General features: G+C 65.4%; 108 protein-coding genes, 1 tRNA gene and 1 other RNA gene (1 of these 110 only partly in view). 76 read left to right on the top strand and 34 right to left on the bottom strand.

Annotated elements, in window-relative coordinates; all coding sequences use genetic code 11:
- A protein-coding gene (locus tag RPC_RS16435; RefSeq protein ID WP_011471442.1) for an IS110 family transposase crosses the window boundary here: on the bottom strand, positions 1 to 524 show its 5' portion. It extends 517 nt beyond the left edge of the window; only the first 524 of its 1,041 coding nucleotides appear in the window; it begins with the start codon at positions 522 to 524; the stop codon falls past the left edge of the window.
- Positions 525 to 860: 336 nt separating this feature from the next.
- On the opposite strand from RPC_RS16435, the gene RPC_RS16430 reads away from it, so the two are divergent.
- Positions 861 to 4,580 carry an AsmA family protein gene (locus RPC_RS16430; RefSeq protein WP_011473705.1) on the top strand — a complete coding sequence of 1,240 codons (3,720 nt, stop codon included), beginning with the start codon at positions 861 to 863 and terminating at the stop codon, positions 4,578 to 4,580.
- Positions 4,581 to 4,625: 45 nt separating this feature from the next.
- Here RPC_RS16430 and RPC_RS16425 read toward each other — a convergent pair whose 3' ends face one another.
- The 5 genes from RPC_RS16425 to ssrA all read right to left on the bottom strand — a co-directional run bounded on the left by RPC_RS16425 (position 4,626) and on the right by ssrA (position 7,846).
- Positions 4,626 to 4,889 (bottom strand): ribbon-helix-helix domain-containing protein, encoded by a 264-nt coding sequence (locus RPC_RS16425; RefSeq protein WP_011473704.1) that lies wholly within the window; start codon positions 4,887 to 4,889, stop codon positions 4,626 to 4,628.
- On the bottom strand, positions 4,886 to 5,071 hold the full coding sequence (locus tag RPC_RS25565; RefSeq protein ID WP_011473703.1) for a DUF4169 family protein: 186 nt from the start codon (positions 5,069 to 5,071) through the stop codon (positions 4,886 to 4,888). The genes RPC_RS16425 and RPC_RS25565 overlap by 4 nt, the downstream gene beginning before the upstream one ends.
- A gap of 271 nt (positions 5,072 to 5,342) precedes the next feature.
- On the bottom strand, positions 5,343 to 6,761 hold the full coding sequence (fumC, locus tag RPC_RS16420) for a class II fumarate hydratase (protein ID WP_011473702.1): 1,419 nt from the start codon (positions 6,759 to 6,761) through the stop codon (positions 5,343 to 5,345).
- 68 nt (positions 6,762 to 6,829) lie between these two features.
- Complete coding sequence (locus tag RPC_RS16415) at positions 6,830 to 7,348, bottom strand: SspB family protein (protein WP_011473701.1); 519 nt, start codon at positions 7,346 to 7,348, stop codon at positions 6,830 to 6,832.
- A 144-nt stretch (positions 7,349 to 7,492) separates the two neighbouring features.
- Positions 7,493 to 7,846, bottom strand: a transfer-messenger RNA (tmRNA) gene (gene ssrA, locus RPC_RS25560).
- A gap of 133 nt (positions 7,847 to 7,979) precedes the next feature.
- Here ssrA and RPC_RS16410 point away from each other — a divergent pair.
- The 12 genes from RPC_RS16410 to RPC_RS16355 all read left to right on the top strand — a co-directional run bounded on the left by RPC_RS16410 (position 7,980) and on the right by RPC_RS16355 (position 18,677).
- Positions 7,980 to 8,759 carry a tripartite tricarboxylate transporter TctB family protein gene (locus tag RPC_RS16410; RefSeq protein WP_011473700.1) on the top strand — a complete coding sequence of 260 codons (780 nt, stop codon included), beginning with the start codon at positions 7,980 to 7,982 and terminating at the stop codon, positions 8,757 to 8,759.
- Between the two features lie 6 nt (positions 8,760 to 8,765).
- Positions 8,766 to 10,283, top strand: a complete 1,518-nt coding sequence (locus RPC_RS16405; RefSeq protein ID WP_011473699.1) for a tripartite tricarboxylate transporter permease — start codon at positions 8,766 to 8,768, stop codon at positions 10,281 to 10,283.
- Between the two features lie 101 nt (positions 10,284 to 10,384).
- On the top strand, positions 10,385 to 11,371 hold the full coding sequence (locus RPC_RS16400) for a tripartite tricarboxylate transporter substrate-binding protein (protein ID WP_011473698.1): 987 nt from the start codon (positions 10,385 to 10,387) through the stop codon (positions 11,369 to 11,371).
- 160 nt (positions 11,372 to 11,531) lie between these two features.
- Entirely contained in the window at positions 11,532 to 12,326 is a 795-nt protein-coding gene (locus RPC_RS16395) for a thymidylate synthase (RefSeq protein ID WP_011473697.1), read from the top strand.
- Positions 12,327 to 12,743: a HEPN domain-containing protein gene (locus RPC_RS16390; protein ID WP_011473696.1), complete on the top strand. Its 417-nt coding sequence runs from the start codon at positions 12,327 to 12,329 to the stop codon at positions 12,741 to 12,743.
- Complete coding sequence (locus RPC_RS16385) at positions 12,722 to 13,093, top strand: hypothetical protein (protein WP_011473695.1); 372 nt, start codon at positions 12,722 to 12,724, stop codon at positions 13,091 to 13,093. The genes RPC_RS16390 and RPC_RS16385 overlap by 22 nt, the downstream gene beginning before the upstream one ends.
- Complete coding sequence (locus RPC_RS16380; RefSeq protein ID WP_011473694.1) at positions 13,090 to 13,605, top strand: dihydrofolate reductase; 516 nt, start codon at positions 13,090 to 13,092, stop codon at positions 13,603 to 13,605. Before RPC_RS16385 ends, RPC_RS16380 begins: the two co-directional genes overlap by 4 nt.
- A gap of 158 nt (positions 13,606 to 13,763) precedes the next feature.
- Positions 13,764 to 14,915 carry an FtsH protease activity modulator HflK gene (hflK, locus tag RPC_RS16375; RefSeq protein ID WP_011473693.1) on the top strand — a complete coding sequence of 384 codons (1,152 nt, stop codon included), beginning with the start codon at positions 13,764 to 13,766 and terminating at the stop codon, positions 14,913 to 14,915.
- Complete coding sequence (hflC, locus tag RPC_RS16370; protein WP_011473692.1) at positions 14,912 to 15,814, top strand: protease modulator HflC; 903 nt, start codon at positions 14,912 to 14,914, stop codon at positions 15,812 to 15,814. The genes hflK and hflC overlap by 4 nt, the downstream gene beginning before the upstream one ends.
- Before the next feature lie 156 nt (positions 15,815 to 15,970).
- Positions 15,971 to 16,171, top strand: a complete 201-nt coding sequence (locus RPC_RS16365) for a DUF2065 domain-containing protein (RefSeq protein ID WP_011473691.1) — start codon at positions 15,971 to 15,973, stop codon at positions 16,169 to 16,171.
- 187 nt (positions 16,172 to 16,358) lie between these two features.
- Positions 16,359 to 17,852 carry a Do family serine endopeptidase gene (locus RPC_RS16360; RefSeq protein ID WP_011473690.1) on the top strand — a complete coding sequence of 498 codons (1,494 nt, stop codon included), beginning with the start codon at positions 16,359 to 16,361 and terminating at the stop codon, positions 17,850 to 17,852.
- 288 nt (positions 17,853 to 18,140) lie between these two features.
- Complete coding sequence (locus RPC_RS16355) at positions 18,141 to 18,677, top strand: hypothetical protein (RefSeq protein ID WP_415914726.1); 537 nt, start codon at positions 18,141 to 18,143, stop codon at positions 18,675 to 18,677.
- 59 nt (positions 18,678 to 18,736) lie between these two features.
- On the opposite strand, the gene RPC_RS16350 is transcribed toward RPC_RS16355, so the two are convergent.
- Both RPC_RS16350 and serB read right to left on the bottom strand, forming a co-directional pair.
- Positions 18,737 to 18,940, bottom strand: coding sequence for a hypothetical protein (locus RPC_RS16350; protein WP_041801950.1), 204 nt, complete (start codon positions 18,938 to 18,940; stop codon positions 18,737 to 18,739).
- Positions 18,941 to 19,135: 195 nt separating this feature from the next.
- A complete protein-coding gene (serB, locus tag RPC_RS16345; protein ID WP_011473688.1) occupies positions 19,136 to 20,029 on the bottom strand; it encodes a phosphoserine phosphatase SerB in 894 nt (297 codons plus the stop codon).
- On the opposite strand from serB, the gene miaA reads away from it, so the two are divergent.
- The 4 genes from miaA to ilvN all read left to right on the top strand — a co-directional run bounded on the left by miaA (position 20,007) and on the right by ilvN (position 25,035).
- Positions 20,007 to 20,957 carry a tRNA (adenosine(37)-N6)-dimethylallyltransferase MiaA gene (miaA, locus tag RPC_RS16340; protein WP_049766211.1) on the top strand — a complete coding sequence of 317 codons (951 nt, stop codon included), beginning with the start codon at positions 20,007 to 20,009 and terminating at the stop codon, positions 20,955 to 20,957. The two genes, serB and miaA, sit on opposite strands and share 23 nt — an antisense overlap.
- 630 nt (positions 20,958 to 21,587) lie before the next feature.
- Positions 21,588 to 23,369, top strand: coding sequence for an acetolactate synthase 3 large subunit (locus RPC_RS16335; RefSeq protein ID WP_011473686.1), 1,782 nt, complete (start codon positions 21,588 to 21,590; stop codon positions 23,367 to 23,369).
- A gap of 39 nt (positions 23,370 to 23,408) precedes the next feature.
- A complete protein-coding gene (locus RPC_RS16330) occupies positions 23,409 to 24,401 on the top strand; it encodes a threonine dehydratase (protein WP_011473685.1) in 993 nt (330 codons plus the stop codon).
- A gap of 91 nt (positions 24,402 to 24,492) precedes the next feature.
- The gene (gene ilvN / locus RPC_RS16325) at positions 24,493 to 25,035 is read left to right on the top strand and encodes an acetolactate synthase small subunit (protein ID WP_011473684.1); all 543 of its coding nucleotides are present in this window, start codon (positions 24,493 to 24,495) and stop codon (positions 25,033 to 25,035) included.
- Between the two features lie 65 nt (positions 25,036 to 25,100).
- On the opposite strand, the gene RPC_RS16320 is transcribed toward ilvN, so the two are convergent.
- Positions 25,101 to 25,499, bottom strand: a complete 399-nt coding sequence (locus RPC_RS16320) for a host attachment family protein (RefSeq protein ID WP_011473683.1) — start codon at positions 25,497 to 25,499, stop codon at positions 25,101 to 25,103.
- A gap of 188 nt (positions 25,500 to 25,687) precedes the next feature.
- On the opposite strand from RPC_RS16320, the gene RPC_RS16315 reads away from it, so the two are divergent.
- From RPC_RS16315 to RPC_RS16285, 7 genes are all read left to right on the top strand, one after another.
- Positions 25,688 to 26,047 carry an AbrB/MazE/SpoVT family DNA-binding domain-containing protein gene (locus tag RPC_RS16315; RefSeq protein WP_011473682.1) on the top strand — a complete coding sequence of 120 codons (360 nt, stop codon included), beginning with the start codon at positions 25,688 to 25,690 and terminating at the stop codon, positions 26,045 to 26,047.
- Complete coding sequence (locus RPC_RS16310) at positions 26,034 to 26,405, top strand: type II toxin-antitoxin system PemK/MazF family toxin (protein WP_011473681.1); 372 nt, start codon at positions 26,034 to 26,036, stop codon at positions 26,403 to 26,405. The genes RPC_RS16315 and RPC_RS16310 overlap by 14 nt, the downstream gene beginning before the upstream one ends.
- Positions 26,406 to 26,423: 18 nt before the next feature.
- Positions 26,424 to 27,296 carry an EamA family transporter gene (locus RPC_RS16305; RefSeq protein WP_011473680.1) on the top strand — a complete coding sequence of 291 codons (873 nt, stop codon included), beginning with the start codon at positions 26,424 to 26,426 and terminating at the stop codon, positions 27,294 to 27,296.
- Positions 27,297 to 27,463: 167 nt separating this feature from the next.
- Complete coding sequence (ilvC, locus tag RPC_RS16300) at positions 27,464 to 28,483, top strand: ketol-acid reductoisomerase (RefSeq protein ID WP_011473679.1); 1,020 nt, start codon at positions 27,464 to 27,466, stop codon at positions 28,481 to 28,483.
- Positions 28,484 to 29,014: 531 nt separating this feature from the next.
- Entirely contained in the window at positions 29,015 to 29,866 is an 852-nt protein-coding gene (locus RPC_RS16295; RefSeq protein WP_011473678.1) for an SDR family oxidoreductase, read from the top strand.
- 195 nt (positions 29,867 to 30,061) lie between these two features.
- Positions 30,062 to 31,768 carry a sulfatase-like hydrolase/transferase gene (locus RPC_RS16290; RefSeq protein WP_011473677.1) on the top strand — a complete coding sequence of 569 codons (1,707 nt, stop codon included), beginning with the start codon at positions 30,062 to 30,064 and terminating at the stop codon, positions 31,766 to 31,768.
- Between the two features lie 176 nt (positions 31,769 to 31,944).
- Positions 31,945 to 32,748, top strand: coding sequence for a hypothetical protein (locus RPC_RS16285; RefSeq protein WP_011473676.1), 804 nt, complete (start codon positions 31,945 to 31,947; stop codon positions 32,746 to 32,748).
- 212 nt (positions 32,749 to 32,960) lie between these two features.
- Here RPC_RS16285 and RPC_RS16280 read toward each other — a convergent pair whose 3' ends face one another.
- Positions 32,961 to 34,517 carry an ABC transporter permease/substrate-binding protein gene (locus RPC_RS16280; protein WP_011473675.1) on the bottom strand — a complete coding sequence of 519 codons (1,557 nt, stop codon included), beginning with the start codon at positions 34,515 to 34,517 and terminating at the stop codon, positions 32,961 to 32,963.
- The gene (locus RPC_RS16275; protein ID WP_011473674.1) at positions 34,514 to 35,317 is read right to left on the bottom strand and encodes an ATP-binding cassette domain-containing protein; all 804 of its coding nucleotides are present in this window, start codon (positions 35,315 to 35,317) and stop codon (positions 34,514 to 34,516) included. Before RPC_RS16275 ends, RPC_RS16280 begins: the two co-directional genes overlap by 4 nt.
- A gap of 396 nt (positions 35,318 to 35,713) precedes the next feature.
- Here RPC_RS16275 and RPC_RS26275 point away from each other — a divergent pair, with 396 nt between their 5' ends.
- From RPC_RS26275 to RPC_RS16250, 6 genes are all read left to right on the top strand, one after another.
- Positions 35,714 to 35,959, top strand: a complete 246-nt coding sequence (locus RPC_RS26275) for a hypothetical protein (RefSeq protein ID WP_157043230.1) — start codon at positions 35,714 to 35,716, stop codon at positions 35,957 to 35,959.
- Positions 35,960 to 35,999: 40 nt separating this feature from the next.
- Positions 36,000 to 36,989: a radical SAM protein gene (locus RPC_RS16270; RefSeq protein ID WP_011473672.1), complete on the top strand. Its 990-nt coding sequence runs from the start codon at positions 36,000 to 36,002 to the stop codon at positions 36,987 to 36,989.
- Positions 36,990 to 37,000: 11 nt separating this feature from the next.
- A complete protein-coding gene (locus RPC_RS16265) occupies positions 37,001 to 38,002 on the top strand; it encodes a hypothetical protein (RefSeq protein WP_011473671.1) in 1,002 nt (333 codons plus the stop codon).
- A gap of 62 nt (positions 38,003 to 38,064) precedes the next feature.
- Positions 38,065 to 38,769 (top strand): hypothetical protein, encoded by a 705-nt coding sequence (locus tag RPC_RS16260; RefSeq protein ID WP_011473670.1) that lies wholly within the window; start codon positions 38,065 to 38,067, stop codon positions 38,767 to 38,769.
- Between the two features lie 73 nt (positions 38,770 to 38,842).
- Positions 38,843 to 39,829, top strand: coding sequence for a polyphosphate kinase 2 family protein (locus RPC_RS16255; protein ID WP_011473669.1), 987 nt, complete (start codon positions 38,843 to 38,845; stop codon positions 39,827 to 39,829).
- Positions 39,830 to 40,021: 192 nt separating this feature from the next.
- The gene (locus RPC_RS16250) at positions 40,022 to 42,058 is read left to right on the top strand and encodes a hypothetical protein (protein ID WP_041801944.1); all 2,037 of its coding nucleotides are present in this window, start codon (positions 40,022 to 40,024) and stop codon (positions 42,056 to 42,058) included.
- Positions 42,059 to 42,078: 20 nt separating this feature from the next.
- Here the strand turns inward: RPC_RS16250 and bioB are convergent, their stop codons facing one another.
- Positions 42,079 to 43,149, bottom strand: coding sequence for a biotin synthase BioB (gene bioB / locus RPC_RS16245; RefSeq protein ID WP_011473667.1), 1,071 nt, complete (start codon positions 43,147 to 43,149; stop codon positions 42,079 to 42,081).
- A 264-nt stretch (positions 43,150 to 43,413) separates the two neighbouring features.
- On the opposite strand from bioB, the gene RPC_RS26860 reads away from it, so the two are divergent.
- The 7 genes from RPC_RS26860 to RPC_RS16215 all read left to right on the top strand — a co-directional run bounded on the left by RPC_RS26860 (position 43,414) and on the right by RPC_RS16215 (position 49,365).
- Positions 43,414 to 43,536, top strand: a complete 123-nt coding sequence (locus RPC_RS26860; RefSeq protein WP_415914725.1) for a hypothetical protein — start codon at positions 43,414 to 43,416, stop codon at positions 43,534 to 43,536.
- A 104-nt stretch (positions 43,537 to 43,640) separates the two neighbouring features.
- Complete coding sequence (locus RPC_RS16240; RefSeq protein ID WP_011473666.1) at positions 43,641 to 45,206, top strand: 2-isopropylmalate synthase; 1,566 nt, start codon at positions 43,641 to 43,643, stop codon at positions 45,204 to 45,206.
- Positions 45,207 to 45,406: 200 nt separating this feature from the next.
- On the top strand, positions 45,407 to 46,405 hold the full coding sequence (locus RPC_RS16235; RefSeq protein ID WP_011473665.1) for a TRAP transporter substrate-binding protein: 999 nt from the start codon (positions 45,407 to 45,409) through the stop codon (positions 46,403 to 46,405).
- Between the two features lie 123 nt (positions 46,406 to 46,528).
- A complete protein-coding gene (locus RPC_RS16230; protein WP_011473664.1) occupies positions 46,529 to 47,104 on the top strand; it encodes a TRAP transporter small permease in 576 nt (191 codons plus the stop codon).
- The gene (locus tag RPC_RS16225; protein WP_011473663.1) at positions 47,101 to 48,426 is read left to right on the top strand and encodes a TRAP transporter large permease; all 1,326 of its coding nucleotides are present in this window, start codon (positions 47,101 to 47,103) and stop codon (positions 48,424 to 48,426) included. The genes RPC_RS16230 and RPC_RS16225 overlap by 4 nt, the downstream gene beginning before the upstream one ends.
- Positions 48,427 to 48,550: 124 nt before the next feature.
- Positions 48,551 to 49,108: a Spy/CpxP family protein refolding chaperone gene (locus tag RPC_RS16220; protein WP_011473662.1), complete on the top strand. Its 558-nt coding sequence runs from the start codon at positions 48,551 to 48,553 to the stop codon at positions 49,106 to 49,108.
- Positions 49,109 to 49,289: 181 nt separating this feature from the next.
- Positions 49,290 to 49,365: transfer RNA gene (locus RPC_RS16215), tRNA-Lys, on the top strand.
- Positions 49,366 to 49,558: 193 nt separating this feature from the next.
- Here the strand turns inward: RPC_RS16215 and RPC_RS16210 are convergent.
- Positions 49,559 to 50,083, bottom strand: a complete 525-nt coding sequence (locus RPC_RS16210; protein WP_167532080.1) for a DUF4410 domain-containing protein — start codon at positions 50,081 to 50,083, stop codon at positions 49,559 to 49,561.
- Between the two features lie 316 nt (positions 50,084 to 50,399).
- On the opposite strand from RPC_RS16210, the gene RPC_RS16205 reads away from it, so the two are divergent.
- Positions 50,400 to 51,119, top strand: a complete 720-nt coding sequence (locus RPC_RS16205; protein WP_041802945.1) for a helix-turn-helix domain-containing protein — start codon at positions 50,400 to 50,402, stop codon at positions 51,117 to 51,119.
- Between the two features lie 76 nt (positions 51,120 to 51,195).
- Here RPC_RS16205 and RPC_RS16200 read toward each other — a convergent pair whose 3' ends face one another.
- Positions 51,196 to 51,396 carry a hypothetical protein gene (locus RPC_RS16200; protein ID WP_011473659.1) on the bottom strand — a complete coding sequence of 67 codons (201 nt, stop codon included), beginning with the start codon at positions 51,394 to 51,396 and terminating at the stop codon, positions 51,196 to 51,198.
- 330 nt (positions 51,397 to 51,726) lie between these two features.
- On the opposite strand from RPC_RS16200, the gene RPC_RS16195 reads away from it, so the two are divergent.
- The 3 genes from RPC_RS16195 (at position 51,727) to RPC_RS16185 (ending at position 53,427) form a co-directional block, all read left to right on the top strand.
- Positions 51,727 to 52,314, top strand: a complete 588-nt coding sequence (locus RPC_RS16195) for a PadR family transcriptional regulator (protein WP_011473658.1) — start codon at positions 51,727 to 51,729, stop codon at positions 52,312 to 52,314.
- An 84-nt stretch (positions 52,315 to 52,398) separates the two neighbouring features.
- Positions 52,399 to 52,941: a ubiquinol-cytochrome c reductase iron-sulfur subunit gene (gene petA / locus RPC_RS16190; RefSeq protein ID WP_011473657.1), complete on the top strand. Its 543-nt coding sequence runs from the start codon at positions 52,399 to 52,401 to the stop codon at positions 52,939 to 52,941.
- A 105-nt stretch (positions 52,942 to 53,046) separates the two neighbouring features.
- A complete protein-coding gene (locus RPC_RS16185; protein ID WP_041801940.1) occupies positions 53,047 to 53,427 on the top strand; it encodes a NifB/NifX family molybdenum-iron cluster-binding protein in 381 nt (126 codons plus the stop codon).
- A 21-nt stretch (positions 53,428 to 53,448) separates the two neighbouring features.
- Here the strand turns inward: RPC_RS16185 and RPC_RS16180 are convergent, their stop codons facing one another.
- On the bottom strand, positions 53,449 to 53,652 hold the full coding sequence (locus RPC_RS16180) for a YgaP family membrane protein (protein WP_011473655.1): 204 nt from the start codon (positions 53,650 to 53,652) through the stop codon (positions 53,449 to 53,451).
- A gap of 89 nt (positions 53,653 to 53,741) precedes the next feature.
- Here RPC_RS16180 and RPC_RS16175 point away from each other — a divergent pair, with 89 nt between their 5' ends.
- The 3 genes from RPC_RS16175 to RPC_RS16165 are packed head-to-tail and all read left to right on the top strand — an operon-like array spanning position 53,742 to position 58,286.
- Entirely contained in the window at positions 53,742 to 54,095 is a 354-nt protein-coding gene (locus RPC_RS16175) for an ArsR/SmtB family transcription factor (protein WP_041801938.1), read from the top strand.
- A gap of 1 nt (position 54,096) precedes the next feature.
- The gene (locus RPC_RS16170; RefSeq protein WP_011473653.1) at positions 54,097 to 55,083 is read left to right on the top strand and encodes an efflux RND transporter periplasmic adaptor subunit; all 987 of its coding nucleotides are present in this window, start codon (positions 54,097 to 54,099) and stop codon (positions 55,081 to 55,083) included.
- Complete coding sequence (locus RPC_RS16165; RefSeq protein WP_011473652.1) at positions 55,080 to 58,286, top strand: efflux RND transporter permease subunit; 3,207 nt, start codon at positions 55,080 to 55,082, stop codon at positions 58,284 to 58,286. Before RPC_RS16170 ends, RPC_RS16165 begins: the two co-directional genes overlap by 4 nt.
- 10 nt (positions 58,287 to 58,296) lie before the next feature.
- On the opposite strand, the gene RPC_RS16160 is transcribed toward RPC_RS16165, so the two are convergent.
- The gene (locus RPC_RS16160; protein WP_011473651.1) at positions 58,297 to 58,686 is read right to left on the bottom strand and encodes a metalloregulator ArsR/SmtB family transcription factor; all 390 of its coding nucleotides are present in this window, start codon (positions 58,684 to 58,686) and stop codon (positions 58,297 to 58,299) included.
- A gap of 318 nt (positions 58,687 to 59,004) precedes the next feature.
- On the opposite strand from RPC_RS16160, the gene RPC_RS16155 reads away from it, so the two are divergent.
- The 6 genes from RPC_RS16155 (at position 59,005) to RPC_RS16130 (ending at position 62,969) form a co-directional block, all read left to right on the top strand.
- Positions 59,005 to 59,211, top strand: a complete 207-nt coding sequence (locus tag RPC_RS16155) for a hypothetical protein (protein ID WP_041802943.1) — start codon at positions 59,005 to 59,007, stop codon at positions 59,209 to 59,211.
- A gap of 144 nt (positions 59,212 to 59,355) precedes the next feature.
- Entirely contained in the window at positions 59,356 to 59,565 is a 210-nt protein-coding gene (locus tag RPC_RS16150) for a hypothetical protein (protein WP_041801936.1), read from the top strand.
- 82 nt (positions 59,566 to 59,647) lie between these two features.
- Positions 59,648 to 60,292, top strand: coding sequence for an SOUL family heme-binding protein (locus tag RPC_RS16145; protein ID WP_011473650.1), 645 nt, complete (start codon positions 59,648 to 59,650; stop codon positions 60,290 to 60,292).
- A 57-nt stretch (positions 60,293 to 60,349) separates the two neighbouring features.
- The gene (locus tag RPC_RS16140; protein WP_011473649.1) at positions 60,350 to 60,565 is read left to right on the top strand and encodes a hypothetical protein; all 216 of its coding nucleotides are present in this window, start codon (positions 60,350 to 60,352) and stop codon (positions 60,563 to 60,565) included.
- 169 nt (positions 60,566 to 60,734) lie between these two features.
- Complete coding sequence (locus RPC_RS16135; protein WP_011473648.1) at positions 60,735 to 62,078, top strand: hypothetical protein; 1,344 nt, start codon at positions 60,735 to 60,737, stop codon at positions 62,076 to 62,078.
- Positions 62,079 to 62,096: 18 nt separating this feature from the next.
- Complete coding sequence (locus RPC_RS16130) at positions 62,097 to 62,969, top strand: hypothetical protein (RefSeq protein WP_011473647.1); 873 nt, start codon at positions 62,097 to 62,099, stop codon at positions 62,967 to 62,969.
- A 231-nt stretch (positions 62,970 to 63,200) separates the two neighbouring features.
- Here RPC_RS16130 and RPC_RS16125 read toward each other — a convergent pair whose 3' ends face one another.
- Entirely contained in the window at positions 63,201 to 64,067 is an 867-nt protein-coding gene (locus RPC_RS16125) for a DUF3750 domain-containing protein (RefSeq protein WP_011473646.1), read from the bottom strand.
- A 112-nt stretch (positions 64,068 to 64,179) separates the two neighbouring features.
- Here RPC_RS16125 and RPC_RS16120 point away from each other — a divergent pair, with 112 nt between their 5' ends.
- A complete protein-coding gene (locus RPC_RS16120) occupies positions 64,180 to 64,638 on the top strand; it encodes a hypothetical protein (RefSeq protein WP_011473645.1) in 459 nt (152 codons plus the stop codon).
- A gap of 37 nt (positions 64,639 to 64,675) precedes the next feature.
- Here RPC_RS16120 and RPC_RS16115 read toward each other — a convergent pair whose 3' ends face one another.
- The 4 genes from RPC_RS16115 to RPC_RS16100 form a co-directional block, all read right to left on the bottom strand.
- Positions 64,676 to 65,956: an MFS transporter gene (locus RPC_RS16115; RefSeq protein WP_011473644.1), complete on the bottom strand. Its 1,281-nt coding sequence runs from the start codon at positions 65,954 to 65,956 to the stop codon at positions 64,676 to 64,678.
- A gap of 28 nt (positions 65,957 to 65,984) precedes the next feature.
- Positions 65,985 to 66,566: a PRC-barrel domain-containing protein gene (locus RPC_RS16110; RefSeq protein WP_011473643.1), complete on the bottom strand. Its 582-nt coding sequence runs from the start codon at positions 66,564 to 66,566 to the stop codon at positions 65,985 to 65,987.
- Between the two features lie 42 nt (positions 66,567 to 66,608).
- Positions 66,609 to 68,807: an amylo-alpha-1,6-glucosidase gene (locus RPC_RS16105; RefSeq protein WP_011473642.1), complete on the bottom strand. Its 2,199-nt coding sequence runs from the start codon at positions 68,805 to 68,807 to the stop codon at positions 66,609 to 66,611.
- A gap of 81 nt (positions 68,808 to 68,888) precedes the next feature.
- Complete coding sequence (locus RPC_RS16100) at positions 68,889 to 70,652, bottom strand: ABC transporter ATP-binding protein (RefSeq protein WP_011473641.1); 1,764 nt, start codon at positions 70,650 to 70,652, stop codon at positions 68,889 to 68,891.
- A gap of 340 nt (positions 70,653 to 70,992) precedes the next feature.
- On the opposite strand from RPC_RS16100, the gene RPC_RS16095 reads away from it, so the two are divergent.
- Positions 70,993 to 72,060: a glycosyltransferase family 4 protein gene (locus RPC_RS16095; RefSeq protein WP_011473640.1), complete on the top strand. Its 1,068-nt coding sequence runs from the start codon at positions 70,993 to 70,995 to the stop codon at positions 72,058 to 72,060.
- 48 nt (positions 72,061 to 72,108) lie between these two features.
- On the opposite strand, the gene RPC_RS16090 is transcribed toward RPC_RS16095, so the two are convergent.
- A complete protein-coding gene (locus RPC_RS16090) occupies positions 72,109 to 74,217 on the bottom strand; it encodes a hybrid sensor histidine kinase/response regulator (protein WP_011473639.1) in 2,109 nt (702 codons plus the stop codon).
- 237 nt (positions 74,218 to 74,454) lie between these two features.
- Between RPC_RS16090 and RPC_RS16085 the strand changes: the two genes are divergently transcribed.
- The 10 genes from RPC_RS16085 to RPC_RS16040 all read left to right on the top strand — a co-directional run bounded on the left by RPC_RS16085 (position 74,455) and on the right by RPC_RS16040 (position 86,863).
- Complete coding sequence (locus tag RPC_RS16085) at positions 74,455 to 74,769, top strand: c-type cytochrome (RefSeq protein WP_011473638.1); 315 nt, start codon at positions 74,455 to 74,457, stop codon at positions 74,767 to 74,769.
- A gap of 247 nt (positions 74,770 to 75,016) precedes the next feature.
- Positions 75,017 to 76,177, top strand: coding sequence for an acyl-CoA dehydrogenase family protein (locus RPC_RS16080; protein ID WP_011473637.1), 1,161 nt, complete (start codon positions 75,017 to 75,019; stop codon positions 76,175 to 76,177).
- Positions 76,178 to 76,409: 232 nt separating this feature from the next.
- The gene (locus RPC_RS16075) at positions 76,410 to 77,069 is read left to right on the top strand and encodes a glutathione S-transferase family protein (RefSeq protein WP_011473636.1); all 660 of its coding nucleotides are present in this window, start codon (positions 76,410 to 76,412) and stop codon (positions 77,067 to 77,069) included.
- Between the two features lie 101 nt (positions 77,070 to 77,170).
- Positions 77,171 to 77,992 (top strand): helix-turn-helix domain-containing protein, encoded by an 822-nt coding sequence (locus tag RPC_RS16070; RefSeq protein ID WP_011473635.1) that lies wholly within the window; start codon positions 77,171 to 77,173, stop codon positions 77,990 to 77,992.
- A 165-nt stretch (positions 77,993 to 78,157) separates the two neighbouring features.
- Positions 78,158 to 79,024, top strand: coding sequence for a 3-keto-5-aminohexanoate cleavage protein (locus RPC_RS16065; protein ID WP_041801933.1), 867 nt, complete (start codon positions 78,158 to 78,160; stop codon positions 79,022 to 79,024).
- 111 nt (positions 79,025 to 79,135) lie between these two features.
- Complete coding sequence (locus tag RPC_RS16060) at positions 79,136 to 80,737, top strand: AMP-binding protein (protein ID WP_011473633.1); 1,602 nt, start codon at positions 79,136 to 79,138, stop codon at positions 80,735 to 80,737.
- A gap of 147 nt (positions 80,738 to 80,884) precedes the next feature.
- Positions 80,885 to 82,501: an acyl-CoA carboxylase subunit beta gene (locus RPC_RS16055; RefSeq protein ID WP_011473632.1), complete on the top strand. Its 1,617-nt coding sequence runs from the start codon at positions 80,885 to 80,887 to the stop codon at positions 82,499 to 82,501.
- Positions 82,498 to 84,492, top strand: coding sequence for an acetyl/propionyl/methylcrotonyl-CoA carboxylase subunit alpha (locus RPC_RS16050; RefSeq protein ID WP_011473631.1), 1,995 nt, complete (start codon positions 82,498 to 82,500; stop codon positions 84,490 to 84,492). The genes RPC_RS16055 and RPC_RS16050 overlap by 4 nt, the downstream gene beginning before the upstream one ends.
- 12 nt (positions 84,493 to 84,504) lie before the next feature.
- Positions 84,505 to 85,284, top strand: a complete 780-nt coding sequence (locus RPC_RS16045; protein WP_011473630.1) for an enoyl-CoA hydratase/isomerase family protein — start codon at positions 84,505 to 84,507, stop codon at positions 85,282 to 85,284.
- 124 nt (positions 85,285 to 85,408) lie between these two features.
- Positions 85,409 to 86,863, top strand: a complete 1,455-nt coding sequence (locus tag RPC_RS16040; protein ID WP_011473629.1) for a hypothetical protein — start codon at positions 85,409 to 85,411, stop codon at positions 86,861 to 86,863.
- Positions 86,864 to 86,868: 5 nt separating this feature from the next.
- Here the strand turns inward: RPC_RS16040 and RPC_RS16035 are convergent, their stop codons facing one another.
- Positions 86,869 to 88,122, bottom strand: coding sequence for a serine hydrolase domain-containing protein (locus RPC_RS16035; protein WP_011473628.1), 1,254 nt, complete (start codon positions 88,120 to 88,122; stop codon positions 86,869 to 86,871).
- 200 nt (positions 88,123 to 88,322) lie between these two features.
- Here RPC_RS16035 and RPC_RS16030 point away from each other — a divergent pair, with 200 nt between their 5' ends.
- The 5 genes from RPC_RS16030 to RPC_RS16010 all read left to right on the top strand — a co-directional run bounded on the left by RPC_RS16030 (position 88,323) and on the right by RPC_RS16010 (position 94,981).
- A complete protein-coding gene (locus RPC_RS16030; RefSeq protein ID WP_011473627.1) occupies positions 88,323 to 89,234 on the top strand; it encodes an intradiol ring-cleavage dioxygenase in 912 nt (303 codons plus the stop codon).
- Positions 89,227 to 90,093, top strand: coding sequence for an aldo/keto reductase (locus RPC_RS16025; protein ID WP_011473626.1), 867 nt, complete (start codon positions 89,227 to 89,229; stop codon positions 90,091 to 90,093). Before RPC_RS16030 ends, RPC_RS16025 begins: the two co-directional genes overlap by 8 nt.
- A 199-nt stretch (positions 90,094 to 90,292) precedes the next feature.
- Positions 90,293 to 91,225 (top strand): DMT family transporter, encoded by a 933-nt coding sequence (locus tag RPC_RS16020; protein WP_011473625.1) that lies wholly within the window; start codon positions 90,293 to 90,295, stop codon positions 91,223 to 91,225.
- A gap of 130 nt (positions 91,226 to 91,355) precedes the next feature.
- Complete coding sequence (locus tag RPC_RS16015; RefSeq protein WP_011473624.1) at positions 91,356 to 92,786, top strand: aldehyde dehydrogenase family protein; 1,431 nt, start codon at positions 91,356 to 91,358, stop codon at positions 92,784 to 92,786.
- Between the two features lie 494 nt (positions 92,787 to 93,280).
- Positions 93,281 to 94,981 carry an IlvD/Edd family dehydratase gene (locus RPC_RS16010; protein ID WP_011473622.1) on the top strand — a complete coding sequence of 567 codons (1,701 nt, stop codon included), beginning with the start codon at positions 93,281 to 93,283 and terminating at the stop codon, positions 94,979 to 94,981.
- Between the two features lie 242 nt (positions 94,982 to 95,223).
- Here RPC_RS16010 and cowN read toward each other — a convergent pair whose 3' ends face one another.
- Both cowN and RPC_RS16000 read right to left on the bottom strand, forming a co-directional pair.
- The gene (gene cowN, locus RPC_RS16005) at positions 95,224 to 95,502 is read right to left on the bottom strand and encodes a N(2)-fixation sustaining protein CowN (protein WP_011473621.1); all 279 of its coding nucleotides are present in this window, start codon (positions 95,500 to 95,502) and stop codon (positions 95,224 to 95,226) included.
- Between the two features lie 62 nt (positions 95,503 to 95,564).
- The gene (locus RPC_RS16000) at positions 95,565 to 96,224 is read right to left on the bottom strand and encodes a Crp/Fnr family transcriptional regulator (RefSeq protein ID WP_011473620.1); all 660 of its coding nucleotides are present in this window, start codon (positions 96,222 to 96,224) and stop codon (positions 95,565 to 95,567) included.
- Between the two features lie 359 nt (positions 96,225 to 96,583).
- On the opposite strand from RPC_RS16000, the gene RPC_RS15995 reads away from it, so the two are divergent.
- Positions 96,584 to 97,624 (top strand): DUF2778 domain-containing protein, encoded by a 1,041-nt coding sequence (locus RPC_RS15995; RefSeq protein WP_415914724.1) that lies wholly within the window; start codon positions 96,584 to 96,586, stop codon positions 97,622 to 97,624.
- A gap of 44 nt (positions 97,625 to 97,668) precedes the next feature.
- Here RPC_RS15995 and RPC_RS15990 read toward each other — a convergent pair whose 3' ends face one another.
- Both RPC_RS15990 and RPC_RS15985 read right to left on the bottom strand, forming a co-directional pair.
- Positions 97,669 to 97,953 (bottom strand): HigA family addiction module antitoxin, encoded by a 285-nt coding sequence (locus RPC_RS15990; protein WP_011473618.1) that lies wholly within the window; start codon positions 97,951 to 97,953, stop codon positions 97,669 to 97,671.
- A 10-nt stretch (positions 97,954 to 97,963) separates the two neighbouring features.
- A complete protein-coding gene (locus tag RPC_RS15985; protein WP_011473617.1) occupies positions 97,964 to 98,245 on the bottom strand; it encodes a type II toxin-antitoxin system RelE/ParE family toxin in 282 nt (93 codons plus the stop codon).
- 177 nt (positions 98,246 to 98,422) lie between these two features.
- Between RPC_RS15985 and RPC_RS15980 the strand changes: the two genes are divergently transcribed.
- The gene (locus tag RPC_RS15980; RefSeq protein WP_011473616.1) at positions 98,423 to 98,728 is read left to right on the top strand and encodes a hypothetical protein; all 306 of its coding nucleotides are present in this window, start codon (positions 98,423 to 98,425) and stop codon (positions 98,726 to 98,728) included.
- 93 nt (positions 98,729 to 98,821) lie between these two features.
- Here the strand turns inward: RPC_RS15980 and RPC_RS15975 are convergent, their stop codons facing one another.
- A complete protein-coding gene (locus RPC_RS15975; protein WP_011473615.1) occupies positions 98,822 to 99,571 on the bottom strand; it encodes an SDR family NAD(P)-dependent oxidoreductase in 750 nt (249 codons plus the stop codon).
- Positions 99,572 to 99,654: 83 nt separating this feature from the next.
- Between RPC_RS15975 and RPC_RS15970 the strand changes: the two genes are divergently transcribed.
- Positions 99,655 to 99,978 (top strand): ArsR/SmtB family transcription factor, encoded by a 324-nt coding sequence (locus tag RPC_RS15970; protein ID WP_041802932.1) that lies wholly within the window; start codon positions 99,655 to 99,657, stop codon positions 99,976 to 99,978.
- A gap of 153 nt (positions 99,979 to 100,131) precedes the next feature.
- On the opposite strand, the gene RPC_RS15965 is transcribed toward RPC_RS15970, so the two are convergent.
- Complete coding sequence (locus RPC_RS15965; protein ID WP_011473613.1) at positions 100,132 to 103,212, bottom strand: caspase family protein; 3,081 nt, start codon at positions 103,210 to 103,212, stop codon at positions 100,132 to 100,134.
- A 203-nt stretch (positions 103,213 to 103,415) separates the two neighbouring features.
- Positions 103,416 to 103,985, bottom strand: coding sequence for a hypothetical protein (locus RPC_RS15960; RefSeq protein WP_011473612.1), 570 nt, complete (start codon positions 103,983 to 103,985; stop codon positions 103,416 to 103,418).
- Between the two features lie 327 nt (positions 103,986 to 104,312).
- Between RPC_RS15960 and RPC_RS15955 the strand changes: the two genes are divergently transcribed.
- Together RPC_RS15955 and RPC_RS15950 are read left to right on the top strand one after the other, a co-directional pair.
- Entirely contained in the window at positions 104,313 to 104,600 is a 288-nt protein-coding gene (locus tag RPC_RS15955) for a GIY-YIG nuclease family protein (protein ID WP_011473611.1), read from the top strand.
- Positions 104,601 to 104,673: 73 nt separating this feature from the next.
- Positions 104,674 to 104,928, top strand: a complete 255-nt coding sequence (locus RPC_RS15950) for a hypothetical protein (protein ID WP_415914723.1) — start codon at positions 104,674 to 104,676, stop codon at positions 104,926 to 104,928.
- A gap of 201 nt (positions 104,929 to 105,129) precedes the next feature.
- Here the strand turns inward: RPC_RS15950 and RPC_RS15945 are convergent, their stop codons facing one another.
- Positions 105,130 to 105,594: a MarR family winged helix-turn-helix transcriptional regulator gene (locus RPC_RS15945; protein WP_011473609.1), complete on the bottom strand. Its 465-nt coding sequence runs from the start codon at positions 105,592 to 105,594 to the stop codon at positions 105,130 to 105,132.
- 125 nt (positions 105,595 to 105,719) lie between these two features.
- Between RPC_RS15945 and RPC_RS15940 the strand changes: the two genes are divergently transcribed.
- From RPC_RS15940 to RPC_RS15925, 4 genes are all read left to right on the top strand, one after another.
- Positions 105,720 to 106,541 carry an alpha/beta fold hydrolase gene (locus RPC_RS15940; RefSeq protein ID WP_011473608.1) on the top strand — a complete coding sequence of 274 codons (822 nt, stop codon included), beginning with the start codon at positions 105,720 to 105,722 and terminating at the stop codon, positions 106,539 to 106,541.
- A gap of 51 nt (positions 106,542 to 106,592) precedes the next feature.
- Complete coding sequence (locus RPC_RS15935; RefSeq protein ID WP_011473607.1) at positions 106,593 to 107,360, top strand: alpha/beta fold hydrolase; 768 nt, start codon at positions 106,593 to 106,595, stop codon at positions 107,358 to 107,360.
- Positions 107,361 to 107,576: 216 nt separating this feature from the next.
- The gene (locus tag RPC_RS15930; protein WP_011473606.1) at positions 107,577 to 107,864 is read left to right on the top strand and encodes a GIY-YIG nuclease family protein; all 288 of its coding nucleotides are present in this window, start codon (positions 107,577 to 107,579) and stop codon (positions 107,862 to 107,864) included.
- 70 nt (positions 107,865 to 107,934) lie between these two features.
- Positions 107,935 to 108,231 (top strand): helix-turn-helix domain-containing protein, encoded by a 297-nt coding sequence (locus tag RPC_RS15925; protein WP_011473605.1) that lies wholly within the window; start codon positions 107,935 to 107,937, stop codon positions 108,229 to 108,231.
- A 207-nt stretch (positions 108,232 to 108,438) separates the two neighbouring features.
- On the opposite strand, the gene RPC_RS25555 is transcribed toward RPC_RS15925, so the two are convergent.
- From RPC_RS25555 to RPC_RS15910, 3 genes are all read right to left on the bottom strand, one after another.
- Positions 108,439 to 109,515: a hypothetical protein gene (locus RPC_RS25555; RefSeq protein ID WP_011473604.1), complete on the bottom strand. Its 1,077-nt coding sequence runs from the start codon at positions 109,513 to 109,515 to the stop codon at positions 108,439 to 108,441.
- 254 nt (positions 109,516 to 109,769) lie between these two features.
- Positions 109,770 to 111,413: a chaperonin GroEL gene (gene groL / locus RPC_RS15915; RefSeq protein WP_011473603.1), complete on the bottom strand. Its 1,644-nt coding sequence runs from the start codon at positions 111,411 to 111,413 to the stop codon at positions 109,770 to 109,772.
- Between the two features lie 88 nt (positions 111,414 to 111,501).
- A complete protein-coding gene (locus RPC_RS15910) occupies positions 111,502 to 111,819 on the bottom strand; it encodes a co-chaperone GroES (protein ID WP_011473602.1) in 318 nt (105 codons plus the stop codon).
- Between the last annotated feature and the right edge of the window lie 280 nt (positions 111,820 to 112,099).

Raw genomic sequence — 112,099 nt, 5'->3', positions numbered from 1 at the left:
GCCAGCGTCGGCACGGTGTCGTCCTGCGCGATCCGCAACAGCAGCGGCTCGATCTTGTCGAGACCTCTCGGCGAGATCAGGCCGAATTCCGCGGCATAACCGCGAATCGCATTGCTCAGCTGGGTACGCCTTGCGATCAGCTGCTGCCGCAGTCCCATCAGCATCAGCGCCGCCTGCTGCTCCGCGGTCTTCACCGGCACGAACTCCATCGTCGGCCGGCTCATCGCCTCGCACAACGCCTCGGCGTCGCGCCCGTCGTTCTTGTTGCGCTTGACGTAAGGCTTGACGTGCTGCGGCGCCAACAGCTTCACCACGTGGCCGAGTTTGCCCAGCTCCCGCGCCAGGTAGTGCGCCGCACCGCAGGCCTCGATCCCGATCGGCGTCGGCGGCAGCTTGGCGAAGAACGCCAGCATCTCCTTGCGCCGCAGCTTCTTGCGCAGCACCGGCTTCTCGGCGGCATCGACCCCGTGCAGCTGGAAAAAATGCTTCGACGTATCCATCCCAATGCGGATAATCTGCTCCATGGACGGCTCCCATGTTTGAGTTTGCGACAACCTCATTCTGGCACAAAGCGATGCCGTAGGGGGCCGTCCACACCATCATAACCCCTGCAGGGATTATGGATTCCGGACTTGCTCGTTCTTCGAACTCGCAATCCGGAATGACGACTGCCTTTGGATCGGATGCTTCAACCACATCTGAAAATGCTCCAGCGCCGATCAAGCAGTTTGCTGATCCATCTCTGGCTAAAGGCTGTGAACTTGCCATAGTCTGCGGCCAAGGTGCTGCACCGGCGTTTTGAGTCCCGCGCGGGCTCCGCTTGCGCAGGCGTCGCCGGTCGACCCACAGAAGGAGACCGCGTGCAGACGACGCTACTCGGCTTGGCAATGGCTCTGATCATTGCGCTGATCGCCGCACTGGTCGGGCCGTTGTTCATCGATTGGAACCAGTTCCGCCCGCGGTTCGAGGCCGAGGCAGCGCGCGTCGTCGGCGCGCCGGTGCGGGTCGCCGGCGCGCTCGACGCGCGGCTGTTGCCGACGCCGACGCTGCGGCTGCGCTCGGTGGTGGTCGGCAAGGCCGGCGCGCTGGGCCAGGAGAAAGGTCTGGTGCGGGCCGACAAGCTCGACGTCGAGTTCAGCCTCGGCGCGCTGATGCGCGGCGAAGTCCGCGCCACCGAACTCACCGTCGGCGGCCTGGCGCTCGATCTCGCCCTCGATCCGCAGGGCCGGCTGGACTGGCCGGCAGCCTCCGCCTTTGCCAGTCTCGGCGCGCTGTCGATCGACCGGCTGAATCTCACCGGCCGGATCGTGCTGCATGATGCCGCGAGCCATCGGACGCTCGAACTGAACGACATCGCCTTCAGCGGCGAGGTCCGCGGCGCCGCCGGATCGCTGCGCGGCGACGGCAATTTCATGCTGGCCGGCGAGCGTATGCCGTTCCGGTTGTCGGCGGGGCGGCCGGTGCAGGGCAGCGGCACGCGGCTGCATCTGACGCTGGAGTCGAGCGCGCGCGCGGCGTCGTTGGATCTCGAGGGTTTGCTCAACGTCGAGGCCCGCGTCCCGCAATTCGACGGCGTGGTGACGCTCGCCTCCGCCGCAGCGATGGCCGCGGCAAATGCCGACGCCGCGGCGCCGATGCCGTGGCGGCTCGCCGCAAAGCTGAAGGCGGATCCCGCCGCCGCGCGGTTCGATCAGCTCGAGGCATCGTATGGTGCCGAGGCTGCGGCGCTGCGGCTGGCCGGATCGGCCGAGCTGCGGCTTGGCGCCTCGCCGCAGCTGCATGTCGCGCTGTCGGCGCGGCAGCTCGATGCCGACCGCCTGCTCGGACAGCCAAGCGACGCCGCGACGCCGGCGCGCTGGCTGCAGGGTTTGCCGGATCGGTTGGCGGCAATGCCCAAGGCGGGGATTGCCACGCGGCTCGAGATCGGCGTCGAGCAGGCCATGTTCGGCGGGCGCGCGGTGCAGAATCTCGCCGCGGATCTGCACAGCGACGCGCAGAACTGGATTGTCGATCGGCTCGGATTCCGCGCGCCGGGCGGGACCCAAACGATGATCAGCAACGGTCTGATCCAGCCGGGCGCGACGGATAGCCTGCGGGCCAGCCTGGCCGTCGACTCCGCCGATCCTGATCTGTTGGCGGCGTGGCTGACCGGCCGCGCCGAGATCGGCGGCCGCGCGCAGAAGCCGTTCCGACTCAATGGCGAGGTCAGCGCCGGCGCTGGCGGCTTTGCGATCGAGGCCGTCAAGGCCGAGCTCGACGGCGGCCGCGTCGCCGGGCGGTTGGCGCTGTCGCGACAGGCCGGCGGATCACGTCTTGACGCGGCGCTGAAGGCTGAGCGGCTCGATCTCGACGCTGCCGGCGCGTTGCTGCGGGCGCTCGCCGGGCCGCAGGCCGCATGGCCCGACGCTGCCAAGCTGCAGCTGGAGGTCGCCGAGGCGACATGGGCGGGACAAGCGTTGAAGCCGTTGCTGGCGCAGCTCGGTTATGGTCCGGACGGCGTGACGCTCGATCGGCTGCGGATCGGCGACGCTAACAGCGTGCTGATCGAGAGCGCCGGCGCGCTCGACCGCCAGGCCGGCACCGGCAAGCTCACGGTCGACGCCACCGCCGCCACGCTCGGCCGGATCGCCGAACTGATCGCGCCGCTGGCGCCGGTCGCAGCCGCACGGCTCGACGCCAGCGGTGTCGAAGCCGGCCCGGCGCATTTGACGTTGGCCGTAGCGCTCGACCCGCGCGGCGCCGCGACCGATCGTGGCGCGGCACGGGCGACGCTCGAACTCGACGCCCCGCAGCTCAAGGGCCGGGCGAGCTTCACCGCGAGCCCGCTGTTGACGGCGATCCGCAGCGGCGATGTCGAGGCGTTGCGGGCCAGCGACGTCAAAATCGAAAGCAACCTATCGTCGGAGCGCGGCGCGCCGCTGTTGGTCGTGCTCGGTCTGGATGGGCTGATCGCCGCGGGTCCCGGCGCGGCGCGGCTTGAGGCCTCGGCAACCGGAAGCTGGCGCGCGCCGCTCAAGGTCAGCGCCAGGCTGCAAGGCGCCGAGCTCGACGCCGAACTGAAAGGCTCCGGCGATCCCTGGGCCGCCGAGCCGAATGCCACCCTGGACTTGGCCATCCGCCGCGCCAATATCGCGCCGCTGCTGGCGCGCAACGGCGCCGATGCCGCCGCTGCATCCGCCAGCCTGACCTCGCGGCTGGTGATCGCGGGCCAGAAACTCGGCTTCGACGACATCGACGGCGCCGTCGCCGGATCGCGGCTGCGCGGCCGCTTGGCGCTGACCATGGGCGATCAGATCGGCGTCGACGGCGCGATCGGGCTGGATTCGCTGGAGCTTGCGCCGGTGCTGAGGCTGGCGCTCGGCGCCGCCGGCAAGGATCAGACCGCACCGCTCGGCCGCGGAGCGCTGCAAGGCTGGCGCGGGCAACTGGCCTTCGAGGCGTTGCGCGGGGTGGTGCCGGGCGGGATCGAACTACGGCCGGTCAGCGGATTGCTTCGCAGCGATGGCGGTTCGCTGATCATCGACAAGCTCACCGGCAAGATCGGCGGCGGCGACGCTGTCGGCGATATCGCGGTGAGGCGGTCGGCGGACGGCGTCGCGCTGGATGCCCGGCTCAAATGGTCCGGCGTCGATGGCGCCGCGCTGCGCTATCGGGCGCTGGCGATGCCGGCCGGCAAGACGTCGCTGCAAATGACGCTATCGAGCCAGGGCCGCAGCGGCTCGGCCCTGGCCTCAGCCTTGACCGGCAGCGGATTGCTGACGATCGATACCGCGCGGATCGCCGGGCTTGATGCCGGCGTGTTCGTACGGGTGATCGCCGCCGGCCAGTCCGGCGCGGCGGTCGACGAGGACAGGCTGCTGCAGATCGTCGATCCATTGCTGGCGCGAGGCACCCTCGCGGTGGCGCGCGCGCAGATTCCTTTCAGCATCGAGGAGGGCCGCTGGCGCGTCAGCCCGACGACGCTGGACGGCGACGGCGTGCGGTTGGTGGTGTCGGGAGGCTATGACGGGATCGCCGATCAGGCTGACCTTCGCGCCAGCCTGACCTCGACGGCGACCTCGGCCGAGCCGCGGCCGCCGGAAATCCTGATCTTTGCCGCCGGTTCGCCCGACGGCCTGACCCGAAGCGTTGACGTTGCCGGGCTGTCGTCGTGGTTGGCGGGACGGCGGATCGATGCCGAAACCCGCCGGCTGCAGGCCATCGAACGCGAAGAGGTGCCGGCGATCGCCACCCCGGCCTCGATTCCGCCGGTTGCGCCGCCGAGCCCCGCAGCGGAGTCGCCTCCGCCCGGAGATTCCCCCTCGGGTGGCCAGGCGACCGACCTTCCGGTTGCCAGCGTGCCGATGCCGGAACGCGACCCCCGCGACGCCGCGCCGAAACCAAAGCTAAATGCTGTGCGCCCGCCGGTTCGGCCGGCAACGCCTTCGGTGATCGCTGGACCTCAAGTCAACAGCGAACGCGCCACGCCGCTGCCGCCGCCGATCAATGTACGGCCAGCACCCGGCGATGGGCGACCAAGGCTGCGCCCGCCTTTGCAACTGACCCCGCCGGCCGCGCTGCCGGCCCGACCGGCGTTCTGACCGACCCAACGCGCGACCCAGCGAAAGCTGATGTTGCTCAGCCGATCAGTGCGCGGCCAAGCTTTCGGTCTTTACTTCCGGCATCGGCTGGACCGCGCGGGTGCGGAAATAATCCAGCACGAATAGGCGGATAGCGGATGACAGGTTGCCTTGTTGACGGTTGCTGTCGATTTCGCCGACCAATTCGGACAGCGTCATGTCGCGCAAACCGGAGATTTCCTTCATGCCGTTCCAGAACGCCTCTTCGAGGCTGACACTGGTTTTGTGGCCCGCGACCACGATCGACCGTTTCACGACCGGCGATTTCATGTCAGGTCCCCGGTGGTTCGATGTTGATCCAATAACTCATCCGCACGGCTGGTGCGACGTTCGTCCAAAGCGCGTTCGGCCTTTGTCCGCCCGAACCGGGCGCGATTGGCATCCGCTTCCGCAGCGGATTGCGCACGCGCCGTGCGCTTCTTGAAACGTTTCAGGTTGATCACATCCGCCAAGATCGCCCCCCATTAGAGTGGCGACGGGCGACGCGTGCGGTCCGGCGTGTAGGACTTAGCGGGGCCTCGGTCGGCTCGATCACCATCACGACAACTTCCTCATCGCTGCTATTGAGCCTGGGAACCACTGTTCCACGCCTACCCGCGGTTGTTTAGTGGTCGCCATGCAGCAACGCTGCAGCATCAGTTGATCGATCCGCGAGGTCCGGGGATATGATTTACATCAATTCTTCGTGGGAGTTTTGTCTCGACGGCCTCTAAGCACCGGTAATCACCCAGGGTGCGTCATTTTGTCAGGTCGTACCAACCGATCGAACTCAGCCGCCGACACCAGACCGAGCCGAATGGCCTCTTCTTTCAGCGTGGTGCCGCGGGCATGCGCCGCCTTCGCAATCTTGGCGGCGTTGTCGTAACCGATGCTCGGCGCCAACGCCGTCACCAGCATCAGCGACTGCTCCATCAGTTCGCGAATGTGCTTTTCATTGGCACGAATGCCTTCGACGCAGTGTTGAGTGAAGGAGCGGGTGACGTCGGCGAGTAGTTCGATCGAGCCGATCATGCAGTGCGCCATCACCGGTTTGTAGACGTTGAGTTCGAAGTGCCCCTGGCTGCCCGCGACGGTGATGGCGGTTTGGTTGCCGAACACCTGGCAGCACACCATGGTCATCGCCTCGCACTGCGTCGGATTGACCTTGCCGGGCATGATCGAGGAGCCGGGTTCGTTTTCCGGAAGGATCAGTTCGCCGAGACCGGAGCGGGGCCCAGAACCGAGCAGCCGGATGTCGTTGGCGATCTTGAACAGCGCGGTGGCGACCGCATTGATGGCGCCGTGCACGAACACATAGGCGTCGTTGCCGGCCAGCGCCTCGAACTTGTTGGGTGCACTGGTGAACGGCAGCTTGGCGATCGCCGCCGCGTGCCGGGCGAAGGCCTTGGCGAATTTCGGATGCGCATTGAGCCCGGTGCCGACCGCGGTGCCGCCCTGCGCCAGAGGATAAAGTTCGCGCGCCGCCGATTTCAGCCGCGCGATGCCGCTCTCCACCTGTGCGGCGTAGCCGGAAAATTCCTGCCCCAGCGTCAGCGGGGTGGCATCCTGGGTATGGGTGCGGCCGATCTTGACGATGCCGGCAAAGGCCTGCTGCTTGGCGCGGAGCGCTTTGTGCAGCGCGTCGAGGGCAGGCAGCAGGTCGGCGGCGATCAGTTGGCTGGCGGCGATGTGCATCGCGGTCGGAAAGCTGTCGTTCGACGACTGGCTCATATTGACGTGGTCGTTGGGATGCACCGGGCTCTTGGCGCCGAGTTGGCCGCCGAGCAGCTCGTTGGCGCGGTTGGCGATCACCTCGTTGAGGTTCATGTTGCTCTGGGTGCCGGAGCCGGTCTGCCAGACCACCAGCGGGAAATGCGCGTCGAGTTGGCCGTCGATCACCTCGCGGGCGGCGCGGACGATGGCCCGGCTGCGCCGTTGATCCAACAGGCCGAGTTCGCGATTGGTTTCCGCGGCGGCGAGCTTGACGATGCCGAGCGCGCGAACGATCGGCAGCGGCATGCGGTCGTGGCCGATGCGGAAATTCTGCCGCGAGCGTTCGGTCTGGGCGCCCCAATAGCGATCGGCCGGAACGTCGATGGCGCCAAAACTGTCGGTTTCGCTGCGCGTCTTGATCGGACGCGGCGGTTTGGCGGCTTTAGCCATGGCCCCTCACTGGAATGCGATGTGATCGATGTCGCCGCGCTCCCTGATCGGCCAGAGGTGGCGCGCGGCTATTTCTTGCGGAAGCGGTCGAGCCGGACCACTTCGGCGCCCTCGCTGGGCTTCGGTTGCTCGGCCGGGGTCTCGGACGCGGCCGGCGCGTCGTCGCGCGGCACCGCCGGGCTGGCCGGAACCGAGGCCGCGGGCTGGTTTGCCGCCGGCACCTCGCCGGGCAAAGACGGCTCGAATTGCAGGCCGAATTCCACCGACGGATCGAAGAAGCTCTTGATCGACGCGAACGGCACCACCAGACGCTCGGGGATGCCGCCGAACGACAGGCCGACTTCGAAGCGATCCTCGGTCACCACCAGGTCCCAGAACTGATGCTGCAGGATGACGGTCATTTCCTGCGGATATTGCACCAACAGCCGCGGCGACAGTTTGACGCCTTCGGCGGTGGACAGGAAGGTGATGAAGAAATGGTGCTCACCCGGCAGGCCATGCTCCGCGGCGTCCGTCAGCACCTGGCGCAACACGCCACGCAGCGCGTCGCGGGCAAGGACATCGTATCGGATAAGGTCGGTCGCCATGGTTCGTCCCGTCGTGCTTCATGCCGCGCCGGTCGGCGCCTAAGCGTCGCCCGAGTCGGGCGTCTGCAATCATCGTACCCCGGCTGTGCCCGCAGGTCAGCAGTGCTCCGCCGAGAAAAGCGAAATACCCCCGGGCCGGGAGGCAGTGGAGGCTTCTGTTGCCAGGCGCCTCCGAACCCCGCCTGGCGGCGCTTAACCCGCCAGGACTTTCATGTGGTCTTTCAAGCAGCGTTACGCTGCCTGAGCAACCGGAGCATAGTTGTCGTTGGCAACTATTGCATGGCCCGATCACGGCGGAACCATTCCGGACAAAAGCTCGCCCTTTACGCCCTCGTCGATCCTGTTTCGCCCCCGCCGAAGCCCGCGGATTTCGCGGACTTTGGTGGAGGCGCCGGGTACTGCCCCCGGGTCCGAATGGTTTATTGCGACGGCGGTTTATTGTCATAGCCAGCGCACTGGCACTGCAAATATAGGGGCGATTTTCGGTAGCGGAAGCCCGTCGGCGGGCCGGTCGGAGCCCCGCCGGCACGGTTTCACTGGCTTCGCAGCTGGAAAATCGCTAGGCAGGTCGCGGGGTGGGACGACTTTCCAACCAAGAGCAATGGGTCGCAAAGGCCGCGGAGAGACAGGCATGGCTGATACGCTCGGTCGCTCGTCCGATCAAACACGTCCGAGGTCGAGCGGCTGGAATGTCTCCGGGGCGCTGGCGGTGCTGCTGCTGGCGCTCGCTCCGCAGATCGTTCATGTGCTGAGGGCGATCGCCGGGCTGATGTTTCGCGCGCCGATCGGCGATCCGGCTCAGATCGCATTCGACCATGGCGCGGCCTTGGTTGCGGCGCTGCCGGCGCTGCTGCTGTCGCAATTTGCAACGTCGGACCATCCGCTGTCGTCCGATGTGGTATTGGCGCTGACCTACTCCTATCCGCTGTTCGCCCTCGCGGTGCTGACATCGTTCGCTCGGCTGCGCGGGCCGCAGGACTATTATGGCGGCATCGTGCTGATTGCGATCGCCGGCTTCGCGCTGTGGGCGTCGAGCGATCTCGCCGGGATGCACGGATTTTCGTTCGGCCCCGGCACCGCGCCGCGGATGTTCGGCGTATTGCTGATGGGCCTGGGGGCGGCGATCGTCGCGGTCGGGCTGTTCACCGAAGGCCCGGCGCTCGCCGCCTATGCCTGGCGCGGCCCGCTGTTTGTATCGCTGGCGATCCTGTGCTTTGCGGTCGCGATCCGGCCGCTCGGCCTGGTGATCTCGGCCTTCGCCAGCTTCATGATCGCAGCGCTCGGCACCGCGGAAATCCGCTGGCGGCAAACCACCCTTGTCGGGCTCTGTCTCACCGCCTGCTGCAGTCTGCTGTTTCCTTACGGCCTCGGTCTGCCGTTGGCGCTGCTCCCACGTTTTCTGACCCCGTGAGGAGCAATGGCGGATCTGTTTTCCAACCTCGCGCTCGGTTTTGGCGTCGCGTTTTCTCCCGTCAATCTGCTGCTGTGTCTGATCGGGGCGCTGGTCGGCACGCTGGTCGGCGTGCTGCCGGGCATCGGCACCGTCGCCACCGTGGCGATGCTGCTGCCGATCACCTTCGGCCTGCCGCCGGTCGGCGCGCTGATCATGCTCGCCGGGATCTATTACGGCGCCCAGTATGGCGGCTCCACCACCTCGATCCTGGTCAACATTCCGGGTGAGGCCGGCTCGGTGGTCACCACGCTGGACGGCTTCCAGATGGCGAAGCAGGGCCGCGCCGGCCCGGCGCTGGCGATCGCGGCGATCGGGTCGTTCTTCGCCGGTTGCGTCGCCACGGTGTTGATCGCGGTGCTCGGCGCGCCGCTCACCAGGTTGGCGCTCGCTTTCGGCCCCGCGGAATATTTTTCGCTGATGGTGCTCGGGCTGATCTTCGCCGTGGTGCTTGCCAAAGGCTCGGTGCTGAAGGCGATCGCGATGATCGTATTCGGCGTGCTGTTGTCGATGGTCGGTTCGGATGTCGAGACCGGCGCCTCGCGGATGGCGTTCAACATTCCCGAACTCGCCGACGGCATCGGATTCGCCACGGTGGCGATGGGCGTGTTCGGCTTCGCCGAGATCATCCGCAATCTCGACGCCGGCGCGGAAATCGATCGCGAATTGGTGCAGCAGAAGATCACCGGATTGATGCCGACCAGGAAAGACCTGGCCGAGTCCGCCCCGGCGATCCTGCGCGGCACGATTCTGGGATCGATCCTCGGCATCCTGCCGGGCGGCGGCGCGGTGATCGCCTCGTTCGCCGCCTACACTTTCGAAAAGAAGATCGCCCGCGATCCGTCGCGGTTCGGCCGCGGCGCGATCGAGGGCGTCGCCGCCCCGGAAAGCGCCAACAACGCCGCGGCACAAACCTCGTTCATTCCGCTGCTGACGCTCGGCATTCCGCCCAATGCGGTGATGGCGTTGATGGTCGGCGCGATGACCATCCACGGCATCGTGCCGGGGCCGCAGGTGATGCAGAAACAGCCGGAATTAGTCTGGGGCATGATCGCCTCGATGTGGATCGGCAATCTGATGCTGCTGGTCATCAACCTGCCGCTGGTCGGCATCTGGGTGCGGCTGTTGCGGGTGCCGTATCGGCTGATGTTTCCGGCGATCGTGATCTTCTGCGCGATCGGGATCTATTCCATCAACAATTCGCCGCTCGACGTCATCCTCGCCGGCGCCTTCGGGCTGCTCGGCTATTGGCTGATCAAGCACGATTTCGAGCCGGCGCCGCTGTTGCTCGGCATGGTGCTGGGGCCGCTGATGGAGGAAAATCTTCGCCGCGCGCTGCTGATTTCGCGTGGCGACGCGACGGTATTCTTCACCCGTCCGTTATCGGCCGCCTTGATGGCGTGCGCCGCGGTGCTGTTGGTGCTGGCGCTGCTGCCATCGCTGCGGCGGAAGCGCGACGAGGTCTTCGTGGAATCCGAAAGTTGATATTTGGATGCGCCGCGACGTCGCGGCGCTTGACGCGACGATATGTTGCTGAACAAGTAGTGGCTTTCCTGAATTGATGCCGGTCTCCCGGGGAGACGCAGATGGATTTATTGAAGCGCTTGCTGGCGGTGACCCGCCTGGCGTTCGCCGGTATTTTAGTAATTGTTACCCAATGCGCTGCCGCCGACGACTATCCGTCGCGGCCGGTTACCGTGATCGTTCCGTTCGCCGCCGGCGGTCCGACCGACGTCCTCGCCCGCATCGTCACGGTGCATATGGCGCGGACGCTCGGTCAAAGCATGGTGATCGAAAACGTCGTCGGCGCCGGCGGCACCACGGCGACGACCCGCGCAGCGCGGGCCCCCAATAACGGCTACACGCTGATCGTCGGCCACATGGGCACGCACGCGGCGGCCGTGCCGCTGTATTCCAAACTGGCCTATGATCCGCAAACCGACTTCGAGCCGGTCGGGCTGCTGGCCGGCACCCCGATCGTGATCCTGGCGCGCAAGGATTTCCCGGCGAATAATCTCCGGGAGTTCGTCGCTTACGTGCAGGCCAATACCGAGAAGCTGAACGCCGCGCATGCCGGCCTCGGCTCGGTTTCCCACGCCTCCGGCGAGTTGCTCAATTCGATCCTGGGAATTCGCCCGACCGGCGTTCCGTACAACGGCACCGGCCCGGCAATGAACGCGCTGGTCGGCGGGCAGGTCGATTACATGTGCGATCAGATCGTCAATGCGGTGCCGCAGGTCAAAAGCGGAACGATCAAGGCCTACGCCGTGGCGACGCAGCAACGCAATCCGTCGCTGCCGGATGTCCCCACCACAGCCGAGGCCGGACTGCCGGAGCTCGAGGTCCAGGCCTGGAACGCCTTCTTTGCCCCGAAGGGAACGCCGCCCGCGGTGATCGCAACGCTCAACGCGGCGGTGTCCAAGGCTTTGGACGACGCGGTGGTTCGCAAGCAATTGCTCGACCTCGGCAGCGTCATCCCGACGCCCGCGGAGCGGACGCCCGAAGCTCTGGCTGCCCTGGTCAGAAGCGAGATCGCGCGGTGGACCCCGCTGCTGACGCAGAATTGGCATTGAAACGACGCGGCCAGTCAGCGGAGCGGGGACGGATCCCGGTTCCATCTTGTCGGTTGTGGTCGCGATAGGCATCTTTGGGCTATGCAGCGGCGAGCGAGTCGCCGCAGCCGCGGTGCAACAGCGCGCCACGGCCCCAAGTCTTCCGGAACACGCCTTCAGCATGAACCAGTATCACGACCTGCTCCAACGGATTCTCGGCGAGGGCGCCGAGAAGCACGACCGCACCGGCACCGGCACGCTGTCGGTGTTCGGGCATCAGATGCGCTTTGCGCTCGACGCCGGCTTTCCGATGCTCACCACCAAGCGGCTGCCGCTCAAGGCCATCGTGCATGAATTGCTCTGGTTCCTGAAGGGCGACACCAACATCAAATATCTCAAGGACCACGGCGTCTCGATCTGGGACGAATGGGCCGACGAGAACGGCGATCTCGGGCCGGTCTACGGCTCGCAATGGCGCTCCTGGCCGGCCGCCGATGGCCGCAGCATCGACCAGATCGCCGACGTGGTCGAGATGATCAAGCGCAACCCGGATTCCCGGCGGCTGATCGTGACGGCGTGGAATCCCGCCGAGATCGACCAGATGGCGCTGCCGCCGTGCCATTGCCTGTTCCAGTTCTACGTCGCGCGCGGCCGGCTGTCGTGCCAGCTCTATCAGCGTTCGGCCGACGTTTTCCTCGGCGTGCCGTTCAACATCGCCTCCTACGCGCTGCTGACCATGATGGTGGCGCAGGTCACCGGGCTCAAGCCCGGCGAGTTCATCCACACGCTCGGCGACGCGCATCTTTATTCCAACCATCTCGAGCAGGCGCGGCTGCAGCTGACGCGGACGCCGCGCGATCTGCCGGTGATGACGATCAATCCCCAGGTGACGGACATCTTCGGCTTCCGCTTCGAGGATTTCACGCTGCACAACTACGACCCGCATCCGCACATCAAGGCCGAGGTGGCGGTGTAGATGATGGCGGAAATCCAAAAAGCTCGGCTGATCGAACTTGCCGATGCCAAGCTGCAGGATGCCAAGCTGTTGCTTGAAGCGGGCAGTGCCGGAAACGCTTATTATCTCGCGGGCTATGCCGTTGAACTGATGCTCAAAGCGATCTTGTCGAGTCAATTTAAGGCCGATACATTGCCCGACAAAGCTCTATTGAAGGACGCTTTCACGCACAATTTCTCCCAGTTGGTGAACCTGTGTCATCTGAAGGATGATCTTCAAGCTCATCAAAACGTCGATGCTGAATTTCGGGGATTGTGGCAAATCGCGTTGAGCTGGACAGAGACCAGTCGGTATGGCGAGTTCAGTGTGAATGAAGCCGCTGATCTCATTGAAGCCATCGAGAAAGGAATTCTGCCGTGGTTGCGCAGCAAGCTGTAGCAGGAGAGTTCGAGACGGCGCGACGGTTGCTCGACCTCCTCGAGCAAGATGGGTTTTTGGTCGAGACCGCGATCTGGGTCCTCGATGACGAGGGGCAGGGCCGTCTTTACATCGTGCCTCGCGAGCGTTCCGAACGCGCGCTCCGGCAGACCATCCGCATTGCACAGACCATCGTCGATCACAGCGATGAACTTCCCGATCGCGACGATTTGCTGTACTCGGTCGTCAAACCGGACAATCCGATAGTTCAAGCGGTAATGTCGGTCTCTGCGCGGAATAATCGTGTCCGCGGCGCCTACAGCAATGGCACCTATGTAGACGAGGCGTACATCCTTCGACCCGCCGCATGATCCAAATCGTGCTCATCGTCGCGGTGGCCGACAACGGCGTGATCGGATCGGCCGGCGCGTTGCCGTGGCGGCTGAAGTCCGACCTGCAGCGGTTCAAGCAATTGACCCTGAACAAGCCGGTCGTGATGGGCCGCAAGACCTTTGCGTCGATCGGCCGGCCGCTGCCGGGCCGCACCAACATCGTCATGACGCGCGACACCGGGCTGACGCTGCCCGGCGCGGTGGTGACAAGCTCGTTTGACACCGCGCAGGCGATCGCCCGCGGCGATGCGCTGCGGCGTTTTGCCACCGAGATCGCGGTGATTGGCGGGGCCGAAGTGTATGCGCAATGGCTGGCGGTCGCCGACCGTATCGAATTGACCGAAGTTCACGCCTCGCCTGCCGGCGATGCCCATTTTGCAGCGCTCGACGCCGCCGCGTGGGAGGAAGCCGGTCGAATCCGCAACGCCGCGGCGGCCGACGACAGCGCGGACTTTTCCTATGTGACGTATCGCCGCCGAACGGTGCGTTAACCCCGCCGAATGACGATTACATTGACAAATGCGGGTTCAAGCTTAGCTCACGACAGCGAGAAGCTGCGTTGTAAGGGCGGTGCCCGTCCCCTATAACGCCGTACAGATGTTGCAAGCCGGGTCTTTGCGAAGCGGGACCTGTGCGGAGGAGACTGTTGATGCCATGGAAGAATCAAGGCGGCGGCCCCTGGGGTTCGGGGCCGAAGGGACCGTGGGGCAGCGGCCCGCAATCGACTGGGCCGCGGCCGCCGGATCTTGAAGATCTGCTGCGGCGTGGTCAGGACCGGCTGCAGCAAATGCTTCCCGGCGGGCATCTCAGCAGCATGGGCATCGCGCTGGTTCTGGTCGCGGCCCTGGCGGTCTGGGGTCTGTCCGGATTCTTCCGCGTGCAGTCCGAAGAACTCGGCGTTGTACTGCGCTTCGGCAAGCACGTGCGCACCGTGCAGCCCGGCCTGAACTATCACCTGCCGTATCCGATCGAGACCGTGCTGCTGCCCAAGGCGCTGCGCGTCTCCACCATCAGTATCGGCATGACCTTGGTCAACGATACGGCACGGCGCGGCACAGCCATGCGCGACGTTCCGGAAGAGAGCCTGATGCTGACCGGCGACGAGAACATCGTCGACGTCGATTTCACCGTGCTGTGGCGGATCAGCCCCGACGGCGTCGGCAACTACCTGTTCAACATCCAGAACCCTGAAGGCACCGTCAAGGCGGTTGCCGAAAGCGCGATGCGCGAAGTGGTCGGCCGCGCCAGCATTCAGCCGATCCTGACCGGCGCACGCACCACCACCGAAGCCAGCGTGCAGGACCTCATGCAGAAGACGCTGGACGGCTACGGCGCCGGCATTCTGGTGCAGCAGGTGCAGATGCAGAAGGTCGATCCGCCGGCGCAGGTGATCGACGCGTTCCGCGACGTGCAGGCGGCCCGCGCCGATCTCGAGCGGTTGCAGAACGAAGCCCAGACCTACGCCAATCGCGTGATCCCGGATGCGCGCGGGCGCGCCTCGCAGATCCTTCAGGTCGCCGAGGGCTACAAGGAGCAGGCGGTTGCCGAGGCCAAGGGCCAGAGCGCGCGCTTTCTCAAAGTCTATGATGAGTACAGGAAGGCTCCCGACGTGACCCGTCAGCGCATCTATCTCGAAACCATGGAACGGATTCTCGGCGGCGCCGACAAGCTGGTCTATGACGGCGGCGGCGCGGGGTCGCAGGGCATCGTGCCGTACTTGCCGCTGAGCGAGTTGTCGTCGCGGCGTCCGCCCGCAGCCACACCGGGCCAGCCGCAACAGCAGAGCGGGAGCATCCGATGAAGACCGGAATTGCAGGAATCGTAGCGCTGGTGGTGCTGCTTGCCGCCATCGTGGTCGGCTACAGTTCGATCTTCACCGTGGCCCAGACCGAGCAGGTGCTGCTGGTTCGGCTGGGTGAGCCGGTTCGCGTTGTCACCGAGCCGGGGCTGAACTTCAAGGCGCCGTTCGTCGACACCGTGATCAGCATCGACAAGCGGATCCTCGATCTGGAAAATCCGTCGCAGGAAGTCATCGCGTCGGATCAGAAGCGGTTGGTGGTCGATGCCTTCGCCCGCTATCGCATCAAGAACGCACTGCGGTTCTACCAGAGCATCGGGTCGGTGCCGGCAGCCAACATCCAGCTGACCACGCTTTTGAACGCGGCGTTGCGCCGGGTGCTGGGCGAGGTCACCTTCATCGAGGTGGTGCGCGACCAGCGCGAAGCCTTGATGACCAAGATCCGCGATCAGCTCGACAGGGAAGCCGGCGGTTACGGCATCTCCGTGGTCGACGTCCGGATCCGGCGCGCCGATCTGCCGGAGCAGAACAGCCAGGCGGTGTACCAGCGGATGCAGACCGAGCGGCAGCGCGAGGCCGCCGAGTTCCGCGCCCAGGGCGGACAGAAGGCGCAGGAGATCCGCTCCAAGGCCGACCGCGAAGCGACCGTGATCATCGCCGAAGCCAACTCCACCGCCGAACAGGTGCGCGGCGAGGGCGACGGCGAGCGCAACCGGCTGTTCGCCGAGGCTTATGGCAAGGACGCCGACTTCTTCGCGTTCTATCGCTCGATGACCGCCTATGAGAACGGCTTGAAGAGCAACGACACCCGGTTCCTGCTGCGGCCGGATTCGGACTTCTTCAAGTTCTTCAGCAATTCCAGCGGCAAGCCGCCGGAAACCAGCGTCGCGGCGAAGCCGTAACGTGCTCCTCGGACGGGACGTGCAGGTCGGCTTTAGCCGGCTTTGCCTTCCCGTCCGCGCTCCTTTACAGAAGGTCGCGACGAGCGCGGCGCGACGCGGCGCTGCTTCGCCGGACGAGGCCCTTGGCATTGCCGAGGGCGTGGAGGAACCTGCCTGATGAGGTCCATTGCGTTCGCCGACTTCCTCATCGGCCTTGGAATTTTGTTCGTTCTCGAGGGCGTGCTGTTCGCAGCGAGCCCGTCCTGGATGCGGCGCGCGATGAAGAGCGCGATGTCGTCGCCCGACCACGTGCTGCGAATCGCCGGGATCGGCTCGGCCATCGCGGGCCTCTTTTTGATTTGGCTGGTGCGGCGCTAGCCCGGCTCATAACATGCCGCGCGGGCAGCTCCATTCCACGGCAACGTGAGCGCGAAACAGCGTTTTTCACCGCCTCGCAAGCGATGGATGGGGTATCCTTCGGCCTCTGCTTGCGCCGGGCCTCGGATCCGGCGCAGTGTCGCGGAAATCATACATTTGCGGTCCCGATTCAGGAGACATCTCGACCATGACCGGTGCGATCTCAGCCCTTAGCCGCCGCCTGCGCCCGATCGTCGTGGCCGTTGGCCTTGCCTCTGCCGCCGCGTTCAGCGCCGCCCCGGCGCAGGCCCGCGGTCCGGACGGCATCGCCGACGTCGCCGAAAAGGTGATCGACGCGGTGGTCAATATCTCGACCACGCAGACCATCGAAGCCAAGGCCGGAGCCGGCGAGGGCAAGGGGGCGGCGCCGCAATTGCCGCCGGGATCGCCGTTCGAGGAGTTCTTCGACGACTTCTTCAAGAACCGCCGCGGCGGCGAGAAGGGCAGCGGGCCGCGCAAGACCAATTCGCTGGGCTCCGGCTTCATCGTCGACACCGCCGGCATCGCCGTGACCAACAATCACGTCATTGCGGACGCCGACGAGATCAACATCATCATGAACGACGGCACCAAGATCAAGGCGGAGCTGGTCGGCGTCGACAAGAAGACCGATCTCGCCGTCTTGAAGTTCAAGCCGCCGGCCAAGCCGCTGGTGGCGGTGAAGTTCGGCGACAGCGACAAGTTGCGGCTTGGCGAATGGGTGATCGCGATCGGCAACCCGTTCTCGCTCGGCGGCACGGTGACCGCGGGCATCGTCTCGGCGCGCAACCGCGACATCAATTCCGGGCCCTATGACAGCTACATCCAGACCGACGCCGCGATTAATCGCGGCAATTCCGGCGGCCCGCTGTTCAACCTCGACGGCGAAGTGATCGGCGTCAACACGCTGATCATCTCGCCGTCCGGCGGCTCGATCGGCATCGGCTTCGCGGTGCCGTCGAAGACCGTGATCGGCGTGGTGGATTCGCTGCGGCAGTTCGGCGAATTGCGCCGCGGCTGGCTCGGCGTGCGGATCCAGCAGGTCACCGACGAGATCGCCGAGAGCCTCAACATCAAGCCCGCGCGGGGAGCATTGATTGCCGGCGTTGAAGACAAGGGACCGGCCAAGCCCGCCGGCATCGAGCCCGGCGACGTCGTCATCAGGTTCGACGGCAAGGACATCAAGGAGCCGAAGGATCTGTCGCGCGTGGTGGCCGACACCGCGGTCGGCAAGGCGGTCGACGTCGTCATTATCCGCAAGGGCAAGGAAGAGACCAAGCAGGTCACGCTCGGCCGGCTCGACGATGGCGAGAAGCCGGTGCAGGCTTCGGTGAAGAGCCAGCCCGAAGCGGAAAAGCCGGTGACCCAGAAGGCGCTCGGCCTCGACCTCGCCTCGCTCAGCAAAGAGCAGCGCGCCAAGTTCAAGATCAAGGACAGCGTCAAGGGCGTGCTGATCACCAGCGTCGACAACGGTTCGGATGCGGCGGAGAAGCGTTTGAGCGCCGGCGACGTCATCGTCGAAGTGGCGCAGGAAACCGTCGGCAACGCCAGCGACGTCAAGAAGCGGATCGAGGCGATCAAGAAGGACGGCAAGAAATCGGTGCTGCTGTTGGTCTCCAACGGCGACGGCGAGTTGCGCTTCGTGGCGCTTGGCGTGCAGTAACAACTGCGAAAGCCCTTGACGCGGCCCCCCACCCCCAACCCCTCCCCGCAAGGGGGAGGGGAGCCGCTGGATCGCGCAACCCCATCCTTGAATCAACGCTCGCGACCCGCATTGAAATTGCGCTTCAAGAGTTGCATTGCGAATGAGCAATGAGGCGCCGATCGTGCTTCTTGACGGCGCCGCGAGTGCTGCCCGCACCCCTCCGCCTTGCGGGGAGGGGAGCGCGGGTGGGGGGACTGACCGCGTCGTGGTGTTGGATTGATGGGTAGCAACATGTCCGCGGCCAGAGTGAGCGCATTTCAACAATTCCTGCAGGACCACGACACCGCAACAGCGGCGCTTGCCGCCTGGTGCCGGCGCAATCATCCGGGCTGCGGCGATGAACTCGCCGCCACCGTGCTGCTCGACCGCGAGGCGGATCCGCAGGAATATGACGGGCCGTTGCAAGTCAGCGCCGACGAGCCGATACGGTGCCGCCGCGTGTTGCTGAAATGGGGCGATCAGGTGGTCTCGGAGGCGGAGAATTGGTATTTTCCGCAGCGGCTTCCGGTCGAGATGCAGACGGCGCTGACCGCTGGCGATCAGCCGTTCGGCGCCGTCGTCGCCGAGCTATTGCCGCGGCGGACCACGATCGCAATTCACACCGGCGACGACGTGCTGCGCGGTGGTGCGGCCGTCGAAGGCTTCATCGCCGAGCTTGAGAAAGCCAAGGTGTTTTCGCCGGTGGGAGACTTCGTGCTTCACGTCACCGCGGTCATGGAGGGGGCCGGCGTGGTGCTGGCCGAACTTCGCGAGCACTATCGCCGCGAATTGCTGGCGTTCTGACGGATCCCGGACGCGGCTCAACTCCCCAAGCCGACGCTGTAGCAAAGGCGCCGGGCGGATTACCCGCCGCGAGCCGTCGCCTCGCCGGACGGGGCGGACAGGCGGTGCTCTGCGGACACCACATGATTGCAGGATAAGCAGCGAAACACCTGCACCGACGGCTGCAGCGAGATGCGAGGCAACCGGCCGATCAACGTCATGGCGGTGCTGCAGAGCTCACAATGCGGCACCAGCGAGCTTTGCTCGCCGTCGATTGAGGTCATCGCTAGCGTCCCTGGTGGGTTTCCGGCCCCGTAGTATAAGTCGCCTAACGAACATATTGCCGGACAGTTCCATCTGGGAGCGCAATTTCGCTCATTTCATGAAATTTGCATGGCTTTTGCAGGACGTTCCGTTGCTGTGGCGGCGCGTCGATAGCCTCATAGCTCCGGCTGCGACCTTGATGCCCGCCCGCCGGGTCAGCCGGTGACGAACTCGCTGCGCTTATAGCCCTGGGCGTAGAGCAGCGCCGAAAGGTCGCCGAAATCGATCCGCGCATGGGCGGACGCCGCGACCGCCGGCTTGGCGTGAAAGGCGACGCCGAGGCCGGCGGCCTGGATCATGCCGAGATCGTTGGCGCCGTCGCCGATCGCCAAGCTGTCGATGTCGTCGAGGTCGAGCTGTTCGCGCAGGTCGAGCAAGGCGGCAAGCTTGGCGGCGCGGCCGAGGATCGGCTCCGCCACGGTGCCGGTCAACACGCCGTCCTTGACCAGCAACTCATTGGCGCGGTTGTCCTGAAAGCCGAGCCGGGCCGCGACCGCGCCGGTGAACTGGGTGAAGCCGCCCGACACCAGGCAGGCATAGGCGCCGTTGGCGCGCATCGTCGCCACCAGTTCGCGCCCGCCGGGCGTCAAGGTGATCCGCTCCCGCAGCACCTGGTCGATCACCTCCAGCGACAAGCCCTTGAGCAGCGCGACGCGCTCGCGCAACGCCGGTTCGAACTCGATCTCGCCATGCATGGCGCGTTCGGTGATCGCCGCGACATGGGCCTTGAGGCCGACGAAATCCGCCAATTCGTCGATGCACTCCTGGCCGATCATGGTGGAATCCATGTCGGCGAGAAAAAGTTTCTTGCGCCTGGTGGCGGCAGGCTGCACCACGACGTCGACCGGGTAGTCGCCGCGCGCTTTGCGCAGCCGCTCGGCGAGCACCGCCGGTGGTTCGTCGGAGGCAAAGGCGATGTCGGCGGCGACGCCCTCGCTGAGCCAGACCGCCGCGTTCGGCGCCGGCAGGACCGCGCGGGCGGCCTCGAGCGCGGTGGCATCAAGCGCAGGATTGCTGGGATTGCAGATGAGCGTGGCGACGAGCGACATGGCCGAGGCTATTCCGGAACGGGGCAGGGCCGTGCTTATCGCAGGGCCGACCGCCAGCGGCAAGTCGGCGTTGGCGCTGGCGCTGGCCGAGGCGTGCGGCGGCGTGATCATCAATACCGATTCGATGCAGGTCTATGGCGACCTGCGGGTGCTGACGGCGCGGCCGACGCCGGCCGACGAGGCAAGGGTGCCGCATCGGCTTTACGGCACGGTGGATGCGGCGGTGAATTTCTCCGCCGGGGCCTGGGTGGAGGCGGCCGCGGCGGCGCTGGCCGACGCGCGGGGGCGCGGGCTACTGCCGATCTTCGTCGGCGGCTCCGGGCTGTATTTCAAGGCGCTGACGCGCGGGCTGTCGGCGGTGCCGGCGATTGCGCCGCAGGTCCGTGAGGACGTCCGGGCGCGGCTGGAGCAGGGCGGCGTCGAAGCCTTGCACGCCGCACTCGCCAGGCGCGATCCGACCAGCGCTGCCAGGCTCAATCCGAACGACCGCAGCCGCGTCGCCCGGGCGTTGGAAGTGGTCGAGGCCACCGGGCGTTCGCTGACCGACTGGCATCGCGACGCGTTGCCGCCGCTGCTGCCGCCGGAGCAAGTGACCGCGCTGTTTCTGGCGCCGCAGCGCGACGAGCTTTACGCGCGGATCGACGCCCGGTTCGAGCTGATGCTGCAGGCTGGTGCGCTGGACGAGGTCGCGGCCTTGGCGGCGCGAAAGCTTGATCCGCTATTGCCGGCGATGAAGGCGCATGGCGTGCCGGCGCTGATCCGGCATCTCAAAGGCGAAATATCGCGCGACGAGGCCGCATCGATCGGCTGCGCCGATACGAGGCATTACGCCAAGCGGCAGTTCACCTGGTTCCGCCACCAATTGCCGGAGTTCGAATGGGTGGCACCGGACCGGGCGGCGGAGCGGCTGGAGCGGCAGACCGGGTAGGGTGGGCAAAGCGACTGCCATCGCTCGAACAGCGACAGCAGTCGCGTGCCCACCGCAACATGCGCGGGTGCTCAAGGGTGGGCACGGCGCGAAGGCGCGCCTTTGCCCACCCTGCAGGCTGGCGCAATCGGTCGCGGCGCCGTCATCCTGAGGCAGCGGGCGCCGCACCACGTCAAGGATGACGCGGGTGTTGAGCGGCGGCGGTGCGATGGGCGCCGCGCATCCTTCGAGGCCGCCGCAGCCCGCTTCGCGGGTCTTCGGCGGCGCCTCAGGATGACTATGTGGCGTGGCGGACCTCGGGATTGCGGCTCCACCGGCCCCGCGCATAGCTGAACGCCGCTTTCCCGCTCGCCGAGGGGCCGAAACACGGCTATAGTTTAACAACGCAACATACGAAGCCGCCTTGACATTGGAGGTTCGCTGGTTATGTTTCGCGCAACCTTCGAGAAGCCGGAGCCACTCGTGCGTAATTTAATTACCCTCTCGCTTATCGTAGTACCTAGGCGCACCGTCTTGGGTGGCTAAGGCCATCCGTGACAGACGGTGTGCGGAAGGGCCTGGTGGGCCCTTTTTTTTATTTTCCGAGCGTCCTAGACCAAGCCAGCGCGAGCCGCGCATTCGGAGCCAGCCATGAGCGATAGCAAGAGCCACGATCCCAACCAGATGACCGGTGCGGCGATGATCGTCCGCGCGATGATCGATCATGGCGTCGAGCACATCTTCGGCTACCCCGGCGGTTCGGTGCTTCCGATCTATGACGAGCTGTTCCAGAATTCGGAGAAGCTGCAGCACATCCTGGTGCGCCACGAGCAGGGCGCCGGCCACGCTGCCGAGGGCTATGCCCGCTCCACCGGCAAGCCCGGCGTGGTGCTGGTGACCTCCGGCCCCGGCGCCACCAACATGGTGACGCCGCTCGCCGATGCCTTGATGGATTCGATCCCGATCGTCTGCATCACCGGCCAGGTGCCGACCCACCTGATCGGCAACGACGCCTTCCAGGAATGCGACACCGTCGGCATCACAAGGCCGTGCACCAAGCACAACTGGCTTGTGCGCGACATCAAGGACCTGGCGCGGGTGCTGCACGAAGCGTTCTACGTCGCCACCTCGGGCCGGCCCGGCCCGGTGGTGGTCGATGTGCCGAAGGACGTGCAGTTCGCCACCGGCACCTATCACCCGCCGCGCAAATCCGACGTTCACGTCTCCTACACGCCGCGGCTGAAGGGCGATCCCGGACAGATCCGCAAGGCGGTGGCGCTGCTGGCTAGCGCCAAGAAGCCGGTGATCTATTCCGGCGGCGGCGTGGTCAATTCCGGCGAGGAGGCCTGGAAGCTGCTGCGCGAATTGGTCGAGGTCACCGATTTTCCGATCACCTCGACGCTGATGGGGCTCGGGGCGTATCCGGCGTCGGGCAAGAACTGGCTCGGCATGCTCGGCATGCACGGCACCTACGAATCCAACATGACGATGCATGATTGCGACGTCATGCTGTGCATCGGCGCGCGGTTCGACGACCGCATCACCGGCCGCACCGACGCGTTCTCGCCGAATTCCAAGAAGATCCACATCGACATCGATCCGTCGTCGATCAACAAGAACATCCGCGTCGACGTGCCGATCATCGGCGACGTCGCCCATGTGCTTGCCGACCTGTTGGCGGCGTTCAAGGCGGAAGCCAAGAAGGCCGACACCAAGGCGTGGTGGCTTCAGATCGCGGCCTGGCGCGGCCGCAATTCGCTGGCCTACAAGAAGAACAACGACGTGATCCTGCCGCAATACGCCATCGAGCGGCTGTACGCCGCGACCCGCGGCCGCGACACCTACATCACCACCGAGGTCGGTCAGCACCAGATGTGGGCCGCGCAGTTCTACGGCTTCGAGCGGCCGCGGCGCTGGATGACCTCGGGCGGGCTCGGCACCATGGGCTACGGCCTGCCGGCGGCGCTCGGCGTGCAGGTCGCGCATCCCGACAGCCTGGTGATCGACATCGCCGGCGACGCCTCGGTGCAGATGACGATGCAGGAGATGGCGACGGCGGTGCAGTACGAACTGCCGATCAAGATCTTCATCCTCAACAATCAGTACATGGGCATGGTGCGGCAGTGGCAGCAGCTGTTGCACGGCAACCGGCTGTCGCATTCCTACACCGAGGCGATGCCAGACTTCGTCAAGCTGGCGGACGCCTATGGCGGCGTCGGCATGCAGGTGTTCAAGCCGTCCGATCTCGACGGCGCGATCCAGGACATGATCAAGGTGAAGAAGCCGGTGCTGTTCGATTGCCGGGTGGCGTCGTTGGAGAACTGCTTCCCGATGATCCCGTCCGGCAAGGCGCACAACGAAATGCTGCTGCCGTCTGAAGCCAACGACGAAACCACCGCGGCCGCGTTCGCCGGCGGCGGCGCGCTGGTGTGAGGGCTGCGCGGCGTTGGTGAGAACGGGTGAGACGAGCCGATGTTCGACCTGCAACAATTGGAGCATGCCCGGAGCGTTGTCGGCGCAGCGATGCCGCCGACCCCGGCGCACCGCTGGCCGTTGCTTTCCGAGCGGCTCGGCGCCGACGTCGTCGTCAAGCACGAGAATCACACCCCGACCGGCGCCTTCAAGGTCCGCGGCGGCCTGGTCTATGTCGACCGCTTAAAGCGCGAACGGCCGCGGACCGCCGGGCTGATCTCGGCGACCCGCGGCAATCACGGCCAGAGCCTGGCGTACGCCGCGACCCGGCACGGGCTGCCGGTGACGATCGTGGTGCCGCGCGGCAATTCGCCGGAAAAGAATCGGGCGATGCGGGCGTTCGGCGCCGAACTGGTCGAGCATGGCGACGACTTCCAGGCGGCCCGCGAGGAGGCCGGCCGCCGCGGCGAGGGCAGTGGCCTGGAAATGGTGCCGGCGTTCCATCGCGATCTGGTGTTGGGTGTGGCGACCTATGCGCTGGAATTGCTGCGGGCGACGCCTGATCTCGAGGTCCTTTATGTGCCGATCGGCCAGGGCTCCGGGATCTGCGGCTGTATTCTGGCTCGCGATCTGCTCGGATTGAGCACCGAGATCGTCGGCGTGCAATCCACGCAAGCGCCGTCCTATGCTTTGTCGTTCGCAGCCGGCACCGTGGTGACCACCGAGAGCAGTGATACCTTGGCCGACGGCCTGGCCACGCGGATTCCCGATCCGGACGCGCTGGCGATCATTCGCAACGGCGCGTCGCGCATCGTCCAGGTCACCGACGCCGCGATCGCCACAGCGATCCGAACCTACTGGACCGACACGCACAATCTGGCCGAGGGGGCCGGCGCGGCGCCGCTCGCCGCCGCCGCGCAAGACAAGGCCAAGATCCGCGGCAAGCGGGTCGGCTTGGTGCTGAGCGGCGGAAATATCGATTTCGACCTGTTCAGCCGTTGGGTCGTTCCACCACCACCGGCGGCCGTCGTCGGCGGCAAGGAGTTGGCGTGAGCTGCCCAGCGCCAGCGCGTCACATTCCGCCGCGGAGATAGGGCGCGTAGCGCCAGTTGAAATGTTTGAACGCTTGAACGTGAGGACCACAATGAACCAGCCCGCATCCGCTTATTTCATGGACGAGCGCAAAGACCCGGTCGAAACCCACACGCTGTCGGTGCTGGTGCAGAACGAGCCCGGCGTGCTGGCGCGCGTCATCGGCCTGTTCTCCGGCCGCGGCTACAATATCGAAAGCCTCACCGTGTCGGAGACCGAGGCGCAGAAGCACGTCTCGCGTATCACCATCGTCACCACCGGCACGCTGGCGGTGATCCAGCAGATCAAGCACCAGCTCGATCGCATGGTGCCGGTGTATCGCGTGGTCGACATGACGTTGTCGGGCCGTTCGATCGAGCGCGAATTGGCGATGGTCAAGCTGCGCGGCGTCGGGGAACATCGCGTCGAGGCGTTGCGGCTCGCCGAAGCGTTCCGCGCCCGCGTGATCGACGCCACCATCGAGAGCTTCGTGTTCGAGATCACCGGCAACTCCGCCAAGATCAACCAGTTCATCGACCTGATGCGGCCGCTCGGGCTGGTCGAAGTATCGCGCACCGGCGTCGCCGCGATCGGCCGCGGCCCGGAAGGGATGTAACGCGGCGCGGCTTTGTTGTCGGGGATCGGCAGAGGGGATCGTCATCGCGCGGAGGATGCGTCCGGCTACGCCGCGATCGCCGCGGCGATATCGTCGAACGAGTGGTTGGTGAGGTCCTTCGCCAGCGAGCGGATCACCGAGGCTTCCACCGTCTTGTGCAGGATCGGTCGCATCTGGCCGAGCGTTTGCGGGTCGGCGATCAGCACCAGCTGATCGAACTCGCCGGCGAGCTTCATCCGGTTCAGCGTATTGCAGAGTTGCTTGGCGAAGGTGGCTTCGTCGGTCTGGCTCTGGGTCTGATCCTCGGGGCGCGATCCCGACGGGCCGTCGTCGTCGAGGTTCTCCGGCGCCAGCCGACGCTCCTCGCGCAGCGTCACCTTGGCGGGCTGGCCGGAATTGCGCAGCAGCATCGCGCCGCCGCCATCGGCCACCACGATCAGCGTATTATGCGGAATGAGGGCCATGATTGCCGTGTCCTTCGATCCGGGGAGGAGCGGCCGTCGCGCGGCCGTCGCCAGATGGCAACAGCGCGCGGCGGGCTTGGTTCCGCCGACCCGGCTCCGCGCGTCGCCGCGATCGCTGCGGCCCGGAAGGGTCGCTGGACTCTCGCTCGCCCGGATATACATTGTGTATCCGTTGAGGGAGCGCCGCGATGAAAGTCAAAGTCGCCAAATGGGGCAACAGCCTCGGCATCCGGCTGCCGAGCGCCGCCGCTGACAGCGTCGGCGCCACCGTCGGGAGCGAGCTCGATCTCACGATCGAGAACGGCGAGCTGCGCCTTCGGTCGATCCGCAAGACGTCGGCGCAACGTCTCGAAGAGATGCTCGACGAGATGGACCGCCTCGGCCCCGAGCAGGAGTCCGAAACCGTCGATTGGGGTCCGGATCGCGGATCCGAGATTATCGACGATGACTACTCGCGCGGGATTTTGGTGGAAGGCCCGGACGGCGTACCGGTTCGCGCCGATTCGCTTCCTGCGAGACACCCGAAGAAGCGCGATGAAACTTCCTGACGTCGGTGACATTGCGTGGGTCGATTTGGACGACACGCGCGGAAGCGAGCAGTCTGGCCGTCGGCCAGCGCTTGTTCTCACGCCGCTGAGCTTTCATCAAAGGTCGCGTCGCGCTGTGATTTGCCCGATCACATCGAAAGTCAGGGATTGGCCGACCAATATTGTTCTGCCGCACGGTCTGCGAACCAAGGGGATGATCATGGTCGATCAGGTGCGGTCGATTGATCGTGAGGAACGCTTGTTTGAGACGATTGAGAAGGTGCCGCCGGCTATTGTCCGGGAGGTGCGCATTAAGCTCGCCGACCTGCTCGGCATTGAGACTGATGGGCCGCCGCCCAGCGGGCTAGATCGTGCTTAGTCGGCGTTATCAGACCTCATGAAGCTCACCGACATCGCCCTGGCGCTCACCATCGCGCTGATCTGGGGGCTGGGATTCGTCTTCACCCGGCTCGGAGTGGCGGAGATGTCGCCGACCGTGCTGACGCTGGTGCGCTTCGCGGTGGCGGCGCTGCCCTGCATCCTGCTGCCGCGGCCGAAGCTGGCCTGGCCGATCTGGATCGGCATCAGCCTGTTGCTGGTCTGGCAATATCTGACCCAGACCTACGGCATGGCGCAGGGCGTCCCGGCCGGGCTCACCGCGGTGATCGTGCAGAGCCAGGCTCTGTTCACCATCGGCTTTGCGGCGCTGCTGCTGCGCGAATTCCCCACCCGCGGCCAGCTCGCCGGCATCGTGGTGGCGAGTTGCGGGCTGTTGCTGATCTGCTTCACCGTCGGTTACGATTTCAGCGTGCTCGCCTTCGCGGTGACGATGACCGCGCCGCTGGCGTTCGCGCTGTCCAACCTGCTGCTGCGGCAGGCCAGGGAGGTGCCGATGCTCGACCTGTTCGCTTGGGTCAGTCTGGCCTCGCTGCCGCCGCTCGGGGCCGCCGCACTGGTCGCCGACGGTCCCGCTGCGATCTGGCAGCAGGTCAGCCATCTGTCGCCGGGCGGAATCGGCTGCGTGCTGGCGCTGTCGCTGGGCTCGACCACGCTCGGCTACTGGATCTGGGGCCGGCTGCTGCACGCCTATACCGCGGCGCAGGTGGTGCCGTTTGCGCTGTTGGTGCCGTTCATCGGCGCCGGCGCCTCGGCGCTGGTGTTCGGTGAGCAGTTCGGCACGCTGCGGCTGGCCGGGATGATCATCGTGGTCGGCGGCATCGCCATCATGCTGTTTGCTGGCCGGTCCAAGGCGTTGCCGGAGGTGGCGTGAAGCGGCCAACCGCAGCGCAGCATGCCAGAAATCGCCGCTGCGGGCTTGTCTCGCGGCACTCGCCGCCCTAAAAACCGGCGGCATTTCAAGAACCGGCGCCGGGAGCGTTGTCAGGTTCGTCAACAGGCCGGTTTGACGCGTTCAGCCGCCGGAATAAAGGAACGACCATGCGTGTATATTACGATCGCGACGCCGATTTGAACCTGATCAAGGGCAAAAAGGTCGTCATCATCGGCTACGGCAGCCAGGGCCACGCGCATGCGCTCAACCTGAAGGATTCCGGCGTCAAGGACGTCGCCATCGCGCTGCGCAAGGGCTCCACCTCGGCGCAGAAGGCCGAGGCCGCCGGCTTCAAGGTGATGGAAGTCGCCGAGGCCGCCAAATGGGCCGACGTGATGATGATGCTGACCCCCGACGAATTGCAGGGCGACATCTATCGCGAGCATCTGCACGACAACATGAAGAACGGCGCGGCGCTGCTGTTCGCCCACGGCCTCAACGTGCATTTCAACCTGATCGAGCCGCGCGCCGATCTCGACGTGGTGATGGTGGCGCCGAAGGGCCCCGGCCACACCGTGCGCTCGGAATATCAGCGCGGTGGCGGCGTGCCCTGCCTGATCGCGGTGCATAAGGATTCTTCCGGCAACGCCCACGACCTCGGCCTCAGCTACGCCTCGGCCATTGGTGGTGGACGCGCGGGCATCATCGAGACCACCTTCCGCGAGGAATGCGAGACCGACCTGTTCGGCGAGCAGGTGGTTTTGTGCGGCGGCCTGGTCGAACTGATCAAGGGCGGCTTCGAGACCCTGGTGGAAGCCGGCTACGCGCCGGAGATGGCCTATTTCGAGTGCCTGCACGAAGTGAAGCTGATCGTCGACCTGATCTATGAAGGCGGCATCGCCAACATGAACTACTCGATCTCCAACACCGCGGAATACGGCGAATACGTCACCGGCCCGCGCATCGTCACCCCGGAGACCAAGAAGGAAATGAAGAAGGTTCTGGAAGATATCCAGAACGGCATCTTCACCCGCAACTGGATGCTGGAAAACAAGGTCAACCAGACCTCGTTCAAGGCCACCCGCGCCAAGTTGGCCGAGCACCAGATCGAGGAAGTCGGCGCCAAACTCCGCGACATGATGCCCTGGATCAAGAAGGGCGCGCTGGTCGACAAGAGCAAGAACTGATCGACGCGCTCAGCGTCTGACGGCGGAACGGGATCGCAGCGATGCGGTCCCGTTCTGTTTGAGCGCCCTCGCAACGCGCTCCGCGTCATCCTGAGGAGCCCGGCGTAGCGCGTAGCGCGAAGCCGGGCGTCTCGAAGGATACGCAGCGGGCGCGGTGCCCGGTCATCCTTCGAGGCTCGCCGCAAGCGCGGCTTCGCGCCTCAGGATGACGGCAAGGTCGGTATTTGGAGCAACGGGATCTGCGATACGGGCCCGTTTCTTTGGAGCGCCCTCGCATCGCGCTCCGCGTCATCCTGAGGAGCCCGGCGTAGCGCGTAGCGCGAAGCCGGGCGTCTCGAAGGATACGCAGCGGGCGCGGTGCCCGGTCATCCTTCGAGGCTCGCCGCAAGCGCGGCTTCGCACCTCAGGATGACGGCGAGGGTGGAGTGGTTCGGCGAAGTCAGCATCAGAATCTGACCAGAACGGGATCGCCTCATCGCGGTCCCGCTTTGTTGTGCTAGCATCGCGGCCGCAACCAAGCGGAGGCCTCCCATGCGATCCATCGTCATTACCGGCGTATCCACCGGCATCGGCCATGCCGCGGCGAAGTTGCTGCTGGAGCGCGGCTTTGCGGTGTTCGGCAGCGTGCGCAAGCAAGAGGATGCCGATCGGCTCAAGGCCGAGTTCGGCGAGCATTTCACGCCGCTGATCTTCGACGTCACCGATGAAGACGCGGTGAAGGCCGCGGCGCGCGAGGTCCGCACCGCGTTGCGCGGCGAGACGCTGGCAGGCCTCGTCAACAACGCCGGGATCGCGGTGGCCGGGCCGGTGCTGGAACTGCCGATCGCGGATTTCCGCCATCAGTTCGAGGTCAATGTGATCGGGCCGATTCTGGCCACCCAGGCCTTCGCCCCGCTGCTCGGCGCCGATCCGCATCTTCAGGGCCCGCGCGGCCGCATCGTGATGATCAGCTCGTTGGCCGGCAAGTTCGGCAATCCGTTGATGTCGGCCTATTCGGCGTCCAAACACGCGCTCGAAGGATTGTCCGACGCGCTGCGCCGCGAATTGATGCTGTTCGGCATCGACGTCATCGTGATTGCGCCCGGCGCGGTGAAGACCCCGATCTGGGCCAAGGCCGACGAGGTGGACATTTCCGGCTTCGAAACCTCGCCGTTCTTTCCGGCGCTGCAGCGGGTGCGCAACTATCTGCCGCAGATGTCCGCCAAGGGGCTGCCGGCGGAGCGGATCGCCGAGGGCATCTTCACCGCCTTGACCGCGGCGCATCCGCGGGTGCGGGTCACGCTGACCCCGGATCCGCTGCGCAACCTGATCACCAACCTGCTGCCGAAGCGCACGGTCGACAAGATCATCGGCAAGAGCCTCGGTCTGCTGCCGGCGAAATAGCGGCCGCTGCGCTGCAGCACGATCACCCCGCGATTTGCCCCCGCAATGCTGCGAGGCCGCGGATTGTTGCAAACTGATTGCACCTAAATGACGGTTCAATTACGGTTTGATGACATGATGCACTAGCCGGCTGCATCGTCCGCCTTCTGGTCACCGCCAGCCAGGCCATGGCCCGCCGCGCGCAGGTGTCCCGCCATGGGGCTGCCGCCCAATCCAGTGCCATCGGTGGGCGCGGCGACCGCAGCCGCGCCGGCCAGCGTCTGGCGGATGCTGGCGGTGGTGCCGCCGCATCTCGCGGCATTGGCGTTGATGCTGCACACCGAAACCGATTTCAACGGCCGGCTCGGCTTCCTGCTGGCCTGGGGGCTGCTGAATTTCGCCTGGATCGCGGCGCTGCGCCGGCCGGCACTGTCCGGCGCGTTGTCGCTGACCATGGTGGTGATGCTGGTGTTGCTGTCGCGGCTGAAGCACGACATCGTGCAGATGACCGCGAACTTCGTCGACCTGATGGTGATCGACCGCGACACCATCGCCTTCCTGTTCACGATCTTTCCCGAGCTGCGCTGGTCGGTGATCGGCACCGCGCTGCTGATCGTTCCCTTGATGTACGCGCTGTGGTGGCTCGACCCGTTCCGGATCCGCCGCCAGCCGGCGCTGGCCGGCACCATGCTGTTTCTGGCCGGTCTGGTCGGCTATGCGACGGCCTGGCCGGACGAGGCCTGGCGCGGCTATTACGACGACGGCTACCTGTCGAAATTCGCCCGCTCCGGGGTTACCGCGGTGTCGGATTTCTTCAACTACGGCTTCATGGAATCCGATGCGGTGGTCGCCGACCAGTTGAAGCTGCCGCTGGAGGAGGCCTGCCATCCGGTCGGGCGGCGGCCGAACATCATCATGATCCACGACGAGTCGTCGTTCGACATTCGCGCCGCCGGGCAGGTGAAGGTGCCGGCGGGTTACGGCGCGCATTTCCAATCGTTCGACGGCAAGGCGCGCAAATTTCTCGCCGAGAGCAATGGCGGGCCGAGCTGGTTCACCGAATACAACGTGCTGGCCGGGCTGTCGTCGCGCTCGTTCGGGCGGTTTTCCTATTTCGTCACCCGGATCGCCTCCGGCCGGGTGGAGCGCGGCCTGCCGCTAGCGCTGCGCCGCTGCGGCTACACCACGACGGCGCTGTATCCCGCCAACGGCGCCTTCATGAGCGCGCGCAATTTCCAGACCACCACCGGCATGGAGCGGTTCTTCGACGCCCGTGATCTCGGCTCCAGCCATGTCGAGCCGGACAGCTTCTTCTACGACAAGGCGCTCGGCTTGATGCCGCAGCACGGCGCGCCAAAGCCGTTCTTCATGTTCGTCTATCTCGCCGCCAATCATTTCCCCTGGCAGACCAAATTCCGCCCCGAGCTGACGCCTTCCTGGCGCGCGCTCGGCAACGCCCCGGTGGTCGAGGAATATCTGCGCCGCCAGGCCTTGAGCGTGACCGACTACGCAGCCTTCCTGGCCGGCTTGAAGAAACACTATCCGGCGCAGCCGTTCCTGATCGTGCGGTTCGGCGATCATCAGCCGGAATTCTCGCCGCAACTGCTCGACCCCGAGCTCGACGAGGCCGGCCTCGGCAAGAAGCTGATGGCCTATGACCCGCGCTACTACGCCACCTACTACGCGATCGACGCGATCAACTTTCAGCCGGTGGAGAGCCCGGCGATCATGGACACGATCGATGCCGCCTATCTGCCGCTGGTGATCCAGGAGGCGGCGGGGCTGCCGCTCGACCCCTCCTTTGCCGAGCAGAAGGCCATCATGCTCCGCTGCAGCGGGCTGTTCTACGGCTGCCGCAACGGCGCCGAGGCGCGGCGCTTCAACCGGCTGCTGATCGACGCCGGCATGATCAAGAATCTGTAACGCGGCTGTCGCACGGCCGCGCCTTGCTGACGCGCGCGGGGCCGGCGCTGCGCGCTGCCCTGGGCTCGCAAATGACCAAAGCGCTGATTCTGCTCGCTGCTTTTTCAGCCAGGCTCTAAGATCGCGGCCGAGGCGACCACGCTGGGCGCCGCGTTGCGTTGGATTAGACCGGGACCATGGACTCTCCGCTGCTCATGCGCCTTGGCGCTGCCGCCTCCGTGTTGGGCCACGCCGCGGTGCTGCTGCTGTTGCTGTTGGCGGGGGTGTATCCATACGAGTCGGTGAGTTCAGATGCGATCAAGGTCGAGCTGGTGCCGGCCGACGAGCTCACCCCGCCCGAGGTGACGCCGCCGCAGCAGTCCTCGCCAGAGCCCTCGGCGCCGGCGCAGCCCGAAGCCGCGGCGCCGCCTGATCCGCCGTCGCCGCAGCCGAAACCCGCGTCGCCGCAGCAGACTGCCGCGTTGGAGAAGCCGGAGCCGCAGCAGCCGACGGAGCAGACCGCGCAAAACTCTCCGCAGCCGGCGCCGCAGCAACAACCGGCGCCGCAGCCGGACTGGCCGGCGCCGATGGCGGCGCCGCAGCCGCCCGATCTCACCGAACGGTTTCATGTCATGCTCGGCCTGCCGGCGGAGGCGCTCGGCAAAGATGTCGGGGGTGAGGCCGCCGACGCCGCCAACATCGCCGCCTCCGACACCGACAAGCTGCGCGCGCATCTGCGCAATTGCGCGGCGCTGCCGGGCGCGGTGGCGCCGACCGACAAGGTGCGGATCGTGATCCGCATCGCGCTGACCCCGGAGGGCCGGCTGGCGTCGCCGCCGGCGTTGATCGAAGCCAGCGCCTCGATGAAAGGACCGCTGTTGATGCAGGCGGCGATCAAGGCGTTGCAGGATTGCCAGCCCTACGCGATGCTGCCGGCGGAGAAGTATCAGGAATGGCGGGTGCTCGACATCGGCTTCACGCCGAAGGACTTCAAGGGGTAGCTGCCCCCCGCGTGAATCAATCTGACGGAGCGTGCCCCGGACGCTGCGCAATGCGCCGCGTCAGCGGCGTGGCGCGCTGCAGAGCCGGGGCCGTTACGGATGCTGCCTTTGGTACGGTCCGGCTCCCGTCGCAGCGCAAGCGCGCTGCTCGCGTCCGGGACACGATGCTTACTTTGCGCAGCGACCACGCGTGGCATGGCTGTCTGCAATAGCTACGGCGCGATCCGCCGCCACAGCCACCGCGCCACCGCGTCGGGCGAGCTGTCGCCGTCGCCGCCCGCAGCGCGCAGATTGGCGGCGCGCATCGCGGCGATGTCGATCTTGCCGATGAGCGGCGCGAGCGCCGCGCGCAACGCGGCATCGTCGGCGCGCCGCGGCGACAACAGCACGATGGCGTCGTAGGGCGGGATCGCGGCCTTTGGGTCATCGAGCACCACGAGATCGTATTTGGCGATCAGCCCGTCCGAGGTGTAGCCGGCGATGACGTCGACTTCACCCGAGGCCACCGCCGCATACATGAAGTCCGGCTGCAGGGTGCGCTGGCTGCGAAACGCCAGGCCATAGGCTTGGCGCAGCCCGGCCCATTCCGGTCGCGAGAAGAATTCGTAATCGCCGGCGATCGACAGCGTCGAAGCCTGCCGCGCGAGATCGGCGATCGAACGAATGCCGAGCGCGTCGGCGCGGGCGCGCGGCATCACCAGCGCATAGGCGTTGGCAAAGCCGAGTTCGCCGAGCAGCGTCACCTTGGACCGGGCGAGTTCGTTCGTCAGCTCGGCGAGCAATTCCGCGCGCGGCTTGATCTCGGGGTGGTGGAACTGATTGGCCCACAGCGTGCCGGAATAATCCACATAGACGTCGATGTCGCTGGTGGCGAGCGCGTCATAGATCACGCTGGAGCCCAGCCCCTCGCGGCTGGTCGCGGCCAACCCGGCTTCGCGCAGCCGCTGCGCGATCAAGGCCGACAGCACATATTGCTCGGTGAAGGTCTTGGCGCCGACGACGTAGCGCGAGGAAGGCTGCGTCAGCGACGGTGCCAGCGCCGCGGTCAGCAGGGCGAGCAGGCCGACCCCGCCCACAGCGACGCGCAGCCGGCTGCGCAGCGTCAGCCCGCGCTCGACCAGTGCCAGCAATTGATCGACCGCGAGCGCCAGCACGGCCGCCGCGGTGCAGCCGAACAGCACCAACACCCAGTTCTGGGTTTGCAATCCGGCGAAGATGTAGTTGCCGAGGCTGGTCTGGCCGATCGGGGTGGAGAGCGTCGCGGTGCCGATCACCCACACCGCGGCGGTGCGGATGCCGGCCATCATCACCGGCAACGCCAGCGGCAGTTCGACCATGACCAGCGATTGCCGCTGCGTCATGCCGACGCCCTGCGCGGCCTCCAGCAGCACCGGATCGATGCCGTCGAGCCCGGTGATGGTGTTGCGCAGCACCGGCAGCATCGAATACAGCGCCAGCGCCAGCACCGCCGGCAGAAATCCGAACGCCGAGAAGCCGACGCCGAACCAGCTGAGCGATAGCGCCGCCAGCGCCAGCAGCAGCGGATAGAACAGCGCCAGCAGCGCCAGCCCGGGCACCGTCTGCACGATGCTGGCGAAGCCGAGCAGGGTGGAGCGCAGCAGCGGCCGCCGCCTCGCCAGGATCGCCAAGGGCAGGCTGACCGCGAGACCCAGCGCAAGCGCGGCCAGGCTGACCCGGACGTGGTTGCCGAGATAGTCCGGCAGATGCGACAGCGCCTCGCTCCAGCGCGGGTCGGCGAACGGCGTCATGCGGCGCCATCCCGCGGCAGCAGCGCCTGCAGCCGCTCGGCCTGGCGCCGCGGCGTCTGCAGCATGTCGTTGACATACGCGTCATCGCTGTGTGCGAGCTGGTTCGGCGTGCCCTGCGCCAGGATGCGGCCGTCGCGCATCACCACGATGCGGTCGGCGAGCAGCAGCGCCTCGGCAATGTCGTGGGTGATCATGATGGTGGTGAGGCCGAGGCGGCTGTGCAGCGCGCGAAACTCCACGCCGAGCGCGGCGCGGGTCAACGGATCGAGCGCGCCGAACGGCTCGTCCATCAGCACGATGGCCGGCTTGGCGGCGAGCGCGCGGGCGACGCCGACGCGTTGGCGCTGACCGCCGGACAGTTCATGCGGAAATCGATGGCGATCCTGCGCGCGGTCGAGCCGCACCAGATCGAGCAATTCGTCGACCCGCGCCGCGATCTCGGGTTTCGACCAGCCCAACAGTTTCGGGGTGATGCCGATATTGCCGGCGACGCTGAGATGCGGAAACAGCGCGCCGCTCTGGAACACGGTGCCGATCCGCCGCCGCAGCGCCACCGGATCGGCCGCGGCAACATCTTGGCCTTCGATCCGGACCACGCCGCGATCGGGCGTGATCAACCGGTTGGCAAGACGTAGCAGAGTGGTCTTGCCGCTTCCGGAGCCGCCGACGATCACCAGCAGCTCGCCGCGGGCGACTTCAAACGACACGCCGCACACCGCCATGACACGCCGACCATCACCGCCGCCGTCGAAACTCTTCTCGACGTTTTCGAACGCGATGAGGGGCGCGGCGCCGGCCATGGCCTGTGGCTAGCACAACCGCGGCAATCGATAAAGCGCGGCCGGGTTGTCGGCGCCCGACGTGGAATGGTAGCGCGGCACTTGGTGCCGTCGGTGTTCGTGGTCCCGGTCCGCTCGCGGTCAGCAGATCGAGCGGCGCCGGCTGGTTCCTCGACCGCAGTCGGGCAACGCAGTGCAGCAGACAGATTAGCGATCAACTCACCGAGCCGTTGTGAACCATCGGTCTTGGCGGATCGACCAACCGATGACGCTGCTCCTCTTTCGGATATCCGAAACGAAGTATGGCATGCTTGCCGACGACATTCGAATCGCCAAGCCAGCTAACTGGTGGCCGGATCATACGAGGACGAGGCGGGGCGTCTTTCAGGAAGGAATTTCACCCCAAGGAGCATTGAAATGGCAGATCAGCAATCACTTTCTTCGGTCTTGAGTGAATTGTCACTCAGCGACCTTCAAGTGGATTCGGATGGCAAGGTCCGGATCGCAAACCCCGACGTCGCAAAGCGTGTGGCCGACCTGGCCGGTGGACCGTCTGGACGCGCATTGTCCGACAGTCTGAACACGGGCACCTGCCACAACACCTACTGCATCGCGCCGGGCCTTGATCAACTCGCAGCACGCGGCAATCCCGCGCTGCGCTGAAGTCCACACTTAAAAATCGGTCGATTCGAAGGAGGCGAGCATGGATGTCGCAGCCGCAGAGACGTCTTTTCGCAGAAATTGTCGCGATGCCTGGGCCGAAGATCACTTCCAACTGATCGTGATGCCCACCGAGAAATGCAATTTCCGCTGCGTCTATTGCTACGAGGATTTTGCCCTTGGACGGATGGAACGATCCGTGGTCGAGGGCATCAAAGCCCTCGTGCGGCGCCGTGCTCCCTCGCTTTCGTCGATCGAAATCAGCTGGTTTGGCGGCGAGCCGACCGTCGCCAGCGACATCGTGCTGGAGGTGATGGCCGATGCACAGGATGCCTGCCGCAGCAACGGCGTCAAGCTGCGCGGCGGCATGACGACCAACGGCTTTCTGCTCAGCGGCGCGCGCTATCTGGAATTCCACCGGCACGGGGTCACCGATTTCCAAATTACGCTGGACGGCCCGCAGGCATACCATGACACGACGCGGCTGCAGGCCAACCGGAAAGGCAGCTTTGCGGACATCTGGAACAACCTGCTCGAGATTCGTGATATCAAGGCGGACGGCGAGATCCTGCTGCGTATCCATCTCACCCGGAAGAACGCCGACGTGATCCCACGCTTCGTCGCGGAGATCGAGCGCACATTCGCTGACGATCCGCGCTTCCGCTTCAGCTTGCAGCCGGTCGAAGCGCTCGGCGGCGACAATGACATTTCCGAACTGATCATTCCGGCCGCGGTGCGCGATTGGGGACATCGGGCCGGCACCGCGCCGGAGCCGAACGGGTCGTCGCTGGAGCGGGCGCATCCGGACGACTACGTCTGTTACGCGGCAAAGGCCAATTCCTACGTCATTCGGTCGGATGGACGGGTCGGCAAATGCACCGTGGCGCTGAAGAGCGACAGCAATTGCATCGGCCGTATCAATCCCGACGGATCGCTGGCGATCGACGCGGCCAAGCTGGGACCGTGGCTGTCGGGCTGGACCACGCAGCATCCGGGCGCCCTGTCGTGCCCGGCCGCAGCCGTATTCGGCTGAGAGGGGCGATGATGTTTGCGCCTCCGGTACGGCGGACGAACTATCTGGTGCGCCGGCCCGGCGCCGACTGGATCGAGGACCTCGAACAGGCCTTCGTCGCCGCAACTGCGGCCGGCGACGTCGGGGCGTTGTCGGAGGCGCTCAACAAATTCGCCTTCGTGCTGTTCAAGGCGAATCGCACGGAGGACGCCATGGAGCTGTGCCGCGCACACTATCGTGCGCTGCTGCGGACCCCCGAATTGTCGCACTACGCGGTCCAGCCCTGGATCAACGAGGGGCGCATCTTGGCACGGTGTGGCGACTTCCAGGGCGCATGCGAGCGCCTGCTGATCGGCGTCGACGACGAGATCCGGATCGACGGCACGACGTTACGTGATCTGGATTCGGCCACGATCGATGTCTGCCGCAACGTGGCGATCGTCGATGGGTTTTTCCTTGCGTTGGGCGAAGGCGGCGTCGCGGCGGCCGAACGGCATTTGCGCAGGTTCGAGCCGGGCGATCTGATCGAGGAACTATCGCTGCAGATCGCGCTCGCGCGCGGCGACCTCGCGGCGGCCGAGCGCCACCTCGGTCAGCTGTCGGGGGAGGCGGCCTATGCCCCGACCCTGGCCTGCTACACGGCCGCGACTGCCGGATGTCGGGACGATCGTCCAAGCTTCGCCAAGGCGCTGTTGCTGCTGGTCGCGCTGCTCGACGGCTGGGCCCGCGGCGTCGACGATGTCGCGAGCATCCTGCACGCATTGGCGTGGCTTGCACGGTTGCACCGCGCACGCGTGGAGTCGGTGATCGCAGGCGCGATCGCCGGGTTCCTTATCGAACGCGCCGCGGAGTTGGGCGACGAGGAGCTGCGCTGCGGCTTCTCGGGCCAGCGTTATGTGCCGCTGCCGGCCGAGGCGGGCGAATTGGCGAGCCGATTCCTGACCCGGGCGCGCGCGCGGCTGCAGGGCGCAGCGCCGATCACGCCGTGTGGCCAGCACAACGGTCGCGAGCGGAAAGCCGACGCCGGCTCTTGAATGTTGCCGCGCGGCGTTCCATGACAGCGCATCATGGCTGATTTGACGTATGGCTCGGCGCGATGACGGCGCCTGTATTTCACCGGGTGGCGCAGCTCGAGCTGATCCGCGACGACTGGCGCTGGCCGTTCGCCGACGACCGCCGCGCCGAGATCGACGCGCATTTCGCCAAGCGCCGCCTGGAGAAGCCGGACTTGTTCAACGGCCGGGTGCTGCTCGGGCGCAACGCGCGGTTTACGCCGCAGTGCTTTAGCGCCGACATCTTCGAGACCGACTTTGCGAGCTTCCTTTCGTGGCGCGATTGGGGCTATCCCGATCACAACGTGTTCAACGGCTTCGGCATGGGCGCGCTGCGCGCCAGCGACGGCGCTTTTGTGCTCGGCGAAATGGGCCAGCACACCGCCAATGCCGGCCGGGTGTATTTCCCCGGCGGCACGCCCGATCCCTCCGATCTGCGCGGCGACCGGCTCGATATCGCCGGCAGCATCAGCCGCGAAATCGCCGAGGAGACCGGGTTGCTTGAATCCGACTACCGGTCGAGCGACGGCTGGTGCTGCGTCGTCAGCGGCACGCTGATCGCGATCTTGCGGGTGCTGCAGGTTGATCGGCCGAGCGCGGTGTTGCGCGACAAGATCGAGGCCAGCTTGGCGCAGCAGGTCGCGCCGGAACTCTGCGCCATCCATTTGGTGCGCGAGCCGGGCGATTTCACCGCGGCGATGCCGAGCTTCGTCACCGCATTCCTGGCGACGCAGTTTGCGCGCGGCTGAGGACAGCTAACAGGCTGGCCTCGGCGGCGCGGGCCATGTAGCTTCGACGCAGTGAACCGGAGCGCCGCCCGCCATGCCCGACAACAAGAAGACTCTCGCCGCCACGTTGAAGCCCTATATCGCGCCGTTCCGGGCCGACGGCACGCAGCGCTTTCACCTCAAGGCGCACAAGACCAACGAGAAGGGCGGGCTCGACAAGAGCCAGGCCGAGCGCATCATCGAGGCCAACCGCAAGCGGCTGAACGATTTCCAGGAGATGCTCTACGCCCAGGACCGTTGGTCGCTGCTGTTGATCTTCCAGGGCATGGACGCCGCCGGCAAGGACACCGCGATCAAGAGCGTGTTCGACGGCGTCAATCCGCAGGGCTGCGAAGTGTACTCGTTCAAGACCCCGACAAGCCACGAACTCGATCACGACTTCATGTGGCGGGCTGCCACCAGTTTGCCGCAACGCGGCCGGATCGGAATTTTCAACCGCTCCTACTACGAAGACGTGCTGGTGGTGCGGGTGCATCCGGAGATCCTCGCCAAGCAGAAAATCCCGCCGGAACTGGTGACCAGGAAGGTCTGGCGCGAACGCTTCGAGGACATCGCTTCGTTCGAGCGCTATTTGGCGCGCAACGGCACCGTGGTGCTGAAGTTCTTCCTCAACGTCTCCAAGGAAGAGCAGCGCCAGCGTTTTCTCGGCCGGCTGGAAGATCCGGCGAAAAACTGGAAGTTCTCGATGGCCGACGTCTCCGAACGCGCGCTGTGGGATCGCTATCAGGCGGCATATCAGGACGCGATCGCGCACACCGCAACGCCGGCGGCGCCGTGGCACATCGTGCCGGCCGATCACAAATGGTTTGCCCGGGTGGTGATCGGCTCGACCATCGTGGCCGCGTTGGAGAAGCTCAACCTGCATTTTCCCAAGACCGACCCGGACTCGCTGAAGGAGTTCAAGCAGGTTCGGCTGGCGCTGGAGCAGGAGGGCAAGAAGCGCATCAGGTTGCGCAAGCCGGCCGGCAAAGTGGTGGAGGCCGCGGCCGCGAAAGCCGCAAAGGCAGAGGCGAAGGTGTAGCAGGCGCACCCCCGACGTTCCTGGCGCGGCGCCGTTGGCGTCGCCACCGCCGAGGCGGACGACGGTGTCGTCGACCCGACTGAGCGCCGTCTCTCCGATCCTCGGAGAGCAAGCTGCGGGCGCAATCCAGCTTGCGTTGCATGGCAACCGATGCAATCTTCGGTTGCTGCAGGATGGGCGAGGGAGGCGCCTGTGAGTATCTGGCCGCTGTTTTTCGGATTCGTGCTCGGCGTCGCGATCGGAACCATTGCGACGGTGAACAAGGCCACCGAGCTGCATCAGCAAGCCAAGGATTGGTTACCGACCGTGTCCTGGCGGCGCCTTCGCGAATTGGCCGCGAGAGGACCGCGTGCGGTGCTCGTTGCGTTGCCGGAAATGCAGCAGGTCCAGGTGCTGTTCATCCTGGTCAGCGTTTGGATCGCTGGATTGGCCCTGATCCTGTTGTTCTCCCCGCCCTGGGACCACACCTCGTCGCGGGATTATATCCTCGCCTCGCTGGTCGGCGGCGCCACCGCGCCCTGGATCTTGCTGCACTTCGACAGTCGGCTGCAGCGAGCTCCGGAGCCAGACGATGCGCAGGGGACCGCGGGCGCATCACGGCCCGGTCGGCGTTCAAAGCAAGGCCCGGCGGATCCCCCGCCTGCAAGCCGCGACGATTTCTCGCGCTATCAGTTCATGACCTATGTGCTGGGAGCTGTGCTCCTGGTGGTGCTGTTGCAGCCCTATCTGGCACGTTGGCTGCCCCTCACCAACAAGATCGAGGTCCTGGGGATGGCCTTCACTTTCGCTCCCTCACGAACCGACAGAGTGACCGCAATCGACACAACGTCCACCGCAAGCGGCTCGACCGCTATTTCAGTATCTCGCTTCGCCCAGGCAACGACGCTGAACTCCCGTCTTTCTAACGGCTTGATAAATATAACAACCAATGAGCCCTTCACACTAGCGGATGTCTCGGACATGAAGGGCTTTACGGCCTTATCTATGATGGATCGAGACAAGGTTTACATTGCATATTTTATTCACGCTCGAAACGCTGAACACGGAAATCTGGAATTTCGAAGAACCTTCGCCAATCTCCAAGCGTACGTTGATGCGGCTGGCGTTTCGATCTATGCGCCAGACGCAAATTTTATCGCGAAGCTCAAGGACCTTTCGAGATGCATTTCGGACTATGTCCAAGAAACGGGCGATTTCCGGTTGTTCTTCTTGGATACCAAGATATTTCTGCAGGAATTGACGTCGAAAGTCGCGCGGCGGTGGGGAAGTCCGCCAGACGCAGGACAGCAGGAATTGTTGGATGTTGGTAATCTACCGAGTAACCTCGCTAAATTTGCACATCCTCGCCCGCAATCGACAGCGTGCAAAGACGTCGACAACGTCGTTGGCTTGCTGAGGCGCGTTGACCTCGACGGAGTGGGAAGAACCCCATACCCCGCTTATCTAATTGCGCACTACATGGCGGCGGTTGATTCGGTGGATAGTGGAGCGCTCATCTTGCGCGACTGGATCAAATATCATCGGCTTATTGCAAATGACGGCGATAGCCAATTAGAGCGGATTGCAAATGAATGGTATAATGTCAGAGCGCTGATTGCGTTGGGTTTGATGCCGTCGAGGTTTGGTAGCGTCGCGCCGACGCACTTGGCCTTGGTGCAATTTCAAAAGACCGAAACTGATCGGATGGCGGCCTTGCTGGGTGTGGGCACCGCCCAAACATGGCGCGCGTTCTGTAAGAAGCTGGACCAATTCGATGGATTTCACAAGTTGGTTGGCAAATATCTTGCCCTGACCTACGCGGATGAACGTAATTATCTGTTCGAATTGCTTCGTCCGGCAGATTTTGGATTGCCGCCACCAGGGCAGGCGGAACTTATCAGCGCCGAGTATTCGCCCCGGACATACCTTGAAGAGGCGGAGGCCATCCAGCAAATGCCAGAATGCTTCGCGAGTGCGGCCGAACCCGAGCGACTGCCGCGCATGCTTGGGCTCTTTGCGCTCAATGCCGCCCAATTAAGGTATTCAGTACGACTGATTGCACGTGGTCCTGAAGCCGAGGCGCTCACCCAGGAGATACTAGCAGATTTGGAGCGTGCAAAGCAGCTTGGCAAGCCAAGACGCTCGGTCAGCGATCCAGATCTGCTAGATCCTCCTGATGAATTCGATTCCGCACGATTGCGCTTGGGTGACTTTAGCCAACGCTTCGAAGCGGAGCGGAATGCGCAGTGAGCTGATTCCCCAACGACGCGTCAGCCGTGGCTGTGCCCGTGCGGGCCGTGATCGTGGCCCTGATCGTGGGTGTGGCTGTGCGAGCTGTGCTCGTGCACGCCGTGATCGTCGCGCGGCTCGAGGCCGAGCCGATCGAACAGGCTACGATCTTTGTTGTCGCCGGGGTTCGGCGTGGTCAACAGCGTGTCGCCGATGAAGATCGAATTGGCGCCGGCGAGGAAGCACAGCGTCTGCATCTCGTCGGACATCGCGGTGCGGCCGGCGGCGAGCCGGACGTCGGACAATGGCATCATGATCCGTGCCAGCGCGATGGTGCGCACGAAGGCGATCGGGTCGACCGGCGTCGCGGTCAGAGAAATCGGCGTGCCTTCGATCGGGATCAGCAAGTTGATCGGCACGCTCTCCGGATGTTTGGCCAAATTGGCCAGCGTGCGCAGCATTTCGACGCGATCGGTCGGCTTCTCGCCGAGGCCGAGGATGCCGCCGCAGCACACCTTGATGCCGGCGTCCTGCACCTTGTGCAGGGTATTCAGCCGATCGCCGTAGGTCCGCGTTTTCACCACCGAAGGATAGAATTCTTCCGAGGTGTCGAGGTTGTGGTTGTAGTAGTCGAGCCCGGCGTCGGCGAGTTGCTTGGCCTGGTCGTCGCTCAGCATGCCGAGCGTCACGCAGGCTTCCATGCCGAGCGCTTTCACGCCTTTGACCATCTCGATCACCGGCGCCATGTCGCGATCCTTCGGCGAGCGCCAGGCCGCGCCCATGCAGTAGCGCGTCGCACCGCCGGCCTTCGCCGCCTTGGCGCTTTCGATCACGTCGGCCGGGGCCATCAGCTTCGAGGCCGGCAGGTCAGTGTGGTGATGCGCAGATTGGCCGCAATAGCCGCAATCCTCGGCACAGCCGCCGGTCTTGACGTTCAACAGCTGATTGCACTGCACTTTGTTGGGATCGAAGCTCTGGCGATGGATAGTCGCCGCCCGGAACATCAGATCCATGAACGGCGCGTAATAGATCGCGGCGGCTTCTTCGCGGGTCCAGTCGTGGCGGATGGTCGGGGTGGCTTGTGCCAGCGACGGCAGATCGATGGTATTCAACGTGATGCTCCAAGGCTTAGGGCAGGGCTGGTTTTCTTGGCATAGGTCTGTGATTTGCGCGAACCATTAGGGGGGATTTCGGCAGCCGCGGTACTCAGATCCCAGCAGGTTCGTTATGCCTGAGCGCGGCCAGTAGGTCAGTCTGTCTGACCTACTTTGCCGTTGCGGGCGCCGGCTTTTGTCGTTTACAAGAAGTCCAGGGTGCTTCGCCGGCAACGAACCGTCAACGGTTTCGAGCGACGATGCGGGCCTGAAGGTGGATTGATGCTGATTCGCAGCAATAGGATTGGAATGGACGAGGGGACGGCGCAGGCCGGTCCCGCCGCGATTCCGGCTGCGTTGCTCTCCACCCTGCTGCTTGGCGGGCTGCTTCTTATTCGCCCCTGAGGGCCGTCTGGGCGCGTGCGCCTGGGCACTCAGGGGTTCGAACATCACATCGCCAGACCCCTTTTTGCGCGCCGAGCGCCGCACCTGACACAAGGAATATTCCCATGACCGCCACCACCCCGTCCGACAAGGACCGCGTCATCATTTTCGACACCACCCTGCGCGACGGCGAGCAATGCCCCGGCGCCACCATGACCTTCGAGGAGAAGCTGGAAGTCGCCAGCCTGCTGGACGCCATGGGCGTCGACGTCATCGAGGCCGGCTTCCCGATCGCCTCCGACGGCGACTTCGCGGCGGTGCATGAGATCGCCAAGCGCGCCAAGAACGCGGTGATCTGCGGCTTGTCCCGCGCCGGCGCCAAGGACATTGACCGCTGCGCCGAGGCGATCCGCCCGGCCAAGCAGGGCCGCATCCACACCTTCCTGTCCACCTCGCCGGTGCACATGAAGTACAAGCTGCAGATGGACGCCGAGCAGGTCTATCAGCTGGTGATCTCGGCGGTGACCCGTGCCCGCAACCACACCGACAACGTCGAATGGTCATCTGAGGACGGCACCCGCACCGAGTTCGACTTCCTGTGCAAATGCGTCGAGGCGGCGATCAAGGCCGGCGCCACCACCATCAACATTCCCGACACCGTCGGCTATTCGGTGCCGGAGGAATACTTCGACCTGTTCAAGCGGGTTCGGGAAAACGTGCCGAATTCCGACAAGGCGATCTTCTCGGTGCACTGCCATGACGATCTGGGCATGGCGGTGGCCAATTCGTTGGCCGGCATCCGCGGCGGCGCAAGGCAGATCGAATGCACCGTCAACGGCATCGGCGAGCGCGCCGGCAATACCGCGCTGGAAGAAGTCGTGATGGCGATGCGGGTGCGCAACGACAAATTGCCGTTCTGGAACAAGATCGACACCACGATGCTGACCCGCGCCTCCAAGGTGGTCTCGGCGGCGACCTCGTTCCCGGTGCAGTACAACAAGGCGATCGTCGGCCGTAACGCCTTCGCGCATGAGAGCGGCATCCACCAGGACGGCATGCTGAAGAACGCCGAGACCTACGAGATCATGCGGCCGGAGTCCGTCGGCGTGAAGCAAACCTCGCTGGTGATGGGCAAGCATTCCGGCCGTCACGCCTTCGTCCACAAGCTGGAAGAGATGGGCTACAAGCTGGGCCAGAACCAGCTGGAAGACGCCTTCGTGCGCTTCAAGGCGTTGGCCGACCGCAAGAAGGAAATCTACGACGAGGACATCGAGGCGCTGGTCGATCAGGAAATCGCGCAGTCGCACGATCGCATCAAATTGCTGTCGTTGACGGTGATCGCCGGGACCCATGGCCCGCAGCGCGCCACCATGAAGCTGGACGTCGAGGGCCAGACCCGGATCGAAGAAGCCGAAGGCAACGGCCCGGTCGATGCGGTGTTCAACTGCATCAAGGCGCTGGTGCCGCATGTCGCCAAGCTGGAGCTGTATCAGGTCCACGCCGTGACCCAGGGCACCGATGCGCAGGCCGAGGTCTCGGTGCGGCTGGCGCATGAAGGCCGCTCGATGACCGCGCGTGCCGCCGATCCGGATACGCTGGTGGCCTCGGCGAAGGCCTATCTCAGTGCGTTGAACAAGATCGTGATGAAGCGCGAGCGCGACCTGCCGGTGCCGGAAGCCGCTGCGAGCTGATTGCGACCAAACGACGCGACGGCGTCATCACCATCGCACGCGGCGCTGCAAAGCGCCGCGTTTTTTATTGCGCTGCAGCACACTCACCTCGGCGCTCCCTGCTAACGGGCAATAGCCATTGCATGTAAGTATCTGTATTGAAGTGATGCAGTGAGGCTGGAACCGGTTACCGGTCGGTCTGAGGAAATCTGGGAGGTCAAATGCGCAAATTGATTTTGGCCGCGGCGTCGGCCGCGATGTTCGCTGTTGTTGGGCCGGCTGCGGCACAGTCGCCGATCGTCATCAAGTTCAGCCACGTGGTGGCGCCGAACACCCCGAAGGGTCTGGCCGCCGAAAAATTCAAAGAACTCGCCGAGAAGTACACCGCCGGCAAGGTCAAGGTCGAGGTCTACCCGAACTCGCAGCTCTACAAGGACAAGGAAGAGCTCGAAGCCTTGCAACTCGGCGCGGTGCAGATGCTGGCGCCGTCGAATTCCAAGTTCGGCCCGATCGGCGTGCGCGAATTCGAAGTGTTCGATCTGCCCTATATCCTGTCCGATCTGCCGACGCTGCGCAAAGTCACCGACGGCCCGCTCGGCACCAAGCTGTTGAAGCTGCTCGATGGCAAGGGCATGACCGGGCTGGCCTATTGGGACAACGGCTTCAAGATCATGAGTGCTAACAAGAAATTGGTGGCGCCGGCGGACTACAAGGGGCTGAAATTCCGCATCCAGTCCTCCAAGGTGCTCGACGCCCAGTTCCGCGCGCTCGGCGCGATCCCGCAGGTGATGGCGTTCTCCGAAGTCTATCAGGCGCTGCAGACCGGCGTGGTCGACGGCCAGGAAAATACGCCCTCCAACATGTACACCCAGAAAATGCACGAGGTGCAGAAGTTCACCACGCTCACCAATCACGGCTATCTCGGCTACGTGGTGATCGTGAACAAGAAGTTCTGGGATGACTTGCCGGCCAACCTGCGCACCGAACTCGACAAGGCGATGAAAGAGGCCTCGGCCTACGGCAACAGCCTGTCCGCCAAGGAGAACGAAGACGCGTTGGCCGAGATGCAGAAGTCCGGCAAGACCGAACTCGTCAAGTTGACGCCGGAGCAGGACGCCGCGATGCGCAAGGCGATGGAGTCGGTCTACGGCGACGTCGCCAACCGAGTCGGCAAGCCGCTGATCGAAGAGTTCCTGAAGGAAACCAAGGCCACCAATTAACAATCGGCGACTGAGCCGACGCCCGTGCTCAGGCGCGGGCGTCGGCTGTTATCTTGTGCTGACATCGTGCGGACGGCATAGACCGTCCCGCAGCATGAATATCGTGGTCACACTGGAGGAATGATGCTGCTTCGCATCCTCGATCGGCTTGAGGAAATCCTGATCACGTTTTTGATCGGCGCCGCCACGGTGATCATCTTTTTCGCGGTGCTGCACCGCTACCTGGTCGGCATTCCGCTGTTCTATCCGCTGTTGTTCCCGATCAACATGTCCTGGGCTCAGGAACTGTGCATCTACATGTTCGTGTGGATGGCGAAGTTCGGCGCGGCTTACGGCGTGCGCACCGGCATCCATGTCGGCGTCGACGTGCTGGTCAACCAGCTCGATCCGCGCTGGCGCAAGGGCACCATCCTGTTCGGGTTGTTCTGCGGCGCGCTGTTCACCGCGGTGATCGGCACCATGGGGGCGAAATTCGTCTATGGGCTGATGCAGACCGACCAGGTCACCCCCGACATGGAGCTGCCGAGCTGGATCGTCTACCTGTGCATTCCGCTCGGCTCCTATCTGATGTGCTTCCGCTTCCTGCAGGTGGCGTGGACGTTCGGACGCGGCGGCGAGCTGCCGCATCATGACCACGCCTATGTCGAGGGCATCGAGGCGGAAATCCCAGCCACCGGCGGCCGGGAGGTGATCCGATGAGCAGCGCCATGATCTTCGTGCTGCTGATCGCGCTGATGCTGACCGGGATGCCGATCTCGATCGCGCTCGGCCTCACGGTGTTGTCCTTCATCTTCCTGATGACCACCGTGCCGATCGAGTCGGTGGCGCTGAAGCTGTTCACCGGCATCGAGAATTTCGAGATCATGGCGATCCCGTTCTTCATTCTCGCCGGCAATTTCCTCACCCACGGCGGCGTCGCCCGCCGCATGATCAATTTCGCCACCTCGATGGTCGGGCACTGGTACGGCGGGCTCGGGCTCGCCGGGGTGATGGCGTGCGCGCTGTTCGCCGCGGTGTCGGGCTCGTCGCCGGCCACCGTGATCGCGATCGGCTCGATCATGCTGCCGGCGATGGTCAAGCAGGGCTTTCCGAAGCGGTTCGGCGCCGGCGTCATCACCACCTCCGGCGCGCTCGGCATCCTGATTCCGCCCTCGATCGTGATGGTGGTCTATGCGGTGGCGACCGGTGGCAGCGTCGCGCTGGATCCGAACGGCATGCGGGTGTCCTCGGCCTCGGTCGGGCAATTGTTCATCGCCGGCGTGATTCCCGGCATCATGCTGGCCTCGTTGCTCGGCCTCACCACGTTCTATCGCGCCTGGAAGAACGACTATCCGCGGATGCCGCGCGCGAGCTGGCTGGAGCGCTGGCAGGCGTTCCGCAAATGCGTCTGGGGCCTGTTGCTGATCCTGATCGTGCTCGGCGGCATCTACGCCGGCTGGTTCACGCCGACCGAAGCCGCGGCGATGAGCGCGGTCTACGCCTTCGTGATCGCGGTGTTCGTCTATCGCGACCTGCGGCTTTCGGACGTGCCGAAGGTGCTGCTCGGCTCCGCCAATATGAGCGCGATGATCCTCTACATCATCACCAATGCGGTGCTGTTCTCGTTCCTGATGGCCAACGAAAACATCCCGCAGCAGATCGCCAATTGGATGTCGAGCGCCGGCATCAATTGGGTGATCTTCCTGTTGGTGGTCAATCTGCTGCTGTTGTTGGCCGGCAACGTGATGGAGGCGACCTCGATCGTGCTGATCATGGCGCCGATCCTGTTCCCGGTGGCGGTCAAGCTCGGCATCCATCCGGTGCATCTCGGCATCCTGATGGTGGTGAACATGGAGGTCGGGATGTGTCACCCGCCGGTCGGGCTCAATCTCTACGTCGCCTCGGGTATCGCCAAGATGGGAATCACCGAGCTGACCATCGCGGTGATGCCGTGGCTGTTGACGATGATCGCGTTCCTCGGTCTCGTCACCTACATCCCGGAGCTGTCGCTGTGGCTGCCGCGCACGCTCGGCATGTTGTGATAGTTGTTCGCAACATCGGTGCGGCCGGATTACATCTTGGTAACAGAGGCATTTGTGTCCAAACCGTAAGTTGATCGGGCAGGGCGCTACGCGCATCTTCAGGCCACCTTTGAAGGAGGTTGCCATGAAGAAAGCTCTGTTGGCCGGTGCCGCCGTGCTGGTGCTCGCCGGATCCACCGCGGTCTATGCGCAGCATCGTCCGTGGTTCGATCATCATCAGACCCGGATGAACCCGGAAGACCGCGCGGCGTTCGCCGATGCCAAGATCGCCGCGGTGAAGGCCGGACTGAAACTGACGCCGGACCAGGAAGCGCTCTGGCCGCCGGTGGAAGCCGCGGTGAAGGAATTTTCCAAGCTCAGGATCGACCGCGCCAATGCTCGGATGAAAGCCATGCGGGACGACGACGCGCCGAAGCTCGATCCGGTGACCCGGTTGCGCGACCGCGCCGGAGCGATGGCCGATACGGCCGCCGCGCTGAAGAAGATCGCCGATGCCGCCGATCCGCTCTACAAGACGCTGGACGACGGCCAGAAGCGCCGTCTCGCGGTGTTGACCCATGACGGCGGCCGATTCGGCGGCGGCCATTGGCGGCATCACCGCGACGGCGATCGCGGCGAGCGTGGCTATCGCCAGCAGGACGACCGCGGACCGGGCCGCGATCTGGGGCCGGATCGGCTGTAACGACCGGTTTGGCCGCTGCATTGCGGCCCTTGCTCGCTGCGATCAACGAAGCCGCCGGGCGCCGGCGGCTTTTCGTTTCATTTTTTTGACAATGGCGGGAAAAATCCGCGGGCTCGCTGGACATCCGGGATTCGCTTTGTTAAACGGACGCCGTCCTGCAGAGGACTTCCGGACTTGGTCCGGGCGCATAGCTCAGTTGGTAGAGCAGATGACTCTTAATCATCGGGTCCCAGGTTCGAGCCCTGGTGCGCCCACCAAATTCCCCCTTTAAGAACGGCTATTTAGCTAAACGGTGGGGGGAGCCGGGATCGGCCGTTTGCGATCCTGTGATCGTGCTGCGACGTTTCTTCGGTAGGTGCTCTCAATGAGACCCTGCGAAACGGTCCTGTGGCGCGCCAAATGTCCAGCGCATCCGCTTGTGAAAACGACCCCCGACCGGTCGCGGTTTAATCACCGATCCGAGGATGTCGTGGCCGGCAAACTTGGCTTCGGGTAGGGCCAATTCTGCGCCAGGAAATACTGACCAAGACGCTCATCGATAGTTTTGGTCGTCTGCTCAATCTCATCCGGTAGGCCGTCTTGCTTCAACAAGTTTAAACCGACCCCTGCAAGCGCGACCGCGTTGGTCGCCCCTCCCGGCATGCTGCCCGAGGAGGCTTCGGTCTCGAAATCGAGAAGAGGCGGTCTGTCCGGCATCCTCGGGTCATTCAGGGACACTGCGACCCTCAGCACCGCTTTGCCGGCGCCGTAGCCGACAAACACACGGAGCGCTTTGCTGCCGCTGCGAGCGTCGAGAATGCGGCACCGCAGGGTCAAGTCGGACGGTTGGCCACCGGCGACGACGATGAGCCGGCGAGATGCCAGGAGCTTCGGAAGGCTTTCGGAAAGCACCGCCGAAGCCATTTGAGCATCGGCAAGCTGCTTCTCGCGCCGCGATGGCTTCTTTGGCGGCGAACTTTCGTTTTCGACGATCACGGCGATTGTTCGTGGCGGTCGAAGCGAGGGGTCTGGAGCTTGGCTTGCAACCGGTCCCACGTGGATCCCGGCGCAACCTGCGACCGACAAGGCGAATCCGATGGCGAGCAACCGGGCAGTGGTTCGAAGGGGGAGGCGGACGATGTTGAACAGGGTGATCTCCCGGAAAATCCTGTCGGATCCTCTCCAGAAGGCCTAGTGTCCGCGCATCGAAATAGGTCAAAGTTAGATGGTTTTGGGCCAAACTCCGAGGCTGGGGGCGCCCTCCGACGCCCCCCTGATCGACGGACTCGACGGCGCAGCAATGCGGAGCGCGTTGACGAAAACGCTGGATGTGTTCACCCGCGGGCTCCATCAGCATCCGCATGGTGAGCTTTTCCTGCTTCGCGCCGGATACCTGAAGGCGCAATCACCCAACGGCCGCTGGCTAATTCCTGCCGGCCATCTGTGTTGGGTTCCGCCTTTTACCGAGCATGGAGCCGACACCGACAGCACCCAAGGCGTTCGTATCTACCTTGCCCCAGAGCTATGCGGAGTTTTGCCTCGCGACTCCTGCGTGATGCGAAACACGGCTCTGATCCTTGCCGTCATCGATCGCCTCACCGCACCCGACAGGACAGCGAAGGTCCTGACCGAACCGGAGAAGCGCTTGTTGGGCGTTCTCTGCGACGAGATCGAACGGGCGAGAAGCACGCCGATCTTACTTCCGATGCCGCAAGATGCCCGACTTAGCAGGACGGCGGAAAAATTGCTCGGCTCTCCGAATGACCAAAGCGACCTCGACGTGTTTGCAGCTGAGGCCGGCATGTCGCGGCGCAGCTTCACGCGAAATTTCAAGCTCGATACTGGACTGTCGATCGGAGAGTGGCGCCAGATTGCGCGACTGATGCACGGGATCGATATGCTGGCGGCGGGAAAATCCGTAACCGAGACGGCCTTTGCGCTGGGCTATGATAGTATCAGCAGCTTTGTCGCGCTCTGCCAGCGCCACACCGGAATGAGCCCGAAATTATTGGCCCGCGCCGTGGCCGGTTAGGACGGCAAAGAGATGGCCCCGCTGAACTGCCACGGTGCCGCCCGGGGTGCCCGAGCGGCTGCGAACAGATGAGATTTTATCTGGCAGACGGCCGGGCGATTTTGCGGGCGATCAGAAACGAGATCGGCATCGCCACCAGGAAACCGGCGAGGACGGCGCGGGGAATCATCTGCATCGCGTCTTGAGCGAGGCTCGGCACGGCCAAGACCGCGACCATGGCGCAACCAGCCAATGACGCGCCGACCACGATCCACACCACAATCGCAACCTTGATCATCGTCGTTCTCCTGTTGCCCGACCTGCTTGCAGTCGGGATGCCTCACCTTCGTCGGCATCGGGCGCAGCCGGCGCAGCGTTGATGGGACCACTTGCTCCAGGCCGGCGGTCGCACGGCCGGCATTCGGACATGGTGGAGTTACATACATTCGAATATTTTCAGATGAATCCGGATCGGCGGTGCGCACCTTGATCTGAATCAAACGACTGCCGCCCGGTCGCGCGCTGCAGGCGGATGCCCGCGTCGATTGCATAAAAGATATATCTTTACATCGCCGATAACTGCTTATAATAAAAGATATATCTTTTAGGCGCCAGGTGGACGACCCAGATGGACGACAATGACGGCATTGGCCGACGCTGCGGCGGAATGGGGTGTCGACGCCGCGGCGGGCGCGGCGCCGGCGGCGAAACGATCCGGGTCGGCCGCATGCTGGGGCAGGGCGATCTCAAGGTGATCGCGCTGGCGCTGATCGCCGAGCAACCCCGCCACGGCTACGACATCATCAAAGTCATCGAGGAAAAGACCGCCGGCTGGTACGCGCCGAGTCCCGGCGTGGTCTATCCGACGCTGACCTTTCTGGAAGAAGTCGGCCACCTGACATCGCAGCCGGAAGGCGCCAAGAAGCTCTACGTCATCACCGAAGAGGGGGCCGGCTATCTCGCCGACAACCGCGCCGTCGCCGACGCGGTGTTCGACCGGTTGGCAGCGGTCGGGGAGCGCGCCGCCGCGTTGCGTCCGCGCAGCGAGGACGCCGGCCGCGGCAATGGCGAGGCCAGCGAACTGCCGCCCTTGGTGCGCGCGGCGCTCGACAATCTGCGCGACGTCACCGGTAAGCAGCTTGCCAAGGATCCCGAGGCCGAGGCGGAACTGGTCGCGATGCTGGCGCGGGCGGCAGGAGAGCTACGCAGACTGTGAGCGCGCCGTCACCACCATGAGATTTTTCGGACCCAACCGCGCCCTCCTCGAGGACGGCGCAACCAAGCCAAGCAGGAGACCCCGATGACCACCGCAACACTTCTTCCGGAGCAACCGACCCGGCGCGACGTGCTTTACATCGCGACCGGCGCTGTCGCGGCTGTCGGCGCCGTCGCCGCGGTCTGGCCGCTGGTTGTTCAGCTCAACCCCGACGCCTCCACCGTTGCGGCCGGCTTTCCGCTCGAGGTGGATTTGGCACCGATGGCGGCAGGCCAGGTGATCAAGGTGTTCTGGCGCGGCCAGCCGATCTTCATCAGCCACCGCACCCCGCACGAGATCGAATCGGCGCAGACCGCCGATTGGCAAAGCTTCCGCGATCCGCAGCCGGACTCCGCGCGGGTCAAGCCCGGCCACGAGCAATGGCTGGTGGTGTCGGCGATCTGCACCCATCTCGGCTGCATCCCGACCGAGCACCAGGGCAATTACGACGGCTGGTTCTGCCAGTGCCACGGCTCGCAATACGACTCGTCCGGTCGTGCCCGGCTGGGGCCGGCGCCGCTCAATCTCGCGCTGGTGCCGTATGAGTTTCTTTCCGACAGCAAGATCCGGATCGGCACCACCGGCTGATCTGATAGCTCGCTGCTTTCACGACATTGACCCCGTCGCGGCCAAGCCGCGCCGGCGCGTGACGCCGCGCGCCGCAACTCCGTTGTGCTTGAGAAAGTCCCTTACATGCTGATCGCCGTCGCCAGTCAGAATTTCCGCACCGTCACCGGCCACGCCGGCAAGAGCCGCCGCTTCCTGGTGTACAACGCCGCGCCGGGCCAGCCGCCCTATGAGGTCGACCGGCTCGATCTTCCGAAAGAGCTTTCGATCCACGAATTCCAGGGCGATGGCGCGCATCCGCTCGATGCCGTCGGTGTGGTGATCGCCGGCAGCGCCGGCGCCGGTTTCGTCAGCCGGATGGCGGCGCGCGGCGTGCAGACCGTCGCCACTGCGGAAACCGACCCGGCCGCCGCGGTCGCGCAGTTTCTTGCCGGAACGCTCGCCGCGCCAGCGCCGCACGTCCACGGCGCCGAAGAAGGCGGTTGCGACTGCAATTGCGGCGGCTGAGGCCGTCGGCGGCGGCGCCGGTTACGAAAACGCGGCGCCGCTGCGCAATCCAAGCTTCCTGAACGCGATCGCAGCCGGGCAGAACCCGGTGATCGCCGCCTGGATCATGTTGGCTCCGGCAAAGCCGGCCAGCAGCAGCCAATACGGATTGACCAGCCAGCCGAGCAGCAGGCTGGTCAACACCACGCCGCCGGCGAAGCCGAGCACCGCCTGATCGATATTCATCGCGTCGTCCTTTCAAGCTGTGGGCGGGATCAGCGAGCAACCGCGCCCGATGGTTGACTTCATATTCGTATATGCGTATATACGCAACTATGAAAATGAATATCGACGCGATGGAACAAGCCGCCGACCAGGCCAGCGAATTGTTGAAGGCGCTGTCCAATCGGCACCGCCTGCTGATCATTTGCCAATTGGTCGACGGCGAACGCTCGGTCGGCGACCTCGCCCAGCTGTTGGGACTACGCGACTCCACGGTATCGCAACATCTGGCGCTGCTGCGCAAGGACGGGCTGGTGGCGGCGCGGCGTGACGCGCAGACCATCTATTACTCGATCGCCAGCGCGCCGGCCCGTGAACTGCTCACCACGCTGTATCGGGTGTATTGCCCGCCCGCACTGAACGCGACCTCGCCCAAACAATCCACCAAGACAGCGAAGAAGACCTAACATGCGCGGCATCGCTTGCGGCCTGCTGGCCGCGCTCCTCGTTCCATCGGCGATGCTCCGCGCCGAGCCGCTCACGGTAGCTGCGCGAACGGTGGCCGACGATAAGGCGGTGTTCGCCACCGTGGAGAGCGTCAGCGTGGTGCCGGCGCGCGGCCGGATCGGCGGCACGGTGGTGCAGCTCAAGGTCAAGGAAGGCGACGCCGTCACCCGCGGCCAGGCCATCGCCGCGATCGGCGACGAGAAGCTGGCGCTGCAGATGAACGCGCTGGACGCGCAGATCGCGGCGTTGCAGGCGCAATCCAGCCAGGCGCAGATCGATTTCAATCGCGTCGAGGGCCTGGTGGAGCGCGGCACGCTGCCGCGCATCAAGCTCGACGAAGCGCGCACCGCGCTCAACGTCGCCGAGAACGGACTACGCGCCCGCACCGCCGAGCGCGCCGTGGTGCAGCAGCAATTCAACGAAGGCCAGGTGCTGGCGCCGGCCGATGGTCGGGTGCTGAAAAAGTTGGTGGCGGTGGGCTCGGTGATGCTGCCGGGCGACGCGGTGGCGACCATCGCGCAGCAGGATTTCAAATTGCGGCTGCGGATTCCGGAGCATCACGCCCGCTCGCTGAGACTCGGCGACAAGGTCCGCGTCGACGGCGGCGAGATCGGCGCGGCCGCGCCACGGTTCGGCACCATCGATCTGATCTATCCGCAGATCGAGGACGGCCGCGTGGTCGCCGACGCCAAAGTCGACGGCCTCGGCGAGTATTTCGTCGGCGACCGACTGCGGGTGTGGATCGCCGGCGGCGAGCGCACCGCCTTCGTGATTCCCTCGAGCTACGTGACCACGAAGTTCGGCATCGACTACGTCAAGATCGAGCAACCCGGGGGCACCATCGTCACGCCGGTGCAGCGCGGCCGCGACCTGCCGAGCCCGGAGCTGCCCGACGGCCTGGAGATTCTGTCGGGGATCGGCCGCGGCGATCGGTTGGTGCAGCCGTGAAGCTCGGACTCTCGGGACGTCTCACCCAAGCCACCATCGGCTCGCCGCTGACGCCGCTGTTTCTGCTTGCGGCCCTGATCGTCGGGCTGTTCGCGCTCGCTGCGATCCCGCGCGAGGAGGAACCGCAGATCAGCGTGCCGATGGTCGACATCCGCGTCAACGCCGACGGCCTGCGGGCGCCGGACGCCGTCGAACTCGTCACCAAGCCGCTGGAAGCCATCGTCAAGAGCATCGACGGCATCGAGCACGTCTACAGCCAGACCGAAGACGACCGCGTCATGGTCACCGCGCGGTTTTTGGTCGGCACCAAATCCGAGGACGCCATCCTGCGCGTCCACGAAAAGATCCGCGCCAATCTCGACCGCATTCCGGTCGGCATCGCCGAGCCCTTGATCGTCGGCCGCGGCATCAACGACGTCGCGGTCAGCGTGCTGACGTTGTCGCCGAAGCCCGAGGCGGCGGCGCGCTGGACCGACAAGGACCTGTTCGAACTCGCCGACAAACTGCGCTCGGAACTGATGAAGGTCGACAGCATCGGGCTGACTTACATCTCCGGCGGCGGCGCGCAGCAGATCCGGGTCGAGCCCGATCCGGAAAAGCTGTCGCTGTTCGGCGTCACGCTGCAGCAACTGGTCGCCAAGGTGAAGGACGCCAACCGCTCGTTTCTGGCGGGTTCGGTCCGCGACGCCGGCCTGGTGCGCAGCGTCTCCGCCGGCCAGACACTATCCGGGGTTCCGGATATCGGCCTGTTGCTGATCTCGACCCGCGACGATCGTCCGGTCTATGTCAAAGACGTAGCTTCGGTGGTGATCGGCCCCAATGCCAGCGAGCATCGGGTGTGGAGCGAGGCCCGCGACGGCAACGGCGATTGGCAGCGTGTGCCTGCGGTCAGCCTGGCGCTGGCCAAGCGCGCCGGCGCCAACGCCGTGGTGGTGTCGCAGGCGATCGCCGAGCGGCTCGAAGGCTTGAAGGCGCGGCTGATCCCGGACGACGTCGTCGTCACGGTCACGCGCGACTATGGCGAGACCGCCAACGACAAGGCCAACGAGCTGCTGCTGCATCTCGGCATCGCCACGATTTCGATCGTAGTGCTGATCGGCTTTGCGATCGGTTGGCGCGAGGCGCTGGTCACCCTCGTGGTGATCCCGACCACGATTCTGCTGACGCTGTTCGCCGCCAATCTGATGGGCTACACCATCAACCGCGTCAGCCTGTTCGCGCTGATCTTCTCGATCGGCATTTTGGTCGACGACGCGATTGTTGTCGTGGAAAACATCGCGCGGCATTGGGCGATGCAAGACGGCCGGCCGCGGCTGCAGGCGACCATCGAAGCGGTCGCCGAAGTCGGCAATCCCACGGTGATCGCCACGCTGACCGTGGTCGCGGCGCTGCTGCCGATGCTGTTCGTGTCGGGACTGATGGGTCCCTATATGGCGCCGATCCCCGCCAATGCCTCCGCGGCGATGCTGTTCTCGTTCTTCGTCGCCATGGTGGTGGCGCCGTGGCTGATGCTGCGGCTGGCGCCGCGCGAGGGCGCCGTCGTCGCCGGACATGACGCGCATGACGAAGGCCGGCTGGGGCGGCTGTATCGCCGTATCGCCACACCGATCATCGCCAGCAAACGCTCGGCCTGGATCTTTCTGCTCGGCGTCGGTCTGGCCACGCTGGCCTCGATGGCGCTGTTCGCCACCAAATCGGTGACGGTGAAGCTGTTGCCGTTCGATAACAAATCCGAGATCGCCGTGATGGTCGATCTGCCGGAAGGCGCCAGCCTCGAGGCCACCGAGCGCGTGCTGTTCGCCGCTGCGCAAATCGCGCGCGGACTGCCGGAAATCAGTTCGGTGCAGAGCTACGCCGGCACGCCGGCGCCGTTCAACTTCAACGGCTTGGTGCGGCATTATTACTTGCGCGAGCGGCCCGAGCTCGGCGAGCTGCAGGTCAATCTCGCCGGCCGCGAGCATCGCGCCCGCGCCAGCCACGCCATCGCGCTGGATCTGCGCGAGCGGCTGAAGGCGGTGTCCGTACCCGCCGGCACCAGCATCAAGGTCGTCGAAGTGCCGCCGGGGCCGCCGGTGCTGTCGACGCTGCTGGCCGAAATCTACGGGCCGGACGCCGCCACCCGCCGCGCCGTCGCCCTGGAGATGAAGAAGCTATTCGCCGAAGTGCCGTTCATCGTCGATATCGACGATTCGATCGGCGAAAAGCGGCCGCGGCTGCGGCTGTCGATCGATCAGGACCGGCTGGAATTCTTCGGGGTCGAGCAGCGCGACGTCTATGACACCATCGCCACGTTGTTCGGCGGCGTTTCGGTCGGCTACTCGCATCGCGGCGAGGATCGCAACCCGATCGAGATCGCGGTGCGGCTGCCGAAGCGCGATCTGGCCTGGACCGAGGCCTTGGCGTCGACGCCGGTGCCGGCCAACACGCTGCCCGGAGCCAAAACCGTGGTCGAACTCGGGCAGCTGGTGAAGGCCAGCATGGAGCAGGGCTCGCCGATGCTGTTCCGCCGCGACGGCCGCTTCGCCGACATGGTGATGGCGGAGCTGGCGGGGCGCTTCGAGGCGCCGCTGTACGGCATGTTCGCGGTGGCGGACAAGATCGACGCGCATGATTGGGGGACGTTGCCGAAGCCCGCGATCGCCATGCATGGCCAGCCGGCCGACGAGTCCAAGCCGACGCTACTATGGGACGGCGAGTGGGAGATCACTTACGTCACCTTCCGCGACATGGGGGCGGCGTTCGGCGCGGCGATCCTCGGCATCTACGTGCTGGTGGTGGCGCAGTTTCGCAGCTTCAAGCTGCCGCTGGTGATCCTGACGCCGATCCCGTTGACGCTGATCGGCATCTTGATCGGGCACTGGCTGCTCGGCGCGGCCTTCACCGCGACCTCGATGATCGGCTTCATCGCGCTGGCCGGCATCATCGTTCGTAACTCGATCCTGCTGGTGGATTTCATCCGCCACAGCGGCGGGCAGGGCAAAACCGTGCGCGAGGTGGTGTTGCAGGCCGGTGCGGTGCGCTTCAAGCCGATCCTGTTGACCGCGCTCGCCGCGATGATCGGCGCCGCCACTATCCTGCTCGACCCGATCTTTCAGGGCCTGGCGATTTCGCTGCTGTTCGGTCTTGCGTCCTCGACGCTGCTGACCGTGCTGGTGATTCCGGCGATCTATGTGGTGCTGCGCGGCGAGCGGCGTGGCGCATAGCGGCCTGCTTCTACGGCGTGGTGTCGGGCGTCGTCTGTCCGCAGAAGATGTCGTAGATCACCGCGATGACGCGGCGCACGTCGTCATTGGCGAGGCGGTAATAGATCGTCTTGCCGTCGCGCCTGGTGTCGACCATGCCGTCATAGCGCAGCCGCGCCAGCTGCTGCGACACCGCCGACTGTCGCATCGACAGCAGGCTTTCCAGTTCACTCACCGAACGCTCCCGCTCCGCCAATAGGCACAGCAGCAACAGCCGGTGTTCGTGCGACAGCGCTTTGAGGAAATTGCTGGCCTTGCCGGCTTTGCGCATCAACTCGTCGAGTTCCGCTGAATGCGCGGGACCTTGGCGGGCAGCCGACTCGGGCTCAGCGTCAATGCCGGTGGGGGGAATTGTTGTCATGCGATGCTGGCCATTTCAGACATATAGACGAATTCGCATGTGTGTGCCAGCAGGCGTGGGCCACCGCGAGGAGGCGGGTTCCGGCAGGAAATTGCTAGGAAACGGCTTGGTTTGGTCAAAATGAGACGGATTGCGAGGGGAGGCCGCGCTAGGTTTGATCACCCCGGCGTTGCTGCGGGAACAATCCGTTACTCGGACCGGTCAAGTTGACGCGCGGTTTTTCACCACATGCGGCGCCGCAGGGTTTAAGGTGGGTCAACGCAGCGCGCGATCGCATCACGGTGTTTGGTGAAAGCGATCCCCAATTACGAGGCTCAGATGTCACACGCCTATGCACTCAACGAAGACGTCCTGCACCGGGGCCAGGGGCCCCAGGGGCGCGTCACTGTCGAGCAGCCCAAGGTCTATACCATCATTCAGCGACTGCCGATCGAATCGGACGGCCGACTGCGCTATCGGATCCGCAGCAAGTTGGAAAATATCGAGCGCGTCGCCACCGAAGATCAGTTGTCCTACTGCATGTAGCCGCCCAGCAGATTGCGCTGCGCTGCAACGTGAATACGCCGGTTCGGGACATTTTTCCCGCTCACGGAAACGGCATCGGCCCGTCGTCACAATAGTGGTATCGTTCGTGCGTTAAGTGGCTTCACGCTGTCAGGAGTGGAGTGCATGAACAAGCTCATTGCGATCCGCAGTCAGGAAGCGATGTGCCGGGAACGCGCCGCGCGGGATCATAACCGCAGCGCGTTCTGGTCGGCCAAGGCGGAAGAGTGGCAACAAATCGCGCTCGACGAAATTGCATTCCATTTCCGTGAATGCAACGTGGCGCGCTTTGCTGCCGAACCGGCAACGCCGTGCGGCGAGTTCGCTGCCGGCTGAGCCGTGGGCTGCAGGACCCTCGCGCGCGGGGCGTTGCGCCGGCGGGGATTGAACGGCTGATGCGCCGGCCTATCTGCCTAGCATGCTGCAGTCGGTGTTCAGTTTCCTGCAATCGGTGGTGTTCGGCATGATTTCGATTTTCGGGATCAATCTGGGCACCGAGCAACCGCGTTACGACGTCATCGCGCGGCTCGGCGACACGATCGAAATCCGGCACTATCCGGCGCGGCTCGCCGCCGAGACCACCGTCGCGGGCAGTTCCAGCAAGGCGCGCGGCGAGGCGTTCCGCATCGTCGCCGGTTACATCTTCGGCGCCAACAACGGCCAGCAGAAGATCGCGATGACCTCGCCGGTGGAAATCAGTTCGCCCGGCAGCAAGATCGCGATGACCACCCCGGTCGAGGTCGGCAAGGCCGACGACGGCTTGGTGATGCGGTTCTTCATGCCCAGCGAATATTCCCGTGAGCAGCTTCCGCAGCCGTCCGACCCGCGGGTCAGGCTGGTCGAACGCCCCGCCGCGACCGTGGCCGCGCTGCGGTTTTCCGGCTCGACCGGCGACGCCGCGGTGGCGGCGCGCAGCGCCGAACTCGTTCATGCGCTCGCCGCCACCGATTGGCGTGCCGCGGGCGAGGTGACGGCGCTGTTCTACAATCCACCGTGGACGCTGCCGTTTCTGCGCCGCAACGAGGTCGTGGTGCCGCTGACCAAGTCCGAGCAGCCGCGCTGAGGCTATCCGGCGCGCCGCGGCCCGAGATCGGCTGAGCTGACCCGCAAAGGAGCCGGTATGATCCTGCGCATGGCGATCGCCACGGCCCTGACGCTGATCGGCGTGGCGCTGATCGGACCCGCGCTCGCCGCTCCGCCCACCGTGACGCCGTCGCCGGGCTACGACCGGCGGCTGATCGAATCCCGGCGCGAACTAGGCGCAAGGGTGCTGGTCGCGCCACCCCACCACGCCTTGGCCCAGCCGCACCGCAAAGCGGCGCTGCTCCGCCGCTAGCTGCCGAGTGCTGGCAGCGTCGCGCGTCTGGCCTGCTCATAGGGCGTTGCGTCGGCGGCAACACCATTTGGTGATAACATAATCTCGTCGGAATTATTCCCTAAGTAAACGAATTGTCGAGCAGCGGGGGCGTTGTTCATGCGATGCGTCGCATCCTTTGGAAAGCCTCATGCCCCCAGACTCTCCGTCGCCCAGTGTCGTGCCCACCACCGCGGTTCCGACCGCGCTGCTGCTGTCGCGCGGCGTCGACCGGCTCGAAGCTACACTGAAAATCACCACCGCGATCCTGGCGCTGGCCGCCGGGGTCTACACCTATCTCGGGGTGCGCGAGCTGTTGAACGGCAGCCCCTCGATGGTGTTCTTCGCCGCGGTGATCTATTCGGTCGCGGTGTCGGTCGGGATTTACGCGTTCTGGATCTTCCTGATGCAGTTCATGCCGCATGTGGTCTCGACCAAAGGCCGCAACCTGATGTTCGGCTGCATGCTGCTCGGCTCCTTGATGATCGTGGCGATGTCGTCCTGGTTGAACGCCTCGGCGCTGGCCGGCGCCGCCGCGATCCAGCAGCATTTGTCGATCACGGTGCAGAACTACACCCGCGATCTCGACGCCGCCAACACCAACGCCATCGCGGCCCAAGGGCTGTTGCCGGATATTCAATTGTCGGCCTCGCGGTTCTCCAAATTGGCCGACGCCGAGAAGGCCGGCTCGCTCACCGGGACCTCCGGCTCCGGCACCGTTGTGCAGCTGATGACGCAGATGTCCGGCCAGCTCGACAGCCTCGGCCAGGAGGTGCAGGCCTCCGCCAAGCGGGTCTCGGCGCTGTTCGAGCAGGGCGGCAAGCATCTGGCGAAGATGCGCGAGCTGATTTCCGATCGCGGCCCGATCGCCAGCCGCAGCGACGCCTTCGCCACGGAATCGCTGGCGCTGATGGGGGTGATCGCCAATCTGCAGCAGACCTCGGTGGCGCCGGCGGTGAAACGCGCGGCGACGACGCTGTCCTCGGGCTTCATCGCGCCGGTGGCGGGCGGCCGCACCGCCGATCTTGCCGACCGGCAGAGCGCCGTGGTGGGGAAGGTGGAGGGTGTGATCGCCATGCAGGCGGCGTCGCTGTCCGACGCCGCCGACAAGATTTTGGCGATGCCGCGGGTCGAGCCGGCCCGGTTCCAGTCGATGTCGCCGGCCGAAGCCGTGCTGCGCTACGCCGGCGACTTCATTCCCAGTTGGGCCGGCGCGATCTCGATCGACCTGATGCCGGCGGTGCTAGTGCTGATCCTCTGCGTCGTGCACGCCGCGATCCGCCGCGAAGGCTTGCCGGCGGCGAACGCCTCCAGCGTCACCGTCGGCGACATGCTGGCGGCGCTGCAGATGGCGCGCGAAGTCGAAACCGCGCGGCGCGCGGTGCCGAGCGAGGCCGAGCCGCAGTACACGCCGGCCGCGACGCCCGCGGTCGCGGAGCCCGCCGCCGCCGACGAAAACGTCACCGCGCTGGCTTCGGCGCGGCACCCGAAGTAACTGACCAGGTCATTTGCCATGGCGCAGAGTTCGATCCTGCAGCGACGGTTTCGGGCCTGGCTCTCCGGCAATCCGGACGAGTCGGTGCTGCGCTGGCTGTTCCGCGGCACGCTGGCGGTGACCTTTGCGGTGCTCGCCGCCGACCTTGCCACCATGAACGGCTGGCTCAACCCGGCCGACATCGCGCTGACCCCGGCCGAACAGCGCGAGGCGTCGCCTGGCCTCGGTTTGCCCGCTGTGCCGGCGATTCTGTCGCCATGGCTTCCGGGCGGCAATCCGCGGCTGGCGCCGATGCCGCAGCCGGACGGCGTGATGAACAAGCCGATGCGCTTCGAACTCGTGAATGGCGGCCGGCTGCTCGCCACCGGCAGCATCACCCCGGGGGTTTCCGAAGCCTTTGCCACCGAGATCGCCCAGCACGGCGAGTACATCAAGACCGTGGTGCTGAATTCCCCGGGCGGCTCGGTCGGCGACGCTCTGGCGATGGGCCGGCTGATCCGCGAGAAGAAGCTCGCCACCGAAGTCGAGGCCGGCAAATATTGCGCGTCGTCCTGTCCGTTGATGTTCGTCGGCGGAGTCGAACGCCGCGCCGGTAGCAAGGCCGCGATCGGCGTGCACCAGGTGTTCGCGATGAGCCAGGCCGCCACCGGCGCGCCGCGCGACGAGATGAGCGACGCGCAACGGATCTCGGCGCGCTGCCAGCGCTACCTCGGCGACATGGGGATCAACCTGCAGGTCTGGGTGCATGCCATGGAGACCCCGAAAGACAAGCTGTTCGTGTTCACGCCGGAGGAATTGAAGTCGCTGAACGTGGTCACGGCCCAGGCCGGACCGGCACAAGCGGCGGTGCCGCCCGGTGCGTCAACAGCGCCAGCGGCTCGAGCGAAGTAATCGTCATCAAAGTTTGTCATTCCGGGGCGCGAGGCCGCAGGCCGAGCGAGCCCGGAATCCATAGCCCCTGCGCTGGTGTTTTTGCCCCGCCGTCACCACGCCGGCTAGAAGCTGGCACGGGGGCTATGGATTCCGGGCTCACTCGCAGCTTCGCTGCTCGTGCCCCGGAATGACGGTCTGTGTTGCCCGGAGGCAGGCATGACTAACCAGACTAAGTAGGTGTCAATCCACTCATGCCACCGCCACACCAATCCTGCCGAGCCCCGGCAGTTTGATCGCCGGGCGGCGCAGGTCGAAGCCGAGCACCGCGCCGAGCACGTTGAGTTCGACGCCTTCGACCCAGCCGAAGGTCAGCCCGAGATAGCCGCCGAGCGTGGCCCGGATGCCGGTGCCGGACGGCGTCAGGCCGATCCAGCCGCCGTCATAGGGATAGTCCTTGCCGATCGCGGTTGGCGGCAGCGTGGTCTTCAATTCCGGCACCGCGGCGAGCGCCGCGGCGACGAAGGTGTTGGAATTCGGCCCCGGCCAGGCGCGATAATCTCCATAAGAGCGCAGCTTGTAGCCTTGGATCGCGGCGTGGATCTTCGGGATCATCATGGCGGCCTCGTCGCCATCCGCCGCGGCGATCACTTGCGGCATGTCGCCGAACCAGCGGCCGTCGGCGGCAAAGCCGTTGACCCAGATCGGATCGCCCCATGCGGTGTAGTCGTAGCGGGTGTATTTGCGGGCGTTGGCCTCTTTGGTGACGATCCAGCTATGCACCGCGAAGATGCCGCGCCAACGCACGGTGCGGGCGGCGAACACCCGCACCAAGGCTTCGGGATGATCGGCAGCGGCCGGCAGCAGTCCGGCGCTGGAGCGGTCGGCGGTCTGCCAGTCCACGGTGCGATCGCCCAGCCAGTATTTTCCCGCCGATACGATGATCGGCGCGATCAGCAGCAACAGCAGAATGAGCACAGGTTTTCTCACCAGGTGGGATGCTTCGTTGGGTCTCGATGAGGGATATATTCGTTGCGGCGCGATTTGCCACGCGGCGGGCCGTGACAACATGCGTGCAGCCCGGCCGATGACTGAAGTGTGATCGCAGCTGGGTTCCATCCGCCGAACGGCGCATTAAATTTTCAAGGCGCACGCGCCGCCGCGCCGAGATGTGCAACCTTTGAAATCGGAGCTCGTTGTCGGCGAGTGTAACGTAAAGAGGACATTGAACATGAAGAAGACAGCTTTGGTTGTCGGCGCCGTCGCCGCCCTGGCGGTCGCTTCGGCCCCTCCCGCCGAGGCACGCAACGGCTTTGGTCCCGGCCTGATCGGCGGTCTGGCGGTGGGAGCGATACTGGCCGGTGCGGCGTCAAGTGCCTACGCTTACGGTCCCTACGGCTATTACGGCGGCGGACCCTACTATGGTGGCTACCGCGGTTATTATGGTGGCTATGCTCCTGCTTATTACGCACCGCGCTACGCGTATTACGGACCGCGCTATCGGCGCGCCTATTACGGCTATGGGCCTGGCTACCGCCGCGCCTATTATGGCTACAGGCCGGCCTACCGCCGCGCCTATTACGGCTCCAGGCCGGCCTATTACAGCTACGGCGGGCCGGCGATCGCCGCTTCGTGGGGCGGGCCGGGCTACTATGGCGGCTGGAATCGCGGCTGGGGTCATCGCTGGTAACCGCTGAGCCGACCCAAGACCCGGAATGCGGCGTCGCTCAATCGCGGCGCCGCGTTTCCGGCATCAGCAGAACGACCAAAGCGAGACCGGTGGCCGCCACCCCGGCGAGGCCGACAAAGGCCACCGCTGTGCCGAACTGATCGGCGACGTAGCCTGCCAGCACATTGCTGAGCGACGCGCCGATGCCGCCTGCGGTGCCGACGACGCCCTGCGCGAAATTGAAGTGCCCGGAACCAAAGGCGACGTCGGCCACGATCAGCGGCACCATCACGGCGAACACCGCGGCGGTGACGCCGTCGAACACCTGCACGGCGACCAGCAGGTAGGGGTCGCTGACGGTGGCGAACAACAATCCGCGCACCGCCAGCGCCGCAAAGCCGGCGAACAGCAGCGGCCGGCGCCCGATGCTCTGCGCGAGGCGTCCGACCGTCGGTGACGCCATCGCGACGATCGCCTGCGGCACGACGATACAGAACGCGATCAGCGCCGGCGCCGCGTCGCTGGAGCGTGTGGTGACGACGCCGGCCATCAGCGGCAGCATCGCGGCGTTGGCCAGCTGCAGCAACAGCATCGCCCCGGCGAACACCAGCAGCGGCCGCTGCCCAAGCAGGGTCATGAGCCGGGCGGTGTCGGCGCGCGGGGGAGCATCCGGCAGCGCGCCGTGCGCGCGTTCGGTGTCGATCTCGCCGCCGCGAATCCGTGACAGCGCGATCAGCGTCGGAATTGCCAGCACGAAGGTGACCAGAAACACCGCGCGGCTCGACAGCAGATAACCACAAGTCCCCATCACCGCCGCGGCGACGCCGTTGCCGAGCGAGGCGTAGCGGGCGTTGCGGCCGAGCCGTTCGCCGATCGCGGCGCGACCGACCAGGCCGAGGCTGATCGCGGCGATCGCCGGCCCCAGCACGCAGCTCGCGGCGGCGTGCAGCGTGGCCGAAGCCATCACCACCGGGAACAACGGCCACGCGGCATAGCCGAGCGCGCTGATCCCGATCAGCGCCACCGCGATCCCGGCGACGAGCCGCTCGGAGCGTGCCGCGTCGACGATCGCGCCGCCCGGCATCTGGCCGATCAGGCCGACGATGCCGCCCACCGACAGTACCAGACCGATTTCAACCTGGGTCCATTTCTGCGTGGTGAGATACACCGCCACGAACGGGCCGAATCCGGTCTGCACGTCGGCCAGAAAGAAGATGAACCAGTCCAATCCGCGCTGGCTTTGTCGCGATGGCGCATTCGGCCGCGCCGGCGGCGGCTCGGATGAGAGTGTGGCGGGGGAGGCGACGCGGTGGTTGCCGCCATCGTCCGGCGGGTCCATCCCCGGATCGGGCGCGGGCCAACGCAGCTTAGTGCTCCGTCGCCGGCGCGAACCGCAGCGGTTCTAGGCTGCCCGAAGCGCCGAGCGCCACGATCGGCTGATTGTCCTTGTATTCCGGCGCCGCGCGCACCTGGTCGCGGGTGAGTTCCAGCGTCATCTTCCCGTCCTTGTGGGTGACGTTGCCGAACCGCAGCGCTGCCCAGTCGACGACGATCTTGCGGCTGCCGACGCCGAGAAAACCGCCGAAGTCGATCACCGCCGCGCGCACTTGGCCGCCGCGGTCGACGATGACGTCGACGATCCGGCCCATGTCTTCGTCGGCCGCGCTGCGCACTTCGCGGCCGAGAATGCCGCGGGCCTCGATATTGCTGATCACGGTCACCGAAGCCGGCGGCTTCGGGCTCGCCGCATCGGACGGACCGGCTTTGTTGGGCGCGGGCGTTGCCGGCGCGCTCGCAGCCGCTGGCGGCTGGGTCGGCGCGGCCGGGAGCGGCGCCGGCTGGATGGTGGTGGACGATGCGGTCGTCGACGATGGCTCGGCGCGCAAGCTTGCCGACACCACACTGACCAAAGCGACAATTGCGAATGCCGTGCTGAAACGTATCTGCATCGATCCTTCCGAGGTCTGGCGCTGCCGCGGCCGTCCGCCGCGTCAGTGAGCAAGCACGAGTGACACTTGAATTCGGCCGCGGGTGCGCAGCACTTCCAGCGAGACATCCTCGCCGTGACGGCGGACCCGCAGATCCACGCTGGAGTCGCCGAGCTGCAGATCGCGCAGGATCACCTCATTGAGAAATGCCGGCAACCGCGGATTGCGCAGCCGGATTTCACCGCGGCGGGCGTCGAATTCCAGGCCAAGCGACGCCTCGAGCAGCGTGAACGGCGTGGCGCTGGCCCAGGCCTGCGGCGCGCAGGCCACCGGATACAGCGTCGGCCCACGGCGACGTTCGCGCTGGAAGCCGCAGAACAATTCCGGCAGCCGTCGCAGTTCCATATAGCTCGCGGCATCGAACAATCCCTTGAACAGCTGCTCGACCGAGTGCTTCAGCCCGTAACGCGCGAAGCCGAGCGCGATCAGCGCGTTGTCGTGCGGCCAGATCGAACCGTCGTGATACGACATCGGATTGTAGCGGGCCTCGCCGCGCGCCACCGTGCGGATGCCCCAGCCGGAGAAGAACTGCGGGCGCATCAGATCGGCGGCGACCAGCCGGGCGCGGTCCTCGCGCACGATGCCGGTGAACAGCAACTGGCCGGCGTTGGAGGTGCGGACCCGGCACGGCCGTTTGGCGCCGTCCAGCGCCAGCGCGTAGGTGCCGAGCTCCTCGCACCAGAAGGCCTGCTCGAATCGCACCGCGAGCCGCCGCGCCTCGTCGTCCAGCGTCTCGGCTCGGTGCTTCAGTCCCAGCCGGCGTGCGCACCGCGCCGCCAACTGTTTGGCGGCGAACACGTAGCCCTGCACCTCGGCGAGCGCGATGTTGCCCTCGGCGAGTTCGCCATCGGCGTGGAACACGGCGTCGTAGGAATCCTTCCAGCCCTGGTTCTGCAAGCCCTCGTCGGTGGCGCGTTGATACTCGACGAAACCGTCATGGTCGGGATCGCCGGCGCCGTCGATCCAGCGCAGCGCCGCCTCGATCGATTCCCACAGGTCGGCCAACGTGGCATCGTCGCCGGTGCGCTCGACATAGAGCCCGGCCAGCATCACGAACAGCGGCGTCGAATCCACGCTGCCGTAATATTGCGCGAACGGAACCTCACGCAACGACGCCATCTCGCCGCCGCGCATCTCGTGCAGGATCTTGCCGGGCTCGGCATCATTCACCGGATCGACCGTGGTCGCCTGATAGCTCGAAAGCCGCCGCAGCACGCCGCGGGCAACCCGCGGGTCGATCCACAGCATCTGCAGCGCGGTGATCAGGCCGTCGCGGCCGAACGTGGTCGAATACCAGGGAATTCCAGCGTAGGGATAACGTCCCTGCGGAGTCTCGGTCATCAGCATGTTGAGATCGGCCATCGACTGGCAGACCACTTCGTTGAAGATGTTGTTCGAGGTTTCGATCGAGGTGGTGCCGGCGGTCAACTGCCGCATCTCGCGCCGGTGCGCCAACAGCCCCTTGAAGAACGGCTTCGGCGGCTCGGTCTTGGGGCGATTGCAGGACACCGTGACGAACAGCGAGGTGTTGTCTTGCGGCTTGAGCTCGAGATGATAGGTCGCGACGTTGACGGCGAGCCGTGTCGGCCGCGGCTCGAGGTGCACGGCGGTGCTGCGGGTGACGTCGTCGAGCCCGCGATACTCCAGCGCCACGTCGCCGAAGCCCAGCAGCCGGGTGGAGCGGGTGCCGCGCCGCGGGCGTTGCGCGCCGCGAACTTCGAACAGATCGGCGAAATCATTGTCGAACAACAGAGTGAGATCGAACACCGCGGTGCGGTCGCCGTGGTTCTGCAAGCCGATGCGCTGATAAGCGGTGCCGCGCCACAGGAAGATCGTGCGCACGATATGCAGCACGTCCTTTTGCAGCACCAGCCGGCCGTTGCTGTAGATGTCGGGGTTGGTCATATCGACCGTGAGCGCCGAATTGTCGTCGCGCAGATTGCTGCCGAGCAGCAGCGGCTGCATGTCGTCGAGCAGCAATTCGAGCCGCGCCAAGAATCTCGTGTCGGCATTGAACAACCCGTCCGGACCGCCGGCCGACGCGCCGATGTCGCCATGGCTGTCGAGCACCACGAAGGTGTCGTCGTGTTTGAGCACCTGGCGCGGCCGCGCGGTCGGGCCGGTCATCGGAATGTAGAACGGCGATTCCGTCACCGTTTCCTCGCGGAGGTTAGAAACGCTGGCTGTGGCTTCAATTGCCATTGGTGACCTCGGCCTGTTGGGCGACACGGAGACGTTCCGGGGGACGGCTACACAACGGAAGCAAAACGGCGAGCAACATGCTCAGGCGGCGCGGGGGGCGAGACGGTTCATCTCGCGGTCCACGAGATCGCGATAGGGCCCTTGCCTTTGCATCAAGTGACCGGGCGGCCCGTCTTCAATGATACGCCCTGCCTGCAACATAACAACCCTGTCGAAGTTGCGTAGTGTTGCGAGGCGGTGGGCGATCGCGATCACCGTGCGGCCGCGCATCAGCCGGCCGAGCGCCTCGCGAATGGCTTCCTCGGAGTCGCCGTCGAGCGCCGCGGTCGCCTCGTCGAGCAACAGGATCGGCGCGTCCTTGAGAAAAGCGCGGGCGATCGCGATGCGTTGGCGCTGTCCGCCGGACAGTTTGACCCCGCGGTCGCCGACCATGGTGGCGAGCCCCTCCGGCAGCGTTTCGACGAAATCGCAGCGTGCCGCGATCGCCGCGCGCAGCACCTCGTCGTCGGTCGCGGTCGGGCGGCCGTAGCGGATGTTCTCCAGCATCGAGCGGTGGAACAGCGAGATGTCCTGTGGAACCACCGAGATGGCTTCGCGCAGGCTCTGTTGGGTGACGCGGGTAATGTCCTGACCGTCGATAGTGATGCGGCCGGCCTGCGGGTCGTAAAACCGCTGCAGCAGCACGAATAGGCTGGATTTGCCGCCGCCGGATTGGCCGACCAGTCCGACGCGTTGGCCGGCGCCGATCCGCAACGTCAATCCTTCGAACAGCTTTTGGCCGCCGGGATAGCGGAACTTGATATCCTCGAACGCGATCGCCGCGCCGGAGCGCACCAGCGGCTCGGCCGCGGGGTGATCGGCGAGTTCGTGCGGAACCAGCAATGTGGCCAGCGCCTCGGACAGCCGCGCCACGTGCTGGGTGATGTCGACCAACGCCACCGCGAGATCGCGGGTGGCGTGCAGGATCGACAGCCCGAGGGTGCAGACCAGCACCACGTCGCCGGTGGTGGCACGGCCTTGCTGCCACAACATCACCGCCCAGGCCAACAACGCCACGGTCAAGGTGACGGTGACCAAGGCGTGCAACAGCCGCAGCCGCTCGAGATAGCGAAGGCTGCGACCGCGCGCGGTCAATTCGCGATTGACGGTGGCATCGAACCGAGCGTGCTCGTAGCCGAGCCCGCAGAACGCCCGGACCAGCGGCATGTTATTGATGACGTCGACCATCTCGCCGTCGACCGCCGCGGCCTTGTCGGCGAAGTCGTCATGCAGCGGCTTGCCGGCGGCGGCAAGGTGAAACACCCCGATCACCACCAATGCCGAGACCAGTGTCAGGCCCGCAGCCATCGGCAGGCTCACGGTGCCGATCAGCGCGATCGCCGCCACCGTGGCGATGCATGGCGGCAGCACGTTCCAGACCAACATGTTCTCGACGGTGAACACCGCATTCGACGTCGCGGTGATGCGGCTGGTCAGCATGCCCGGCAGCCGATCGGAGAAATAGCTCGGCGCATGGCCGGTGAGATGGCGGAAGATGTCACGTCGCAGATCGCCGGTGACGCCGACGAAGGTGAAGCTCGCCGTCCAGCTGGCGATCCGCCACAGGACGTTGTCGGCGGCGATCAGCGACACCAGGAACCCGAGCGCCATCCAGACATGGCCGCCATTCGCCGGACCGCTCGACAGCCCGTCGACCAGATATTTGACGCCATATTGTGTGCCCACCGAGCAGGCGACCGCGGCCACGACGGCGAGCAGGATGACCGCGTGCGCCGTTGGACGTTGCCGAAGATAGCGCCCCACAAAGGCGAATGGACGATGGGCATATCCTGAGAGCGTATCCATGGGGGCCGAGCCTGTTGGAGTTCTGCGAGGATTAGATGGCGTGTCGGGCGTGTCGGAACGGGATGGAATGCTGCAGTTATCAGCCGCGAGCAACCGTCTGCCGACAACGCTCATTCGGCCCGCAACGCCTGATGAGAATTCGTGCACCGCCATTGAAAGAACGTGTATTTGCGGCGACAGCTGCGTCTTGGCGGATCGTGATGGCATCAGCAGGACCACAATGTGATGGGGGCAGCGCAGGTCTCGGGGGAACTTCGCACGTGCGTAATCGTTCCCATGCGGTGGCAGCCCAGCACGGTTGACGCGGATAACAGTGTCGCAAACAACAGGAGACGATAAGATGCGCATCGCGCAGGTTGCTCCTCTGACGGAAGCCGTGCCGCCCAAGCTCTACGGCGGCACCGAACGCGTTGTGCATTGGTTGACCGAGGAACTGGTCGCTCTCGGACACGATGTTACCTTGTTTGCCAGCGGCGATTCCCTGACCTCCGCCAAGCTGGACGCCGCTTGGCCGAAGGCGCTGCGCCTCGACGGCTCGGTCCGCGACCCCAACGCGCTGCATATCGTGATGTTGGAAAGGGTCTTGCAAAAATGCGACAATGAAGAGTTCGATCTTCTGCATTTCCATCTCGATTACTATCCGTTCTCGTTGTTCTCCCGCCAACCCACCCCGTTCATCACCACGCTCCACGGCCGACTCGATCTGCCGGAGCATCAGCCGGTGTTCACCACCTTCGCGTCGGTGCCGGTGGTCTCGATCTCCGACTCGCAGCGCCGCCCGGTTCCGCAGGCGAACTGGATCAACACCATTCATCATGGACTTCCGGAACGACTGCTGACGCCGCTGCCGGTCAAGCCGAGTTACCTCGCGGTGCTCGGCCGCATCGCGCCGGAGAAGGGCGTCGACCGCGCAATCAGGATCGCGTTGCGCTGCGGATTGCCGCTGAAGATCGCCGCCAAGGTCGACGTCGCCGACCAGGACTATTTCAACGACGTGATCCGGCCGATGATGGATCATCCCAGTATCGAATTCATCGGCGAGATCGGTGATCAGCAGAAGTCCGAATTCCTCAGCGGCGCACGCGCGCTGTTGCTGCCGCTGGATTGGCCGGAGCCGTTCGGATTGGTGATGATCGAGGCGATGGCCTGCGGAACGCCGGTGATCGCTTACGACCGCGGCTCGGTCCCGGAGATCATCGACGACGGTCTCACCGGCTTTATCGTCGACGACGAGGACACCGCGGTGGCCGCGGTCGGTCGGCTGTCCGGCTTGGATCGGCGGGCGGTGCGCGCGCGATTCGAAGCGCGGTTCACCGCGCGCCGCATGGCGCTGGACTATCTCGCCGCCTATCAGAGCTTGATCGAGGCGCGCGAACCCCGCATCAAGCTGGTCAGCGCCGGAGAGTAGCGCGGCGAGTTGGGGTTTGCATTCGATCCGATCGCCGAAGCGTTTGCTTCACGCCGTGCGGGTTGCGCCCAGCGCTTGAAACAGCGTATGGCGCAACGCTTCCAGCGTGTAAGGCTTTTGCAATAGCGGAAATCCTTCATCGAGCGCGGTGGCTGAGCGATCGCTGTAGCCGGAGGCCAGCACCACGGCGATCTCCGGATGATGTTCGCGGATCAGCCGGCCGAGTTCCAGTCCGCTCATTCCTGGCATCACGATGTCGGAAAACACCAAACCGATGTCGTGTCGCCGGTTGAGCAGTTGGATTGCGGTCTCGGCCGAGTCGGCGGCAACGATGTCGAAGCCGCATTGTTGCGCATAATCGGCCGCGACCGCCGCGACGTCAGGGTGGTCCTCGACCAGCAATAGCGTGGTCGGTTGCGGCAGCCGCGACGGCGATTGTTCGGCAGGATCGGCGTCGCGGTGCGGCGTCTCGTTGCTGATCGGGAAAGCCAATTCGAAGCGCGTGCCGCGGCCGAGTTCACTGTCCACCGTGATCGCGCCGCCGGATTGCTGGACGAAACCGTAGATCTGGCTGAGGCCGAGGCCGGTGCCGCGATCGACCGGCTTGGTGGTGAAGAACGGCTCAAAAATCCGTTCGCGGATGTCCTCTGCAATGCCGCTTCCGGTGTCCGAGAAGGTCAGGACTACCAGATCGCCCGCCGCCCCGGCAGGGGTCTTGCCATCGATCCGGCGCTTGATCGAGATGGTGATGCGGCCGCCGTCCGGCATCGCGTCGCGGGCATTCAGCGCCAGGTTGAGCAGCGCAATTTCGAATTCGTTGGGGTCGATCCGCACCGGCAGCGGCCCGGCCGGGCGTTCGATCTCGATCGCAATATCGCTGCGCACCGATTGCCGCAGAACGTCGCTGAACCTGTGCACGGATTCTGCGAGATCGACGACTTTGGCGGAGACCGCATGGCGGCGCGAGAACGACAGCAATTGCCGGGTCAGCGTAGTGGCTTTGTTGACCGCAGAATCGATCATATCCAGCGCCCGCCGATCCTGCGGGTCGTCGTGTCGGCGACGCAGCCGTTGTGCCGATCCACCCACCACCATCATCAGGTTATTGAAATCGTGGGCGACGCCCCCGGTCAGCCGCCCCAGCGATTCCAAACGTTGCGCCTGCTTCAAGGCTTGCTCCGCGGACTCACGGCGGCTGGCCTCCTCGTACAAACGCTGGGTCCGGGTCAGCGCCAGCATCACCAGCGCGATCAACGCTGCCGTCGCGGGCAGCCCGAAAATCATATAGCTGCCCATCATCGCCAGCCATTTGGCGCGGATCGCGCGGGTCTCCATGCCCGACACCACATAGACCGGAAAATTCGACAGCCTGCGATAGGCAAGTTTGCGCTCCAGGCCATCGACCGCGGAGGTCATCGTGAGTGTGCCCTCGACGTTGCGCGCCAGCATCAGCTTGCCGAGATCGGAATTCGCACCGACTGAAACGTTGCGGCCGATCGCGGGCTGCCGCGCCAGAATCGATCCATCGTTCCGGACCAGCGCGGCATAGCTGCCGAACTCACGGCTGATCTTGGCAAAGAAGCCTTCGAAGTAGTCCGGCAGCAGCGAGGCTTGGATCACACCGGCAAAGCTGCCGTCGCTGGACGGCCGGCGGCGGCTGACGCCGAAAAACGGCGCACCGCCGTAGGGCGGGCGCGGCCGCAACACCTCACCGATGTAGGTGCCGATGTCGCGCTCGCCATGGGCAGAAAAGTAATCGCGATCCGAGAAGTCGATCGGCGGCGCGGGATGGCTCAGGCTGTTCGCCAGGGCCCGGCCGTGGGAATCGAAGATCCACAGCGATTTGACCTGCTCAGACCCGGCGGAGATCCGCTTCAACCGCTGGTGCAGCGCGGCTTCGCTGTCCATGATCTGGCCGTCGGATTGGTCGCGAACGATCTCGGTGATTTCCGCCATGCTGCGTTCCACCGATTCGAACACTTTGAGGGCGTGCTCGGTGATGACGTCGCGGGTCTGGTCGATCTGGCGGTCGGCGATCGTCGTGATGTTGTGGTAGCCGAGCCACGATGCGTAGCAAAACAGCGCGGTCGGCAGCACCACCGATGCCACCAGGATGCCGCGCAGCAATCGAATCGAGTCGCGCTGGGCCTTCAGCATCGTGAGTGGTGATCCGGATTGCCGTTCGTCGGCGGCCTGACGTCCGACGAGGGATGCTTGCCAACGAGGTATTTCGCAGAGTCTGATGGCAGGGCCGATTTGTCAACGGCGCCCCCGGCGGACCGTTCCTGATGCAGGCCGAAGCGAAGTTCATCTATCCTGGCAATCGCGGTTGCAGTAAGAGGACATTGCACCACCGCGACCCGAATCGTCCGCTACCAGAACAAAGGATTGCTCATGCGCGCCCTTGCTTTTGTCGTGACGCTGATGAACCTGTGCTGGGCAGGCGGACCACTGCTGGCGGCCGATGCCGATAACGGCCGCACCCTGGCGGAGCGCTGGTGTGTCGGCTGTCACGTGGTTTCCGGCGAGCAGCGCAAGGGCACCGATATCGCGCCGTCGTTTGCGTCGATCGCCGAGCGCTCGAACTTCAACGAGGAGAAGCTGGCGTTCTTTCTGCTGGAGCCGCATCCGGTCATGCCGAGCATGGCGCTGAGCCGGGACGAGGCAAGAAATCTCAGCGCCTATATCGCGGAGCAGAAGCGGCCCTGACCGCGGCCTGATCGCCGCGGCGAGCGGCAACGGCCTGGCAGTCCCCCTCGCCAGCCACTTAACGCAAGCGGCAGCGCAGCTTTCCCGACATGCTGCCGCCGCCGTACGATACCGCGGCAATCCGGGTGCGCGTTTGGCTCACGATCCGTTCCACAGGACGGCGGCGAATGAAAGACCTCGCCAGCCGGCAGATGGGGCTGTGACGGTCGGTCTCATCGAGGCGCGCGGATGACGAGGGACATTGGAGATGCTGTTCACTGCCGACCATGACGAACCGCGCCGCGTGCTGCAGAAATTCATCGCCAGCGAAATCAATCCGCATGTCGACGAGTGGGAGAAGGCGCAGATCTTTCCGGCGCATGAGTTGTTCAAGAAGCTTGGCGATCTCGGCTTTCTCGGCCTCAACAAGCCGATCGACTATGGCGGGCAGGGACTGGATTACTCCTACGCGCTGATGATGGCGGAAGAGCTCGGCACCATCCGCTGCGGCGGCGTGCCGATGGCGATTGGGGTGCAGACCGACATGGCGACGCCGGCGCTGGCGCGGTTCGGCTCCGACGAACTGCGCCGCGAGTTCCTGGCGCCGGCGATCGCGGGCGACATGGTGGCCTGCATCGGCGTTTCCGAGCCCGGCGCCGGCTCCGATGTCGCCGCGATCAAGACCAGCGCGGTGTCGGACGGCGACGACTACCTCATCAACGGCGGCAAGATGTGGATCACCAACGGCACCCAGGCCGATTGGATCTGCCTGCTGGCCAACACCGGCGACGGCGCGAAACATCGCAACAAGTCGCTGATCGTCGTGCCGATGAAGAGCAAGGGCGTCACCGTCGCGCGAAAACTCGACAAGCTGGGGATGCATTCGTCCGACACCGCGCAGATCTTCTTCGACGAGGTCCGGGTGCCGAAGCGCAATCGCATCGGCGAAGAAGGCATGGGCTTCACCTACCAGATGCTGCAATTCCAGGAAGAGCGGCTGTGGGGCGCCGCGGCCTGCCTGAAGGCGCATGACCTCACCATCGCCGACACCATCGACTACACCCGCAACAGGAAAGCGTTCGGCCACAGCATTCTCGACAATCAGACGGTGCATTTCCGCCTGGCGGAACTGCAGACCGAAGTCGAGGCGCTGCGTGCGCTGGTGTACCGCGCCGCCGAGGCGATGCTGGCCGGCGAGGACGTCACCAAGCTTGCCACCATGGCCAAATTGAAGGCCGGGCGGCTGGGCCGTGAAATCCCCGATGCGTGTTTGCAGTTCTGGGGCGGCATGGGGTTCATGAACGAGACCGCGGTCAGCCGCGCCTATCGCGACGCCCGGCTGACGTCGATCGGCGGCGGCGCCGACGAGGTGATGCTCGGCGTGCTCTGCAAGATGATGGGCACGCTGCCGGGGATGGGGCAGACGTAGATGATCATGGCCGAATGGCTGTGCGCGCTGGACGCGGCGCATAAGCCTTGCGACTTGCGTCCCGGACGCGGAGCGGCGCGTCTTCGCGCCGCTCCGCAGAGCCGGGACCGTTGCGGATGCTGCCGACGTTACGGCCCCGGATCTGCAGTGCACCACGCCGCAACAGCGGCGCGCTGCACTGCGTCCGGGGCACGATGCCGCAGCAATCGCGGAACGATGACGGGGAAACGCCATGATCACGCTGTATCACTGCCACGCCGCCCGCTCGTTCCGGCCGCTGTGGATGCTGCAAGAGCTCGGGTTGCCGTACGAGCTGACCATGCTGCCGTTTCCGCCGCGGGTGTTTGCCAAGGAGTATCTCGCGATCAACCCGCTCGGCACCATCCCGTTGCTGATCGACGGCGACACCCGGATGACGGAATCCTCCGGAATTTGCCATTATCTCGGCACCCGCTACGGTCCGACGCCGCTTGTGGTCGGGGTCGACGAGCCCGGCTACGGCGACTACCTGAACTGGATGTTCTTCAGCGATGCGACGCTGACGTTTCCGCAGACCCTGGTGCTGCGCTACAGCCAGCTCGAGCCAAAGGAGCGGCGCAGTCCGCAGGTCGCCGCCGATTACGCCAAATGGTTTCTCGGCCGGCTGCGCGCGGTGGAAACCGCCGTAGGCCAAGCCGAGACGCTCTGCGCCGGGCGTTTCACCGCGGCCGATGTGGTGATCGGCTACGCGTTGCGACTGGCGGACATCATCGGTCTCGGCAAGGAGTTCGGCCCGAACGTCGCCGCTTATTGGGCGCGGTTGCAGCAGCGCGATGGATACCGCCGCGCGGTCGCCGCGGAGGACCAAGCCGCTGCGGCGCTGACCTCGTTTGCGTCGCGCATCACGCCGTGACAAGCGGCGGGTTTGCTGTATTCTCGACAGGCCCCGCAGAGGGCCCCGCAGCGATGCGGCAACGGGCGACACACATCGCCTTCGAGAGGGACGGGACCACGATGCCAGACGATCCATGCCCGGGCTCCGGGCATCTGATGCTGATCAGCCCTGAGCGGGTGTTCTACGCCGGCCTGCTCGGACGGCCGCGGCGGCGCTCGATCGGCGGTTTCGCGATCTACACCGCGCTGCAGGGCGAATTGCGGGTAGCGATCGAGGGCCGCAGCACGCTACAAGGTGTCCTCGCTATCGTGCCGCCGTACATCGCGCACAGCGTGGACTCCGACCACCCCACCATCAGCAGCCTGGTGATCGAGCCGGAAACCGTCGACCCCCAAGTGTTCGATCAGTTGACGCGGCGCTGCACAGCCCAGGCCGACCAGCTCGCCGCCCGAATCCGCGGCGGCTATGCCGAACTGCGTCGCGCGCAGCGCCGCAACGGCTTCACCACCGGCGAGTTCGACACGCTGTTCTTCGGCGAAGCTTTGGCCGCGCGCGGCATCGACGGCCGCATCGCCCGCGCTATCGCGCTGCTGAACGACGTTTCGGGGAAAGCCCTGACCGCAACCCGCTGCGCCGCGGCCGCGAAACTGTCGCCGTCGCGTTTCCTGCATCTGTTCAAGGAGCAAACCGGGGTGTCGTTCCGGGCATTTCGCGCCTGGAAGCGGGCCCGGCACCTGCTGCATTTCGTCAATGCCGAGATCAACCTGGCGCATCTGGCGCAGGACATCGGCTATCCGGACTCCACCCATTTCAGCCATTCGATCCGCCGCTTCTACGGACTGAAGCCGCGGGCGATCTTCTCCGGCTCGCGCGATCTGGCGATCTATCGCGGCGAGCCACGCTCGGCCAGCCTGGTCGATCTGCGCCCGGGCAGGGCATAGCCCGCAGGCGCGGCGGCCGTTCTTCACCTCTCCCGTCGGGAGGGGTGAAGAACGTGGCCTCCGGCAAGGCCGTGATAGCGGGTGGACGCAAGCAGTCGGGGCGCGGCATTCGCATCATGGAGCCGTCGCCGGAGACCTGCGGCGCGCCACTATGAAAGCCCGCGGATGAGTACCAAGGCCGTCATCACCTGCTCGCTGAACGGCGTGTTGACCGATCCGAAGCAGCACCATGTGCCGGTGACGCCGCAGGAGATGGCGCGCGAGGCCAAGTCGGCCTACGACGCCGGCGCCAGCGTCGTTCACATCCATCTGCGCCGGCAGGAGCCCGGCCAGGGCCATCTGCCGTCCTGGGACGTCGACGTGTCGCGCGAGATCCAGGAGGCGATCCGGCAGGCTTGTCCCGGCATCATCATCAACCACACCACGGGGACCGCGGGACCGAACTATCAAGGCGCGCTGGATTGCGTTCGCGAGACCAAGCCGGAGATGGCGGCCTGCAACGCCGGCTCGCTGAACTACCTCAAGGTCAAAGCCGACAAGACATGGGCCTGGCCGCCGATGATGTTCGACAACGCGGTGGAGAAGATCCAGGACTATCTCGACGTGATGAACGAGGCCGGTACGATGCCGGAGTTCGAATGTTTCGACGTCGGCATCGTGCGCTGCGTCGGGATGTATCGCCAGACCGGGATGTATTCCGGGCCGCTGGACTACAATTTCGTGATGGGGGTGGCCTCCGGCATGCCGGCGGATCCCGATCTGTTGCCGATTCTTTTGAAGCTGAAGACGAAGGACGCGCAGTGGCAAGTCACCGCGATCGGCCGCGCCGAGATCTGGCCGCTGCACCAGCGCTGCGCCGAACTCGGCGGCCACCTGCGCACCGGTCTGGAAGACACGTTCTATCTCGCCAGCGGCGAGAAGGTCACCTCGAACGGGCAATTGATCGAGGAAATCGCCGGCTGCGCCAGGCGGGCGGGGCGCGGCATCGCGTCGCCCGCCGAGGCGCGGGAGATTTTTGGGTTGAAGCATTGAAGATCGTCATTGCGCGGCGTGAGCAGCGCAAGCCGCGAGCGAGTCCGGAATGACGCGGCCAGATGAACCGCAGCACCAGCCGCCAGAGCTGTCGCGAGCCAGGAGGGGACGATGAGTGATCTTGCAGCCACTGGCGGCGTTTCCGGGCCCGGGCGTATCGGCCGGGTGGCGATCGGCGATCTGCTGAAGAAGGCCGCGGTGCGCTTCGCCGATCGCGTCGCACTGAGCGATGGCGAGCGCCGCGTCAGCTTCGCCGAGTTGGAACGCGACGCCAACCGCTTCGCCAACTATCTGGTGTCGCGCGGGTTGCGGCCCGGCAGCAAGATCTCGACGATTTGCAACAACTCGGTGGAATTCGTCAAAGCGCTGTTCGGGATTCACCGCGCTGGCCTGGTTTGGGTGCCGATCAACACCATGCTGGGGCCGGCGGATATGGACTACATCCTGGACCACGCCGAGGTGAACCTCGCGCTGATCGACGACAATCTGCACGCCCAGCCGGAGCGCCGCGCCGCACTCGAAAAGCGCGGCATCGATCTGGTCACGATCGATCTCACCGGCAAGGCGAAGGCCGCCGGACTCGCCAGCTTCGGCGAGTTGATCGAGGGGCAATCCGACGCCGAGCCGGAGATCGATTTCGACGACCGCGATCTGGCGATGATCATCTACACCTCCGGCACCACTTCGCGGCCGAAGGGTGCGATGCATTGCCACCTCGCGGTGGTGATGGCGGTGATGAGCAACTGCATCGAAATGAAACTCGGCCGCGACGACGGCATCACCGGCCAGTTTCCGATCTTTCACTGCGCCGGCCATGTGCTGCTGTTGAGCTATCTTGCGGTCGGCGGCCGGATGGCGCTGATGCGCGGTTTCGATCCCATGGTCTGCATGGAGGCGATCCAGCGCGACAAGCTCACGGTGTTTGTCGGCCTGTCGCTGATGTATCAGGCGATTCTCGATCATCCCCGCCGCAACGACTACGACCTGTCGAGCCTGCGGATGTGCATCTACACCATGGCGCCGATGGGGCGGCCGCTGCTGGAGCGCGGCATCAGGGAGCTGTGTCCGAACTTCGCGCTGACGTCGGGACAGACCGAGATGTATCCGGCGACCACGATGTCGCAGCCGGACCGTCAGCTCGAGCGGTTCGGCAATTATTGGGGCGAATCGCTGATCGTCAACGAGACCGCGATCATGGACGAGGAGGGGCGTCTGCTGCCGCGCGGCGAGATCGGCGAATTGGTGCATCGCGGCCCCAACGTGATGATGGGCTACTACAAGGATCCCGAGGCCACCGCCGCCGCGCGCAAGTTCGGCTGGCATCACACCGGCGATCTGGCGCTGATCGACGCGAACGGCGAGGTGCTGTTCCTCGACCGCAAGAAAGACATGATCAAGTCCGGCGGCGAGAACGTCGCCTCGGTGAGGATCGAGGAGACGCTGCTGGCGCATCCCGCGGTGCAGAACGCCGCTGTGGTCGGATTGCCGCATCCGCAATGGGGCGAGGCGGTGTCGGCCTTCGTGAAGTTGAAGCCGGGCGCCGCGGCCAGCGAGGCCGAGATCGCCGAGCATTGCAAGGCCCATCTCGGCGGCTTCCAGGTGCCGAAGCTGATCCGGATCGTCGAGGACATGCCGATGACCGCCACCGGCAAGCTGCGCAAGGTCGAACTGCGCAACCGGTTTGCCGACTTCTTTGCGACGGAGCGGGCGTGACACGTGAGAGGCCGTCATTGCGGGGCGCGCGCAGCGAAGCTGCAAGCGAACCCGGAATCCTGCTCCACGCGATGCGCTTTGCCTTGCTGCGAGATTCCGGGTTCGCTCGGCCTGCGGCCTCGCGCCCCGGAATGACGAGAGAATGCCATGGCCATCATTGACTCCACCATCGCGCCGGGCGGCGAGGCGTTCAAGGCCAACCGCGACGGCATGCTGGCGCTGATCGCGCGGATGCGCGAGCTCGAGGAGAGGGCGCGCAAGGCTTCGGCGGCCTCGGGCGAGCGATTCCACAAGCGCGGGCAATTGCTGCCGCGCGAACGGGTGGCGCTGCTGCTCGATCCAGGCGCACCGTTTCTCGAACTGTCGACGCTGGCCGGCTACCTGTTCGACACCGCGGATGCGGCCAAGAGCGTGCCCGGCGGCGGCGTGATTGCCGGCATCGGCTTCGTCTCCGGCGTGCGCTGCATGATCAGCGCCAATGATTCCGGCATCGACGCCGGGGCGCTGCAGCCCTACGGCCTCGACAAGACGCTGCGGGTGCAGCAACTGGCGCTGGAGAACAAGCTGCCGTTCGTGCAACTGGTGGAGAGCGCCGGCGCCAATCTGATGCGCTACCGCGTCGAGGATTTTGTCCGCGGCGGCAACATCTTTCGCAATCTGGCGCTGATGTCGGCGGCAGGCCTGCCGGTGGTCACCGTGACCCACGGCTCGTCCACCGCGGGTGGTGCGTATCAAACCGGGCTATCCGATTACATCGTGATGGTGCGCGGCCGGACCCGGGCGTTTCTCGCCGGGCCGCCGCTGTTGAAGGCCGCGACCGGCGAGATCGCCACCGAGGAAGAACTCGGCGGCGCCGAGATGCACACCAGCGTCTCCGGGCTCGGCGATTACTTGGCCGAGGACGATCGCGACGCGCTGCGGATCGCGCGCGACATCATGGCCTCCCTGCAATGGGATCGACCTGCCGCCCTTGGACGCAGCTCCAAGCCGCCGCGCTACGACGCCGAACAGCTGCTCGGCATCATGCCGATGGACCACAAGCGGCCGGTCGACATGCGCCAGGTGATCGCGCGCATCGTCGACGATTCGGATTTCACCGAGATCAGCCCGAATTACGGCCCGGCCACGGTGTGCGGCCACGCCCGCATCGAAGGCGCCGCGATCGGCATCGTCACCAACAACGGCCCGCTCGATCCCGCCGGGGCCAACAAGGCGACGCATTTCATCCAGGCCTGTTGCCAGTCGAAGACGCCGATCCTCTATCTGAACAACACCACCGGCTACATGGTCGGCCGCGCCTATGAGGAGGCCGGCATGATCAAGCACGGCTCGAAGATGATCCAGGCGGTGACCTCCGCCACGGTGCCGCAGATCACCATCTATTGCGGCGCGTCGTTCGGCGCTGGCAATTACGGCATGTGCGGTCGCGGCTTTCATCCGCGGTTCTGCTTTGCCTGGCCGAACGCCAAGACCGCGGTGATGGGCGGCGAGCAGGCCGCCGAAACCATGGCGATCGTCACCGAGGCCGCGGCGGTGCGGCGCGGCATCGCGGTGGAGAAGGACAAGCTCGACAAGTTGAAGGCCGGCATCACCTTCGTGTTCGATGGCCAGATGGATGTGTTCGCCACCTCGGCGCGGCTGCTCGACGACGGCGTGATCGATCCGCGCGACAGCCGCGCGGTGCTGGCCGAAGTGTTGGCGATCTGCCGCGAGGCCGAGGCGCGGGCGCCGCAGCGCATGCAATTCTCGGTGGCGCGGCCATGAGCGTCGCTCCCGCTTTGCAGTTGACGCCGTTCTCCAGCATTCTGATCGCCAACCGCGGTGAGATCGCGCTGCGCATCATGCGCACCGCGCGAAAACTCGGCTATGCGGTGGTCGCGGTGTATTCCGACGCCGACGCCGACGCGTTGCACGTCCGTGCCGCCGATGCGGCGGTCCGTATCGGCGGCGCGTTGCCGCAGCAATCCTATCTGAACATCGAAGCGATCATCGCCGCGGCGAAGCAGAGCGGCGCCGATGCGGTGCATCCCGGCTACGGCTTCCTCGCCGAAAACCAGGACTTCGCCGCGGCCTGCCGCGACGCCGGCCTGCTGTTCATCGGGCCCTCGGCGGCGTCGATCGCGGCGATGGCCAACAAGGCGGGGGCCAAGGCGATCATGCGCAAGGCCGGCGTGCCGTGCGTGCCGGGCTATCAGGGCGCCGATCAGAGCGACGAAGCGATGGCGCGTGAGGCGGCTTCGATCGGCTTTCCGGTGATGATCAAGGCGGTCGCCGGCGGCGGCGGTCGCGGCATGCGGCTGGTCGAAGATGCCGCGGCGTTTGCCGAAGCGTTGCGCGGCGCGCGGTCGGAGGCGCAGGGCGGGTTCGGCGATCCCACGGTGATCCTGGAGCGCGCGATCGTGAATCCGCGGCACATCGAGATTCAGGTGTTCGGCGATCGCTACGGCCACGCCGTCCATCTCGGCGAGCGCGACTGCTCGGTGCAGCGCCGGCACCAGAAGCTGATCGAGGAGGCGCCGTCTCCCGCGGTGTCGCAGGCGTTGCGCGAGGAGATGGGCACGGTCGCCGTCAACGCGGCGAAGGCGATCGGCTACGAGGGCGCCGGCACGCTGGAATTCCTGCTCGATGGCGATGGGCGGTTCTATTTTATGGAGATGAATACGCGGCTGCAGGTCGAGCATCCGGTCACCGAGGCGATCACCGGGCTCGATCTGGTGGAGCTGCAATTGCGGATCGCCGCCGGCGAGCCGCTGCCGTTGCAGCAGGACGATGTCCAGTTCCGCGGCCACGCCATCGAGGTGCGGCTGTGTTCGGAAGACCCCGCGCAGGATTTCATGCCGCAATCCGGCAGGCTCGCGCTGTGGCAGATGCCGGGCGAATTGCGGGTCGAGCACGCGCTGCAGTCGGGCTCGGCGATTTCGCCATATTACGATTCGATGATCGCCAAGATCGTCGCCCACGGCGACAGCCGCGACGAAGCGCGGCGAAAACTGCTGCACGGCCTCGCGCGGACCGTCGCGTTCGGCGTCTCCACGAATTGCAGCTTCCTCGCCGCCTGTCTGCGGCATCCTTCGTTTGCGGCCGGCGCGGCGACCACCGGGTTCATCGCCCAGCATCGCGATGCGTTGTTGGCGCCCGAGCCGGACCACGATGTGCCGGCCGCCGCTGTGGCGGCGCTGTTGCTGTACGTCACCGATCGCCACGCGCCGCGCTGGCGCAAGGGCCGCTCGTTGGCGGCGACGTTCCCGTGCCCGCTGCGGATCGAGATCGACGGCATCACCCTCGAGCCCGAGGTGACGCGCGAGCGCGACGGCTGCACCATCGTGCGCATCGGCGGCAACGCCGTGCGCTTCGCGCTCGACGAGCTGAGCGGCGACACCTTGCGCTTCCGTGCCGATGGGATGTCGGAATCCATCGTCTATCACCGCGACGGCGACGCGCTGTTTGTGCTGCGGCAGGGCGTCACGTCTGCGGTCCGCGACCTGACCCGCGCCGCGCCGGCGCGCGCCGCCGCGGCCGGCGGCGACGGGCGGCTGCGCGCGGCGATGAACGGCCGCGTCGTCGCGGTGCTGGTCAAGCCCGGCGACCAGGTCGAGGCCGGGCAGCCGGTGCTGACGCTGGAAGCGATGAAGATGGAGCACGTGCACGCCGCTCCGATTTCGGGCATCGTTTCGGCGATCGATGTCGAGGAAGGCGAGCAGGTCACAACCGGCCGCATCGTCGCCGAGATCGAGGCGATGTCGCAACAAGCGTAAAAGAGCAATGCCATGACAGACGACAGCGTGATCATCGAGAAGCGCGGCGCGGCGTTGTGGATCACCATCAACCGGCCCGACAAGCGCAACGCCATCAACGCCGGCGTGGTGGACGGCATCGGCCGCGGCTATCGCCTCGCCCATGACGACGCCGAAGTGCGCGCCCTCGTGCTGACCGGCGCCGGCGACAAGGCGTTCTGCGCCGGCGCCGATCTGCAGGCGACCGGTGCTGCGTTCGCGGCGGATTTCTCCAAGCCCAATGTCGACTACGCCGATCTGTTGCGGCTGTCGCAGAATGCCACCAAACCGTCGATCGCGCGGGTCAACGGCGTCTGCATGGCGGGCGGCATGGGATTGTTGTGCATGACCGACCTGGCGGTCGCCGCCGACACCGCGCTGTTCGGGCTGCCCGAGGTCAAGGTCGGGGTGTTTCCGATGCAGGTGATGAGCCTGTTGCAGGACATCGCGCCGCGCCGGCTGATCAACGAATGGGCGTTGACCGGCGAGCCGTTCGACGCCCAGGCGGCGTTGGCGGCGGGGCTGTTGAACTACGCGGTGCCGGCGGCCGAGCTCGATGCCAAGGTCGACTGGCTGCTCGCGCGGCTCGCCGACAAATCACCGACCGCGATCCGGCGCGGCAAATACGCCATGCGGGCGATCGGCGCGATGTCGTTCGACCAGGCGATCGCCTACACCGAAAGCCAGATCGCGCTGTTGGCGATGACCGAGGACGCCAAGGAGGGGCTCAAGGCGTTCGCCGAGAAGCGCAAGCCGGCCTGGCCGGGGCGGTGAACGCGGTCGAGCGGAGGCGCTGACCGCGATCTCAGGCGGGCCGCGCTTTACCAAGTATTATCCTCGCCATGGTTGGATCGGCGCTCGCTGGCGACAGGCCGGTTTGCAACATCTGGCATGACCCGTGACGCTGTCCGCCGTCCATTCGTCCGCTGCCGCCGGCCCGAGGGGCTGGCTGCTGCCGTTCTGGGTCGGCGCCGGCGTGTATCTGTTCCAGTTCGTCGCCGGCAACGACCTGCTGCAGGATTCCGATATTTTCTGGCAGATCGAGGTCGGGCGATGGATCGTCGATCACCACGCCGTCCCCACGACCGACATCTATTCCTTCACGAAGCTCGGCGCGCCGTGGATCTCCAGTTCCTGGCTCGCACAGCTGTTGTATGCCGCGGTCTTTGCGCAAGCCGGCTGGGCCGGCGTGGTGGGGCTGTCGGCCTTGGCGATCGCCGCGGCGTTCGCGCTATTCGTGCGTTTTCTGCAGCGCCATGTCGAGCCGGCGCTGGCGGTCTTGCTGGCGATGGCCGCCTTCATCCTGTCGATCCACCATCTGTTGGCGCGGCCGCATGTGCTGGCGCTGCCGGTGATGGTGGCCTGGTTCGGCAGCCTGATCGCGGCGGCCGATGCGCGGCGCGCGCCGTCGTTGTGGCTGTTGCCGCTGCTGGCGCTGTGGGCCAATCTGCATGGCGGCTTCGTGCTGGGTCTGCTGCTGCTCGGCGGTGTCGCGCTGGAATCCGTCTGGAGCGCGGAACCCGCGCGCCGCGTCGCGCTGGCGGCGCGCTGGATGCTGTTCGCCTTTGGTGCTGTGCTGGCCTGCTGCTGCACGCCCTATGGCTGGGAGACGCTGTTGGCGTCGCGCCGCATCCTCGATCTCGGCGAAGTGCTGGCGATCCTGTCGGAATGGCTGCCGGCCGATTTCTCGCGTTTCGGCGCTTTCGAGGCGTCGGTGCTGGGGTTGCTGGGTTTTGCGCTGTATCGCGGATTGACGCTGTCGCCGCCGCGCATCCTGCTGGTTCTCGGACTGTTGCACATGGCGCTGTCGCATGTCCGCAGCATCGAGGCGTTCGCGCTGTTGCTGCCGCTGGTCCTGGCCAAGCCCTGGTCCGAACAGCTCGGCGGCGCGCCGCCGGCGCTCGCCGCGGCATCCTCGCCGCGCGGGATTGCGGCCGCGGCTCTCGCCGCGCTGGCGTTGCTCGCGGCGAGTGTCCCATTGGCTCCGCATTTGCGCTTTGCGCTGGTGGCGGCGCAGGTGCCGGCGGAGGCGGTCGCGGTGCTGCAACAGCGCGGCGCCAAGCGGGTGTTCAACGCTTACGAATTCGGCGGCTACCTGATCGCGGCCGGCGTGCCGCCATTCATCGACGGCCGCGCCGAACTTTACGGCGAACAATTCGTCGTCGCGCATCACCGTGCGGTCACGCTGCGCGATCCCGATTTGCTGCCGCGGCTGCTCGACGACTACAACATCGACGCCACGCTGCTGGCGCCGACCACGCCCGCGGTCAAACAGCTCGATCGGCTGCCGGGTTGGCAGCGGGTCTATGGCGACGCGGTGGCGGTGGTGCATGCGCGCAGCGCGCCGCGCTGAGCGCGCTACACGTTGCTCTCTGTGATCGCCGCATACACCATGGTGCGCAGCTCGCGGCGCAGCGGGTAGGCGCTCGACGGCAACAGCTGGGTCATGAAGATGGTGATCAGCTGCTCGGCCGGGTCGATCCAGAACGCGGTCGAGGCGGCGCCGCCCCAGGCATATTCGCCGGCGCTGCCGGCGATCAGCGTCCGCGCAGGTTGCAACGTCACCGAAAAACCGAGCCCGAAGCCGATCCCCGCATAGGCCGCCTCGCTGAACATCGATTTCGACATTTCGGTGAGGTCGCGGCCGCCCGGCAGATGATTCGAGGTCATCAGCGCCAGCGTCTTCGGGCCGATCAGCCGCACGCCGTCGCGTTCGCCGCCATTGAGCAAGGCGCGGCAAAAGATCAGATAGTCGGAGGCGGTCGACAATAGGCCGCCGCCGCCGGAGACGAAGCCGGGCGGCTTCAGATAGGGACTGTTGGCCGGATCGTCGTACAGCGTGAAGCCGCCTTTGCCGTCGGCCGCATAGCAGGCGGCCAGCCGATGCGCCTTATCCGGCGGCACGAAGAAGCCGGTGTCGGTCATGCCGAGCGGATCGAGGACGCGCTCGTGAAGAAACTCTTCGAACGGTCGGCCGCTGATGGTGCCGATCAGATAGCCGAGCACGTCGGTTGCGACCGAGTAGTTCCAGGCGTCGCCGGGCGAGAACTCCAGCGGAATGCTCGCCAGATCCGCGATCATGCCCTGCAGCGTGCCGGCCAGTTCGAATTCGCCGATCTTCTTCTCGCGATAGGCGGCGTCGACATTGCTGCGGTTCTGGAAGCCGTAGGTGAGCCCCGAGGTGTGCCGCAGCAGGTCGACGATCAGCATCGGCCGCGCCGGCGGCCGGGTCAGGAAATTCGGCGCGATGCCGGCCTGGAACACGCCGAGATTGCTCCATTCCGGAATGTACTTGGCCACCGGTTCGTCGAGCGCGACGCGGCCTTCCTCGACCAGCATCATGAACGCCACCGAGGTCAGCGGCTTGGTCATCGAATAGATCCGGAAGATGGTATCCGGCTTGACCGGTGTCTGCCGCTCGACATCGGCAAAGCCCTGCACCGTGTTGTGCACGATCTGGCCGCGGCGATAGACCAGGAGTTGGGTGCCGGGAAACCGTCCGCTGTCGAGATAACGGCGCTTCAGATGGTCGTCGACGCGCCCCAGCGCGGCGGCGGACATCCCGGACGCGGCTGCGGACGGCGCGGATTTGATCGGATCTTGGCCGGGCATCGTCACTCCCTCGCGGTCGGGTCGTCGATCGAACGGCGGCGGTTGCGGGCCGCCGCGGCAAATCTGATAACGGAAAATGCCGCGCCGTTCTATCGCCGTCGGGAACTTTGTGTTGATCGGATCCGGCGGCCGCGGTGCTTATCAGGGCGCAAGGCTTGGTATAGCCTCCGCCGCAATCAGAATTCCGGATAGGATCGGCGATGCCTCACTTCGACGACAGCGAACTCACCGCGGCGGTGGTCGGCAGCTTTGCGGAAGCCAACGACCCGCGGTTGAAATTCCTCATGGAAGAATTGGTGACGTCGCTGCACGGCTTCGTGCGGCGGACCAATCTGAGCTTCGAGGAATGGGGCGCCGCGCTGGAGTTTCTGACCCGCACCGGACAGAAATGCAGCGCCACGCGGCAGGAATTCATCCTGCTCTCGGACGTGCTCGGGGTGTCGATGCTGGTCGACGCGGTCAACCATCGCGATCGCGGCGGCGCCACCCAGACCACGGTGCTGGGGCCGTTCTATGTCGGCGAGCACAGGCCGTTGCCGCATGGCGCGGATATTTCGGAAAACGTCGAGGGCGACCGCATGTTCGTGCAATGCCGGGTCACCGACCTTGCCGGCAAGCCGCTGGCCGGGGTGACGGTCGATGTCTGGCACGCCGACGACGAGGGCTTCTACGATTCGCAGAAACCGTCCTATGCCAGCGACGGCCCGTCGCTGCGGGCGCGCTTCACCACCGATGCGGGTGGTCGGCTGTTCTTTCGCACCATCTTGCCGTGCAGCTATCCGATCCCGATCGACGGCCCGGTGGGCGAATTGATCCTGGCCACAAGGCGGCATCCGATGCGGCCGGCCCATGTGCACTTCCTGCTCGACGCCAAGGGCTATGAGCCGCTGGTCACCCACGTCTTCATCGAGGGCGACAAGTATCTGGAGTCCGACGTGGTGTTCGGAGTGAAGCAGGAACTGATCTCGACCATCGAGTTGCGCACCGACGCGACGATGCCGGACGGGCTGCCGGCGCCGGGGCCGTGGCATCTGATGACCTATGATTTCCGGCTGAAGCCCGGCAAGGGCGTGGCGCCGAAGCCGATGATCGCGGTCAGCGTCGATGCCTGACGCGTCGGAACGGGCCGGCGTTCCGCAGCGGCCGTTCGGATCGCGGGGCGTCGGCGTCTCGGTCATCGGGCAGGGCACATGGTCACTCGACCGCGGTGATCGCGGCAAGGCGATTGCCGCATTGCGCCAGGGGCTCGATCTCGGCATGAGCCATATCGACACCGCGGAGATGTACGGCGAAGCCGAACCTTTGGTGGGCGAGGCGCTCGCCGGGCGCCGCGACGAGGTGTTCTTGGTCTCCAAGGTACTGCCCAGCAACGCGTCGCGGCGCGGCACCCTGCAGGCCTGCGAGCGCTCGCTGCAACGCTTGAAGACCGATCGGCTGGATTGCTACCTGCTGCATTGGCGCGGCTCCTATCCGCTGGCCGACACCATCGCGGCGTTCGAAGATCTGGTCGCGGCCGGCAAGATCCTGAGCTGGGGCGTCAGCAATTTCGACGTCGCCGACCTGGATGAAGCGCTTGCGCTCGCCGGGCCCGGCCGGATCGCCTGCAATCAGGTGTTGTATCATCTGCGCGAGCGCGCCATCGAACACGCGGTGATCCCGTGGTGCGAGGCCCACGGCGTCGCGGTGACGGCCTATTCGCCGTTCGGAAAGGACGATTTTCCGGCCCCGCGCAGCGAGGGCGGTCGCGTGCTGCAGCGGATCGCCGACGCCCATGCCGCAACGCCGCACCAAGTCGCGCTGGCCTTTCTGACCCGCCGGCGCTCGGTGTTCGCGATCCCGAAGGCCAGCAGCGCGGCGCACGCCGCCGACAATGCCGCCGCGGCCGCGCTGCGGCTGAGCGAGCAGGACACAGCCGCGCTCGACACGGCGTTTCCGCGCGGGCCGGTGCGCGACGGCCTCCCGATGTTGTGATCGATCCAAACCGGTGAAAATATTGCGCGCCTCGGAAAAAGCCGCCGTTTTGCGCGCGTGGAGCCTGATGCATAACCCGGCCGCATTTTCGGCACTTGCGATTGCCGCGCGAACATCGTTGTCTGCAGCATATTGTTAGCGCTTCTCATTGTTGCGAGAGGCTGATTTTCCTCGAGCGCCGGCCCCGCCCTTGACCCTTGTGATCTCTCCCCGTGACGTGGCGCGCAAGCTGACGCGCCGCCACGACGAGCGACCGTTTCGCGGCATCGTGCTGATCATCGCCGCGACCGTGTTCCTGGCTTGCTCGGACGCGCTCGGCAAGTATCTGACGCTGACCTTGCCGTCGATCGAGGTCGCCTGGCTGCGGTTTCTGGTGTTCGTGCTGATCATGGTTCCGGTGGCGATGGCGTCGGGCTCGTCGCCGCTGAAGTCGGTGCGGCCGGGGCTGCAGGTGTTGCGCGGACTGGCGCTGGTGTTTTCCTCGGTCATTTTCATTTCCAGCCTGCGCTATCAGCCGATCGCACAGGCTTCGGCCACCTCGTTCGTGGCGCCGCTGTTCGTCACCGCGCTGTCGGTGGTGGTGCTCGGCGAGACCGTGGGGCCGCGCCGCTGGATCGCGACGCTGGTCGGGCTCGTGGGCGTGCTGATCGTGGTGCAGCCCGGCACCGCGGCGTTCAACCCGGCGGCGCTGCTGACGCTGGCGTCGGCGCTGCTCTGGGCAGCGACGCTGGTCATGACCAGGATGATCAGCGGCGCCGATCGGGTGGTCACCACCATGGCATTCGCGGCGATCGTCGGCTTTGCGGTGTTGAGCGTGTTGGTGCCGTTCGTCTGGGTGACCCCGAGCTTAAGCGACCTCGGCCTTGGCCTCGGCGTCGGCATTGCCTCGACGGCCGGGCAGTGGATCGTGGTACTGGCGTTTCGCCACGCCGCGGCCTCGATGCTGGCGCCGTTCTCCTACATCCAGCTGGTCTGGGTCACCATCATCGGGGTGGTGGTGTTCGGCGAACTGCCGGGTCTGTGGACCTTCGTCGGCGCCGCGATCATCATCGGCAGCGGCATCTACACCGCGCATCGCGAACGCTTGCGGCATCTGCGCCAAGTCGCCGCCGAGCCCTATCCCAGCGCCTGACCGCTGGTGGCAGCGGTCCGTCGCTGCGCGGCGATTGAAACCGGCCGGTGCAGTTTCTATATTGCTCGGGCAAGATACCGGCCCGGACGTTTCGTTCGCCGCGCCACCAGCATCCACAACGAGGTACACGATGGTCAACCGCATGCAATTCTACATCGATGGCGCTTGGGTCGATCCCGTCGTCAAGAAATCGACGCCGGTGGTCAATCCGGCGACCGAGGAAGCGATGTATGAGGTTGCGCTCGGTTCGAAGGCCGATGTCGACAACGCCGTCGCCGCCGCCAAGCGCGCGTTCGAAACCTTCTCGCAGACCAGCCGCGAGCAGCGGGTGGCGCTGCTGGAGAAGATTATTGCGGTCTACAAGACCCGCATGAAAGATATCGGCGCCGCGGTGTCCGACGAGATGGGCGCGCCGTTGCCGTTCGCGGAGAAATTCCAGGCCGGCGCCGGCCTCGGCCATATCGCCTCCACGCTGGAGGTGTTGAAGACCTACAATTTCGAAGAGCCGCTCGGCAACGCCGTGGTGGTACGCGAGCCGGTCGGCGTCATCGGCATGATCACGCCGTGGAATTGGCCGCTCAATCAGATCGCCTGCAAGGTCGCGCCGGCGCTGGCCGCCGGTTGCACCATGATCCTGAAGCCCTCCGAATTCACCCCGTCGTCGGCGCTGATCTTCGCCGAGATCTTGCATGAAGCCGGCGTGCCGAACGGCGTGTTCAACCTCGTCAACGGTCTCGGCCCAGAGGTCGGCGCGGCGATGAGCGAGCATCCGGACATCGACATGATTTCCTTCACCGGCTCGACCCGCGCCGGCATCGACGTCGCCAAGCGCGCGGCGCCGACGGTGAAGCGGGTCAGCCAGGAGCTCGGCGGCAAGTCGCCGAATATCATTCTGGAAGACGCCGATCTGCAGAAGGCGGTGGCCGGCGGCGTGGCGCACATGTTCAACAATTCCGGACAGTCCTGCAACGCACCGAGCCGGATGATTGTGCCGCAGTCGAAGATGAAAGAAGTCGCTGCGATCGCAAAGGCGGTGGCTGACAAGACCAAGGCGGGCGATCCGCGCGCCGAGGGCACCAGCATCGGTCCGGTGGTGTCGCGGATTCAGTGGGACAAGATCCAGGCGCTGATTCAGAAGGGCGTCGAAGAAGGCGCCACGCTGGTGGCCGGCGGGCCGGGCCTGCCGGAAGGCGTCAACAAGGGATTCTATGTGCGTCCCACGGTGTTCGCCGACGTCACCAACGACATGACCATTGCGCGCGAAGAAATCTTCGGGCCGGTGATCGCGATCATCGGTGCCAAGGACGAAGCCGACGCGGTGAAGATCGCCAACGACACGCCGTATGGTCTGGCTGGTTATGTGTCGGCTGGTAGCGTCGAGCGCGCGCGCGCGGTCGGCCGCAAACTACGCGCCGGCAACGTCAACCTCAACGGCGTGCCGAACGAACGCACCGCGCCGTTCGGCGGCTACAAGCAATCCGGCAACGGCCGCGAATGGGGCAAATTCGGGCTCGAGGAATATCTCGAGGTCAAGGCGATCGCCGGCTACAACGCCGCGTAACATCGCCTTCAAAGATTGGTCGAAGTCGGGGCGGTTCGAATCTGCCCCGACTTTGTTGTGCCGTCGACGTGTCGGAGGCTCCGGTAGTTGTCCCCAGTAGCGTTGCACAACCAGCGTCGGTAGAAATTGGTTGTGGTTGGAATGATTCGATTTTGATCTCGCGTAAAGCGCCGATCGCGTCGTTCCGCTAACCGCATCGCACAGGCTTGCAGCCCGCCGACTCCCGAACGTCCGAAACCGGGCTGATTGTGGAAGGAACTTGTTCGATGGCCGATACGCTTTCGACCGACACCGTGCGACGTCTTCTCGCCATCGGCATCGGCGGCATGGCGGTGTTGTGCGCCTTCTTCATCGCCTCGATCATCGCCTGAGATTTTTCTCCGATCGCAGCCGCGCCGTCGCTTTCGACATCCGCTTGATCGCCGCCGCTGTTGATTGACAAGCTCCGCCGCGGCCCCCTAACTGGCGATCACGCCAGCCGACGGGGCCGTTCGATGAGCGATGGACTGCGCAAGGGCCTGACCTCTTACGGCGACGCCGGGTTCTCGCTGTTCCTGCGCAAGGCCTTCATCAAGGCGATGGGCTATTCCGACGACGCGCTGGATCGGCCGATCGTCGGCATCACCAACACCCACAGCGACTACAATCCCTGCCACGGCAACGTGCCGCAGATCATCGAGGCGGTGAAGCGCGGCGTGATGCTGGCGGGCGCGATGCCGATGGTGTTTCCAACTATCTCGATCGCCGAGAGTTTCGCGCATCCGACCTCGATGTATCTGCGCAACCTGATGGCGATGGACACCGAGGAGATGATTCGCGCCCAGCCGATGGACGCGGTGGTGGTGATCGGCGGCTGCGACAAGACGCTGCCGGCGCAGATCATGGCCGCGGTGTCGGCGGATCTGCCGACCGTGGTGATTCCGGTCGGGCCGATGGTGGTCGGCCATCACAAGGGCGAGGTGCTGGGCGCTTGCACCGACTGCCGCAGGTTGTGGGGCAAGTTTCGCGCCGGCGAGATGGATGAGGCCGAGATCGAGGCGGTCAACGGCCGGCTGGCGCCCTCGGTCGGCACCTGCATGGTGATGGGCACCGCCTCGACCATGGCCTGCATCACCGAAGCGCTCGGGCTGTCGCTGCCGATGAGCGCGACGATTCCGGCGCCGCACGCCGAGCGATTTCGTTCCGCCGAACAAAGCGGCAAGCTCGCCGCGGCAATGGCGGTGGCGAAGGGGCCGAAGCCCAGCGAGCTGTTGACGCCGGCGGCATTGCGCAATGCGCAAGTGGTGCTGCAGGCGATCGGCGGCTCCACCAACGGGCTCATTCATCTCACCGCGATCGCCGGGCGAACGACGTATCGCCTCGATCTGGCGGCGTTCGATCGGCTGTCGCGCGAGGTGCCGGTGCTGGTCGATCTGAAGCCGTCGGGCGATCACTACATGGAGCACTTCCATCACGCCGGCGGCGTGCCGAAACTGTTGGCGCAACTCGGCGAGCTGATCGATCTCGACGCCAAAACGATTTACGGCAGCTTGCGCGATGCGGTGGCCGCGGCCGAGGACGTGCCGGGGCAGGACGTCATTCGCGCGCGCAACGATCCGATCCGCAGCGAAGGCGCGATGGCGGTGCTATCCGGCAATCTGGCGCCGCGCGGCGCGGTGATCAAGCACTCGGCGGCGTCGCCAAAGCTCCTTCAGCACAGCGGCCGCGCCGTGGTGTTCGACAGTCTCGAGGACATGGCGGCGCGGATCGACGATCCGGGTCTCGACGTTGCGGCCGATGACGTGCTGGTGCTGCGCAATGCCGGGCCGCAGGGCGCGCCGGGGATGCCGGAGGCCGGCTATCTGCCGATTCCGCTGAAGCTGGCGCGCGCCGGCGTCAAGGACATGGTGCGGATTTCCGACGCCCGGATGAGCGGCACCGCGTTCGGCACCATCGTGCTGCACATCACGCCGGAGAGCGCGGCCGGCGGGCCTTTGGCTTTGGTGCAAAACGGCGACGTGATCCGGCTCGACGTCGAAGCGCGCCGCATCGATCTGATGGTCGAGGACGATGAGTTAGCACGCCGCCGCCAAGCGCTGCCGGCGTCGCGGCAGCCCGCGCCGCTGCGCGGCTATGCGCGGTTGTTCCACCAGACGATCCTGCAGGCCGATCAAGGCTGCGATTTCGATTTTCTGACCGGGCAGGGCGGGGATTAAAGCGATAGCCTGGGTGGTGATTGAAGCGACGTACTCGTTGCCAACCAAGCCGTCATTCCGGGGCGCGAGGCCGTAGGCCGAGCGAACCCGGAATCTCGCAACGGGTAGACGCTGGCACTTGCAGCGAGATTCCGGGTTCACTCGCAGCTTCGCTGCTCGTGCCCCGGGATGACGGTTTGTTTTGTGTGAGCGCATCAGCCCGAAACTCGCTTTCCGAAGAGCGCGCCGCGAATCCAGAGCCACTACATGCAGGTGACTTCGAGGTCTTCCAGCATCGCCAGGGTCTCGTCGTCGCCGCTTTCTTCCAGGATCTCGCGCAGCGTCGGCAGGTAGTTGTGCAGCACGCGCAGATCGTCGAGGCCCTGTTTTTCGTTCAGTTCGGTGCGCTTCTTGGCGAAATAGCCCCAGAACGGGTTGTCGGCCGCGTCGATATGGCTCTGCAGTTTCGCCATCACGCGCTGCGACTTGCCCTCCCAGTCGGCATTCTTGAAGCTGACGTAGCGGTCGAACGGCACGTTCATCGGTTTCTCCAAAGACTTCCGGCGCCATGGCTATAGGGCACGGGCTGCGGTTTGTCTGTCAGCTAGCCGACGCCGTCGCCCTCGCTGGCGAAGGCCTGCAGCCGGGCCAGATCCTGGATGCCATAGCGGCGGCGGTCGTGCCGCACCAAGACGCCGGCATGCAGCATGGCGTTGAACTCGGTCGAGACGGTCTGCCGCGTGGTGCCGAGCAGCGCGGCGATCTCCTCCATCTGCAGGTCGATGCGGATCAGGCTGCCGTTCTGCAGCGGCGCCTTGTGGCGGCCGGCGCTGCGCAACAGATAGCGCGCGATCCGCCCGCGTACGTTGTGGAAGGCGAGGTCTTCCACCAGCGTCATCGCCTGGCTCAGCACCCGCGCCAGCACCCGGATGATGGTGGCGCGCAGCGCCGGATAATGCGCCAGTTCGTGCTCCAGCAGCTCGCGCGGCGCCATCAACAGCGTGGTCGGCTGCACCGCCTGCAGATGCGCGCGGGTATGGGTGGAGAACATGTCGCCGGCGCCGAGATAGGCGAGGCTGAGCTCGCGCTCGGTTGTGGCGAGAAAGATCCGCAGTCGGCCGCTCTTGATGACGAAGACGTGGTCGCGGAACTCGGCGGCATCGAACAAGGTTCCGGCGGGCAGGTTGCGTTCGCGGAAAATCGCCCGAAGTGCCGCGCCGGTCTCGCTCGCCAGCAGTTCGATAAGGGACGGGCCGGATTGCATCAGCGACCGTAAGATTCGCCGAACGGTTCGGCAACGGTCATTTGGGCGGAGAGAGCGGCCGCCATCGCCTGGTGCGGAACCAAGGATTTCATTTACCACGTCGCAAACCGTCGGCACTTAAGCCTCATTTAACTAAAATTCGCCCTAATAACGCTCCGCACCTCTGCGAAATGCTCCCGGCCCTGGATGCCGCGGCGCATGGGGCAAGTTCGCTTTGGTCTGCGCCGTCGCGCAGGCTGGAAGGCGGGCTCGGAGGGCAGCGTATTTGGGTCGGGCGTAAGCGTATGCGTAACAGTGCAGGTGCGTTGAAGGGGGCCGCGCGTGGCCGTTCGCCACGGAAGGCCGGTCCCTTGAATATCATGGGCGGCGCAGCCGTCGCCTTCGCCGTCGCGGCCTGCGGTTGGACGCTGCATGCCAACGTGTTCGGCGCCAGCATCTATCCCAGCATCGCCGCCGTGCATGAGCCGATCGTCGGCGCGCCACGGCTGGCCGCGGCCAAGCCCGCCGCGCCGGTCGCCGCGGTGACCACGCCGATCCAGCCCGACGTCACCGTGGCGATGCTGACCACCGCGCCGGGGCTGTCGCCCGAACAATTCGCCGAACGCTTTGCGCCGCCGTTGAATGCGGTCGCCCCAGCGCCGGTGCCGCCGGAACCGGCGGCCAAGCCGCAGGTCGCCGTGGCGCAGCCCGTGGTGGTGCCGACGCCGCCAGTGCGCCAGGCGGCGTTGCAGCCCGCGCCGAAAGCCGCACCGCAACCCGCCGCTCAGGTGGCGGAGGCCGCGCCGCAGCGCCCGGCCGAAGCCAAGGCGGCGCCGGCCAAAGGGCCGTCGCTGCGCGAGGTGGCGCAGGCCTCCAAGGCCGCCTCGATGGCGGCCGCGGCCTCCACCAAGCCCGCCAGCATCTTCGAAAAACTGTTCGGCAAATCGGAGCCGACCGGCTCGGTGCTGGCGTTCGCCGGATCCGACGGCGGCGTCGGCAGCGACGGCCGCGATACGGTGAGCAGCGCGCGCTACGATCGCTCCACCGCGGTCTATGACATCAAGGCGCGGGTGGTCTACATGCCGGACGGCACCAAGCTCGAGGCGCATTCCGGGCTCGGCTCGCGGCTCGACGATCCGCGCTACGTGCACGAGCGGATGCGCGGCGCCACCCCGCCGCATCTCTACGATTTGACGATGCGGGAATCGTTGTTCCACGGCGTCGCGGCGCTGCGGCTCAATCCGGTCGGCGGCGAGGGCGCCATCCACGGCCGCAACGGACTATTGGCGCACACCTACATGCTCGGGCCGAACGGCGACAGCAACGGCTGCGTCTCGTTCCGCAACTACGACGCCTTCCTGCGCGCATTCCGCAACGGCCAGGTCAAGCGGCTGGCGGTGGTGGCGAGCCTGGATAGCTGAGGGGCGGGCGCTGGCGCCGATTCCCCGCTGCGAGCGAGGCCAGGTCAGGCCGCCGGGCGCGGCAGAATGGCCTTGTAGTTGTGGGCCAGCTCCGCCTTCGACAGATCATGGGCGGCCTGCAGGTTCAGCCAGAACCGCGGGTCGGTGCCGAAATAGCGGCCGAGCCGGATGGCGGTGTCGGCGCTGACGTCGCGGGTGCCGCGCACGATCTCGCTCACCCGGTTGGCCGGAACATCCAGCGCCTTCGCCAAGGCCCGCGCCGACAGGCCAAGCGGCACCAGATATTCCTCGCGCAACACTTCGCCGGGATGGGTTCGCAGCCGGGGCATCGTCGTCTCCTCAGTGATAATCCACGATCGCAACCGCTTCGGGGCCTTTGGGGGTCCAGCGGAAGCAAATGCGCCATTGCCGGTTGATCCGGATCGAATGCTGGCCGCGTCGATCGGCTTTCAATGCTTCCAAACGATTGCCCGGCGGAGAGAGCAGGTCCTCCAGCCGGGTCGCGGCGTCCACCATATCCAGCTTGCGCAGCGCGACGGCCTCGATGCTTCGCCAGCGCGCCGGGCAGACGGCATCGCGAAACAGCCGCTCGGTGGCCTTGTCGGCGAAGCTGCGGATCATGCCGTCAGTATGTGGTACGTATCACGTAACGTCAACGGCGGGCGGCGCGGTTTTGCCGTCGCCACGAAGGCTGGACCACCGCCCGCGCCGATCCCCGATCACGATCCCGTCTCCGATACCGCCAAGCGGGAACGAGTTTTCGCCTGCGCTGTTGGTCGATGAATCGGAGGATTCATCATGGCTGCAACGAAGATGCTGTTGATCGCCGCGGCGTCGCTGAGCCTCGCCGCGCCGGCTGTTGCGCAAGAAGGAACCGAGGCGCAGCGCGACGCCTGCATGCCGGATGCGTTCAGGCTGTGTAGCAGCGCCATTCCCGACGCCTCGCGGGTCGAGAGCTGCTTGCGCAACGCCGGGCCGCGGCTGAGTTCCGCGTGCTACGCGGTGTTCAATCCGCCGGGCGCCAACAAGCCGGTGCGCACCGCGCGGCGGCAGGTCGCACGGCCGGCCAACGAGATGGTGCGGCCGGTCGACGTCGAGGACTGAGGGCGCAGCGTTGAACAACACTCAGGCCCCGGCAACTGCCGGGGCCTTTGTTGTTGCTGAAGGTCGCGATGCGCGGGGTGCGCGCCGCGCGGCTTAGCGGAGCCCGCCGGTGACGTGCAGCGTCTCGCCGGTGACGTAGGACGCGCCGTCCGAAGCGAGGAACGCGACCACCGAGGCGATCTCCTCGGCTTCGCCGACGCGACCCAGCGGCGTGATGGCTTCGATTTGCTTGCGCATCGCGCCCTCGTGGAAGCCGGCGGTCTTGACGCCTTCGGTCACCACCATGCCGGGATTGACCGCGTTGACGCGGATCTTGCGCGGCGCCAGTTCCTTGGCCAGCACGCCGGTGATCAAGTCGACCGACGCCTTGGTGGCGCCGTACACCGCGGTGCCCGGCATCGCCATGGTCGACACGCCGGACGAGATGTTGACGATGCTGCCGCCGTCGTTGAAATGCCGCGCCGCTTCCTGCGTCACCAGCAGCAGGCCGAGCACGTTGACGTTGAACTGCTTGTGAAAGTGCTCGGGCGTAATGGCGTCGAGCGGCAGCATGTCGTAGACGCCGGCATTGTTGACCAGCACGTCGATCTTGCCCAGCGCCTGCACGGTGGCGGCGACCAGCTTCTTGGAATCGCCAGGCTCGGCGAGATTGCCGTGCACGGCGACCGCCTTGCCGCCGGCCGCGGTGATCTTAGCGACCACGGCGTCGGCGCCATCCTTGCCGGTGGCGTAGTTAACCGCCACCACGGCACCTTCCGCCGCCAATTTAAGCGCGATGGCGGCGCCGATGCCCTTGGATGCGCCGGTCACCAGCGCAACCTTGCCTTGCAGTGTCTTGGTCATGTTCGTCGTCCCGTGCTATTATTTCAATAGTTCGGAAATATGGGACTATTGAACGATGTCAAGGCACCGCCTATATCTTTTTCATAATGCAGCTGGTTCATCCCGCAACTGAGGATATTTCGTTAGCCGGCGTGCTCGCTGCGTTGTCCGATCCGATGCGGCTGCGCATCGTCAAGGCGCTGCTGGAGCAGGCGGATTGCATGAGCATGTCGTGCACCGCGGCGGCGCCGTGCCCCGAGATGGCGAAGTCGACGCTGTCGAACCATTTCCGCGTGCTGCGCGAGGCCGGGCTGGTCCGCACCACCAAGAAGGGCGTCGAGCACCGCAACGTAGTGCGCGAGGCCGATCTCGACGCGCGCTTCCCGGGGCTGTTGAAGTCGATCTTGCAGCACGCCGACGGCATGTAGCCGCGTGATCCCGTAATCGGATCGCGGTCTCGGAAGAGATTCAACTCTAGCAGGTGCAAAAACCCCGGCAGCGCTGCCGGGGTTTTTCGTTGTGTCATTGCCTGCGCGAAGCGCGTGGCCCGAGATCAGGCCGCAGGCTTTAGCCGTGCCCCATCATCGCACCGGGCAAGGCTGGCCGTTCGGCAGCGTACACGGCTTGGCGGCCGGCGGCGGCGGCGCCGGGCGTGCCGCTGCGGGCGGCGGCGGCGGCGGCGGCGGTGGACGCATCACGGGCGGCGGCGGAGGCGGCGGAGGCGGCGGAGCGGGTCGCACCACCGGCGGCGGCGGCGGCGGTGGTGGTGGTGGCGCCTGACGCACGACGGGCGGGGGCGGCGGAGCCTGATGCACCACGGGCGGCGGCGGCGGAGCCTGACGCACCACGGGCGGCGGCGGCGGGGCTTGACGCACCACCGGCGGCGGCGGCGGGGCTTGACGCACCACCGGCGGCGGCGGCGGGGCCGGGCGCACGACAGGCGGCGCGGCCGGGGCCGGACGCGCAGCGGGAGGAGGTGGCGGCGGAGCCGGGCGCACCACGGGCGGCGGGGCCGGAGCTGGACGCACGGCCGGAGGCGTGGGCGTTGCCGGCGGCGCTGCGGCCGGGGGTGGCGTCGGCCGACCAGCGGCGGGCGGCGGCGGCACGGGCGCCGGGGCAGCCGGCTGCGGACGCGCCGCGGCCGGCGGAGGCGTCGGCGCGACCGTTGCGGGCGGCTTTGCAGCGGAAGGCGGCGTTGCGGGGGACGGCGGTGCAGCCGGCGGCAATGGCTGACCATTGCTGCCGGGCAGCGCCTGCGATGCCGGCTTGGCATTCGGAGCGGGGGGCGGCGTCGGTCCGCCCGGCGTCGCGGCCGGTGCGGTTGTCGGGGCGCCCGCAGCCGGCGAGGGCGGTGCACCGGGCGTGCCCGGCTTTCCGCCTGGAGGCGTTGGTGCGCCCGGTTTCCCGGCCGCGGGCGGCGTGCCCGGCGCGGGGGCACCCGGGATCGCCGGCAACGGCTGACCATTGCTGCCGGGCAGCGCTTGGGTCGCCGGCTTGGCATTCGGAGCAGGGGGCGGCGTCGGTCCACCCGGCGTGGCGGCCGGTGCTGTTGTTGCGCCGGGCGGAGTACCCGCAGCCGGCGACGGCGGTGCACCGGGCGTGCCGGGCTTCGCGCCAGGAAGCGTCGGTGCGCCAGGTTTCCCGGCCGCGGGCGGCGTGCCCGGTGTCGGAGCGCCGGGGACCGCCGGCAGCGGCTGACCATTGCTGCCGGGCAGCGCCTGGGACGTCGGCTTGGCAGTCGGAGTGGAGGGCGGCGTCGGTCCGCCCGGCGTCACGGCGGGCGTGGCCGGCGCGCCAGCAGCCGGCGGCGGCAGCGGTCCACTGGGCGTGCCTGGCTTGGCGCCGGGCGGCGTCGGGGTACCTGGAAGCGCGGGTGCGCCGGGGGCTGGCTTGCCATCGGGCGTCAGCGGGCCGGCGGCGCCTGGCGAGGTCTGTCCTGGTGCGCCGGTTTGCGCCTGCGACGGCGCGGGCTGTCCTCCCGGCAAGAACGGTTTGGCGGGCGGGGCCGGCGGCGGGTTGGAGGTGACGGCCGCCTTGCTGGCGACCGACGGCGGCAGCGACGGCGCCAGCAGCGCTGCCGCGCCGGCCGCCGCGCCGCCGGCGGCGATCACGCCGCTCGTGCTGACGGCCGGCGATCCGGCGCGTCCATCCGGTGCCGGTGCAACGGCCGGAGCTGCGGGCGGCGGCGTCAGCACCTGCGCCTTGCCGGCGGGATCGGTGATCGTCACCACGTTGGTGGTGTTGTTGATCACCACGGTGTTGTGGATGTTGTTGTAGATGACGTTGCTGGGCGGCGGCGCGACGTCGCGCGGCGGCCGCACCCAGACCGGCACCGGCGCATAGTTCGGCATCGGCAGGATAAACGCATAGGCCGGCGGCGGCGGCGGCGGCAGGTCGTCGAAATACACCGGCCGCCGCGGCAGGAAGAACAGCGGCGGTGGCGGCGGCGGGGCGAAGTCGAAATCCGGATCGTCGAACATCAGCACCGGCCGCTCGATATAGATCACTTCCTCGGGCGGCGGCGGCGGCACGTCGTAAGTGATCACCGAAAAGCTCGGCGGCGGCTCGAACTCCGCGGAGAGATAGGAAAGCCTTCGCCGCGCATCGTCGGAATGCGCGCCGCGCGGATAGCGCCGCAGATAGGACCAATAGGCCGAGGGCGTATTGACGTTACGCGAGCGCCGCCAGGTGATCGCCTCGCGGCGGGCGGCGACGATGGCGCGCACCCGCTTGGCCATCGGATCGCGCGGATAGGCGTCGAGAAAGGCTTCGTAATCCTTCAGCGTGTCGCGATCGACCGCGGCGAGATAGGCGTCCTGGGCGCTGAAATCCCGCACCGGCTTCGAGCGGACCGCGGCGGCCTGCTGCTGCGACACCGCCGGCGGCGGCGCATCCGGGGCGCGCTCGAAGAAGTTGAACGGCGCCTGCAGCTTCGACGCATCCCACGGTACCTGCGCCCCCTTGGTGGTCTCGTTGACGCGCAGCCTGATCCGGCTGAACAGATCCTCGACGCTGAGCCCGGCTTCGCGCATCATTTCGGCCAGCGCCTGGGCGTAGGCCGAATACGGCCCCGGCTCGTCGGGGGCGACCGTGCCGGGGGCGGCGTTGAAGGCGATCATCAGCCCCGGCTCCGGATCGACCAGCGCCAGGCCGCTCGCCAGCGGATTGCCGGTCTTGGCAAACGGGTTGGCGCGGGCGAGGTCGAGCACCACCATGCTGGCCTTCAATTTCAGCGCCGCCAGCGGCGTCAGGTAATCCGACAGCCGCAGCGCCTCCAGCGGCACGTTGACGTCGCGGACGATCTTGGCGTCGATCGGCACGACATAGTTCTCGCCTTCGAGCTGCACGCCGTAACCGCCGAGATAGACGAAGGCGACCGCGTCGGGCCCGGCCGCCGCGGCCTTGTCGAGGAACTCGCGGAAGGTGCGGCGCAGCGTTTCCTGATCGAGGTCGCGCGCGCCGGTGACGTCGAAGCCGGCGGCCTGCAAGGTCTGCGCGACCAGGCCGGCGTCGTTGGCCGGGGTCGGCAGCGCGCCGGCTTGATAATTGGCATTGCCGATCACCAGCGCGATGCGCCGTTCGCTCGGCGCAGCGGCGGATGGCGAGGCGATCGCCACCCAGCAGGCCAGCACCATCGCTAGCAGTCTCAGCATCGTCGGCATGGCATCCCCGCTCATGGTGGAATCGGAATGGAACCCAACTTGGCATATGCACCGCGGTTGCTGAACCGAAACTGACTGCAACGGGTCGGAATTGTGGCGCGTGGCGCGCAACACAGTGTCCCGGGCGTCAGCCGCAAACAAAAACCCCGGCGTCTTCCGCCGGGGTTTTGCATTGTGTGCTTGGCGTCAGCGAATGAGGTGGCTCAGCCGGCGATGCTCGTCATCACGGACGACTGGGTGGCCGCGTCGATGCCGCGCGCGTCCATGGCGTTCCGCAGAAGCCGCGCGTCGCAGCCATGATCGCGCATCCAGCGGGTGATGATCTCGGCCCGGTCGTTGCGGTTGCGGCAGAGCTCGGTTGCCAGCCGCAGCTCGGGCGCCACCACCGCGACGCGCGTGTCGCCGACGGCGATCTCGGAAAAATGCGTCCAGGGGCCGCTGCCGAAGGCCTCGATGCAGGTGCTCTGCGACGCAGACTCGACGGTGCTGGCATCGACCTGGACGCCATCCACCTCGAACGCCGCGTAATATTGCACGCAACAGGGCATCCATGTCGGCGGGGTCAGGCATCGATAGGCGGCAAGCGCCCGCGCGAAGCGATCGACATCGGCCCGCGCGCTCGCCAGAAAGTCGATGTCGCCGGGCGCTATCGGCACCCCGCGCAGCAGGTCGGCGGCCGTGCCGATCAGCCGGTAGCTGAAGCCGCCCTCCTGCTTCGCCAAGCCAAGCACTATTGTGAGCGTGTGGCGCAACTGCCCCGCGGTCAGCGTCATGCAACCAATCCCTTCCGACACGAGCTTAGCAGGGGTGTGGCACGGAGCGCTTTGGTACTTTCGCGTGAGGCGGGGGGAGCCCGCCAATTCCTCTAAGAATGCGGAGAGCCCATGATGCCATGATCGCAGCCAGTAGGGTCTGAGCTGCGCCCCACCTCCGGCTTCATGAAACACCCAAACTTGGCGTCCATCAAACCGGCAGCGGCTCAGTTGATGGGTTCGCGAAGAGCTCGACGCATCCTGCGAGCTGAGCTAACCTTTGTCATTCCGGGGCGCGAGCGGCGACAGCCGCGAGCGAGCCCGGAATCCATACTCCCTGTGCTCAAGATGGCGTACTACGTCTACCTCCTCGCCAGCAGCAAACACGGCACGCTGTATCTCGGCGTCACCAACGACCTCGTCCGCCGCTGCTACGAACACCGCACCAAAGCCGCTCCCGGCTTCACCTCGCGCTATGGTGTCGACAAACTGGTCTGGTTCGAAATCTACGATAACATCGTCACCGCCATCACCCGCGAGAAGCAATTGAAGAAATGGCGCCGCGACTGGAAGATTCGGCTGATCGAGGAGGTCAATCCGGAGTGGAGCGACCTCTACCCCGGCATTTCACATTGATACAGGGGCTATGGATTCCGGGCTCGCTCGCAGCTTACGCTGCTCCCGCCCCGGAATGACGGCGAGATACCCGATGACCAAGATCAAGGATCTGCACAAGGCCTGGAGCAAGGACGCGACCTATCGGGCGGACTACGACGCGCTCGAGGAGGAGTTCACCGTCATGGCCGCAGTCGCCAAGGCGCGTCGCCGCGCCGGCCTCAGCCAGGCCGAGCTCGCCCGCCGCATGAAACCACGCAAAGTACGGTGGCCCGGCTGGAGAGCGGTCGCGGCCAGCCCTCGACGCGGACGCTGGTGCGTTTTGCCAAGGCGACCGGGCACCGGCTGAAGATCAGTTTTCAGCCAGTAGGGCGCAATAGCGAAGCGTATTGCGCCGACTTGGCGGGAGAGGCGGATTACGCTTCGCTAATCCGCCCTACGGGCTGCGTTGTAGGATGGGTTGAGGGAGCGAAACCCATCGTGCGAATTCGAAGTGATGGGTTTCGCGAAGCGCTCAACCCATCCTACGGGCTGCGTCGTCGGTGATAGCTCAAGACCCCATCTTCTTGTGAAGACGATCCCGGATCGCATCGATCGAGGTTTTGATCGCCTCGATCGTGGTGCCGTCCAGCCCGACCGCCTGCTCGATGCATTGCATGACGTCGGCGGCCTGGCTCTGCAGCGCACGGCCTTGCGCGGTCAGATGCAGCTGGACCTCGCGCTCGTCCTTCGGGTTGCGCGTCCGGGTGATCAGGCCAGCCGCCTCCATGCGCTTGAGCAGCGGGGTGAGGGTGCTGGAATCGAGGAACAGCGTCTTGCCCAGCTCCTTCACCGCCTGACCATCGCGGCGCCACAGCGTCACCATCACCAGAAACTGCGGGTAGGTGAGCTGGAGCCGGTCCAGCAGCGGGCGGTACAGCTGGGTGAAGGCGTGCTCCGCCGAATAGATCGAAAAGCAAAGCATTTCCGAGACATCGGGCAAAGACGGGGCGGATCTTGAGGGCGTTGCGGTCATGGCGTCTCCAATCCCGATCAAATTAATTTGTGCGCGATTAGATTGCAAGCGATTGACAGCCATTCCGGTGCCGGTTATTTAGATCGTGCACAAAGCAATCGCACACAAACAAGAAGGAGACCGCCATGAGCAGCTTCACCACCACCGACGGCACCCGGCTTTTCTACAAGGATTGGGGCAAGGGCCAGCCGATCCTGTTCGCCCACGGCTGGCCGCTGTCATCCGATGCTTGGGATCAGCAGCTATTGTTCTTCGGCCAGCAGGGCTTTCGCGTGATCGCCCATGACCGCCGCAGCCATGGTCGCTCCGACCAGACCTGGGAGGGCAACAACATGGACCAATATGCCGACGATCTGGCCGAACTGATCGAAGCGCTGGACCTGCGCGATGCGATCCTGGTCGGCCATTCGACCGGGGGCGGGGAGGTGGCGCACTATATCGGCCGCCATGGCACGGCGCGCGTGGCGAAGGTGGTGCTGGTCGGCGCGGTGCCGCCGCTGATGCTGCAGACCAAGGCCAATCCGCACGGCACGCCGCTGGACGTGTTCGACGGCATCCGCGACAGCACCGCCAAGAACCGCTCGCAGTTCTTCTACGACCTGACCGTGCCGTTCTACGGCTTCAATCGCGACGGCGTGGCGGGCAACGAGGGCTTGCGCGAAAACTTCCGACGCATCGGCCTGCAGGGCGGCATCAAGGGGCAGTACGACTGCGTCCACGAATTCTCCGAGGTCGACTACACCGACGACCTGAAGCGGATCGACCGGCCGACTTTGATCATCCATGGCGACGACGATCAGATCGTGCCGATCGCAGCGTCGGCGCATCGCGCGGCCGAGATGGTGCCGAACGCCACGCTGAAGATCTATCCCGGCGGGTCGCACGGGCTGGCCGAGACCGAAGCCGAGCGCTTCAACGCCGATGTTCTGGATTTCATCCGCGGCTGACTACACATCATCCCACGTCACTGATGCATCAAACGAAGAAAGGAAATCGTCATGTCCAAGCTTGCTGCCACCGTTGCCGTTGTTGGTTCGCTTCTCGCAGGTAGTGCCGTGGCGCAACCGGCCAAGCCCACCATCGTGCTGGTGCACGGCGCCTTCGCCGACTCCTCGAGCTGGAACGGTGTCGTCTCTATCCTGCAGAAGACCGGCTACAAGACCGTCGCCGCCGCCAATCCGCTGCGCAGCGTGTCGAGCGATGCGCGCTATGTGTCCGACGTCGTGGCCAGCATCGAAGGCCCGGTGGTGCTGGTCGGCCATTCCTATGGCGGGCAGGTGATCTCGAACGCGGCCCAAGGCCACGCCAACGTCAAGTCGCTGGTGTTCGTGGCGGCGTTCGCCCCGGAGGCCGGCGAGGCCGCGGCGGAGCTGGCCGGCAAATTCCCCGGCGGCACGCTTGGCGCAGCCCTCGCGCCGCCGGTCAAGCTCGCCTCCGGCGGCGTCGAACTCTATATCGATCAGTCCAAATTCCGTGAGCAGTTCGCCCATGACGTGGCGGCGGCGGACGCCGCGCTGATGGCGGCCGGGCAACGCCCGATCACCGAGGCGGCGCTGACGGAAAAATCCGGCGAGCCGGCCTGGAAATCGCTGCCGTCGTATTTCGTCTATGGCGACGGCGACAAGAACATCCCCGCCAAGGCGCTGGGCTTCATGGCCGAACGCGCCGGCTCCAAGCGCACCGTCGTGGTCAAGGACGCCTCGCACGTCGTGATGGTGTCGCAGCCGCAGGCGGTGGCGGAGCTGATCGAACAGGCGGCGAAGTAGCTTCTGTTAGCCTCGGCGCGGGCCGCAGCGCACAGCGCTGCGGCCCGCATCGCGTTGCACGCTCCGCGTGCGACGATGCTGCGTCCGGGGCAGACCGCGCCAAGGATGGCGGGTAAGAAAGAACGTCGTATAGTCAAACTATCCCGTCCTGTCATTCCGGGGCGCGAGCGGCGACAGCCGCGAGCGAGCCCGGAATCCATACTCCCCGTGCTCAAGATGGCGTACTACGTCTATCTTCTCGCCAGCAGCAAACACGGCACGCTGTATCTCGGCGTGACCAACGATCTGGTGCGTCGCTGCTTTGAGCATCGCAGCAAGGCAGCGACCGGCTTCACCTCGCGCTACGGTATCGACAAACTGGTCTGGTTCGAAATCTATGACGACATCGTCACCGCCATCACCCGCGAGAAGCAATTGAAGAAATGGCGCCGCGACTGGAAGATCCGGCTGATCGAGGAGGTCAATCCAGAGTGGACCGACCTCTACCCCGGCATTTCGAATTGACACAGGGGCTATGGATTCCGGGCTCGCTCACGCTTCGCGCTCGCGCCCCGGAATGACGTGGAGATATACGATGACCAAGACCAAGGATCTGCACAAGGCCTGGAGCAAGGACCCGACCTATCGGGCCGAATACGATGCGCTCGAGGAGGGATTCACCGTGATGGCCGCGATCGCCAAAGCGCGTCGCCGCGCTGGCCTCAGCCAGGCCGAACTCGCCCGCCGCATGAACACCACGCAAAGCACCGTGGCCCGGCTGGAAAGCGGCCGCGGCCAACCCTCGACCCGGACGCTGCTGCGGTTTGCCAAGGCGACGGGGCACAAGCTGAAGATCAGCTTTCAGCCGGTGAAGGGGAAGGCAAAATCGTAGGATGGGTTGAGCGTAGTGATACCCATGTGGCGACTTGCGATGTGATGGGTTTCGCGAAGAGCTCAACCCATCCTACGAGCTAGATTGGTGGATGGGTTGAGCGGAGCCATACCCATGCAGCGACTTACGACGACGACGGTTTCGCGAAGAGTTCAACCCATCCTACGAGCTACGAGCATCTGCGGATGCGATGCGTTACGGGGTCTCTTACGGGTGAACGCGTTTGAAATATTTCTTCGGTGACCATCCATGTGATGCGCATCCGCAAATATAGTCGAAAAAGTCAAATTCAATCCATTTTCCATCAATGCGTCGGATCGCGACTTGCTCACCGAAGTCCACTTGTCCCATTGTTTCGGAATTGATTTTGCGTTCAGCCTTCACGAAAATTCGACGAACGGCCTGATAGTGCAGCCGTGGTACGATTTCGGACTCTTTTGCCCTCAGAATGCGCTCTATATCAATGCGAAGTGGCTTGAGATGCTCTTCGATTACCGCGGTTTGTCGCTCAATGTCCTCACCGGAGGCTGCATTTTGGTTGAGATAGAGTCCAACTAATGCGACTATGATCAGGATGTACTGAAGGAGGCCATGGATTTCTGGAACCGAGTTGGCGGCGGATAGATATCGGCGAACTAATGAGAATACGTTATCAAGGTATTTCGTAGCGACTTCGTCCGATGGCGCTGTGGAGTCGTCAAACACCAAGTCGCCGGCAGATACAGTGTCCAAAATCAAGGATTTGCCCACAACGCTATCGAGCGTCCCAGCGATTCGCGCGTATTCAATAGTCTCGTTTGCTAAGACCGAACCAATGATTGCTTTATACGATGCTCCAGCTAGCACGCCGTTCAGACGGAGTAAGCTGCCTTGATAGTTGATTATCCCGCGTGCTGCCTGCAGGGCGGGGCCATCAGCTACTTCGAGGAGTCTTTGAATTGCGGGATTATTGAACATTCCCCGTGCTGCGTGCATTGCCGGGCTGTTCGCGACTTCAAGGAGCTTTTGGATTGCTGAACTATTAGCGATTCCGCGTGCTGCCTGCATTGCCGGGCTGTTAGCGACTTCAAGGAGCCTTTGGATTGCTGAATTGTTAACGATTCCCCGTGCTGCCTGCATGGCGGGGCTGTTAGCGTCTTCCAAGAGCCTTTGGATTGCTGAATTGTTGCTCATCCCAAGTGCTGCCCGTATGGCGGAGTTGCTCGCCATCTCGCTCGCCGTCTTAAATGCAGAGATGTCGATTGCGCCATATCTTGGAAAACGAATTGAGGAATTGTCGATCATCTAGTTCACCAGGAGGGAAATTGACCGCGCGGGATATCGGAAAATCAAGCAAGAGTAATGGCTTTGAAGCGTGGCTCAATCCGAGTCTCGATCGATTAACAGGAATATTCTCCGTCTCCGCTTATCATGGTGCCTCTGCTGCCGGATTCCGCTTCGCTTCATCCGGGCTACAGGCCAATCCCCCTAAACAAAAACCCCGGCATCGCTGCCGGGGTTTTGCATTGCTTAGTTCGCTTCGACGCGAGGTGGCTGGATCAGAAATCCATGCCGCCCATGCCGCCGCCACCGGGGGGCATACCGCCGCCGGCGTTGCCCTTCTTCGGCAGCTCAGCGATCATCGCTTCGGTGGTGATCAAGAGCGCCGCGACCGAGGCCGCGTTCTGGATCGCCGCACGCACCACCTTGGTGGGGTCGATGATGCCCTTCTTGACCATGTCGCCATATTCGCCGGACTGCGAGTCGAAGCCGTACGAATACTGATCCTTCTCGAGGATCTTGCCGACGATCACCGAGCCGTCTTCGCCGGCGTTGATGGCGATCTGGCGAGCCGGCCAGGACAAAGCCTTGCGGACGATTTCGACGCCGGTCTTCTGGTCGTCGTTCTGGGTCTTGATGCGCTTCAGCTGCTCGGAAGCACGCAGCAAAGCGACGCCGCCGCCCGGTAGAATGCCTTCCTCGACCGCCGCACGGGTCGCATGCATCGCGTCGTCGACGCGGTCCTTGCGCTCCTTGACTTCGATCTCGGTGGCACCACCGACGCGGATCACCGCAACGCCACCGGCGAGCTTGGCGAGACGCTCCTGCAGCTTCTCACGGTCGTAGTCCGACGTGGTCTCTTCGATCTGCGCCTTGATCTGGGCGACGCGGGCTTCGATGTCGGCCTTTTTGCCGGCGCCGTTGACGATGGTGGTGTTTTCCTTGTCGATCATCACCTTCTTGGCCTTGCCGAGCATGGCCAGGGTGACGTTCTCCATCTTGATGCCGAGATCTTCCGAGATCGCCTGGCCGCCGGTCAGGATCGCGATGTCCTGCAGCATCGCCTTGCGGCGATCGCCGAAGCCCGGCGCCTTGACGGCGGCAACCTTCAGACCACCGCGCAGGCGGTTGACGACGAGGGTGGCGAGGGCTTCGCCCTCGACGTCTTCAGCGACGATCACCAGCGGCTTGCCGGTCTGCACCACGGCCTCGAGCAGCGGCAGCAGCTCGTTGAGGTTGGAGAGCTTCTTCTCGTTGATCAGGATGTAGGCGTCGTCGAATTCAACGCGCATCTTGTCGGCGTTGGTGACGAAGTAGGGCGAGATGTAGCCGCGGTCGAACTGCATGCCCTCGACGACGTCGAGTTCGGTTTCCAGCGACTTGGCTTCCTCGACGGTGATGACGCCCTCGTTGCCGACCTTCTTCATCGCGTCCGACAGGAACTTGCCGATTTCGGCGTCGCCATTGGCGGAGATGGTGCCGACCTGGGCGATCTCCTCGTTCGAGGTGACCTTCTTGGAGTTCTTGACGAGATCGGCGACGACGGCTTCCACCGCGAGGTCGATGCCGCGCTTCAGATCCATCGGGTTCATGCCGGCGGCAACCGACTTGGCGCCTTCACGGACGATCGCCGCGGCCAGCACGGTCGCGGTGGTGGTGCCGTCGCCGGCGAGATCCGCGGACTTCGAGGCCACTTCGCGCACCATCTGGGCGCCCATGTTCTCGAACTTGTCCTCGAGCTCGATTTCCTTGGCGACGGTGACGCCGTCCTTGGTAATGCGGGGCGCGCCGAACGACTTGTCGAGCACGACGTTGCGGCCCTTCGGGCCGAGCGTCACCTTGACCGCGTTGGCGAGAATGTCGACACCGCGCAGCATGCGATCGCGAGCGTCGACGCCGAATTTGACTTCTTTAGCTGACATAGATGGTTTCCCTTGGGTTTGATCTTTTGGTCCTCATCCCGCGAGCCCGAACAAGCGGGCCTCAGCAGGACGAGACGGGGAGCGGCAATTAAGCGGCCTTCTTCTTCGTCGTCGGCAGGTCGGTGAGCACGCCCATGATGTCGCTTTCCTTCATGATCAGCACTTCCTGACCATCGAGCTTGACCTCGGTGCCGGACCACTTGCCGAACAGCACGCGATCGCCAACGGCGAGATCGATCGGGATCAGCTTGCCGGACTCGTCGCGGCCACCCGGGCCAACCGACAGGATCTCGCCCTGCGAGGGCTTTTCCTTGGCACTGTCGGGGATGATAATACCGCCAGCGGTCTTCTCTTCGGCGTCGATGCGCTTGACTACAACGCGGTCGTGAAGCGGACGGAATTTCATGCAAGTCCTCCTAAGTTTCTGACGATGTTCAAATTTTGGAAATTGGCAGTCGGCTACACAGAGTGCCAGCCGACCCTCTGCAAATAAGCCAGTGCGGCTTTGTCGGCAAGAGCTTCTAGCAAAGAATTTGGCACTCAAATGTGACGACTGCCAGCTTCGCCGATCACGGCAGGGTGCATTGGGGGCCCCGCCGACTGGTACTAGCACTGATGCTAAGTCGCTGCTAACGCTAAATTTTTCAACACATCGTTAAACTTTTAAGCTTGAGATTGATTGGCGT

The organism is Rhodopseudomonas palustris BisB18 (genome assembly GCF_000013745.1).
GTDB lineage: Bacteria > Pseudomonadota > Alphaproteobacteria > Rhizobiales > Xanthobacteraceae > Rhodopseudomonas_A > Rhodopseudomonas_A palustris_F.
This window is presented reverse-complemented; position numbering and strand designations above follow the sequence as displayed.

Excerpts from the sequence above, each read along its gene's own strand:
- RPC_RS15925 (WP_011473605.1), top strand. The coding sequence starts at position 107,935 with ATGACCAAGACCAAGGATCTGCACAAGGCCTGGAGCAAGGACCCGACC.
- RPC_RS16380 (WP_011473694.1), top strand. The coding sequence starts at position 13,090 with ATGATCCAAATCGTGCTCATCGTCGCGGTGGCCGACAACGGCGTGATC.
- RPC_RS16200 (WP_011473659.1), bottom strand. The coding sequence starts at position 51,396 with ATGATCAAGGTTGCGATTGTGGTGTGGATCGTGGTCGGCGCGTCATTG.
- groL (WP_011473603.1), bottom strand. The coding sequence starts at position 111,413 with ATGTCAGCTAAAGAAGTCAAATTCGGCGTCGACGCTCGCGATCGCATG.
- ilvC (WP_011473679.1), top strand. The coding sequence starts at position 27,464 with ATGCGTGTATATTACGATCGCGACGCCGATTTGAACCTGATCAAGGGC.
- RPC_RS16140 (WP_011473649.1), top strand. The coding sequence starts at position 60,350 with ATGATCCTGCGCATGGCGATCGCCACGGCCCTGACGCTGATCGGCGTG.
- RPC_RS16220 (WP_011473662.1), top strand. The coding sequence starts at position 48,551 with ATGAAGAAAGCTCTGTTGGCCGGTGCCGCCGTGCTGGTGCTCGCCGGA.
- RPC_RS16100 (WP_011473641.1), bottom strand. The coding sequence starts at position 70,652 with ATGGATACGCTCTCAGGATATGCCCATCGTCCATTCGCCTTTGTGGGG.
- RPC_RS16275 (WP_011473674.1), bottom strand. The coding sequence starts at position 35,317 with ATGGCCGGCGCCGCGCCCCTCATCGCGTTCGAAAACGTCGAGAAGAGT.
- RPC_RS16330 (WP_011473685.1), top strand. The coding sequence starts at position 23,409 with ATGTTCGACCTGCAACAATTGGAGCATGCCCGGAGCGTTGTCGGCGCA.
- RPC_RS26860 (WP_415914725.1), top strand. The coding sequence starts at position 43,414 with ATGCTGATTCGCAGCAATAGGATTGGAATGGACGAGGGGACGGCGCAG.
- RPC_RS15955 (WP_011473611.1), top strand. The coding sequence starts at position 104,313 with ATGGCGTACTACGTCTACCTCCTCGCCAGCAGCAAACACGGCACGCTG.
- RPC_RS16395 (WP_011473697.1), top strand. The coding sequence starts at position 11,532 with ATGAACCAGTATCACGACCTGCTCCAACGGATTCTCGGCGAGGGCGCC.
- RPC_RS16315 (WP_011473682.1), top strand. The coding sequence starts at position 25,688 with ATGAAAGTCAAAGTCGCCAAATGGGGCAACAGCCTCGGCATCCGGCTG.
- RPC_RS16160 (WP_011473651.1), bottom strand. The coding sequence starts at position 58,686 with ATGACAACAATTCCCCCCACCGGCATTGACGCTGAGCCCGAGTCGGCT.
- RPC_RS16350 (WP_041801950.1), bottom strand. The coding sequence starts at position 18,940 with ATGACCTCAATCGACGGCGAGCAAAGCTCGCTGGTGCCGCATTGTGAG.
- RPC_RS16130 (WP_011473647.1), top strand. The coding sequence starts at position 62,097 with ATGGCGCAGAGTTCGATCCTGCAGCGACGGTTTCGGGCCTGGCTCTCC.
- RPC_RS16030 (WP_011473627.1), top strand. The coding sequence starts at position 88,323 with ATGCCTCACTTCGACGACAGCGAACTCACCGCGGCGGTGGTCGGCAGC.
- serB (WP_011473688.1), bottom strand. The coding sequence starts at position 20,029 with ATGTCGCTCGTCGCCACGCTCATCTGCAATCCCAGCAATCCTGCGCTT.
- RPC_RS16075 (WP_011473636.1), top strand. The coding sequence starts at position 76,410 with ATGATCACGCTGTATCACTGCCACGCCGCCCGCTCGTTCCGGCCGCTG.
- RPC_RS16225 (WP_011473663.1), top strand. The coding sequence starts at position 47,101 with ATGAGCAGCGCCATGATCTTCGTGCTGCTGATCGCGCTGATGCTGACC.
- RPC_RS16320 (WP_011473683.1), bottom strand. The coding sequence starts at position 25,499 with ATGGCCCTCATTCCGCATAATACGCTGATCGTGGTGGCCGATGGCGGC.
- RPC_RS16125 (WP_011473646.1), bottom strand. The coding sequence starts at position 64,067 with ATGGAACCCAGCTGCGATCACACTTCAGTCATCGGCCGGGCTGCACGC.
- RPC_RS16185 (WP_041801940.1), top strand. The coding sequence starts at position 53,047 with ATGCTGATCGCCGTCGCCAGTCAGAATTTCCGCACCGTCACCGGCCAC.
- RPC_RS16025 (WP_011473626.1), top strand. The coding sequence starts at position 89,227 with ATGCCTGACGCGTCGGAACGGGCCGGCGTTCCGCAGCGGCCGTTCGGA.
- RPC_RS16405 (WP_011473699.1), top strand. The coding sequence starts at position 8,766 with ATGGCGGATCTGTTTTCCAACCTCGCGCTCGGTTTTGGCGTCGCGTTT.
- RPC_RS16400 (WP_011473698.1), top strand. The coding sequence starts at position 10,385 with ATGGATTTATTGAAGCGCTTGCTGGCGGTGACCCGCCTGGCGTTCGCC.
- RPC_RS16015 (WP_011473624.1), top strand. The coding sequence starts at position 91,356 with ATGGTCAACCGCATGCAATTCTACATCGATGGCGCTTGGGTCGATCCC.
- petA (WP_011473657.1), top strand. The coding sequence starts at position 52,399 with ATGACCACCGCAACACTTCTTCCGGAGCAACCGACCCGGCGCGACGTG.
- RPC_RS16105 (WP_011473642.1), bottom strand. The coding sequence starts at position 68,807 with ATGGCAATTGAAGCCACAGCCAGCGTTTCTAACCTCCGCGAGGAAACG.
- hflC (WP_011473692.1), top strand. The coding sequence starts at position 14,912 with ATGAAGACCGGAATTGCAGGAATCGTAGCGCTGGTGGTGCTGCTTGCC.
- RPC_RS15935 (WP_011473607.1), top strand. The coding sequence starts at position 106,593 with ATGTCCAAGCTTGCTGCCACCGTTGCCGTTGTTGGTTCGCTTCTCGCA.
- RPC_RS16425 (WP_011473704.1), bottom strand. The coding sequence starts at position 4,889 with ATGAAATCGCCGGTCGTGAAACGGTCGATCGTGGTCGCGGGCCACAAA.
- RPC_RS16360 (WP_011473690.1), top strand. The coding sequence starts at position 16,359 with ATGACCGGTGCGATCTCAGCCCTTAGCCGCCGCCTGCGCCCGATCGTC.
- RPC_RS16065 (WP_041801933.1), top strand. The coding sequence starts at position 78,158 with ATGAGTACCAAGGCCGTCATCACCTGCTCGCTGAACGGCGTGTTGACC.
- RPC_RS16240 (WP_011473666.1), top strand. The coding sequence starts at position 43,641 with ATGACCGCCACCACCCCGTCCGACAAGGACCGCGTCATCATTTTCGAC.
- RPC_RS16145 (WP_011473650.1), top strand. The coding sequence starts at position 59,648 with ATGCTGCAGTCGGTGTTCAGTTTCCTGCAATCGGTGGTGTTCGGCATG.
- miaA (WP_049766211.1), top strand. The coding sequence starts at position 20,007 with ATGAGCGTGGCGACGAGCGACATGGCCGAGGCTATTCCGGAACGGGGC.
- RPC_RS16010 (WP_011473622.1), top strand. The coding sequence starts at position 93,281 with ATGAGCGATGGACTGCGCAAGGGCCTGACCTCTTACGGCGACGCCGGG.
- RPC_RS16150 (WP_041801936.1), top strand. The coding sequence starts at position 59,356 with ATGAACAAGCTCATTGCGATCCGCAGTCAGGAAGCGATGTGCCGGGAA.
- RPC_RS16180 (WP_011473655.1), bottom strand. The coding sequence starts at position 53,652 with ATGAATATCGATCAGGCGGTGCTCGGCTTCGCCGGCGGCGTGGTGTTG.
- RPC_RS16135 (WP_011473648.1), top strand. The coding sequence starts at position 60,735 with ATGCCCCCAGACTCTCCGTCGCCCAGTGTCGTGCCCACCACCGCGGTT.
- RPC_RS16175 (WP_041801938.1), top strand. The coding sequence starts at position 53,742 with ATGAAAATGAATATCGACGCGATGGAACAAGCCGCCGACCAGGCCAGC.
- RPC_RS16305 (WP_011473680.1), top strand. The coding sequence starts at position 26,424 with ATGAAGCTCACCGACATCGCCCTGGCGCTCACCATCGCGCTGATCTGG.
- RPC_RS15990 (WP_011473618.1), bottom strand. The coding sequence starts at position 97,953 with ATGCCCCGGCTGCGAACCCATCCCGGCGAAGTGTTGCGCGAGGAATAT.
- RPC_RS16090 (WP_011473639.1), bottom strand. The coding sequence starts at position 74,217 with ATGCTGAAGGCCCAGCGCGACTCGATTCGATTGCTGCGCGGCATCCTG.
- RPC_RS15940 (WP_011473608.1), top strand. The coding sequence starts at position 105,720 with ATGAGCAGCTTCACCACCACCGACGGCACCCGGCTTTTCTACAAGGAT.
- RPC_RS16080 (WP_011473637.1), top strand. The coding sequence starts at position 75,017 with ATGCTGTTCACTGCCGACCATGACGAACCGCGCCGCGTGCTGCAGAAA.
- RPC_RS16290 (WP_011473677.1), top strand. The coding sequence starts at position 30,062 with ATGGGGCTGCCGCCCAATCCAGTGCCATCGGTGGGCGCGGCGACCGCA.
- RPC_RS16095 (WP_011473640.1), top strand. The coding sequence starts at position 70,993 with ATGCGCATCGCGCAGGTTGCTCCTCTGACGGAAGCCGTGCCGCCCAAG.
- RPC_RS16035 (WP_011473628.1), bottom strand. The coding sequence starts at position 88,122 with ATGCCCGGCCAAGATCCGATCAAATCCGCGCCGTCCGCAGCCGCGTCC.
- RPC_RS25555 (WP_011473604.1), bottom strand. The coding sequence starts at position 109,515 with ATGATCGACAATTCCTCAATTCGTTTTCCAAGATATGGCGCAATCGAC.
- RPC_RS15910 (WP_011473602.1), bottom strand. The coding sequence starts at position 111,819 with ATGAAATTCCGTCCGCTTCACGACCGCGTTGTAGTCAAGCGCATCGAC.
- RPC_RS16295 (WP_011473678.1), top strand. The coding sequence starts at position 29,015 with ATGCGATCCATCGTCATTACCGGCGTATCCACCGGCATCGGCCATGCC.
- RPC_RS15965 (WP_011473613.1), bottom strand. The coding sequence starts at position 103,212 with ATGCCGACGATGCTGAGACTGCTAGCGATGGTGCTGGCCTGCTGGGTG.
- RPC_RS15985 (WP_011473617.1), bottom strand. The coding sequence starts at position 98,245 with ATGATCCGCAGCTTCGCCGACAAGGCCACCGAGCGGCTGTTTCGCGAT.
- RPC_RS16415 (WP_011473701.1), bottom strand. The coding sequence starts at position 7,348 with ATGGCGACCGACCTTATCCGATACGATGTCCTTGCCCGCGACGCGCTG.
- RPC_RS16115 (WP_011473644.1), bottom strand. The coding sequence starts at position 65,956 with ATGGACCCGCCGGACGATGGCGGCAACCACCGCGTCGCCTCCCCCGCC.
- RPC_RS15960 (WP_011473612.1), bottom strand. The coding sequence starts at position 103,985 with ATGACGCTGACCGCGGGGCAGTTGCGCCACACGCTCACAATAGTGCTT.
- hflK (WP_011473693.1), top strand. The coding sequence starts at position 13,764 with ATGCCATGGAAGAATCAAGGCGGCGGCCCCTGGGGTTCGGGGCCGAAG.
- RPC_RS16230 (WP_011473664.1), top strand. The coding sequence starts at position 46,529 with ATGCTGCTTCGCATCCTCGATCGGCTTGAGGAAATCCTGATCACGTTT.
- RPC_RS16050 (WP_011473631.1), top strand. The coding sequence starts at position 82,498 with ATGAGCGTCGCTCCCGCTTTGCAGTTGACGCCGTTCTCCAGCATTCTG.
- RPC_RS15980 (WP_011473616.1), top strand. The coding sequence starts at position 98,423 with ATGGCTGCAACGAAGATGCTGTTGATCGCCGCGGCGTCGCTGAGCCTC.
- RPC_RS16060 (WP_011473633.1), top strand. The coding sequence starts at position 79,136 with ATGAGTGATCTTGCAGCCACTGGCGGCGTTTCCGGGCCCGGGCGTATC.
- RPC_RS16365 (WP_011473691.1), top strand. The coding sequence starts at position 15,971 with ATGAGGTCCATTGCGTTCGCCGACTTCCTCATCGGCCTTGGAATTTTG.
- RPC_RS16110 (WP_011473643.1), bottom strand. The coding sequence starts at position 66,566 with ATGCAGATACGTTTCAGCACGGCATTCGCAATTGTCGCTTTGGTCAGT.
- RPC_RS16070 (WP_011473635.1), top strand. The coding sequence starts at position 77,171 with ATGCCAGACGATCCATGCCCGGGCTCCGGGCATCTGATGCTGATCAGC.
- RPC_RS16155 (WP_041802943.1), top strand. The coding sequence starts at position 59,005 with ATGTCACACGCCTATGCACTCAACGAAGACGTCCTGCACCGGGGCCAG.
- RPC_RS16410 (WP_011473700.1), top strand. The coding sequence starts at position 7,980 with ATGGCTGATACGCTCGGTCGCTCGTCCGATCAAACACGTCCGAGGTCG.
- RPC_RS16280 (WP_011473675.1), bottom strand. The coding sequence starts at position 34,517 with ATGACGCCGTTCGCCGACCCGCGCTGGAGCGAGGCGCTGTCGCATCTG.
- RPC_RS15930 (WP_011473606.1), top strand. The coding sequence starts at position 107,577 with ATGGCGTACTACGTCTATCTTCTCGCCAGCAGCAAACACGGCACGCTG.
- RPC_RS16310 (WP_011473681.1), top strand. The coding sequence starts at position 26,034 with ATGAAACTTCCTGACGTCGGTGACATTGCGTGGGTCGATTTGGACGAC.
- fumC (WP_011473702.1), bottom strand. The coding sequence starts at position 6,761 with ATGGCTAAAGCCGCCAAACCGCCGCGTCCGATCAAGACGCGCAGCGAA.
- RPC_RS16120 (WP_011473645.1), top strand. The coding sequence starts at position 64,180 with ATGAAGAAGACAGCTTTGGTTGTCGGCGCCGTCGCCGCCCTGGCGGTC.
- RPC_RS16270 (WP_011473672.1), top strand. The coding sequence starts at position 36,000 with ATGGATGTCGCAGCCGCAGAGACGTCTTTTCGCAGAAATTGTCGCGAT.
- RPC_RS26275 (WP_157043230.1), top strand. The coding sequence starts at position 35,714 with ATGGCAGATCAGCAATCACTTTCTTCGGTCTTGAGTGAATTGTCACTC.
- RPC_RS16390 (WP_011473696.1), top strand. The coding sequence starts at position 12,327 with ATGATGGCGGAAATCCAAAAAGCTCGGCTGATCGAACTTGCCGATGCC.
- RPC_RS16055 (WP_011473632.1), top strand. The coding sequence starts at position 80,885 with ATGGCCATCATTGACTCCACCATCGCGCCGGGCGGCGAGGCGTTCAAG.
- RPC_RS16085 (WP_011473638.1), top strand. The coding sequence starts at position 74,455 with ATGCGCGCCCTTGCTTTTGTCGTGACGCTGATGAACCTGTGCTGGGCA.
- RPC_RS16265 (WP_011473671.1), top strand. The coding sequence starts at position 37,001 with ATGTTTGCGCCTCCGGTACGGCGGACGAACTATCTGGTGCGCCGGCCC.
- RPC_RS16285 (WP_011473676.1), top strand. The coding sequence starts at position 31,945 with ATGGACTCTCCGCTGCTCATGCGCCTTGGCGCTGCCGCCTCCGTGTTG.
- cowN (WP_011473621.1), bottom strand. The coding sequence starts at position 95,502 with ATGAACGTGCCGTTCGACCGCTACGTCAGCTTCAAGAATGCCGACTGG.
- RPC_RS16170 (WP_011473653.1), top strand. The coding sequence starts at position 54,097 with ATGCGCGGCATCGCTTGCGGCCTGCTGGCCGCGCTCCTCGTTCCATCG.
- RPC_RS15950 (WP_415914723.1), top strand. The coding sequence starts at position 104,674 with ATGACCAAGATCAAGGATCTGCACAAGGCCTGGAGCAAGGACGCGACC.
- RPC_RS15975 (WP_011473615.1), bottom strand. The coding sequence starts at position 99,571 with ATGACCAAGACACTGCAAGGCAAGGTTGCGCTGGTGACCGGCGCATCC.
- RPC_RS16195 (WP_011473658.1), top strand. The coding sequence starts at position 51,727 with ATGGACGACAATGACGGCATTGGCCGACGCTGCGGCGGAATGGGGTGT.
- RPC_RS16235 (WP_011473665.1), top strand. The coding sequence starts at position 45,407 with ATGCGCAAATTGATTTTGGCCGCGGCGTCGGCCGCGATGTTCGCTGTT.
- RPC_RS16260 (WP_011473670.1), top strand. The coding sequence starts at position 38,065 with ATGACGGCGCCTGTATTTCACCGGGTGGCGCAGCTCGAGCTGATCCGC.
- RPC_RS16000 (WP_011473620.1), bottom strand. The coding sequence starts at position 96,224 with ATGCAATCCGGCCCGTCCCTTATCGAACTGCTGGCGAGCGAGACCGGC.
- RPC_RS15995 (WP_415914724.1), top strand. The coding sequence starts at position 96,584 with ATGGGCGGCGCAGCCGTCGCCTTCGCCGTCGCGGCCTGCGGTTGGACG.
- RPC_RS16045 (WP_011473630.1), top strand. The coding sequence starts at position 84,505 with ATGACAGACGACAGCGTGATCATCGAGAAGCGCGGCGCGGCGTTGTGG.
- RPC_RS16335 (WP_011473686.1), top strand. The coding sequence starts at position 21,588 with ATGAGCGATAGCAAGAGCCACGATCCCAACCAGATGACCGGTGCGGCG.
- ilvN (WP_011473684.1), top strand. The coding sequence starts at position 24,493 with ATGAACCAGCCCGCATCCGCTTATTTCATGGACGAGCGCAAAGACCCG.
- RPC_RS16255 (WP_011473669.1), top strand. The coding sequence starts at position 38,843 with ATGCCCGACAACAAGAAGACTCTCGCCGCCACGTTGAAGCCCTATATC.
- RPC_RS15945 (WP_011473609.1), bottom strand. The coding sequence starts at position 105,594 with ATGACCGCAACGCCCTCAAGATCCGCCCCGTCTTTGCCCGATGTCTCG.